The following is a 111,102-nucleotide window of genomic DNA, read 5'->3' on the forward strand; positions in this document are numbered from 1 at the left end:
CGTGGACCCACACACCCACGCGCTGTTCGCGGGCGACCGCTCCGACGAGTTCGAGGCCAAACTTCGGGGCAAGACGTATCAGGACATCATGGAGGAAGGCGGCGGCATCCTCCGGACGGTCAGGGCGACCCGCGAGGCCGGAGACGAGGAACTGCTCGAGAACCTGCTGGGTCACCTCGACACGATGCTCGCCCACGGGACCACCACGGTCGAGGTCAAGTCGGGGTACGGTCTCGACACCGAGACGGAACTCCGGATGCTGGAGGTCATCGACCGGGCCGACGACCGCCATCCCGTGGACGTGGTCCCGACGTTCATGGGTGCCCACGCGGTACCGGAGGGCCGGGAGACCGACGACTACGTCGAGGAGGTCGTCGACGAGCAGATTCCGGAAGTCGAGTCGCAGGGCATCGCGGAGTTCTGCGACGTGTTCTGCGAGGAGGGCGTCTTCGACGTGGAGCAGTCGCGTCGCGTTCTGGAGGCCGGGAAGGACGCAGGCATGACGCCGAAAGTCCACGCCGAGGAACTGGCCCACATCGGCGGGACTCAGTTGGCCGCGGAGGTCGGGGCCGCCAGCGCCGACCACCTGCTCCACTCGACCGAGGAGGACGTCGCGGCGCTCGTCGAGTCGGACGTGGTGCCGGTCCTGCTCCCCGGCACGGCGTTCGGTCTCGGCGCGGCGTACGCCGACGCGCGCGCCTTCCTCGACGCCGGGGCGGACGTGGCGATAGCGACCGACTTCAACCCCAACTGTTACAGTCAGAGCATGGGGTTCGCCGCTTCCCTCTCGTGCGTCGAGATGGGGCTGACCCCCGCCGAGTCGCTCGTCGCCTCGACCACGAACGCGGCCGCCGCGCTCGACCTGCCGGAGAACGTCGGCACCCTTCAGGTGGGGTCGCCCGGTGACTTGGCGGTTCTCGACGCCCCGACGTACGTCCACGTGCCGTACAACTTCGGCGTGAACGCGGTCGAGGCGGTCCTGAAGGACGGGGAGGTGGTCCACCGTGCCTGAGTCGAATCGAGACACCGAACCGGAACCGGTTCGCGCCGACGGCGAGACCCTGACACCCGAGGACGTCGCTCGGGTCGCCCGCCACGACGCGCCGGTCGTGGTGACCGAGGAGACCCGAGAGAAGGTCCGGACCGCCCGGGAGCGCGTCGAAGAGGTGGTCGAGAGCGGCGAGGTCGTCTACGGACTCGACACCGGGTTCGGCGAACTCGTGGACCAGCGCATCCCCCGCGAGGACATCGAGCAGTTGCAGTTGAACCTCGTCAGGAGCCACGCCGCGGGCGCGGGCCGGGAACTGACCACCGAGGAAGTCCGTGCGATGCTCCTCGGCCGGGTCAACGCGCTCGCCAAGGGCCACTCGGGCGTCCGGGAGGTCGTGGTGGACCACCTCGTGACGATGCTCGACGAGCGCGTCCATCCGGTGGTGAAGTCCCGCGGAAGTCTCGGCGCGAGCGGCGACCTCGCTCCGTTGGCACACCTCGCGCTCGTCCTCGTCGGGGAGGGCGAGGCGGAGGTGGAAATCGGGACGGAGGACGGCGAACCGCAGACCGAGCGACTGCCCGGCGACGAAGCGCTCGCCGCCGCCGACCTCGAACCGCTCGCGCTCCGCGCGAAGGAGGGACTCGCGCTCATCAACGGGACGCAACTCTCGGCGGGACTGGCCGCACTCGCGGTCGTGGACGCCGAACGCGCCGTCCGGGCCGCCGACGCCGCGGGCGCGCTCACGACCGAGGTGACGATGGGCACCACCGCGTCCGCCGACGACTCCATCGCCCGCGTCCGCCCCCATCAGGGTCACGCCGAGAGCGCGCGCAACGTCAAGCGCCTCACGGCCGACTCCGAAGTCGTGGAGTCCCACCGCAACTGCGACCGGGTGCAGGACGCCTACTCGATTCGGTGCCTGCCGCAGGTCCACGGCGCGGTCCGGGACGCGATACGCCACCTCCGGGAGGCCGTGGAAGTCGAGTTGAACAGCGCGACGGACAACCCCCTCATCTTCGACGCGGCGGAGGCCGACGACCGGGCGTCGGGGACCGAGAACGCCGCGGTCCTCTCGGGCGGGAACTTCCACGGCGACCCGCTGGCGCTCCCGCTGGACTACCTCACCAACGCGGTCACCGAACTGGCGGCTATCTCCGAGCGCCGGGTAGACAGGATGCTCAACCCGAACGTGCAGGAATCGCATCTGCCGCCGTTCCTGACCGAGGGGAGCGGCCTGCGCTCGGGCTACATGATAGCACAGTACACCGCGGCCGCGCTCGTGAACGAGAACCGCGCGACCGGGCGACCCTCGATGGACAACACGCCGGTCAGCGGGAATCAGGAGGACCACGTGAGCATGAGCGCCCAGAGCGCCTTCGACGCACGGGGCGCGGTCGAGAACGCGATTACCGTGGTCGGAATCGAACTGCTCTGCGGCGCGCAGGCCGCGGAGTTCGTCGACGACGACCTCGACCACGGCGTCGGCACCGAGGCGGCCTACGAGGCGGTCAGGGACGCCGTACCCCCGCTCGCGGAGGACCGGCCGCTTCACCAGGAGATAGCGACCGCCGACGCGCTCGTCGCGTCGGGGTTGCTGGAAGAGCGCGTCGAGGAAGCGCTCGGCGAGTCGCTGGAGTGACGCCTCGGTAGTGAACCGGTCGGATGTCGGGCCGACAGCGAACTCCCGTCAGTTCGGCAGTACCAGCCTCGTCCGGTTCGCGTCGCGAATATCGCATCTCGGGGGCGCTCGTTCACTCCCCGTCGTGTCGCGCGAGGATACCGCTCAGACGGGTCCGGCCGACCCTCTCGTTCGATTCACTCGCTCGTCGGGGGTGTCGGCGTCTTCCCCATCGCTTTCGCCGGTGTCGTCTCCGCTGCGCTCCTCGGTGGAGGACCTCTCGCCGTCTCGCGCGTAGGCTCGGAAGAGACCGTGTTCCTCGCAGTCGTACACGTCTCTGGCGACGTTCTCGGCCGTCCGACCGCAGTCCGGACACGGGTGAGTGGCGTCCTCGACGTCGGCGGTGGCCTCCATCTCGTGGTACACCTCGCGCCACCCGGCGCTCGGGGACTGGCGCTCGTCAGGCATCCGCTCCTCCGTCGGTCTCCCCGACTCCCTCGTCTCGCTCGCCGGTTCGGCCTTCGAGGTCCGTCGCTGGGGCACATCGGAAACATCCCTCGCGGAGTCGCGGGTCGGTCGTTTCGAGACCGCACCGCTCGCACCGCCAGTAGCGGTGGTCGAGTTCGCCGTCGCTGTTCCTCCCGTCGTGCGGTCCGGTGACGGTCCCGGTACTTTCTTGTAATCGTGGCGTATCCGTGGACATTGGGCTGCTCGAATATGGGGCACGCCCAGCGTTCGGGTGCTGGTACCACCCGACGCGTTTCGAAGCGCGGTCGCTGGGCTGTTCGTTCTGCGATGCTGGCGTGATTCCGGTAGTCCTGTCTCTGGGTCCCCCGAAAGTCGGTCGCGTATCGATTCGTCTTCCGCCTCGTCTCGCCGCCTACGGCTGTGGTTCGGCTTCCGGTTCGGTCCCGGCGTCGTCGGCATCGTCCGCACCGTCGTCGGTTACGGGGTCGCCCGCGTCGGACTCCCCGTCCGACTCGCCTTCGAGGCTTTCGAGCGCCGAGATGACCAGTTCGTGGTAGCGGTCGAGCGGCAGGTCGTACTCTGCCTCGGCCATCCGAGCGTACTCGTTGGTCTCGTCGTCGAAGCTCTCGATTCGGTCGAGCGTCTGCTCGGCCGTCTCGACCACCCATCGGTCGCGGGTGGCCGCATCGACCAGCGTGATGGACTCCGGCCGCACGGAGACGTTGGTGTTGCCGTCGTCGGTCTCGTAGGTCCGCGGCTTGCCGGTGATGGCGACGTACGCGGGCGGTTCGAGTTCCCGAAGCATGCTCGCGGCCTCGGGTTGGTACTGCCCGGCGTAGACGAAGAACGGGTCGCCGTTCGGGTCCACGACCCGGCCCTGCCAGTACTCGCTGTCCTCGCCCACGTCCTCGGTCTCGGTCAGCGTGCCGACGACGAAGATGCGGTTCGCCCGCACCCCCGTCGGCAACAGGACGTACACCGGGGCGCGCTCCTCCTCGGACTCCTTGAACGTGTGGGTCGCGTCGTTGAACTCGCCGGCGAACACGCGGCGGGCGACCTCTCGGGTGGGTGTCTCGCTCATATCACATCGACCTCGCTTTGATGAGAACGTCCTCGGCGTCCGTCGGCCCGGCGAGTTTCTCCATCTCGTCCACGAGGAGATACCGGCCCATCGTCGGTCCGGCGACGCGGTAGTACAGTCCGAGGGTCTTCTCGCGCATCTCTTCGGCGACGACGGTCGTGTCGAGCGCGTCCATCGCCATGTCCTGTGCTTCCTGCAGGCCGATACCTGTCAGATTCTCGGTGGCTTCCTTGTCGAAGATGACCTTGTGAACCTCGGTGCCGTCGTCGATGACGCCCTTGATTCGGAGGTCGAACTCGCCTTCGACTTCGCCGTGTTCGGAACACCGGCCGTTCTGGAGGACGCGCGTGCAGTCCTCGTGGGGACAGCGTTTGATGAGACCCGACCCGCTCTGGATGTCCACCAGCGCGCCTTCGACTTCGGCGGTATCGTCGCCGACTTCGATGTCCTCGTCGGTCTCCTCGACCGTCGTCGTCCGGTTGAGTTTCACCGAGTAGTCGCCCTGATACTCGTCGGAGACGAGGTTTCCGAGGTGGTAGACCGTTCCTTCCTCTAGTTCGGGGAGGTCGGAGTCGGCCCACTTGGTGAACTTGATGGTGCCCGTCTCGTCGCCGAGCAGACCGACCTGTCCGACGGCGTCGCTTCGAGGGTCCCAGAGGTCGACGACCTTGGCGGTGAGGCTGAGCCACTGCTCGTCCTCGTTCACGTCTTCGACGTTGACCTTCTCGGAGCCACCGCCGCCGCTACGGATGTCGTCGCGTTCGAGTCCCGCCTCGTCGAGGTAGTGGCTGACGACACTGCGTCGCGCCTCTTCGAGGGGGACCCGGTACTCGTTGACGAGGTTGTCGAGGCGCTTCTCGACCTCCTCGACTGTCAGGTCCAAGTGTTCGGAGAACTGTTCGCGTACCTCTTCGGCGTGCTGGCGCACATCGCTCATGGTTGTATCCGTCTCCGCGTCGTTTTCTTCGGGAGACATGCGACGGGTTAGTGCCCTATAGTATAAAAACCTCGGTGTCCCCGGAGTGAAAGTGAAACTGAAGCCGTCACGGACGCTCCCGCGCGTTCACCGTCGGTCGTGCGGACCGCACTCGCCTCACCGAGAGTCGAGCGCCAGCGCCGCACCGAGAGCCACCAGAACCGACCCGGAGGCCCAGCGCAGACCGTCGGCGAGGCGGGGCCGAGCGAGGAACGCCGACCGCACGCTCCCCGACAGCAGTCCGACAGTGCCGAGGTAACACGCGGTCAGCACGGCGTAGGTCCGCCGAGCGCGAGCATCTCGGCGGCCGGGGTGGTCCCGGTTCCCGCGGCCGACCCGACGAACTGCGGGAGGAAGGCGAGGAAGAACAGGGCTACCTTCGGATTGAGGACGTTGACGGTCACGCCGCGGAGGAATCCGCTCCTGAGGTCGGGACCGGAGGCGGGACTGGCGACGTTAGTGGCGCCGGTGGCCCCGGCAGCACTGGCCGTCTCGTCGGAACCCGCGTCGGAGAAGTCCAGTTCGTCGCCGCGCCGGAGCGTCTTCGCGCCGAGGTAGAGGAGGTAGGCCGCCCCGGCGTACTTGACCGCCGCGTAGGCGAGCGCGGACGCACGCAGGAGCGCGGCGAGACCGAGCGTGGCCGCGGTCGTGTGGACGAGGACGCCGGTGCTGACCCCCAAGGCAGAGGCGAGACCGCCCCGCCTGCCTTCGCTCACGCCCTGCGTCAGGACGAAGACCGTGTCCGGTCCCGGGGTGAGAACGAGCGCCATCGCGGCCGTGACGAACAGGACGTAGGTGTGGAGGTCGATGCTCGGGAACATTCGGCTGACGGAAGATAGACCGTGCGAACGGTAAAACTACCGTCTCCCGCAACCGAACGAAAGCGACCGCACCGACTATCCCTCTCGGCCCGCTAGGTGTGACCGATGTTCTTCGGGCCGGAGTCAGCAGAGGACGAGCAAGCCGACCGCGACCTCCGAAAGGGACTCAGCGAGGGGTCGGCGGAGACGCTCAGAGCGTTCGCCCTGCTGGCGGTACTGATTCAGGCGGCCGTCTTCGCGGTCGCGTCGGAGCGATGCTCCTCGGGTTCCGCGGCCAACGACTGGTCGGCGGCGCGCTGATAGGGGCCGGACTCGTCGGACTGGGGGTCGCCGGAGTGGTCTACCGCCGGGTCGAGCGCCGGACCGGAGACTGACGAACAAGCCTATCTTTCCCGGGAAACGACTCTTAGCTATAGAGAGACTCTTCTTCTGTCTTAACGAACCGGATAACAGTACTACTTCCTATAGATAGTCAACTATTTCGAGTTCATCTTCGTTGTTGTATTTTATGCTTAGTTGAACTGGTTTGTCGTATCCGATGAGGTCTTTTTCATCGGTTTTCTCTCCTACCGTTGCTCGTACCCTTGCGCCTGACGTCGGAACATCCGTGAGTTCCTCCCTCGTAAAATGGTTTCTTGATGTAGAAGCGAGTTCGATAGTTCGTTTGAGTACCCGACCACCATCGGCGTTGAAGATTTCAACAAAAAAACGTGTGTTTCGAACTGTCAGAATTCCAGACCTCAACTTCGGAGAGTTTGGCCTCACTATCACGTGATGTCCCTTGAGAGAGACAACCACTTATCCCGACAGAGAATATCGATAAGCAACAGAGGGTGCCGAAACGACGACGGTTCATGCACCTAATGAAATCAGTCTAACTAGTTATTCCTTTCTAAGTGTACTCCTACAGCCCAACTCGTTTTGGGGGTCAGAACCAGTGTTGTAGCACTTCTAGGCACCCTAACTAGACCAGCACCGAATTTTAATCTAGTTATTTCGATTTATATTGACTCTTCAGTGTCGTATATTCCTAGTAAACATGGACATCAGTTGAGTGATTAATATGTTCCTAAATCCACCTTCTCAGTAGAGTTCCTACTGACGAACAAGCCTATCTTTCCCGACCCCCAACACCCACGCAAATGGACGACCGCCTCGAAAGCTTCCTCCGCTCCAAGATTCGGTCCGCCGGGCGGCAGGTCGCCGACGCCAAGCGGGCCTACGCCAACGGCCGCCGGGCCGCGCTCGCGGACCTCCCGCAGGACGACGACGGGAGGGCCAGAATCGTCTGCCGACGGTACGCCGAGCGCCGGGCAGTCGAACTCGACTCCGAGGCCCGGCCCGCTTGCTTCGACCCGGACCACCCCGACTGCGAGGGGTGCCTCCGAGACGTGCGCGACGGACGCGTCGAGACGTGGTGAGATGGCCGGGAACACCGACGCCCTCGACCGGCCGGTCGTCGCGCTCGTGATGGCAGGCGGCACCGGGACGCGCCTCTACCCCGCCAGCAGGTCGGACCGACCCAAGCAGTTCCTCTCGCTCGGCGGCGCGAGCGGTGACGCTTCGCTCCTCCAACGGACCGTCTCGCGGGTCGGGTTCGCGGACGAGGTGTACGTCTCGACCGGGGCGGACCACGCCGAGCGCGTCCGCGCGGACGTGCCCGAGGCGGGCGTGCTCGTGGAACCCGCGGCGAAGGACACCGGTCCGGCGCTGGTCTACGCCGCCCACCGAATCCGCGAACAGGTCGGCGAGTGCGTCCTGCTCTGCGTGCCGAGCGACCACCTCGTCGCCGGGGCGTTCGAGTCGGCCGCCGCGACCGCGCTCCGGGGTGCAGTCGAAACGGAGGGGCTGGTCGCGTTCGGCGTCGAACCCTCTCGGCCCGCCACGGGATACGGTTACATCGAGCCGAAAGACAGGGGTCCTACGTGGGCCGAAATCGAGCAGTTCCGAGAGAAGCCCGACGCGGAAACTGCACGCCGATTCGTGGAGCAGGGTTTCTACTGGAACGCCGGACTGTTCGCGTGGACGCCCGAGAGTCTGCTTCGGGAGGCCCGCGACTCGCCGCTGGCTCCGCTCGTGGAGGCGCTGGACGAGGGCTATCCCGAGCGCGGGTTCCGCGAGGTCGAGGAGGTCAGCATCGACTACGCCGTGATGGAACGCACCGACGACGCCTACGTCGTGCCCGCCGACTTCGAGTGGGACGACGTGGGCGCGTGGGACGCCATCGAGCGCGTCGTCGAACCCGACGACGACGGAAACGCGGTTCTGGGAGACGCCCTCCTCCTCGACGCCGAAGACAACGTCGTCGCCACCGACGGAGAGACGCACGTCAGCGCCGTCGGCGTCGAGGGGTTGGTCGTCGCGGCGTACGACGACCGGGTGCTGGTCGTGCCGAAAGACGACGCACAGCGAGTCCGCGAGGTCGTGGCGAAACTGCGCGAGCAGGACCTGTTCTGACGGCCGGTCGAACTTTACGCGAGGCCGTGGTAGCCGCGCTGTTATGTCAGACGCACCCGACGGCGAGATAGTGGAAGAGACAGACGACTTCATCCACGTCCGGTTCCGCGACCCCGACGACTTCGACGCGATTCGGACGCCCGACTGGGCCGAGAACGCGGCGAGCGACGTGGCCGAGGGGGCCGAGGTCCGGACCGGGAAACTGAAAGACGAGGACGACTGGCTGGTCGAGAGCGTCCTGATTCCGGCCGGGACCGACGACGAGGAGGCCGAGCGACGGGCCGAAGAGATAGTCGAGAAAATCGAGTCCTGAACCGAGACTCCGCAAGCCGACTCGCCGGGCGAGACGCGCGTGAGGCCCAGTCGCCACAAGTCCCGTTCCGAGCGCTCAGGTTCGGCCCCTTGATTGCTCTCCGAAGGCTATAAAATACGAGCTGGGTTCGACGCATCTTAATACTGATAATCCCACCCATAAGTTTATAGAAATAGTTTGAGACCGGTTCCGTATGTGGTTTAGTAAGCTGATACTGGGAACCATTAGAAGAAATTCACTAGGAAGAGACACCGTTATATCACGGCGTATGTCCGCGTATCAGCGCCCTCGGGACAGTGAAGGGGCGAACTGGAACTGCGGCGTTCACGAACGGCACCCGACGATAACATGATAGCTGGTCTACAACCACTGGAGGTCGTCGGGTTAGTCGTCAGTCTAGTCGGACTAATACCGGTGGTCTTGCAGTACAGAGCGGAGTCGAAGTGGTTCACGTGGGGATATATCCTCTTAGTAGTCGGAATGGTAGCGACGAATTTGGAGAACATCGTACTCGCTGGGTTCTTGGATATCGTCGAACACGTGGTCGGCGTCGGTGCCGCGGGCGTCGTCTTCCTCGCGGCCGCCTGCCTCCGTAGAAAGCAAGTCATCGAAGCGGAGGAGACGTAAGATGGTCGGACTCAATCCGCTCTTCGACGCTATCGGCGCCCTCGGCTTCGTCGGCGCGGTGGTGGTCGGATGGTTGAACTACCGCGACAGCGAGGTCGAATCGGCGTTCTGGATGACGTTCACCTTCGCCTCGGTGTTGGGAACGACGTGGACGGTGAGCCTCATGTTGGAGAAGGCGGGCATCTACGAAGAGGTGACCAACTTGGCGACTGGTCCCCTCATGACCGCAACTGTCGCCGTGTTCGCAATCGGCGGTACCGCGACGCTCGCCGTCGTCGAGGACATGAAGGACGTCGTCGAGGAAGCGAAACAGGAACGTCAGAGCGCCGAAAAAGCCAAGCAGAAGGCGGAGGAACAGCGCGAGCAGGCCGAGGAGTCCAAACAACAGGCAGAAGAGGCCCGACAGGAGGCGAAACGACGCGAGGAGGAACTCGAATCGTTCACCCGAGCGCTCGAACAGAAGGCCGAGGAGTTCGGCGGTATCATGGAGGACGCGGCGGCGGGCGACCTCACCCAGCGCATGGACCCGGAGAGTGAGAGCGAGTCGCTGGAGCGGATAGCGAGACAGTTCAACGAGATGATGACCGAACTCGAACGGACCGTCGGTCGCGTCCAACAGTTCGCGGTCGAGGTGTCCGACGCCAGCGACGAGGCGAGCGTCGGCACGCAGGAAGTCGAGAACGCGAGCGAGGAGGTGGCCAAGTCGGTCGAGGACATCTCGGCGGGCGCTGCCGAGCAGTCCGAACACGTCGACGAGGTCACGAACGAGATGAGCACGCTCTCGGCGACCATCGAAGAGGTCGCGGCGTCGGCCGACGAAGTCGCGGCGCTGTCCGAGCAAGCCGCCGAGAAGGGTGCCGAGGGTCGGAAACTCTCGGGCGAGGCGATGGACGAGATGGACCGCATCGAGGAGACCACCGTCGAGACCGTCGAGACCGTCGACAGACTGGACGAGGAGATGTCTGAAATCGGTGAAATCGTGGGCGTAATCGACGACATCGCCGAGCAGACGAACGTACTGGCGCTCAACGCCTCCATCGAGGCCGCTCGTGCGGGCGAGGCCGGCGAAGGGTTCGCGGTCGTCGCCAACGAGGTGAAGGACCTCGCGGAGGAGACCCGCGACGCGACCCAAGAGATAAGCGGTCTCATCGACCAGGTGCAGGACTCGACGGCAGCGACGGTCGAAGAGATGCAGGAGATGCGTGAACGAGTCGATTCGGGCACGGAGACTATCGACGAGGGACTGGGAGTGCTCGAAGAGGTAGTCGAGGACGTCGAGGAGGCCAACACCGGCATCCAAGAGATTCACGAGGCGACCGAGGACCAAGCGACCTCGACCGAGGAGGTCGTCGCGATGACGAGCGAAGTCGCGAGCATAAGCGAGGAGACCTCCGCCGAGGCCGAAACCGTCTCGGCCGCCGCCGAACAACAGGCGGCGTCCATCAGTCAGGTCACGAGCGAAGTCGAGGCTCTCTCCGAGAAGTCGAACGAACTCCACGCGCTCCTCGGTCGGTTCGAGGTGTCTACCGACGGAACGGAGGTCTCGCCCGACGCCGCGGAGGGCAGCGAGCGCTCGCTCGCCGCCGACGGTAACGGGTTCGGACGGGCCGACGAATGAGCGCCGCCGAGTCCGACGCCGGAGCGGACGGGGAGTCGCTCACGGTACTGGAGTTCGCCTTCGGGTCCCAGCGCTACTGTATGCGAATCGAGCGGGTCGTCGAAATCGTCCGAAAAGGGTCGGTCACGCCGCTGCCGAACACCCCGCCGCACGTCGAGGGCGTCATGGACCTGCGCGGCGAAACCACCAGACTCGTCGACCCGACGCGACTGTTGGACGTCGACGAAGACGGGGCGAAGGAGATGGTCTTGGTACTCGAGAGCGGCGACGAGGGGCCGGTCGGATGGCTCGTTGGTGATGTGCACCGCGTGCGGCGTGTGACCACTGACGACCTCGACGAGACAGTCGGAAGCGGTCAGATAAAGGGCGTGTTCACCGACGGTGACCACGTCGTCTGGATAGACCCCGACGACGCGCTCTCGTCGCGGTGACTATCGGTCCCGCGACTCCCTCGTTTCGATAGCCGCCGAGTCGAAGACCGGCGTCGCGGCGTCCGGAAGAATCTCGTTCTCGTTGCGGGGGTCGCGACGTTAGCTCCGGAGGCGGCCACCGTCCACGGGGACGGCCGCGCCGTTGACGAAACTCGCGCGTTCGCTGGAGAGGAAGACCACGGTATCGCCGAGTTCGCGCGGGTCGCCCACGCGGTCGAGCGGGATGTCGTCGGCCCACGCGGCCAGTCCCTCGTCGTAGGTGTCGTACTCGCCGCGTTCGACCGCGGCCTCGACGAGTTCCTGAATCCGGGGCGTCTCGTGCGCGCCGGGGAGGACCGCGTTGACCCGAATGTCGGGTGCGAACTCGCGGGCCTGCGTCTTCATCAGCCCGATGACGCCGCGCCGGACCGCGTTCGAGAGGACCAGTCCGTCGATGGCCTCCCGGACGCTGGTCGAGGTGACGTTGACGATAGTCCCAGCGTCGCTCTCGGCGAGGTGCGGGTGGGCGGCCTTGGTCAACCAGACCGCGCTCATCACCAGCAGGTCGTAGGCCTCGTACCAGTCGCGCTCGGTCGTGTCGAGGAACGGCCCGCTGGGCGGGCCGCCCGCCGAGGTGACGACGTGGTCCAGACCGCCGAACTCGGAGACGGTGGCATCGACCAGTGCCTCGATTTCGTCGGGGTCGGTGATGTCGGTCTGGACCGCCACCACGTCGCCGTCGCCCGCGGCGTCGATTTCCTCCTTGGCGTCCTCCAACTGCTCCTCGCCGCGGGCGCAGATGGCGACGTTCGCGCCTTCGGCCGCGAGCGCCTTCGCGGAGGCCCGACCGAGACCGCTCGAACTCGCCGTTACCAGTGCCGAGTTACCGTCTAATCCGAGGTCCATGTCCGGTGGTTCGGAGGCCGCGGTAAAAGGTCTCAGGGTGGCGGCCATTCGTTCGGGGAGGAGAACACGTCACTGCAGGCTCCTCGGCGACGCTCTCGTGACCGTCGTTACGCGTCGATGCGGTCGGTCGTTTCGCCGTGCGGGCGACCGTATCGGGCCGCGAGTTCGTCCAGTTCGGCGGCGTAGCGCGCGTCGAGGCGCTGGACCTCTCGGCGGCCCTCGTCGGTGAGTACCCAGTCGGTCACGCGGGCGTCGTCAGACGTTCGGGCGTAGGCCGCCGGGTCGTCGGCCACGCCGTCGGCGTCGAGCGGTCCCAAGTCGAATCGGGAGTCGCGCAGTTCCGACGCCGCGAGGTCCTCGACGCGCCGGACGAGTCCTTTCTCGGCGAGTTGCGAGAAGGTCCGCCGTATCGTCGACTTCCGGACGGTCGCGCCGGCGGCCCCTTTCGGACCGATGTTGGCGTAGTCGCCGCGTTCGATGACCCCTGCCACGTCGTCCAGCACGCCGCTGACGGTCGTCGGCGCGGAACGGTCGGCGTCCTCGCCCGTCATGTGGTGGAGGATGGTGCGCTCGACGTGACCGCTCGTCAGCAACGCCTCGTCGCCGGGCGGTTCCGCTGCATCGGTGGTTTCCGTGTCGTTTTCCATACTAAATGTTACGCAGTTGCGTTACATTAAGCGTTGGGGACGTTACGTAACCGGTCACACGGTGAACGGCGGGCGAGAAACAGGGGGCGGGACCGACCGCTGGAGGGTTACGGAACAGCGCTACAGGCGCAGGACGGACTGCCTCTCACGCCTCTCGGTTCACTTCCCGCGACTTTCGGACCGTCACCCTCCCGTCCGTCGTCACGCCGATGAGCAAGTCCTCGTGGACTTCGCGACCCTCCACGGCGTTCCCGGCCTCGTCGCTCACGCGCTTCATCAGTTCCGGCGCGGCGTGGTTGACCTTGACGCCCGCCTCGTCGCAGGCGTCGTAGACCCGCGACGGGACGTCGTAGAGGTCGGTACCCGCCGACACGACCACGCGGACGGGGGCCTGTAACGCCTCGGCGAAGGCGACCGTCTCGCTCGCCTTTCTGACGTTCTCGCGGGCGCTGGCCTCGACGCTGGAGACGTTGGCTCGGGAAGTGCCCAGCGACTCGGCGATGGTCGCCTGCGCGACCCCGCGTTCGCGCAGGGCCAGCACCTCGGCCTGTCGGCGGGTCAGGACGCTGGTCTCGGCGTCGAACCCCGCGCGGTCGAGTATCTCGTCCACGTCGTACTCCTCGCTCACGGCCGACCACCTCGGGTCGCGGGCCGACTCTCGGCGCGGCGTTCGGTCATACCACTATCTACGCGCTCGTCAGGAAAAAACCCGCGACGACCGACGCCGAAACCGCGACGAACCGCGATACCCGCAGAGAAGAACGCTGTTGGGACTGTCCATCCCGCCGCGACTGACCGACCGACCGGACGTTAGCTCCCCCAGAAGTTGTCGCGGCTGCCGAGCTGGGGTCGCGACGGCCCGTCGTCGGCGTCGTCGGCGTCGCCGTCGTCGGCGTCGCTCTCGTCCGTCTCGTCGGTTTCCTCGACGGATTCAGCGTCCGCGTCGGTCGTTCCGTCCTCGTCGCCCATCGGCAGGCGTTCGAGTTCCTCACCTTGGGCGTGATTGCCGTGGACGTTCGTTATCTTCACCTTCGCGCGAGCGTCTGGCAAGACGCCGTCTACCATGACGATGAACCCGTCGTCGGTCCGGCCGACGCCAGCGCCGCTCTCGTGGATGTCCTCCACGTCCACGACGACCTCCTCGCCGGGTTGGACTGGCGCGGTCTTGAGTTCGGAAATCGGCTGGCTGTAGTGCTGACACCACTCGGCCCCGCCGCGGTCGCCGTAGTGTTGGCAACCCATTCCTGCGATGCGTTCCTGAAAACTCGGGCACTCTTCGGCGAGTGGACAGTCCGGCATGGATGTGGGTACTTGCCGGGCTACCTAAACCTTTACGTACCGGCCCAACCTTTTACCGGGTCTTTGGAAGCGACACGACCGAAACCGAGGAAGAGCGAAGCCCCTCCGGCGGTTAGACCGCTGAGGCGGCTATCTGTACTACGAACGGGTCCATCGCGCTCGAAGGGGGTTACTGCTCTAGAGACGGGACTACTCCCCGGCCACGAGGAACGTCTTGCCGCCCTTGCGTTCGAGGTAGACGTCGCCCACGTCGGCTAGCCACTCGCCGACGTACTCGTTCACGCGGTCGGTCTCGACCCCCGACACGTCGAGAATCGTCCTATCGTCGGCGTCGGCCGTGCGTTCCGCGCGAGCGAACTCGGGTATCATACCAGAGACGTATCACGGACGGAGTATCAAGGTGAGCCACCCGGAGTGAAAGTGAAACTAATGGACGGGAGCGACGTGGGCCGCGATTCCGCACGACGAGACCCATCGCAGTGGGACCGTTCGTCAGTCGGCCGAGCAGTTCCTCGGACGCTCGTTCAGATGTAGTGGGCGGCGACGTACGTGAGCAGGGCGAGTCCGACGAACGGGATGACGTGCAACATGAGGGCGGTCACCTGAATGAGGAAGTCCGGCGGATACGGCGACGTGAGGAGGAACAGGAAGACGAAGAACGCGATGATGACCATCGGGATGATGTTCACCGAGATGTCCAGCAACTTCTCGCGGTCGAAGACGGAGTCGGCCATTGTGCCTCCTAGGGAGGTCACGGAGCGGTATAACGGCAGTGGCCCCGCGGGCGCGATTCGACTCCGCAACCTCACTCGTAGAGTAACTGTTCGGCCTGTGTCCGTCGCCGGTCGGGGTCGAAAGTCGGATCGATTTCGGGGTCGGCGGCCAACCGGTCCAACACCAGTAGGGGGTCGGTCCCCCCGCGCTCGACGCGCTCCAGCAGGTCCGCAATCTCGCTCCGATAGAGCGCCAGCGAGTCGAGGAGACCGACCGCGAGTGCCATCGCCACCCCGGCGTCGCCACCGGGGAACGCATCACTGACGGCCGAGAAATCGGGGTCGTCCTGCGTGGCGGCGTCGGTCGGGTCGAGACGCAGACAGTGAGTGCAGAGCGTCGCGGACGCGCTCTGCTCGGGAAGTGACTCCCGGAGGTCTTCCGGAACGCCGAACGTCACTCGCTCGCTTCCGCAGTCTGGACAGGTCATACCGTAGCATGTTCGCGGGCGGTGAAAAACGTCCGTGACGCGACGAAGTCGTCGTCGGCACGCAGTGACTTCCTCGTGAACGAGTGAAACGAGGCGAACGGGAGAGGTGAGCGAGTGAGAGAGACGTTCGTCGTCAGTCGTCTGCGGTGACGACTTCCTCTTCCGCGGCGGCCTCGGCGGCGGCCGCGGCGCGTTCCTCCTTCTCCTCTTCTTCCTTCTTGGCCTTGATTTTCTTCAGACGGAAGATTTCCTCGCGCTCCTGCTCTTCGAGTTTCTGCTCGATGTACTCCTGATTCTCCTTGAGTTCCGGCAGTAGCTTGAACTCCAGCGCGTTCACGCGGCGCTTGGTCGTCTCGATTTCGGTCAGCATCTTCTTCATCGCCGTCTCGACTTCGGCGGCCAGGATGATGCTCTCCAGCAGTTCCTCGTAGGCCTCGGCGGCCTCGTCGATGCGAGCGCTGGTTCCGAGAACGCCGTAGCCGCGCTCGTCGAGACCCTTGCGAACCTTGCTGGACTCGATTTGGGGCACGACGACGCCCATGATGTTCTTGGACTCGGTGGTGATTTCGGGGTGCTCTTGGAGTGCGGCCGCCGCCCCGCGGACCGCCACGTCGCCCTCCATCGCGCGAGCCATGTTAATCTTCTGCTGGGCGAGTTCGTAGTTCTCCTCGAGACCCGAGCGCACGTCCTGCGCCTGGTCGAGGATGTCCATGAACTCCATGATGAGACCGTCACGCTTCTTCTCCAGCGTGTCGTGGCCCCGCTCGGAGAGTTCGATGCGGTCCTCTATCTGCATCAAATTCTTCCGAGTGGGCTTGACGTCCTTGGCCATCTTAGGGGGAGTTTGTGGCTCGAAGGGGTTAACCTTTTACAGTCGGCGCTGACTGGGTGGGGCCGGAACTCGTGAGATACTCATATGTTTACGCCACCCCCTATTCGAGAAATAAAGAGGCGGACTGAATCAGTTTACTGGCTCGAAGTTTGCGAAGGTTGGTCTACTTCTCGTCGTCGTGAATCTCGTTGACTTCGGTCTGGTTGAGCGCTCGGTCGTAATATCGGACTTCGTCGATGCTGCCGACGAAGTCGCGGTCCTCGTGATTGACATGGGTCCCGATGTAGAACCCTTTGTCCGTCGCCGTATTGAGGTTTGTAGACTGCGACCAACCGTTAGTTACACTGGCAACGTTACCGTCGACGTAGAGTGTAGTGTCGCGAAGTGTATTTCCGTTTAGTACAATTACGACGTGGTGCCACCTCCCGTCGTTGAGGTTTGTGTTCCAAACGCGGTTACCACCGTTCACTGCGAAACGAGTATTGCCGTTCGTGTTGATACGGAGGTTGAACGCGTCTCCGTCAGACGGGTTATTTTTGCCCTGTGACACCATGAGTTGTCTATCGTTCGAATACGAGGTCTTGACCCAGAGGGAGATAGCGCGATTTTCACTTCCGGACACACTGTCGAAGTTGGTCGTCACTTTATCGCTACCACTATGGAACTCGTAAGCGCTTTTTTCGACACCGGCGACGCCGAGCGTTGGGTTATTACGGACAGTTCCGTCGTGCGGGCCAACTGCGTCGTATGCAGTCGAACCGCTTGTTTCGTCGAGCTTCCAGTGGCTGACAAGTCCATCAGTCACCACTTCCTGTTTTCTTACAGTAATTCCCACAGTATCAGTAGCAACTGCACCGTTTGCGTCCGTGACGCGAACAGTTGCCTCGTACGTCCCACTGTCCGAATACACGTGATTTACCGTCGCACCAGTCGCGTCTATCGTCCCGTCACCGTCGAAGTCCCACTCGTAGGTCAGCGAGTCTCCGTCGGGGTCCGAGGAGTTCGACGCGTCGAACGTCACCGTCTCGCTCACGTTCACCGTCGTCGCCGACGCCGCCGCGTCGGCCACCGGCGCGTGGTTCACCGCGAGACTCCAGCTTTCGGTGTCAGACTTCCCGTAGCTGTCGGTGACGGTGAGCGTCACCGAGTAGTTCCCGCCGGACCCGTAGGTGTGAGTGACGTCGGCCCCGGTCGCGGTCGTTCCGTCGCCGAACTCCCACTGGTAAGTCAGCGAATCGTTAGTGTTCGGGTCGCTCGAAGCTGATGCATCGAACTGGACGGTCTCGTCGGGATTGGGTTCGGTCGGAGTGACGTTGGCCGACGCAGTCGGCGCGTCGTCCACGGTGATGGTACCGGTCGCCGTGTCGGATTCGCCGAACCTGTCAGTAACTCGGAGTTCGACCGGATACTCACCAGCCGTGTCGTACCGATGGACCACCGAACTGTTCGAGTCCATCGCAGTCGCGCCGTCACCGAACGTCCAATCGTACGTTAGCGAGTCGCCGTCGTTGGGGTCCGACGAACTACTACCGTCGAGTTTGACTGCCTCCGAGGTGTTCAGCACGGTCCGGTTGGCTATCAGATAGGCCGCAGGCGGACTGTTCACCGTGACCGTCACCGAGTCGGTGGCGGTCAGTCCCTGCTCACCCTCGACCGTGACCGAAACGTCGTACCTTCCGGCGGACTCGTAGGTATGGTTGACCGTTGCGTCGAGCGCGGTTGTCAGGTCGCCGAGCTTCCACTCGTAGGACGTAACGTTACCGTCGGGGTCGGTGGCGTTCGCCTCGAACGTGTGTTCGACGTCCTCTGTAACGTTACCGGGGTCGCGTATCTGAACCGATGGCGGATACGTGACGACGACGGACTGAGTGGTCGTGTTTGTCACACCGTCGTCATCAGTGACCCGAAGCGTGACGTTCGCCGTGCCGGTCTGGTTGAACTCGGTCGAGATGGACTCGCCAGTCGCTTCGTAGTCGCCATCAGTATCGAGGTCCCACTCGTGAGTGACGACGTTACCGTCGACGTCGAAGGCGTCGGTCGCACTCAGCGTCACCGACCGATTGACAGCGACTACGGACTGGTCGATAACCGGTGTCGGTCCGCGGTTCGTGACGTTGACGGTGTGGGTAGCGGTCGCCGTCCCGTTGGCGTCGTCGGTCACGCGTACCGTGACGTCGTGCGGTCCGTCGTCGCTGAAGGTCGGGTGAATCGTACGACCGGACTGCTCGAATGTCCCATCGTCGTCTACGTCCCAGTCGTAACTGACGACCGTTCCGTCGGGGTCGCTCGCGTGGACAACTTCGACAGTCGCGGTCTCGTACGTCCGGGTGCTATCGGTGCCATTCACGGTGACACTCGGCGGAGCGTTCACTTCGACGACTTTCCGAACGACGACGGTCTCGTTGTGGTCGTTAGTACCGCGCATCCGGACCGTCTTCGTTCCGTTCGTCGAGAACGACCGAGTAGCGTTCCAACCCGTCGTCTCGTAGACACCGTCGTCGTCGAGGTCCCACTCGACTCGCTTGATGTGGTCGCGATAGCCTTCGACGGTGGAGGCGTCGAACGTAACGCTCTGACCGACGGTCGGGGTCGACGGCGTCGCGTTGACGAACATCGGCGTCGCCCGCGTGAGGTTGATGTGCCTGAGATGGGCCGTTCCGTTACCGTGGAATTCGACGATAATCTCGGTGTTAGCCCAAAGCCTCGGCGGGACGAGCGCACTGAGTGTGACGTTCTCGTCGGCAGTCAGGTTGATAGACGCAATCTTGACTCGGGGGAAGTTCCGCGTATCTGCCCAGATTGTCACCACGGTATCGCCGTCGATACCACCGACGGTGGCGTTGACCTTTTGCCAGCCGTCAATCCCGCTGCCTGTTTGCGTCCCACCACTGGAGTTGAGCGTGATGTTCCCCGGGCCAGTGCTGATACCGTCCTCGGTGACGTTCGTCCGGTCGATTCCCGTTCCGTTTCCGTCGGGGAACGAGCTGAAGTTGTCCGTCGTATCGTTGACCGTAAAGACGGTCGAATCCCAGTTACTCTTCCGCCCAGCGAGGTCGACGGCACGTCCGCGGAGTTCGTAGGTACCGGGACCTGCCTCGAAGGGCAAGAGACCGAGATTCTCGGTGTTGTTAATCTGCTGCCAGTCGGTCCAGTTCCCGTCCTCGTTGGCGTCGTGGTACTGGTACTCGACGTACCGGACGCGTTCATCTACCAGCGTACGGACGAGCGGCGACCGTTCGCTTCCGACGGACGAAACCGAAATTTCGGGGGCGGTTACGTCGTCTTGAGCGTGACGATGCGCTCGGTTCGGTAGCCCTTCGGGTCACGGACGACCATCTGGAGGTCGTGGTACCCCTCCGATAGCGAGAGGTGCTGGTAGATGTACCCCTCGTTGCCGACGCTTCGCCACGACGACCAGTCCGACGTTCCGGTGTCGTTGGAGATGCGATACTTGTACTCCAACTCGTTCGGGTCGGTCCCGACGTCCCACGTGTGCCACCGCAGCGAAGCCGACTCGTCGGCGCTCACGCGAACGGTCTTGCCGTGGCGTAGCTCCTGTGCCGCGGGTGCGTCGTCCAAGGTGAGTTCGGGACGTTGGGCGTCGCGACCCTGCCGGTCGACAACTTCGACCGCGGTGCCACCGTCACTGCCAGTCGTACCCGGCAGTTCGGTCGTGGCCGTCATCTGATACATCCCGACCGTAATGTTGGACCGAACGACGAGGTAGTACGTGTCCTTCGTCGCGTCCAACGTCAGTTTCTGCGTCGTCGTGGAACCGGGGTCCTCGACGTCGTGCAGTTGCGTCCCGGCGAGATCCGTAATGTTCTCCGGCCGTTCCTGCGTCAGGACCGCGTCGAACCGCGTCAAGTTTTCGGCGTTCGACTTCTGGTTCGGACGGTTAAGACGAACCGTCAGTTTGCGCTGGTCGGGAATCTCGGCGTCGTCGTCCATGTCGATTCGGTAGACGGTGTAGTCCTCGAAACCGTCTATCGAGTCGTAGACGACCGAATCGCCGTATCGGTCGGCGGTCGGATACAGTTGCTCGGGCGTGAACAACCGACCCAGTATCTCGCCGAGACCCTGCGAGGAGGTCTTACGGGACGTGAGATAGTCGTTCCACCGGGCACCGAGCGCGTCCTGCGTCGAGTACTGGACGGTCCATCCGTTCGTCGGCATATCCTTGGTACCGCCGAGTGTCTCCGGATACCCGTCGAGTGCCTTGGTCGTCGCAGTGTAGTCGGTCCGGAGCGAGTTCCGGAGGATACCGAGTATCTGGCGAGTCACTTCGTAGGACTGGAGGTCCTCCTCGCCCACGAGGTCGTGGACGACGCTCTGGTGGGTCTCGTCGGCGTACGCCGGAACGATTGGTACGTCTCGTTGAGCAGGACCTTGCGCTCTTCGAGGAGTTCGTTCACGCGGGCGGTGTCGTTGGCCGCTCGCGCCGCCTCCAGTTCGTCGGAGTTCTCCGACAGCGCGCGTAGGTTCTCGTGAAGTCGGGTGTAGTTCCGCGAGTTGTAACCGGGGTCGTCGAGGTGGCGTGCGACGGCGTGGCTCTGCGCTCCGCGGATGAAGTACGAACCGCTAGAGATGGCATTCTCTAGCGTCTGTGCGCGGGAGAACGTCGATAGAAGGTTCGAATACGATTTTTTCGCCGTCCTCGATAGCTCGTACGGAGGTATCGAGAGGATACCTTCACTCGTTTTTGCAAAGGACATGCCCTTCCGTTGAAGCGGGTTCTTGTCCTCGACGTTGTACGTGTGGTACGTGAGGCCCTCTATGCGGCTTTCCAACTCGTCACGTACGTTCTTGGCGGTCCTGTTCGCGTACTGCCGTTCTTTCTGCTTCCAGTAACTCGCGTTCAGCGAGCGGTTGTGCATCTCTGCGTAGATGCCGCCCGAGTCGATGGCGACGCTGAGGTTGGTCGCTTCCGTGGTCGCGTCGCTCTCGACCGATTCGTAGGCAACCGTACTGGACCACGTGTCGGCTTTGTCGCGTCCGGACTCGTTCCGGTCGTACTCGTCGTCGTCCCAGAGGACGACGCGGACGTTACGCCGGTCGGCCGACGACTCCAGTTGACGCGAACTCAGAACGACGGTCTCGTTGCTCTCGTTCCGCGGGGTAACGCCGAGAATCCGATGGCGTTCACCGTCCACGTAGACCTCGTAGTAGGGGTCGCCCCCGCTCCCGTGGTCCAAGCGGAGACTCGTGTTCGCCTCGATTTCGAGCGCGAAGTCCGAGAGGTTGCCGTCGCCGTTACGGTCGATGCGATTGATGAACTCGACGGACTCGATGGCGGTGGGCGCTTGGTGGAGTCCGTCTTCGGTCGCAACCGCGAACCGACCGACACCGGGCGAGTCGGCGACGAAGGTGAACGTGGAGTCGTTCACGGCCACCAATGCGGTCGGAAGACGGGACCACGAGTCGTTGACGTATCGGTACAGACCCAGTTCGTCGGGGTCCTCCGAGAACGCGCTGGAGTTCACCGAGAATCGGAACCGGGCGTTCTCGACCGCTTCAGAGGTCGGTGACGCGCCAGAGAGACGGAAGTGGCTCAGACCGGTGACGTTCGAATCGTTCGCCCCCACCGCCGGTACCGAGACGTTCCGGGTCTGGACGAGGGTCGCGTTCGTATGGGCATCGGCCGCGAACGTCAAGTTCAGTCGAGAGAGTCGCGTTCCGGTCGTCTCGGCCAGTTCGGTTTCGGGGATGTCGGCGGTCAGTCTCCCACCACTGTCGACCGTCGGGGCGGTAATCGATATCTCGTTCGGCCCGACGCGGGTCACGGTCGCCTCGACGGTGCCGGAAACGGAGGCGTCGATATCCAAGCTCCCGCTACGAGTCGTAGCGTCGTTGAGAGTCACGGAAACCGAGTACACGTCGTCCGTGTCGGGGTTGATTACGCCCGCGTATCGCACCACGATAGTGTCGTTCGCCTGTAGGGTGTGGGTAGCGTTGAATGCGACTCGGAGGGTGCTGTTCTCCACGGCAGTCACTGCGTCGATGGCATCAGTGGCGTTCAGTCCAACGTCGATGTCGCCGTCGCCGTCACGGTCGATACCCGCGGTCACGTCTCGAAGGCTCACGTTCTGCACGTCGGCACTCTCGTTCGGGTACTGCACCTCGACACTATCGAGGGCGTTCCCCGCCTCGGTGGAGTTCTCGCCGACTACGTAAGTCACTTCGTGGGTCGTCCGTGCGCTCGTCGTCTCGTCGAGCGACTCGATGAGCGTCGTCGTCTCGTCGTCGCTACTGGTCCGGTTCGTCGCCGGATACGCGCTCACACCGACCGTGGGATTCGCAGCGATAACAGACCCGTTCGCATCTCGAACGGGGCCAACGGACCCGTCGAGGGTTGCGTATCGGAGTTGCCCGTCGGTACCGAAGTGGATGATTTCGGGACTCGCATCGCCGACCCAGTCGAATCCAGCCAGCGTCGAAGCCGAGGCGGACGTGTAGTCAGATTTCACGACGGTCGTTTCGCCGGATGCACCGACGAGAAGGAGGTCGTCGCCCTCGGAGAGGACGGGAACCCGTGCGACACCGTCACCGTCGAAATCCGTGGGCGAACCGACACTTCCGTTCTCGTTCACGTCGTAATAGCCCGTACTCCGCACCTGACCGTCGTCGAAGTACTTGATACCGCGAGACTCACCGAGGAAAACGATGTCCTCGTCCCCATCACCGTCGAAACTGGCGACTCCGAGGACGGCGGAAACAGGAACGTCGAGAACACGCTGTGGCGTAGCACCTACTTCCGCACGGTAAATTTCGTCTCCGGCACTGGCGTTGGCGTACAGTACGCCGACGCGACCGTTTCCGTCCCAATCACCCACTCCGAGAAGTGTCGTAGTGCTGGTCACGTCCGTCGCCAGTTGCTGGCGCTCGCCGCCGCCATCTACGATTTCCACGGTTTCGTTCGCTACGTACGGAAGTTCTATCCGATTGTCGGCATCGAAGTCGGCCATCGTTCCGAGCGCGGTCCCGGAAGCGTTCACCGAATCGGTCGTCTGATTCTCGTCGACGAACGTAAAATGGCCATCGTTGGCAACCGCGAGCGACTGATTCTGCAATATCGGTCCCGTGTTCCCGATAGCACTCGCTAGCGGTTTCGGTGAGCTATCATCTACACGTGACGGAGCGAACGCGTCGTTCGCCATCGCAGGCGTTCCGACAGCCGAGATTAGCAGAATTATCGCGAACAATACGGCGATTCCGTCGTCGATATGACTCATTAAATATGAGAACTAGAAGACATTGTATATATTCTTCGGATATAAGATACATCCTGGTAAAATACATGTAATTGAATTTAAAATAGGCTGAGAACCGTCAACAGAAAGGGGGAGCGGTTAGTCCGCAGCGACTTCTTCGGCTTCTTCGTCCGCGTCTTCGGGGTAGTACTTCTCGATGAGTTCCTCGTCGATGCGGTTGAGCGCCTCCTTGGGGAGCATCCCGAGGAGGTCCCAACCGAGGTCGAGCGTCTCCTCGATGTCGCGGTTCGTGTCGAAGCCTTGGTCGACGAACTCCGTCTCGAACCGGTCGGCGAAGTCGAGGTACTTGTTGTCGCGCTCCGAGAGCGCCTCGCGGCCGACGATGTTCACGAGGTCGCGCAGGTCTTCACCCTCCGCGTACGCGGCGTACATCTGGTCGGAGACGTCGCCGTGGTCCTCACGGGTCAGCCCCTCGCCGATACCGTCGTCCATCAGGCGCGAGAGGCTCGGCAGGACGTTGATAGGCGGGACGACGCCCTGCGAGTTGAGGTCGCGGTCGATGTAAATCTGGCCCTCGGTGATGTATCCGGTGAGGTCCGGAATCGGGTGGGTGTCGTCGTCGCCGGGCATCGTGAGGATGGGAATCTGGGTGACAGACCCCTCGCGGCCCTCGATACGACCCGCGCGCTCGTAGAGCTGGGCGAGGTCGGTGTACATGTACCCGGGGTAGCCACGGCGGCCCGGCACCTCTTCGCGGGCCGCACCGATTTCGCGCAGGGCCTCACAGTAGTTGGTCATGTCCGTCAGGATGACGAGCACGTGGTAGCCCTTGTCGAACGCGAGGTACTCCGCAGTCGTCAGCGCGAGGCGCGGCGTGACCGTCCGTTCGACCGCGGGGTCGTCCGCGAGGTTCATGAAGACGACCGAGCGTTCGAGCGCGCCCGTCCGCTCGAAGTCCTCCATGAACTCGTTGGCCTCTTCGGCCGTGATTCCCATCGCGCCGAACACCACTGCGAACTCGGAGCCTTCGTCGTCCTCGCCCGCTTCTTCCTCTTCCGGCACGGTCGCCTGTCGCGCAATCTGGAGCGCGAGTTCGTTGTGCGGAAGCCCGGACCCGGAGAAGATGGGGAGCTTCTGGCCCCGGACCAGCGTGTTCATGCCGTCGATGGCGGAGACGCCGGTCTGGATGAACTCCTCGGGATACTCCCGGGCGGTCGGGTTGATGGCCGCGCCGACGATGTCGCGTCGGTCGTCCGGGACGATTTCCGGGCCGCCGTCGATGGGGTTGCCGGAACCGTCGAGGACCCGACCGAGGAGGTCCTCGGTGACGGGCATCTTCATCGTCTCGCCGAGGAATCGGACCGAACTCTTCGTGTCGATACCTTCGGTCCCCTCGAACACCTGAATCGAGACGAGTCCGTCGCTCGATTCGAGGACCTGTCCGCGCTTGGTGTCGCCGTTCGGCGTCTCGATTTCGACTATCTCGTCGTACCCGATGGGTTCGTCTACCTCCGCGAACACCAGCGGACCGCTAATCTCCGTGATTGTTTGGTACTCTTTCATGGTTTAGTAGAGGTCTCGGAGCTGTTCTTTGATGTCGTCTTCGAGGTCGGCGACGAACTCGTCGGCCTCGTCGTCGGGAGTCGTCGCGATGCGGTTCAGCCGCGGTGCGGCGTCGATGTCCGTAATCTCGTCCACCGGAACGCCGGCGTCGAGCGCGTCGAACGCCTCGTCGTTGTACGTCCGGATTGCACCCATGATGAGGTAGGACTTCTCCGGCGGACAGTTGGTGTCCACGTCGTGGAGCGCGTTCTGCTGGAGGAACGCCTCGCGGATGTACCGCGCGACGTCGAGCGTGAGCTGCTGGTCCTCCGGCAGGGCGTCCTTACCGACGAGCTGGACAATCTCCTGCAGTTCGTCCTCCTCGTCGAGCACGTCCACGGCCCACTGGCGCTGCTCGGGCCAGTCCTCGGCGACGTTGTCCTCGAACCACGGGTCGAGCTGTTCCTTGTACAGCGAGTACGACTCGTTCCAGTTAATCGAGGGGAAGTGACGGCGCTCGGCGAGGTCCGCGTCGAGTGCCCAGAAGGTCTTGACGATACGCAGGGTGTTCTGGGTGACGGGTTCCGAGAAGTCGCCGCCCGGCGGCGAGACTGCGCCGACCACGGTCACCGAGCCTTCGGTGTCGTTGATGTTGTCGAAGTAACCGGCGCGCTCGTAGAACTCCGAGAGGCGCGCGGCGAGGTAGGCGGGGTAGCCCTCTTCGCCGGGCATCTCTTCGAGGCGCGACGAAATCTCGCGCATCGCCTCGGCCCACCGCGAGGTGGAGTCGGCCATCAGCGCCACGTCGTACCCCATGTCGCGGTAGAACTCCGCGATAGTGATGCCCGTGTACACGCAGGATTCGCGCGCCGCGACGGGCATGTTCGACGTGTTGGCGATGAGGCAGGTTCGGGACATCAGCGGCTTCCCGGTGACGGGGTCTTCGAGGTTCGGGAAGTCGTCGATGACTTCGGTCATCTCGTTACCGCGCTCACCACAGCCGATGTAAACGACGATGTCGGCGTCTGCCCACTTCGCAAGCTGCTGCTGGGTGACGGTCTTCCCGGAGCCGAACGGACCCGGAATCGCCGCAGTGCCACCTTTCGCCAGCGGGAAGAGACCGTCCTGCACGCGCTGCCCCGTGACGAGCGGGGTTCGGGGCGTCTTCTTGTCGGCGGCAGGTCGGGCCTCGCGGACCGGCCACTCCTGACGCATCGAGATTTCTTCGCCGGTGTCGAGTTCGACGATGGTCTCCTCGACGTTGTGGTCGCCGCTCTCGACGGTGACGACTTCGCCGCCCTCGGAGTCGGGCGGGACCATCACTTTGTGGTCGATGCTCTCGGTCTCGGGCACGATGCCGAGGATGTCGCCGGGTTCGACGTGGTCGCCGGGTGCGACCTCGGGCGTGAACTCCCACGTCTTTTCGAGGTCGATACCGGGGGCGTCCACACCGCGGTCGAGGAACGCGCCCATCTTCTCTTCGAGCACCGTCAGCGGGCGCTGAACGCCGTCGTAGATGGAGTCCAGCATGCCGGGACCGAGGTCCACGGACAGGGGTTCGCCGGTGTTCTCGACCGGTTCGCCCGGTGCGACGTTCGAGGTCTCCTCGTAGACCTGAATCGTCGTCAGGTTCCCTTCGATTTCGATGACCTCACCCATCAGCCCTTCCTCGCCGACGTACACCACGTCGTTCATCCGGGCGTCGAGGTCAGTGGCGGTCACGACCGGTCCACTTACGCTCTCGATGACGCCGTCCTCTCGAACGGTGTCGGATTCAGTTGCTTGGCTCATTCGTTGTCACCTTGTTCGTCTTCGTCCATAAGGTCGATTCCGATTGCACGCTTGATTTTGTCGCGCAGTCCGCCGCTCCCCGCGCCGCCGCCGATGGAGACCATCGTCGGTTCGACGCTCGTCTCGACCTCCTGTCGGACCTGCCGGGACAGGTAGTCGAGGTCCTCGTCGTGCATCACGACGATGCCGACGTCGTCGTCGTCGAGAACGCGAGTCACCGCATCGTCGAGTTCCGACTGCTTGTCGTCGTCCGGGACGTTCTCGAACTTCCGGACGCCAGCGAGACGGAACCCCGTAGTGAACTCGGGACTGCCGACGACTGCGATTTCCTGGCTCATAGCATCACCAGTTCGTTTTCTATCTCGTCCTCGCTCAGTCCGGCCTCGCGGCCGCGAGCGATGGCACGGATGTTGTCCACTTCGCGCTCCTTCGCCAGCACGTAGGCCAGTACCGGACAAATCGACAGCGGGAAGACGTGCGAGAGGTGGTCCGAGTACTCCAAGAGTGCAGCATCTAGAGCGTGCTCGAAACCGATGAGGCTGTCGGCTCGCTCCAGTTCGTCGAGCGCCGCCGAGAGGTCGTCGCCGTACGTGCTGTCACGGATGAACGTGACGAGTTCGCCCACGTCGGCCGAGAGCTGAGAGAGTTCCGACGCGCGGAACAGCTCTCCGCCCTCGATAAAGTAGTCGGCGGGGTCGAGGTCCGCACCGCTTCGCGCGATTCGGAGCGCGTTGCGTGCGTTCCGGAAGTCGATTTCGGCCTGCAGGAACTCGACGTACAACTGGGTCGCACGGTTGTCCGTCTGGGTCACTCCGCCGATGAGACCTTCGTAGTACGTGCGGTCGACCGCGTTCTCCAGGGGAATCAGCACGCCGGTCTCCTCGTAGTCGGCGTACGCGTCGGCCAGCGCATCGCCGTAGCGCGTACGGTCGAGCATCTCCACGACGTCCTCGATGGAACCGGCTTCGGTGAGCCGGTCGAGGAACCGCCGGTCGAGTTCACCCGCGTAAATCAGGTCCTCCTCGATAGCTTCGCTGTCGGAGTCGGAGTAGATACCCCGAATAACCGTCTTGATGTTCCACGCGTCGAACTTCCGGAGGTATCGAGCGATGAACTCGTACAACTGACCGTCCGCCCACCGGAGCAGGTCGTTGAAGTGCTTGCCGAGGTTGCGATTGAGCGCGTGTTCGATGAGGTCTACGCCGCTGTACTTGGAGCCGAGCGCGTTGACTTCGGTTTCGTACTCGGTCTCCTCCATGTAACGAGCGATTTCACCGGGACCCATCCGAACGAGTTTCCGGTAGTCCTCGTCGTCGAACAGCGCCGCTCGCCGGGCCTGTACCCGAGCAGTGACGTATTCGTAGTTCGAGGTTCCGTTCTTCTTTTCTACGCTCATTGCTCGAAGAGACGTTTACTGATGTCCTGAAGGTTGTCCTCCCAGACGTCCTCCAGCACCGAATCGAACGTGTTGTTCACGCGCAGTCGAGACTGCTCGCTCTCGACCACGACGCCGCCGAGGCAGTCGTACTCTCCGGCGTACTCGTAGCCGTCGTAATCGGTCACGATGTCGGTGAGCAACTCGTCGTCTCCGGGCTTGCCGTAAACGTGGACGGTGTCGCCCTCGTCGAACTCCTCGCTGGCAGCGTCCAGCAGTTCCCGGGTCAGTTCTTCGCGTTCGTCGCCTTCGAGGGTAGCGATACGGTCTTCGACCGTCGCTCGAACGTCCTGCAGCACGTCACGTCGGGCTTCGAGGCGCTTCTGCTTGGCTTCCAGTTTGGCGCTGGAGAGCTTCTGCTCGCGCTCTTGGGCGATTGTCTGCTCGGTTTCCCGTTCTTGCTCCGCGAGAATCTCCTCGGCATCGCTCTCGGCCTCGGAGACGATTTCGTCTGCGCGCTCATCGCCTTCCGAACGAATCTCCTTCGCGCGCTCGCGGGCTTCGTTTCGAATATCCTCAACTACCGTGTCCAAGCTCATTGATGAAGAGGGAAAGGGGGTGCGTTTAACCGACGAAGAACGTGACCAGCGCCAGAATAACGAGCGTCTCGGGAAGGACCGTCATGATGAGGCCCGTACCGAAGAGACTCTCGTCCTCCGCGATGGCACCGATGGCCGCGCTACCGATACCGCGCTCGGCGTATCCAGCACCGATGGCCGCGAGACCGACGGCGAGGGCGGCCATACCGTTTTTGGTGATGGTCGGGCCGGCAGCGGCACCGGTTTCCTGTGCAAGCAATACCGCGTCGACGAATGCAGGTGCAATTTCGAGCATAGTTTCTGCTTCTCCTGTGGCTCTCGTAACCGGACAGTCGTATTTCCCGCTACAGGAGTCATAAAGCTTCCCAAAAGAGTTCGACACCGACGCCGTTTCGAGCGGCTCAAGCCGAGGTTTATGGTACCGATTGCCAATGAATATTAGCCAAAACAGAGGTCGCCGTCGAATCGAAAAAGAGGAAAACGCGGTCAGTCCTGAGTCGTGTAGTTCCGGTCGTAGCCGAACGGCTCGTACTCCTCGCCGCCGCCCTCGTAGAACTTGCCGAAGAACTCGACGTACTCGAGGCGCACCGCCTGTAGACCGGCACTGGTAATACCGAGCGCCAGCACGAGGAGGTGCCCGAAGACGAGGACGAGTAAGCCGACGAACAGGCCGACGATACCGGAGTGAACCAGTCCGCCGAACATGTGGCTCGTCACCTCGTGACCGTGGTACATCGTTCCGACCTCGGGCATGTGGCCGATGCCGAAGTGCCACTCGGCGTGGCTACCGTGGCCCGTAACGAAGACGCCGAAGAACAGGAGATTGACCACGAAGGCCATCCCCGCCTTGGCGAGCAGCACGGCCGCGATTCGGGTGTACGAGAGCGCGTCCGACAGGACGCTCAGGCTCTCCAGCGCGCCGATGAGGATACCGGGACCGCCGAAGTGCCGGACTTCACCCGCGATGTAGAGGACCAGTCCGAGTCCTCCGAGCGCCAGACCGAGCGTGCCAACCTGCGGCGAGAAGCCGCTGAACCCGAGCGAGAACGGCTCGCCGGCGAAGATGGTGAACAGGAAGTTGGGCTTCTGGTTGCGGGCCTGCGTGCTGAGAATCCACGTCCAGACACCCGCGAACAGCAGGACCCACGAACCGCTCTCCAGAACGGCGTCGACGGGGTCGTGGTTCAGCTCCTCGACGAAGCCGAACAGGTAGCCGACCGTCATGTGGAGGAGTCCCGCGAGTATCGAGACGACCAGCCACGTCAGCGCGTAGTCGGCGTTGACCGGCTGGAGACCCTTCTTAATCGGCGGGTGACCGCCCCAGACGACATCTCCGAGCATGTGCAGGCCGAAGATTTCGCCGTACAGGACGCCGAACAGCGCCGTGAAGCCGCCCGCCCACAGCGCGATGCCGCCGAGACTCTTGATTGCGTCGTTGTCGAAGCTACTGAACAGCCAGAAACCGATGCCCATGTACAGGAGTCCGTATCCGAGGTCCCCAATCATGAACCCGAAGAACAGCGGGAACGTCAGGAACAGGACGACCGTCGGGTCGAACTCGAAGTACTTCGGCCGGTTGATGGTCTCGACCAGCAGTTCGAACGGCTTGAACGCGCCGGGGTTGTCCTGCACGACCGGCGGTTGGTCGTCGTCCATCGTCGTGCCGCCGTCCGCGGCAACCTCGTTCGCGTCGGGGTCTTCCGGACCGTGGGCCTCGTGGGCGTCGTACGAGGCGCGTTCGAGTTCGTCTACTTCGACGTGGTCGCCGACGGTGTCGCCCAGCGCGCTCGCCAACTCGGTGTAACGCTTGGACGGAATCCAGCCTTCGGCGACGAAAGCGTTCTCGGTGGTTGCGAAGTTGAGCGGCGCTTCGGCCTTCTGCACGTCGATGCTCAGCTTCTCCTCGGCCGCGAGCAGGAAGCCCGCGGTGTCGAGTTTGACGTTTTCGAGTTCGTTCTCGACGTCGTCGAGTTCGGACTCGAGTTGCTGGCGCTCGTGTTCGAGTTCCTCGGCGTAGTCACCGGGGCTTCCCTCGGCATCGGGGATTTCCAGCGCCGCGAAGTCGACGCCGACCAGCGCCTCGTCGAGGGCGTCTTCGTCGGCGGCGTCCGCGGGGTACGCGAAGACGGCGACGGTGCCGTCGGCGGTGAACGTCTCGAACTCGCGGATGCTGTCCGCGGTTTCGAGCGTGTCGTGAATCTCGTCGGCGTCGCCCTCACCGACTGCGACCTGTAGCGTCTGGTACCCCGACAGCAGGTCGAGGTCGATACCGAGGTCGGCGAACGGCTTCACCGAGTCGAGTCGCTCCTCCACGTCGCGGAGGTCCTCGTCGAGTTCGCTGCGTCGGTCTTCGAGTTGGTTGACCTCCGACCGGACGGATTCGAGTTCGTCTTCGAGTGCTTCGTCGGTGACGATGCGACTCGTCCGGCGTCCTCCTCGTCGATGTCGAGAATGCTCTCGAGCGAACGGATAGTGACGAGTTTCTCGGACGCCTCGTCGGCCCCCTCGACGGGGTCGCCCGGTTCGAAGCCCTCCCACGAACCGTCGTAGTCCGAGAGGTGGACCAGATTTAGCTCGTGGATGGTCTCGATGACGTCGTCCATGACGGCCCGCGAACCCGTCACGGACACCTTGCTCATTCGTTCAGGTCTGAGCATGCACCGCCTCCTCGAAGAGGTCTACCACGTAGTCAGTTACTTCCTCCTCGTTCTCGCGCGCCCGCGATTCGAGTGCCTCACGCTCTTGCTCGCCCTCGGCGAGAATCTCTTCGCGCTCGGCCTCGATTTCCTCGCGAGCCTCGGCGAGACGGTCGTCGTGAAGCTCGGACGCCTCCGCCTCGGCTTCACGGCGGATTTGCTCCGCCTCTTCCCGAGCGTCGGAGATGCGCTGTTCGCGCTCCTCCTCGGCCTCGGCGACGATGTCGTCGGCCTCTTGCTCGGCCTCCTTGATTCGTTCGAGAACCTCTGGCCTCGGCATACTAATCACGCGAAAGTTGCAGAACCGCGTATATACTACTTGCGAACTCTCCCCCACGTCACATCAACTGAGATATGTTGACACAGGACCATCACGGTCTCTATCGGAGGAAACCGGCCTGCGAGCGAAGGACCCCGCGACGGGAATAGCAGGATTATTTGGCCAGCGGTCCGAACTGTCGGGGTAATGGGTATCCTCGAAGACAAGAGTCGCGCTCGACTCTTCTACAAGTACCTCTCGAAGGTGTACGACACCGTCAACCCGTTCATCTGGAACGAACAGATGCGCGACGAGGCGCTGGCGATGCTGGACATTCAGGAGGGCGACCGGGTGTTGGACGTCGGTTGCGGGACCGGGTTCGCCACGGAAGGACTCCTCGAACACACCCAGAACGTCCACGGACTCGACCAGAGCGTCCACCAACTGGAGAAGGCGTGGGCCAAACTCGGCAAGCACGACCCCGTGAGTTTCTACCGGGGTGACGCCGAGCGACTGCCGTTCGAGGACGACTCCTTCGACGTCGTGTGGTCGTCGGGGTCCATCGAGTACTGGCCCGACCCGGTCGCCACGCTCCGGGACATGCGCCGAGTCGTCAAGCCCGGCGGGCAGGTCCTCGTGGTCGGTCCGAACAACCCGAAATCGACAGTCATGCAGAAGGTCGCGAACGCCATCATGCTGTTCTACGACCGCGAGGAGGCCGACCGGATGTTCCGCGAAGCGGGATACGTGGACGTCGAACACCGCGAGATGGGTCCAACCTACGACCCCGACGTCGCTATCACGACCGTCGCGCGCGACCCGGAAGACGAGTAGCAGTTTTGGCTACCGGCCGTCTTCGGTGCGAAACCCCCGATGCTCACGCCGTCGCCGCGACTTCTGCGACGACGGACGCGTTCACCGAGAACGTGACGACGACCGAGGACCCCGACGATAGCGACGGGTCGTTCGTTTCCGCGAGTCGGACGCTCGCTGGTTCGCCCGCCGACCACTTCGGGTCCGCCGCGCTGTTGAACGGTCCGGTCGGTCCCGGACGGAACCCCGTCGCCGAGAAGAACGGAATCGGTGGCTGAGTGTCGAGAGCAGTGTCGTCGATTCGAATCCCGACCGTCAGGTCGCGTACGTCGAGTACGTCTCCTCCGCGGTGGAGGAACGTCAGTCGGTTCGCGTCGGCGTCGATTCGGAGGTCGATTACGGCGCTCGGAGCGTCCGACGGTATGGTCGTTCCGAACGCGAGGCTGCCGACGGTGCCCGCGAGCGCGACCGTAACGACGAGTAGGAGGACGATACCGAGAGCTGGGGAGGTGGCGCGTCCCGACACGGGGAGGGTTCGTTCCGGCTTCGGCCTTCAATCTTCGGCCGTGACGGACGTTTCGCCTTCGACCGCCCGGGCGGAAGGCTGGTACGACGCTACAGAGAGTCGTGTCGAGCGAAGAGAAGACGGATTCGGAAGGTCTGGAGATACGTTCGTAACGATGGGAGCCGTTTCAGACGAAGAGAGACGAACGGGTTGGCCTACGACGATTCGACCGGGGCGGCCGTCACGTTGACCGTCGTGAAGTCGTAAGTCGCACTCACGCGGGAAGGTTCGGCCGGACCGAGCGTCCAGAGGACACCGTCGGAGTTGGTCCGTCCGACGGGGTCGCCAGCGACCGTTACGTCGCCCTGAACGGGTGCGCCCGTGGCGTTGGTGAGTTTCACGCGGAGCGGTCCACCGGCGAACGTGCGATTGACCGTCAGGGTGACGTTCTCCGAGGTGTTGCTTACCGACGGTCCCGTCGGGAGGGGCGTTTCGCCGTTCAGTCGTTTGTGCTGCATCTCCCGGAAGACCGACTCCGTACCGCCGTCGTAGTACACGACGAGTTTGCCGTGTGTGTGCGTCATTTGCATCCGATAGATGTTGTTAGTGCCGTACAGTGCGTTCGTCGCGGTACTTTTCCGATTTTCGAAGGCCCAACGGTATTGGTTTATGATGTCTTTTCGCGCAGACCCCAAAGTAGAGTCGCCGGAGGCGGCGGGATTACGCCGGTCGTGGCGGACGATTTCACGAACGTACTTCCCGTTTACGATGGTGGAGAGTACTATTCCGTTCGTTCCGGTACCCACGTACACTCTGATGGGCGGTTCTTCACCTCGAATCGCCGCCGTAATTCGGTTTCGGACCGGGCCTTCAAGCGACACGAGTTTCCCTCGCAGTGTGTGCGCCTCGGTCTGCATTTCGAACCTCGGAACGGAGTTCGCACGAGTCCGCATTTCAGTTATCAGTTTCCGGATGTCGGCCACTTCTGCGTCGATGCTGGCCAGCGTGCGGACGTATTCGCTCTTCGAGATGGTCCCGTTCGAGAACGCCTGCGTCGCCTGTTGTTCGTTTGCCTTCAACGAGATGATTCGGTTCTCGATGCGATATCGGAACCGATTCAGGGCCTGTTTCTTCTTCTCGACACTGTCGGTCGCCTGTAGTTGCTGGCCAAGCGACTTCACAGTGAGTTCCGTCCGGAACTCGCCGCGGTCCATCGTGAGCGAACTACCGAGTGCGAGCGACGGGGAGTCGAACGCGGTACGCGCCGGGGCGGTCCCGAGCGTCATGACGTTAGTCGTGTTTTCGCCACCGACGGGCTGTACGGTGTCGCTCCCTGTCTGTTCAGATACGGCACTCTCGGGGGAAGTGAATGGGGAGGTGTTCGGGGCGGACGCTGGCGTGGTCGGGGCCGTCGCCTGTACCGCGACTGCTCCGGGGGAGAGCGCGAGCAGTAATGCCAGCATAACGGGGGTGAATCGCATACGTACGCCTACTCGAAGGCCCATCATTAAATTATTCCCGGAACTATGAAACGCCGGACGAGATTTCGAGAACGGACGAGACGTTTTACGGAGCGTTCTGACGTTTTATCTACGGATGGAAAGTATTTTCTTGTCGGCGCATTCACGCGACTGTATGCGGTCACTCGCCGCCCTCCTCGTCGTCCTCCTCGTCGTCAGTTCCGTCGCGGGAGTCGGAGCGAGTCGCTCGGCCGAGGACCGAGCGGTCGCTCCGCACACCTCCTCGGAGTCCGCGTCAGCCCTCAGCGCGACCAACGCCACGCAAGCGAACACGACGGTCAACGACACGACCGAGATGTACGTCTCCCTCCGAGAGAACGGAGACGCTCGATGGACCGTCACGCAGCGTTACGTCCTCCACGACGACCAAGAGGCCGAATCGTTCCGTCAGCTCGCGAAGAAGTACGAGAACGGGGACACGAACGTCGGTCCCACGAGAGCGACGTTCCAGCGCGTGGTCGAGCGCGTGAACGCCGACTCAGACCGCCGGATGGAACTCCAGCGCGTCAGTCGGTCGGCGCAGGTCCGTAACAACGAAACCGTGGGCATCGTCTCGCTGTCGTTCACGTGGACGAACTTCACGCAGGTAAGCGAGAGTCAAATCGCCCTCGGCGACGCGTTCTGGATTGGGTCGGAGACGTGGCTCCCGGCGTTGAGCGAGGACCAGACGCTGGTGATATCGGTCCCCGACAACTACTACATCTCCGGAGCGAGTCCGTCCGGTGGCGTCATCTCCAACGGGACCGTCCTTCGGTACGAAGGTCCCCAACAATTCCAACGCGGCGACTTCAGGGTGACCTACTCGCCGAAGAGTACGGAGAACTCGACGATTCCACCGTGGTTCCCGGACATCTCCAGCACGTGGGGACTGCTCGTCGTGTTCCTCTTGTTCGGTGGCGGCTTCGGGGCGTACGCGCTGTCACAGCGTCGCGGCGCTGACCCCGAACCGGTCGCGGACACCGACGACAGGACGCAGTCGCCGCCGACCGTCTCGGCCACCGCCGACGACGGGGACGAACCGTCGTCCGAGTCCCACGAAGACGAAGGGCCGTCTATGGAACTGTTGAGCGACGAAGAGCGCGTTCTTCACCTGCTGGAGGAGAACGACGGCCGGATGAAGCAGGGCCAGATAGTCACCGAGACCAATTGGTCGAACGCGAAGGTCTCTCAGTTACTCTCGAAGATGGACGAGAACGACGACGTGGACAAACTCCGAATCGGCCGAGAGAACCTCATCACGCTCCCCGACGAAGACGTTGCCGACGTGGAGTAACTCCGGCGGACGAAGACTGTACAGGTGGCCGAAGACCGTACAGTCGGGAAACGACACTGGCGAGGTACGAGTCGGAAACGCGTGACCCGGTGTCGCGCGTTTCGTAAACGTTTACCCCTGCGCCGGAGACGTATTTATTATGAAGGTCCTGGTGACTGTGAAGGAGGTCGCCGAAGTCGCTGACGACTTCGAGATAGAGGGGACCGAGGTAGACGAGCGCTACCTCGAGTACGACCTGAACGAGTGGGACGACTACGCCGTCGAGGAGGCCGTCCAGTTGAAGGAGGACGGCCCGGCCGACGAGGTCGTGACCGTTACCATCGGTCCCGAGCGGTCCGAGGAGACCATCCGGATGGCGTTGGCGAAGGGAGCGGACCGCGCGGTCCGCGTCTGGGACGACGCGCTGGAAGACGTTGACCTGCTCGACGTGGAGACCAAGACGAACCTGCTGAAGGCCGTCGTGGAGGAGGAAGACCCCGACCTCGTGCTGACCGGCGTCCAGTCGGGCGACGACACGTTCGGTGCGACCGGCGTCTCGCTGGCCGACGAAATCGGTTTCCAGTGGGGCGCGGTCGTCAACGCGCTCGACTTCGACGCCGACGAGGGCGTCGCGCACGTCCACCGCGAACTGGAGGGCGGCGTCGAGGAACTCACCGACATCGACGTACCCGCGGTACTGACGATTCAGACGGGTATCAACGAACCGCGCTACGCCAGTCTGCGCGGCATTCGGCAGGCCCAGAGCAAGGAAATCGCACCGAAGAGCCTCGACGATATCGGTCTCGACGCCGACGCGATAGAGAGCGACCTCACGCTGACTTCGATGTACGAACCCGAGAGCGAGAGCGACGCCGAGATATTCGAAGGTGACGCCAGCGAGACGGCCGGGAAGCTTGCCGAAGTCCTCCGCGAGAAGGGGGTGGCAGAATGAGTCCCGACGTTCTCGCCGTCGCCGAACACCGCCGCGGCGAACTCCGCGACGTGAGCTACGAACTGCTGACCGCCGGACGACAGCTCGCCGACGCGACCGGCGGCGACCTCCACGTCGCCGTAATCGGTGGCGACACCGAGTCGTTCGCCGAGGAACTCGACCGGGAGGGCGTGGACGCCATCCACACCGTCTCGGAGGGCGAGGAGTTCAACCACGACGTGTACGTGCAGGCGGTCGAGGCGCTCCACGGCGAACTCGACCCGCAGGTCGTGCTGATGCCCAACAGCGTCAACGGACTCGACTACGCGCCCGCGGTGGCCAACCGGCTCGACCTCCCGCTGGCGACCGACGCCGTGGACTTCGAGTACGACGACGGCCTGACCGTGACCCGCGAGATGTACGGGTCAAAGGTCGAGACGACCGTGGAGGTCGGGGGCGACCAGTACGCCGTCACCATCCGGGGCGCGGAGTGGCCCGGCGCGGAGGGCGTCGGAGATGCCGATGTCGCGGAGTTCGACGCCGACATCGACACCGACACCGGTTCGACCGTCACCGGCTTCGAAGAAGTCGGCGGCGGCGACGTGGACATCAGTGAGGCCGACTTCATCGTCTCCATCGGTCGCGGTATCGAGGAGGAGGACAACCTCCCGCTCATCGAGGACCTCGTGGAGGCCACCGACGCGACGCTGGCCTCCTCGCGACCCATCGTGGACAGCGGTTGGCTCCCCAAGAACCGGCAGGTCGGTCAGTCCGGGAAGGTCGTGACGCCGGACGTCTACCTCGCCATCGGTATCTCCGGCGCGGTCCAGCACGTCGCCGGGATGAAGGGCAGCGACACCATCATCGCAGTCAACACCGACCCGAACGCGCCCATCTTCGACATCGCCGACTACGGTATCGTCGGCGACCTGTTCGACGTCGTGCCGGAACTCATCGAAGAGTTCGAGTAGACTCCTACGGTCTTTTCAACGCGGCTTTTTGGCGCGCCACGGAAGAGGTAGCGGAGTATCGCCTCGTCACGTATTTGTCGTGTCAGGTTCGAGTATGGCCCGATGGTCTCTCCCGAGTCCCGGCGGGCGCTGGCGGTCGCAGTTCTGGGCGTCTTGGTGCTCGCCGGTAGTCTCGCCCTCCTCGCGACGTCACTGTCGGCCAGCACGGTCGGGAGTCAGACGACTTCGACACCGGCGACTGCCGTCGGTCCCGAGGTTGCGGCGCTCCACGACGCGGGGGTGACCGGCGAGAACGTGACCGTCGGCGTCGTGGACGTGACCGGATTCGACACCGACGCGACCGCACTCGACGGCAGAGTCGTGGACGCGAGGGCGTTCGGTTCCGACGGGACGGTGCGCAACGACGGTCGAAACGCCCACGGGACCGCGGCGGCCGAGACGGTCGCCCGCGTCGCGCCCGACGCCGACCTCTATCTGACCACGTTCGACTCCCCCGACGGGTTCCGACGAGCGGTCGAATGGCTGGTCGCCGAGGAGGTAGACGTCGTGGTCGCCCCGGTGTCGTTCTACGGGATGCCCGGCGACGGCACGTCGCCCGTCGCCGACGTCGCCGAGCGAGCGACCGACGAGGGAGTCGTTTTCGTCTCGCCGACGGGCAACCTCGCTCGGAGTCACTGGACCGGCCGGTACCGCGGCGTCGAGAACGGCACACTCACCTTCGGCGATAACGCGCGGAACTACGTCCGGGGAGACGGACGGGACGTGGCAGTCTGGCTGTCGTGGGACGACGCCCACCGCGAGCAGGACTACACCGCCGAACTCCACTGGACCGACGGCAGTCGAAGCAGACTGGTCGCGCGCTCGTCGCCGTATCCCGGCGACGGGGTGCCGAACGAGCGAATCGTCGCCCGCGTCCGGTCGGGAACGTACTACGTCACGGTCCGCGGACCGGCGAACGCGACGGGGGCACGCCTCGAACTCTCCTCGCCGACGCACGACTTCCAGCACGTTCGGTCCGCTGGGAGTCTCGTCGCGCCCGCGAGCGCCCCGTCGGTCGTCACGGTCGGGGCGTACGACGCTACCGCCCGCCGGGTCGAACCGTTCAGTTCGCGCGGGCCGACGCCCGACGGGCGCGACGGAGTGGACCTCGTCGCCCCCAGCCATCCCGACGCGACCGACACCGAGGGTTTCGTCGGCTCCTCGGCCGCCGCCACGTACGCCGGCGGCGTCGCCGCGCTGGTCGTCGACGAGCGACCCGACCTCGCCCCGCGGGCGGTCGAGCGACGACTCGAGACGACCGCGGTCGATGCGGGGCGACCCGGCGCGGACCCCGTCACGGGCTACGGGCGACTCCGCCCCGTCCGAGCGGTCGGCGCGCGAAACGCGACGGGTTAAACCCGGATTTAAGCTATGGACAGGTCTTAGTGGCCGCTTTACGGAGACTTCGACAACGACGGGATGGCAACATGTCGGGACTCATCGAACGATTGCAAGACGGGACCGCGAGCGGCGACGAGCAGTTGCGCGTCCTCGACGTCGGGGGCGAGGAGACCGACGACGTGCTCGACGCCCTCGGACCCGACACTCGCCGGGAGGTGTACCGGACCCTGTTCGAGTCGCCGGGCACGCCCTCCGAACTCGCCGAGCGCGTCGATACCTCGGTCCAGAACCTCCACTATCACCTCTCGACGCTGGAGGAGGCAGGACTGATAGCGCCGGTCGATACCCGCTACTCCGAGAAGGGCAACGAGATGACGGTGTACGCGCCCGCCACCGACCCCCTCGTGCTGGTCGGCGACAGCGACGTCCGACCGCAGGTCCGCCACTCGCTGGCCGACGTCGTCGGAGGTCTCGGCATCCTCGGGGCCGCCAGCCTGCTGGTCCAGTGGGGCGTCGAGCGACTCGCCAGTCCGGCGGTCGGTCGGGGGAACGTGGTGGGACCGGCGAGTCCGACCGCCGACCCGACCACGGCGCGCGAGACGCTGGCGTGGGTCGTGTTCGACCTCGCGGAACCGGGCGTCGTCTTCTTCTGCGGTTGTCTGGTCGTCGTCGCCGTCGCGGCGTTCGTACTGAACCGGTAGCGAAAACTGGGGTTGGGCGTGGGCGACCGACCGGGTCAGTTCCGGAAGAGACCGAGGACGACGCCGATGCCGACGACCGCCAGCACGCCGCCGGCAGCTATCATCCCGACGCCGCCGAGGAACGGGTTCCCGGAGCCGCCAGTCTCGGACGCGTCCGCGTCGTCGCCCGCGACGGTTCCGAGCGTCGTCGGAGTAGTACTCGCGGACGCGCCGTCTCGACCGTCCGACTCGGTCGCCTCCTCGAAGACGACGACGGTCCCCACGGCCGCTACATCACCGCTGGCGTTCGGTCCGGCGAACAGTCTCACGTCGTACGAAGCGGGAGCGAGCGGCGAGTCGAGGGAAGTCTCGGCGCTCGTCTCGACAATGCGAGTCCCGCCGTCGTCCACGACGCCGAGCGTGGGCGCGTCGGTTCCCGCACGATTGGTGTGAAACAGCACTGTCGCGTGCCCGTCGCCGTCTCGGTCGGTGACGGTCCCGTTGACGACGTAGTTGACCTCCGGACCGCCGATTGAGATTGTGACGGTTTCGGCGCCCCCGAACAGCATTTTTATCGAGGCGGTTCGGTTCTGGCTCACTTCCGTAATGGCCTGTACGGCGGGTCCGTCGCTGGGGGCCATACGATTCCCGCCGTCCGAGTCCGTCCCGCCCGTTTCGCAACCGCCGGAACACGTCACCCGTCCGGGGGCCTCCGCCAGCACGGTCTCGTCCCGGTAGACCCTGATTTCGACGTCCTGTTCGCCCACGCCGCTCATGTCGAAGGTCGCGTCGAACGTCCCGCGGTCCGTGACCGTGGTCTGCTGGGACTTCAGGAACGTCTCTCCTTCGACGTTGAGGTGGAGTTCGGTTCCGGGTTCCAGACTCGTCTCTCCGCGAATCGTCTGATTCGGCGCGACGTCGAGGACCACTTCTCCGCCGTCGGTGACGATGGTGGTCCCGTTTCCATCGACCGGTCCGGTCGCTTCAGGCATCGGCGCGGTCGACGCGGCGTCTGGGACTGCGCCGGAGGAGAGTCGCTCCGCAGGCGGCAAGGCCGAGATAGTTCCCGACCCCACCGCGACGGTGCCGGACGTGGCTACGAGGAGCGAGACCACGGCGGCGGTCAGCAATCGCGCGCTTCGGCCCGTCATCGGTTCACCTCCGTCGGCCCGAGACGTGGCGTTCCGGAGGGCGGTCCGTCGTCGGTCGTCAGGTCAGTCGGGGACATACGCGTCGATAGACGAACCGGACCGAAAAAGCTGTCACGTTACCTTAATTTGGGATTTAACCCACGGCCACGGACGAGTCCGAAGACCGTTCAGGTCCCACCAACTTCGTCACGTACTTGTTCTGCCGGTCCTGATTCCCGGCCAATGGATTACCCCGAGTCCCGGAGGGCACTGGTCGAGGAGCGCCTCGAAGTCGTCCTCGACCGCGTCGAACCGACGGAACTCGCCGAGGAGGTCCGCCACGTCGCGCTGTCGGGGGGCAAGCGCGTCCGGCCGACCGTCACGGTGTTGTCGTGCGAGGCCGCCGGGGGTCAAGCCGACGACGCCGTGGACTTCGCTGTCGGGGTCGAACTCGTCCACGACGCCTCGCTCGTCATCGACGACATCATCGACCGCTCGGACACGCGACGCGGGAGCGCGAGCGCGTGGGCGGAGTACGGTTACTCTCCGGCTATCGTCGCCAGCGACGGACTCATCGGCGAAGCCTTCGAACTGTTCTCGCCCGACCCCCGAGCCATGGAGGCCGTCGCGGACGCGATGGTCGAACTCGGCGAGGGCGAGGCGACGGAGCTGGTCGCTCGACCCACGAACCGAGCGGAGTACATGGAACTGGCACGCCGGAAGACGGGAGCGCTGTTCCGCGCCGCGGCCGAGTTGGGCGCTATCGCGGCCGACGCCGACCCTGCCACCGTCGAGGCGTTCGGCGAGTACGCCGAGAAGGTCGGCGTGGCGTTCCAGATTCGCGACGACGTCCTCGACACCACCGCAGACGCCGACGACCTCGGCAAGCCCACCGGCCACGACGCCGAGATGGGTCGCCCGTCTATCGTCCGCGTGACCGACTTGGACGCCGACGAGGCGGCCGCGCTGGCCCATCAGAAATCCGAGGAGGCGCTGGCCGCGCTCGACCGTGCGGCCACGCCCGACCTCACCGCGACCGACTACCTCCGTGACCTCGCGGGGTTCGTCGTGACTCGCGAGCGCTGATTCCGTCTGAGAACGGGTCGCCTCACGACGGTCGGTCCGTGATTGTTCCTGCCGAAATAGCGGCCAGAGAGTCACCGCTAGCTCGGTTCGACTCGACCCGACTGCCGTGATTCGGCGATAGCGAACGCGAGCGTGCTCGTCAGTCCGAGCAGGGTCCCGGCGGTCAGCATCACCGCGAGGTAGGTCAGCGGAACCTCGTCGAGGAAGAAGGCGCTCACGGCGTGCAACACGACGGCGATGGCGAGGACGTAGAACGGCGCGTTGAGGTAGCGCCACCGGAAGCGGTCGGCCAGATACTCGTCGGTAATCTGGCCGAGACTCGTCGTGACTCCCGCGGCGGTGAACCACGTCACGGCCCCGTTGACGAGCGCCGCCAGCACTTTGAGCGGACTCATCGGACCGTTGGTCGTCGTCTCGACCGCCTTCAGCGTCTCGGCACCGCGGACGCCGCCGATGACCAGCAGGGCGGCCGCGACGACGTACGTGATGAGCGTGACCCGACCGGCGTAGAGGCTGTTTCTGGCCTTCTCGGCCGCGCGGTCGAGGACGCGCTCGACGCCGAGTCCCCGTCCGAGGACGTAGAGACCCAGCAGCCCCGAGGTGACGCCGAACACGGCCGCGCCGGGGAGACCGAACATGTCCGAGAGGATGGCCAGCGGATAGATGAGCAGCAGGATGCCCAGCGGGACGAGGATGGTCCCGCGGGTCTCGGGGTCGTCCAACACCTGCTTGATGGTGTAGTACATCGATTCGAGGTCCTGCGCCTGCCGGACGACCACGCGGCGCACGCCGTCGATGGGCACCCGCGAACGAATGACCGGAATCACGCTCTCGTCCTGCGCGCCGTCGGTGACGATGACCGCCTGAATCTCCTCGCTGGTCGAGAGACTGGCGAGTACCTCGTCCACCTCGTCGCCGACCGCTCGATTCGCGGCGATGTCGCCGCCGTCGGTGCCGGTGACGACCGCGACTTCGACGGTCTCGTCCTCGATTCGGTCCGCGAGGTGGACGCCCTCGAACATGACGTTCACGTCGCTGTCCTCGGGGTCAGCGGTCGCTAACGACACCGCGGCGGCTTCGACGTTGTCGCGGCCGATGACCGGCGTGTCGAAGTCGGTCTTGCGACCGAGGTCGTCGTCGAGGTCCACACACAGGACCAGCAGCATCATTCGGGGCTATGCGTCCGGGGTTTATCTCTTTTCGGGGACGGTCTCCGGGAGTCGGAACTCGGCGTCGGGTCCGGCGGTGACGCCGGTCGATACCGTGGGAAAAGCTATCATCAGCCGAGTCCGACCGTGACGGACGCATCCAGCGACGAGCAAACAGAAAGTTAATATGCCGACAGTTTGAGGTTGGGTTTAACAGGTTTTCGCTCAGCAATGCCCCACACAATCGCAGTCGCCCACTATCCGGAAGGTGCTGGTCACGCGACGCGCATGCTGGCCATCGCGAACGCAATCCGGGACAGCGGTGCCGAAGTGCTGATGGCTGGCGGCGGCGCTGGCACCGAGTTCGTGTCGCTCAACGGGTACGACGAGTTCGAACCGACGACCGTCGATTACATCGACACCTATCAGGGCGGGTCGCTCGGGAAGGTCCTGACGCAAAGCGTCCCTGCGAGCGCTCGCCGGGTGGCCGAGTACGTGGACTGGCTCGACGAGACGGAACCGGACGCGCTGGTCACGGACGACATGTTCGCCGCGATAGCCGCCTCCCGGACGGACGTACCGCTCTACGTCCTGAAACACGACGTTCCGGGGCTGTACCGCGACCCCGTCGAGCGGAGCGGGGCACGGTTCCACACCGTCTTCCAGTCGGCGGTGACCCGAGAGTTCTTCTACCCGGCCGTCTGGCCGCCCGCCGACATCGACCCCGACGGCGCGACGCGGATTCCGCCGGTCTCGCTGGAGGGCGACGACAGCGTACGAGACGCCGCCGACGTGGTGCTCGTGCCAAGCCACTACTCGGATTTCGACGGCGTCGCGGCGCGACTCGAACGCCGGGGTCACGACGTGCTGAACGTCGGCGGTGACGACTGGGAACCCGTCGCGTCGCTACTTCCACACATCAGGGACGCAGACGTGGTCGTCTGCTCGGGCTACTCCACCATCATGGACGCCGCAGTCGCCGGAACGCCCTGCGTCGTCTCCCCCGAGACCGACGAACAGGAGGCCGTCGCCGAGCAGTTGAGTGGGGCCGACGTCGAGGGATTCACCGTGGCCGACGACCCCCTCGACGTGCTGGACGCGGTGGAGTCGCCGCCCGCGGCGACCCCCTCGGACAACGGGGCCGACGTCGTCGCCGAGACGGTGGTCGAGGACCTCCGAGCGGAGTCGGCCGACGAGTCGTCCGCGTCGACCGAGGAACCGTCCGCATCGACCGACGACGGGCGGTCGGCGAACCGCGGACGCACGCCCGCGTTCGACGCCGGAAGCGGACTGTCGGTCGCCGTCCGGGCGCTGCTCGGCGTCGGCCTGTCGATGCGGAACGCCCGGTCCCGAATCGTCGGTCCGGCCGAACGCGCCGCGGCGGCCACGGTGAGCGCCGTTCTGCTGACGATACTGGTCGCCCAGCAGGTGGCGGCGCGGGGGACGTACACGGCCATCGAACACTCGCTCCCCACGTACGCGGGCAGCGTCTCCGGACTCTTCGTCGTCGCCGGAGCGACGCTCGTCGGACTGGCGGCGCTGGGTGCGGCCCTCGACGCCGGTCTGGTGCCGTCGGTGTTACTCGCCAGCGCCCCGGTCGTGGGATGGGCGGTCAACCACTGGGCGACGCCGCTCGTTCCGCACTACGCGCCGACGTTCCCCGTCGAGATGGCGCTGCTCTACGGCGGTGCGTTCGGCCTCCTTGGCTATCTGCTCGGCGTCCGCGCCCGGAAACTGCGCGGTACCCCTAGTTCGATTCCCGAACACGGGTGAGTCCGGGCGTCCACCCTCGTTTCGCACGCTTTTTGAGTCTCGGCCCGTTATCCGTACCTAACGAATGATTTCGAAGGGATGCGAACAGTGCGCCAAAGGAGGCAAGATGGTACTCTTCGTCTACGGGTACTGCGACCAGCGGGACTGTTTCTACTGCCCCCTCGGCGAGAACCGCAAGAACGTCACCGACGTGTACGCCAACGAGCGGAAGGTCGAGTCCGACGAGGACGTGATTCGGGAGGCCGAGCGCATGGACGCGCTGGGTACCTCCATCACCGGCGGTGAACCGCAGGAGGCCATGGAGAAGACGTGTCGGTACCTCTCGCTGCTGAAAGACGAGTTCGGCGAGGACCACCACACTCACCTCTACACCGGCATCACGGGCGGGCGCGAGAACATGCGCCGCCTCTCGGAGGCCGGACTCGACGAGATTCGGTTCCACCCGCCGCTGGACCTCTGGGGCGACATGCACGGCACGGAGTGGGAGGAGATTCTGTACATCGCCCGCGAGGAGGGTCTGACCCCTGCCTTCGAGATTCCCGGCATCCGGGCCGAAGAGGAGTTCCTCGAATTCCTCGACGAGGGCGCGGCCGAGTTCTGCAACGTCAACGAGTTCGAGATGAGCGACGGCAACTTCCGCCGGATGCAGGAGGAAGGCTACGAACTGCAGGACGGCCACATGAGCGCCGTCGAAGGGTCGAAAGAGATTCTGGAGACGATGGGCGACCACGAGCGCGTCTACTTCTGCACCTCCGTCTTCAAGGACGCCGCCCAGCACCGCAACCGGATGAAGCGCATGGCCCGGAACATCCGCCGGGAGTTCGACGACGTGACCGACGACGGGACGCTGGTCTACGGAAAGACGTGGGAACCCGAGCGCCGCCTCGAAGAACTCGGCGTGCCCGAGGAGTTCTACACCGTCAAGTCCGACCACGTCGAGTTGGCGTGGTGGCTCCTCGAAGAGATGGTCGAGGAGGGCGACGTGGAGGAGGGCGAAATCGTCGAGCAGTACCCGACCGTGGACGGGCAGGTCGTCGAGCGGACGCCGCTGGCGTGATTTCCTGCGGGCGAACGGCGTGAGCGAGTAGGTCGAACGACGACTTTTGGTCCAGCTTTTGCCAGCGAGCGTACGAGCGAAGCGAGTGAACGAGGCGGAACGCCGAGTTATCTACGTTTCGAGGACAGTATTTCGTCGTTGAAGACGTAAACGGAACGCTCCGACGACTGTAACAGTACGAACCGTCACCGGGTTGTTCACGTGGGTCGCCGAACCCGACAGACGATGGTAACGAAACGAACGGCGATAGTCGTCGCGGTACTGTTCACGGCGATAGTCAGCGCGGGGTGTTTCGGACCGGGAGAGGACGCGGCGACGACGACGGAGGAGGGGACCGAGACCACGCCCGCCGAGACGGTCGAGGCCGGGGGCGACCCCACCGCCCAACCCGCGCAGACGCCCACAGTCTTCGGAACGACGACCGTGCAAGAGACAGCGAACGAGACAGAAACAGACGGAAACGCGACGGTCGAAACGACTACGGAGGCTGTCGAGGCGTGAGACGCGAACGGTAAGCGTCGGTACGGAGTTGGATTCCGGTAAAGAGTTTAGACGCCGGTCGAGTACCGCAGAATCCCGGCGACGCCGCCGAACGCGGACTGCAACTGCTCGCCCTTCTCGAAGTCGGTCGAGATGAACTTCGTCTCGGTGCCCCGCTGTTCGGCGATGGTCATTAGATACTCGATGGCGTCCTCGCGCTCCTGAACCTCGGCCTCGGCACCGTTCTCGCAGGTGTGGGTCGGCGTGTCCTCCCGGCGGTCGATGAACTCGAACTCCTCCTTGTCGCCGCAGTCGTAGACCACCACGTCTTTGCGGAGGTCCTCGGACAGCAGGAGACGGTCCACGGACCCCATCACGAGGTTCTGACGAGTCGGCTCGAACCCGTAGGTGGCCTTGTTGCCGTCGTGGAGTTGTTTGAAGAACTCCTCCATCTCGTTCTTGTCCTTCATCACCTCGGCGTCGGCGAGGGCGTCCTCGGCGCTGTCCACGAGGTCGTAGAGGCCCGACTCGTCGGTGTAAGCCACGTCGAACTTGCCGAGGACTTGGTCCTGAAGTTCGTGGTGGAGGTAGTCGCCGTCGAGGAACTCGTCTTTGGTCGGCGAGGGACCGCCGACGAGGACGCCGTCGAGTTCGCCCCGCTTGGGGACGAACAGGTCGTTGGCCATCTCGGCGACCTCCTGATAGAAGTTGTCGATGGCTTCGAGGCGGAGGCGGGCGAAACGCTGGGCGGACTGACCACCTTTGCGCTGCTTGCCCGGCACCAGCGAGGAGGCCGACTTGACGGGTTCGACGCGCTTGCCCTTCAGCCACCCGACGTTGGCCTCGCGCCGGTCGAGGACGATGAGACCGTAGAGACCCTTGTCGGCCAGCATGTGTTCCAGCGGTTCGGTCAGGAACGCCGAGTCGCAGTGATAGCGGAACGACTGGATGGGTTCGGGCGGGTCCTCCAGCACCTTCGTGACCATCTCGGTCCGACCGCCGCCGGAGTCGATGGCACCGCTGAAGATGACCAGTCCGTTGTCCGGCGGATAGACGTCGTAGTAGCGCAGGCGGTCCTTGATGGAAGTCAGCGCGTCCTGCACGTTCGTCCGCGTCTGCTTCGACTTGATGTTAGAGGCTTCGCTGTGCTCCTGAGTGACGTGAGCGACCACGTCGCTGATTTGCTTGTCCGGCGGAATGTAGATAGTAACGAGTTGAGTCCCGGACCCTTCGTAGTCCCTGAGGTCCTCGATGACCTTCTGGAACTCGTACTTTTTCCTGTCGGACTGCTCGCCTTCCTGCTCGCTCATTACTTCGTTCTAGGCCCTCCAGAGGGTAAGTAACCTTTGACCTTACGGTCGCGCGCATGACGCTATCGCCCGGTCGATAGCGTCATGCGCGCGGCAGACGATACCCCGGTTCGACCGGCGAACGCGCCCGGACGTGTCGCCTCCGACGGACTAAATTTATATGCGTGACACGGTTCGGTTGGGACAACGAGTATCATGTCCGGCACGGTATACGCGATAGCGAGCGGCAAAGGAGGTGTCGGCAAGACGACGACGGCCATCAATCTCGGCGCGATGCTGGCCGACCGGGACCACTCGGTGGTCGTCGTGGACACCGACCTCGGGATGGCGAATCTCGCGGACTTCCTCGACTTCGAGATAGAGACGCCCACGCTCCACGAGGTGTTGGCGGGCGAGGCGGCCTTCGAGGACGCCATCTACCGAGCGCCCGGTGACATCGACGTGTTGCCGAGCGCGACGGACATCGAGGCGTTCGTCAAGTCCGACCCCGCCAACCTAGAGGCGGTCGTCGCCGACCTCCGCGAGAAGTACGACTACGTCCTGCTCGACACCGGAGCGGGCGTGAGCTACGACACGCTCGTCCCGCTGGCGCTCGCGGACGCCGTGCTGCTGGTCGCCACGCCCGACGTGGCCTCGGTCCGGGACACGGCCAAGACAGGCGAACTCGCCGAGCGCGTCGAGAGCGAGGTCCGAGGCGCGGTCCTGACCCAGCGCAGTAGCGACATCCTCAACGCCGACGATGTGGAGGAGACCCTCGGGACGGACGTTCTTGCCGTCGTCCCGCAGGACGAAGCGGTCCCGATGGGCATCGACGCCGGGCGTCCGCTCGCCGCGTTCGCACCCAACGCGCCCGCCGGGCAGGCCTACCGCGAACTGGCGGCGGTGCTGACGGGCGACGCCGACCCCGACCCCGAACTGGACCTCGCCGACGAAGGCGACGGCGAGGACGACCACGAATCGGCCGACGAGGACGGCACGTCCGAACCGACCGACGCGGACGACGAACTCGACGCAGACCCGTTCACCGGCGCGGAGTTAGCCGGAAACGTCCGCGACGCCATCGGCGAGGACGACGGGACGGAGAAACTCCTCGGCGGCGAACTGGCGAACGCGGCCGACGAGATTCGAGAGCAGACTGAGGCGGGGTCGGCGACGTCGCCGGACTCGGAGACCGAGCGCGGGAGGGAGACCCGCGCAGGCGAGAGCGGAGACGAGGACGCGAGCGCAGGCGAGGAGAACGACGGAGGCGGAACCGACAGCGCGAGCAAGGACGACCGCGCTGGCGAGGGCGGAAGCCGAGACGGAGACGCAAGCGGAGGCGAGGACGAGAGCGCGGCGTCGTTCGGCACGAACGAGGCCCGGAGCGTGGACGACCTCATCGACGAACACATCAGCGACGAGCGTCTCGCCGACTCGAACTCCCAGAGCGGAGACGCCGACCCGCTGGCACAGATGAGCGGCGACTCCTCGTCCGGCGGCGAGTCGGACACCGACTTCCTCGACGAGGACGACGACCCGCTCGCGGCCGAGGAGAGCGACGACGCCGAGGACGAGGACGACCCCTTCGCCGCCGAGGACGACCCGCTGGCCGCGGGGTCGTCGGCCGACCGGGCGGAGTCACCGACCGCGGCGGACGCGTCCGAACCGAAGTCGAACGAGTCGGCGTCGGCCACCGCGACGCCTGAGGAACTGGACGAGTCGGAATCCGGTCTCGGGGAGTCCGGCGGCCCGACGGCGGACGCGGTCCCGTTCGAGGAGAACGAACCTGCAGTCCCCGACGACCGCCGGGGCGAACGCGAGACGGGCGAACCCCCGCAGGGAGACGGCGAGTCCGACGAACGTGTCTCGAAGGGAGATAGTTCCGAGGACGACGAATCGAAAGAGAGCGACGGCGTTCTGGGCCGTCTCGGGTCGCTGTTCAAGTAGCACCGCCAACTTCTAAGGAGCTTCGCGGTCGCACGTATCACCATGGCAGACGATAGCTCGGTCTCGCTCTGGTGGGTCCTCCTGTTCGTGTTGCTGACGCTCGCAGTCGCCGCCGGGGCGGTCCTGTTCGTCGGCGGGAACCTCCTCGTCCCGCCGGAGTTCGTGGTGCCGGTCTGATTACATCGACCGGGGCGCGGCGACGCCCAGCACCTGCAGCGCGTTGCCGACCGCGTGCTTCGACGCCGCGACCAGTGCGAGGCGGGCGTCTCGCAGGTCGTCGTCCACGTCGTCGGCCAGCACCGGGCACTCGCGGTAGAACGTGTTGAACGTATCGGCGATTTCTCGGGTGTAGGTGGCGACTACGTGCGGTTCGAGGTCTTCCGCGGCCTCCTCGATGACCGCGGGGAAGCGCGCGACGACCGCCAGCAGTTCGCGCTCGGCCTCGGTCTCCAGCAGGGAGGCGTCGAAGCCCTCGGCGACCGGGGCGGTGCTAGCGGGGTCGATTCCGGCCTCTTCGAGAATCCCGCAACAGCGAGCGTGGACGTACTGGACGTAGGGCGCGCTCTGGGCCTCGAAGTCGAGCGCGCGGTCCCACTCGAAGGTGATGGCCTTCGTCGGTTGCTTGGAGACGATGTCGTACCGGACCGCGCCGATGCCGACCTGCTCGGCGATGCGCTCTACGTCCTCGTCGGTCAGGTCGTCGTCGCGGATGCGGTCGTCGAGTCGGGTCTCGACCTCCTCGCGGGCGCGGTCGATGGCCTCGTCGAGCAGGTCGTCGAGGTCGATTCCGGTGCCCGCGCGCGTGGACATCTTGCCCTCGGGGAGATTGACGTAGGAGTAGATGACCTGCCGGAGGTCGTCGGTGTCGTTGCCCAGCAGTTCGAGCGTCGCGTTCATCTGGCGGGCCTGTAGCTTGTGGTCCTCTCCGAGGACCGTCACGGCGCGGTCGTACTCGTCGAACTTCCACTCGTGGTGGGCGAGGTCCCGGGTCGCGTAGAGCGTGGTGCCGTCCGACCGGAGGAACACGAAGTTCTTCTCGATGCCGAACTCCTCCAAGTCGAGTTGCCACGCGTCTTCCTCGTAGACGGCCTCGTCGAGTTCCTTCAGGCGCGAGACCACGTCGTCGGCCGACCCGTCGCGGAGGAACCGGGTCTCCTTGACGAACTCGTCGAACTCGGCGGGCAGGCGGTCGAGCGTCTCGCGCATCCCGCCGAGGACGGTGTCCACGACCTCCTGCACGCGCTCGTAGGTCTCCTCGTCGCCGGACTCCAGCCCCTGCATGATGGCCTGAATCTCGTCTTCGGCCTCCTCGACTTCGTCGGGGTCGCCCTCCTCCAAGAACTCGTTACCTATCCGGTAGTAGCGCACGAGGTCGTAGTCGGCCTTGTCGCGCTCCGGGTCCGGCAGGTCGTCTTCCTCGAAGGTCTCGTAGGCCCACGTGAAGACGGCCATCTGGCGGCCCGCGTCGTTGACGTAGTAGTGGCGGTCCACGTCGTTGCCCGCGAACGCGAGGATGCGCGCCACGGCGTCGCCGACGATGGGGTTGCGCGCCCGCCCGACGTGGACCGGGCCGGTCGGGTTCGCGGAGGTGTGTTCGACCACGACCTCCTCGCCGGTCGGTTCGAGGCGGCCGAAGTCCTCGCGCTGGGCCGCCTCGGCGGTGCCCTCGTAGTAGGCGTCGCTCGGCGCGAAGTTGACGTACGGTCCCTGCGCGGCGGCGGCGGCGACGAGTTCTGACTCACTCGCGTCGATTGCGTCGGCGAGGTCGGCCGCGACCTTCGGCGGGGGTGCGCCGACTTCCCCGGCGAGTCGGAACGCCGCGCTGGAGGCCAGCACGGCGTCTACGCCCTCGGGCGGGTCCTCGACACCGAGGTCGTCGGTCGGGAGGTCGAGCGTGTCGAGTGCGGAGGTCAGAAGCGCCTCCACGTCGTCCCGGAACTGGAGATACATGTTACTCGTTGGTTTTCGACCGGCGGATAAATGGGTTTCTGAAGCGTGACAGTCGGTCCGCGCGGTCGGCCGGTCGGCACTCCGTTCCGTTCGTTACTCTCCGACGCCCTTCCGGGGCATCCCGGTCTCTCGGACGGCCCACCGAAGCGCATCGGCGAACCGGAGCGGCGAGTCGTAGCCGTCGGCGGAGTCGGCCGCGAGCGCCCGCGAGAGGACCGCGTCGAGTTCGTCGGGTCGGTCGGGGTCGGTCGCGGAGCCTCCGAGTAGGCCGGCGGCAAGCACCGCGAGACGGTCGCCGTCGGCGGTCTCCGGGTCGTCGTTCGGTTCCGTCGGCCGAACGGGTGACTCGGCGCGGCGCGCGGCAGCGAGTCGCCAACCGCTGACTCGAACCTCCCCGTCCGACAGCCAGAGGGTTCCGGGGCCGAGTGCGCCGTGCGTGACGCCGGCGCGGTGAGCGCGGTGAACCGTCTCGGCCGCATCGGCGAGCGCGTGGGCGAGGTCGGCAGTCGGCAGGTCCTCGGCGCGGTCGGCGAGGGATGCGTCTGCTGGGTCGGTGGCGACCCACGGCGACGGTTCGGTACCCCACGTACGGACGGCGAGGACGCCCCGAACGTCGAGGTCTGCCCACTTTTCGACGGCCGCCTCGAAGGCGTCGTCCGCTATCGCGTCGGGGGTGACTCGCGTCAGCGCGACGCGGTCGCCCGCCGGGTTCCGGGCCTCGAAGACCTCTGCGGAGTCGGACCCGGCGAGGCGGTCGCCGAGTTCGAAGTCCGCGATTTCGGTCGGGGTCGCCGAGTCGCCGCGGGCGTCGTAGTCGGGGTCGCGACGGCGATACGCTCGCGCGAGGACCGCCGCACCGACGAGACCGCCGACCGCGAGAGCGACGGGCGAGGTGGCGGTCCGGTAAGCGTCGTAGAGCGGCGTCGAATCGGGCGACGAGAGGGCGTAGATGGTGCCCGACCCGGTGACGAAGTAGACCCCGTCGTCGGTGACCTGCGGCAACCACCGCGAGCGGCCGGGATGGTCGAACCGCCACCGGAGACGGCCGCGTTTCGCGTCCAGTCCGTAGACGGCCTCCGCCTCACTGTCTACGACGACTGTCCCGTCGGTGACGCCGACGACGGACGCTCGGGCGTCCGCGTCCGTCGAGAAGCGCCATCGTCCGGTTCCGTCGGCGGTCGAGACAGCGTGGACGCCGCCGCGCGTACCGAAGTACGCGGTCCGGTCGTCGATTCGGGGCCAACCGACAACCGGGCCGCCCGCGTCGTATCGCCAGCGTTCGGTCCCGCCGGCGGTCGAAATCGCGCGGAGTCGCCGACCGTCGCCGAGGTACGCCGTGTCCTCCAGAACGACCCCGGGAAACCCCCTCTCGTCCGCGTCGGCGTCGAATCGCCACCGGAGCGCCCCGTCGTCGCAGTCGAACCCGTACAGTCGCCCGGTCTCGTAGCCCCACGCGAGCACGACGTCGTCGGTCACGCCGGCGACCGAAAACCGCGGCGTACCGTCGGCAGAGCGGTCGGCGTGCCAGCGGACGCTCCCGTCCGTGGCGGAGAGCGCGTACAGATGACCGTGCGTCGTCCCGGCATAGAGGGTGTCACCGTCGAGGTGGGGGTTGAACCAGAGCGAGTCGTCCGGTCGGAATCGCCATCGCTCGTGTCCGTCCGACGCCGCGACCGCCGCGATACCGTCTTCGTGAACGAAGACCGTCTCGGGAGTCACGAGCGAGACGTCCACGTATCTCTCGGCGACGCCGCTCTCGCCAGCGTACCGCCACCGGGTGTGACCGTCTTCGGCGTCGAGCGCCTGGATTCCCGCCCTGCCTTCGGCGTAGACCACGCCCGTTCCGGGGTGTATCTCGACCGGATGGTCCGCACCGTCCCTCGCTATCCGGCGACGCCACCGCTCGCGTCCGTCGGTCGAGAATCCGCGCACGCCGGTCTCGGTCGTGAGGTAGACCGCGTCGTCGGCCGCCGACCCGCGAAGTAACGGCTCCTCGGTCTCGGTATCGACGGACCACTCGACTTCGGGCGTCGGCGCGAACGGATGGTCGGGCACGGCGTCGGTCGCGTTCCCGAGAGAGACGTTGCCGAGACTCGCCCGACGGTCCGTGACGACCGACGGCGCGACGCCTCCCGGACCGGCGACCGTGAGAAACTCCCGTCTACTCGGCGACCAGTTCATGGTCTCGTTCGTTCAGTCGTCTCAGCGTTTCCACATGTATCTTTCTCCGGACGCTACCTGCGGACCGTCAGGTCTCACGCCTCGGCGCGGCGTACTCGACCGTCACGCGGGAACCAAGGCGCAACGCGAACGCGGAAGCGGAGAAAGAGCGTCGGCCGAGGTCGTCAGTCGGCGTCCGAACCGAAGACCTTCGGCATCGTGACCGTCGTGTGCTGGGACAGGCCGTAGGCGGCCGCGATGAGTGCGAAGACGCCCGCGGCGAGCAGCGGCGGCGGCGAGACGCCGTAGCCGCTGGCGAGGAACAGGCCGGTCGCCACGGTCCCGCAGAGGACGGCGTACGGAATCTGGGTGTTCACGTGGTCCACGTGGTCGGCCCCGGCGAACATCGACGACAGCACCGTCGTGTCGCTGATGGGCGAGCAGTGGTCGCCGAACAGCGACCCGGTGAGAATCGCGCCGATAGCGCCCGGGAGCGGTGCGCCGAGGTTGAACGCGAGGGGCACGGCCACGGGGAACATGATGCCCATCGTCCCCCACGAAGTGCCGATACTGAACGAGATGATGGCCGCGGCGAGGAAGACGACCGCGGGGAGGAGTTCGGCGGTGATGACGCCCTCCGCCACCGAGACGACGTAGGGACCGACGCCGAGCGCCTCGCTGACCGACCCGATGGTCCACGCCAGCGAGAGGACGGCGACCGGGAACATCACCATCTTGAACCCCTCGAAGATGGAGTCGCTGATGTCTTCGAGTTCGACGCGAGCGTGACCGACGAGGATGGCCAACAGGAGGGCGCAGGCCGAGAAGACGCCCCAGAGGATGGCGTCGGCCGTCGCGGCGTCCTTCAGCGCTTCGACCGGCGCGACGCCCGGCCATCCGCCGGAGGTGAGGAGTCCGAGACCCGTGACGGTCACGAGCGCGACGATGGGGGCCGCGAAGTACCACCAGCGCGAATCGACGTGGTCGGGCGTGACGATGTCCTCCTCGCGGGTCTCCAGCAGCGGGTCGGCGTCGTCGCGGAGGACCTTCCCCGTCTCCTTCGCGCGCTTCTCCGCGCGCTTCATCGGGCCGAAGTTCCACCCGGTGATGACGACGATGAACACGAGCGCCACCGCGAGCAGACTGTAGAATCTGAACGGGATGCTCTGGAGGAACACCACGAACGCGCTCCGTTCGATGCCGAGCGCCGAGAACTGCTCCTTGATGAGGCCGACCTCGAAGCCGACCCACGTCGAGACGACGGCGACGCTGACGACCGGCGAGGTGGTGGAGTCGAGCAGGTACGCGAGTTTCTCGCGGCTGATGTCGAACTTGTCGGTGATGGGCCGCATCACGGACCCGGTAATCATCGTACTCGCGTACGAGTCCACGAAGATGAGCATCCCGAGGATGCTCGTCCCGAGTTCCGCCTGTCGGCGGGTCCGAATCCCCGAGATGATGCGGTCTGCGAGGGCCTTCATGCCCCCGGAGAGGAATATCATCCCGAGCATCGCGCCCGAGAGGAACGTGAACAACAGGAGTTTGCTGTTGAACGATGCGGTGATGTTGTCGATGACCAACTGGAGGGAGTGGGCCGCCCCGACGACCGGATTCCACCCCATCAGGATGGTCGCACCTATCCAGATGCCCGCGAACAGCGAGAGCAACACCTGTCTGCTCACCAGCGTCAGCACGATGGCGAGGAGTGCCGGGAGCAGACTGATGATACCGTACGTTTCAGATGCCATTACGGTCGGGGACTTTTTAGAGCGGTGGGTTAAATCTTGTCCAATTATCCGGGCAGAAATAGTGTTATCTATCCACCATTTTCGTGTTTTCTGTAGTATAGTTCTAGTTCGAGGTGGGCCGCAAGACGTTCGAATCGGTCCCGAAGAGATGCGACCCGGCGGGACCACCGGAGGGAAGAACGTTTTAGCCTCGGCCCACATCCCTCTCACAATGAGCGAATCGGACACCGTCGAGGAGACCTCGACGAGCAATCGAGACTCCCAGAGTTCGGACGACGGTCCCAAACAGGTGGACTCCCCGGACTACCACAGCGAGAACCACACCGCCGCCCAGACCTGCGGATGGACCGCCAACGCCCTGCGCGGAGAGGGCAAGTGCTACAAGAACATCTTCTACGGTATCGAGTCCCACAGGTGCATCCAGATGACGCCCGTGGTCAAGTGCAACGAGCGGTGCGTCTTCTGCTGGCGGGACCACGCCGGTCACGCCTACGAACTCGGGGACGTCGAGTGGGACGACCCGGAGGCGGTCGTGGACGCCAGCATCGACCTCCAGAAGAAACTCCTCTCGGGATTCGGCGGCAACGACGAGGTGCCCCGCGAGCGATTCGAGGAGAGCATGGAACCCCGCCACGTCGCAATCAGCCTCGACGGCGAACCGACGCTCTACCCCTATCTGCCCGAACTCATCGAGGCGTTCCACGACCGCGACATCACCACGTTCCTCGTGAGCAACGGGACCCGGCCCGAGGTCATCCGGGAGTGCGACCCGACGCAACTCTACGTCAGCGTGGACGCCCCCGAGCGCCACACCTTCGACGAGGTGGTGAAGGCGATGGAGGACGACGCGTGGGAGAAGTTGGTCGAGACGATGGACGTGCTGGCCGAGAAAGACGAGACCCGGACCGTCCTCCGGACCACGCTGGTCGGCGGGGAGAACGTCCGCCACCCCGACTGGTACGCCGGGTTCTATCGACGCGCCGACCCCGACTTCGTGGAACTCAAGTCCTACATGCACGTCGGCGAGTCGCGTGACCGAGTGGCCAGAGAGTCGATGCTCGACCACGAGGACGTGATGGCGTTCGCCGAGCAGATTCAGGAGCACATGCCCGACCACGAGTACCTGAAGGAGGTGCCCGTCTCGCGGGTGGCCCTGCTGTCGAAGACCGACGACACGTGGGTGCCGAAGTTGAAGAAGGACAGCGATTTCTGGGCACGGGACGCCGTGAGCGGGGACTGATTAGGGTTCGGTAGTTTTCTTCTCGTCACGGTCCTTCGATTTCTTGATTAGGCGATACTGGTTCTGCGAGGTCGTAAAGTCGATTTCAGTTTGTTCGCCCTCTGCCTGATTAGCGACTTCATACAGTGCCTCCGCCATCTCCACCAACTCCGATATATTGTCACCGTCGTGTTTTTTGCTCCGGATATAGGTTTTTAGCGGCGAGCTATCGGATTCATCTCCCGAAAGGGCCTCGGAAACTGCTTTGGGGAGTTGCGGACGTGGTGCGTTCTCGTGACGCTCAATCTTCTCGGACTTTCGGGTATTTTTGTACAGTGCTCGGGCTACAGGGACACCTCGGAGGTAGTTGTACTCGTGGAGAACCTCCACACCGTGTTCGGTCAACCCGTAGAACTTCGAAGGAAGGTCCCGCTTGTTGTCGCTTGGTTCGTGGTGGTACACGTCTAGAATCCCTGCCTCGACGAGATTATCGAGTTGGTCGCCGATAGCCGCCTTGCTCTTCGGAATCATATAATCTAACTCGTCGAGCGACGGGAGATGTTCCGGGTGGCCGAGGACGTACTGAACGATGAGGTGGCGCGTCTCTTGCGAGAGGAGGTCGAAGATACGCCGTTGCTCCTCGAACGGCCCGGACTGATTAGCCGACGAGCTATCGCTCATGCAACACACTTCGAAGGGATAGTGAATAATACTTTGGGTCAACCAATTTGGTTTTCCGTAAGATAGCCAAACTAGTTGGAAAAGTATAAACAGATGCGGTACGGGACTTAATCCGATGGCGGACCCTTCGGTACCACCGAACACAGACGAAATCGAGGCCGCCGTAGACCAAGCCCTCCACGGCCTCGAACTAGAACCGCACGAGACTGCGGATATTCTCGGGTTCGCAAACGAGGAACTCCCGCACTTGCAGACGCCGGAAACGTCCTATTTCGTCCTCGGAAGCTACAAGAAACCGTACATCCGTCGTCTCCGGAGAGTCGAGAACGAACTCAACAAGCGACTGAGTGCGTACGCCTTCGTGATGGGTGACCTCCGAGAAATCGGACTCGACCGACTCCCCGAGTTCCGAATACGATTCCACTTGTTGGCGGCGTACGCGGACTACGTCGTCGGTGTGTATGAACAGGACGCCGGAGGTGAAGTGACGGAGTTAGGAAAGATTAGCGAGACACCCTACTTCGGCAAGTCGTACGTCCTTCCGCGAGACTACCGCTGGATGACCGGTGAGAACTTCGACGGGAAAGCAGATGTCGTCGCCGCCGCGATGGACATCTACTACAACGACGACCTCACAGACGACGAGAAGGAGGAGAAACTGGGGTCCTTGGCCGCGGAAGCGCAGGAGCACGGAATCGACGTTACGAAGGAAAATCTCACTACCGCGGTCACCGAACGCGGAGACGACAACACCGTGTCGTACAGTTGGGTTCACCTCAACGAGTTTCGACTTTTCGAACTACACAATAGGTGTCAACCGTGGGTAGAGGAATCTGAACTACGCGATTCGGTGGACATCGTTCCTACCCCCGGTCGCCATCCTGAATGGGAAGAGTAGCTTCCCTCTCCGCTACGAATCAGAGTCGCTCCAGTTCCTCCTCGGTCTCCTCGCTCTCGACGTTCCCCGTGTTCTTCGTCTCGGTCGGTTCGAAGAGCAGTACCTCGGCTTCCCCGTCGTCCGCGACCGGCCGGTGTTCGACGCCCGCCGGAACGACCAGCATCTCGCCCTCGTCGAGGGTCACGTCCTCGTCGTCTCGAAGTTCGATGCGCAGTCGCCCGTCCCGGACCAGAAAGAGTTCGTCGGCGTCGTCGTGGCGGTGCCAGACGAACTCGCCCTCCAACTTGGCGAGTTTGACCGCCTGTCCGTTGAGTTCGGCCGCGAGGCGGGGCGACCACGTCTCGTCGAACGAGTCGAAGCCAGCGTCGAGGTTCACCTTCTCCATGCTCGTGCAGTGGAGTCCCAATCGAGAAAGGCCTGTGGTCGCCGTCGAGCGTGGGCGCGCTGAACTCAGTGGTTGCGGTCCTAGTTTCCGGTTACGATGGACGCGACCTTCTCGCGGTCGAACAACTGCTCACCCTCGGGAATCTCGGGATAGTGGTCGCCGTCTTCGTAGGTGGGCCACTCGCCGAACAGGTCGGGGTAGAGCTGTTTGGCGGTCATCTCTATCTGGAACAGGTTCATGATGGGACCCTGATACCGCATCCCGGAGGCGTACACGCGGTCGTTCTTCACCGCCGTGAGTTGGCTCCCGACCGGGTGGTCCTCCAGCGAGGCGCGCGTGTCGGCCATGCTGTAGTTCGGCGTCGCGCCCCAGAGGTGGAGAATCACGTCGGGGTCGGCCTCCAGCATGGTCTCGTAATCGACGGTCCCCCAGAGGTCGCTCCAGTCCTGTTCCGCGAACGCGTCGTTCGCGCCAAGCGGTCGGGTGTCGGCCAGCCAGTAGCCCGGCTTGTTGAGGTGGTACGTGTAGAACGACTCGCCGTCGCCCGCGAGCGTGGCGCGCACGGCCGTCGGTCGCTCGTCCTCCGGCGGGAGTCGCTCCTGAACGGAGGAGACGAGAGTATCGTGGACCGCGGCCAGCGCCTCGTAGCGCTCGCGCTCTCTGAACACCTCGGCGACCTTCCCGAAGAGTTGCCAGAGGTCGTAGTACTCGTAGTTCTGGTAGCCGTCCGGCGGCGAAGCCCGCGTTCCGCTGTAGAAGTTGCCGAACCACGGGGCGACCTGCGAGTCGATGTCCTCGGTGTCCGACTCGTCCCAGTTGTCCTGCGTCGAGACCCACGCGGGGTCGGCGAGGTGAACGTCGCTGTCGAGTTCGAAGAGGAGTTCCTTCGTGAGTCCACCGTTCAGCGGGTCCGAGAGTTCCTTCCAGTCGAACGAGACGCCGTCGAGGTGGTGGTAGTAGTGGTTCATCGTGGTCCCGGACATCTTCGGGACGTACACCGAGTTCACCGCGTCGCCGCGACCCAGCGCGACGGCCATGTCGGCGTACTGCGGGAACACCGTGAAGACGTTCTCGGGAACGGTATCGAACTCGACCGTCCCCACCGGCGACATCGATACCGAGTACGACTCCGCGGCCGTCGTCGTCTCGGATTCCGACTCCGTCTGTCGCTGGGTTTCCGTCTCGGATTGCGTCTCTGTCTCGTCCGGGGACGACCCACCCTCGCCGGTACAACCGGCGAGCAACCCGCCGAGCGCGACGCTCGTTCCGGCCGCGATGAAGCGCCGCCGCGCCGAACTAACCTGCGAACAACCGACCTGCGAATCACGAGCCATGGTTTTTGGCTCACCTAAACCGTAATAGTGATTTCGGATTTTAGGCGGGCCTAAAGGACGGCTATGTAGTCGGATGAGGACTTCGAACCGGCGTTCGTCGGCCGCGGGCGCTCGCCGTTCCAATTGTGGGAACCGTACCGCATCCGTTATCCTTAAATTGCGAGCGGCCGGAGTGACGACCATGTCAGCGACACGGCCGCGCGCAGTCGGGTACGACGAACTCGCGGCGCTCAAACTTCTCGCACTCGACGGCGGACTGGACGGGGACGTCAAGGTCTCGTGTTCCGGTCTCGCGGACCGCCTCGACGCCTCCAACCAGACCGCCTCTCGGCGACTCCAGCAACTCGACGACGCCGGACTCGTGGAGCGCGAGATGGTCAGCGACGGCCAGTGGATTTCGATTACCGAGGACGGCAAGTGGGCGCTCAAGCGCGAGTACGAGGACTACCGGCGCATCTTCGAGACGCCCGCGGGCATCGACCTGACGGGCACCGTCACCAGCGGGATGGGCGAGGGACGCCACTACATCTCCCTGCCGGGGTACATGGAGCAGTTCGAGGACCGACTGGGTTACGAACCGTTCCTCGGCACGCTCAACGTCGAACTCACCGACGAGAGCATCCGCGCTCGGTCGGCGATGGAGGCGCTGGAACCCGTCCACATCGATGGATGGGAGGACGACGACCGCACCTACGGTCCGGCGGTCTGCTACCCCGCCGTGGTCGAGACCCAAGATGGCGAGGTGTACGAGCAGGCTCACACCATCGCTCCCGAGCGTACCCACCACGACGAGGACCAGTTAGAGGTCATCGCGCCCGAGAAACTCCGCGAGGAACTGGGACTCGAAGACGGCGACCACGTCACCGTCCACGTCGAGGAGACAGCATGAAACAGGCCGTCGTCGGCGTCGAGGCCGCGATAGAAGCCTTCCGCGAGGGGTCGCCGGTTCTCGTCCACGACGCCGCCGACCGCGAGGGCGAGACCGACCTCGTCTACCCGGCGGGCGCGGTCACCCCGGAGGCCGTCGCGCGGATGCGAAACGACGCCGGGGGACTCATCTGCGTCGCACTCTCGAACGAAGTGGCCGAGGCGTTCGGTCTCCCGTTCTTGGAGGAGGCGCTGGACCACCCCGCGAGCACGGACCACGACCTCGGCTACGACGAGCGGTCGTCGTTCTCGCTCCCGGTGAACCACCGCGACACCTTCACGGGCATCACCGACGAGGACCGCGCGAAGACGATTACCGAACTCGCGGCGGCCGCGAGCGACCCCGACGCCACGGCGTTCGCCGACGAGTTCCGCGCGCCGGGCCACGTCCACCTCCTTCGGGCCGCCCCGAACCTGCTGGCCGACCGCGAGGGCCACACCGAACTCGGCATCGCGCTGGCCGAGGCCGCGGGTCTAGCGCCGGCGGTCGTGGTCTGCGAGATGCTGGACGAGGAGACCGGCGGGGCGCTCGCGCCCGCGGACGCGAAGGCCTACGCCGAGCGCCACGGACTCGCGTACGTGGAAGGCTCCGACATCATCGACCGACTCGGGTAGCTTCCTCGGGTCACCGACTCTGGTAGATTCGACTCTTACTCTCGGTACTTGGGCGCGGACTCCGGACGGAGCGCTCGCTGGCGGCGAATCGAGTTGTTGCGCAGCAGCGCCCAGACGAGCAGCACGTCGACGACGAGCACGAGCGTAGCGATGCTGACCGCCAACCGAGCGGGGTAGACGCTCGAAGCGCGGACCGCCGCCCCGGTGGTCGCGACGACCAGCACGAGGGCGGTTATCCACTCCGACGGTCGGACGTGCGAGGGGAGACCGAACACGCGCGGCGGCTTTCGAGGCCACCTATTTATCGGCGTCGAACGCCGGTCACGGACTATCGACTCAGCGGCCACTTCGGTCGGCGACCTGTCCGGACTCGGCCGCGCTCCGCTCGCGGTCGGGGAGCGCGAACCCGACGCCGCCGAACGCGAGCGCCAGACCGACGTGAAGCCAGAGGTCCGCGAAGTCGGCGTTCAACAGTTGCGCGGCCACTTCGGGTGCGACGAGTTGGAAGATGACCAGCAGACCGTAGACGATACCCGCGGTCTTGTTGAACTCGTCGGCGTACACGCCGTTCGCGTACAGACCAGCCACGATGGCCAGCGCCCCCGTCAGCAGGTGGAAGACGTTGTGGAACGGGTTGACGCCGAAGACGAGCAGTTGCCCGCCCGAGGCGAATCCGACGATACCCATGACGAGTAGTACGCCCCCGAGGACCACCGTCACGGAAATCTGGGTCCCGCCGGGGATTCGGTCGTCGTCGGCCAAATCTGAGTTCGCCATGCGCCCGATTCGCTTCGCGGCCTGAAGTGGCTTTTCGCCACGTCTCGGGTCGCTGGCGCTTCCGTTTCCGCCGACTCAGCTCGGTATACGAGCGCGCGAAAAGGAAGTGCGAGGTACGAAGAGTGGTCGGCGGTCAGGAGTCGCCTTCGGTCCCGGCGACCATCCCGGCGACGTTGCCGACGTTCATCGCCACCGCCAGCACCGCCGCGATGACGAACACGATGAACGACGAGATGGCGTTCATCTTCGGTGCAGTCCCGTACTTTATCATCGAGTACATCGACGTGGTCAGCACGTCCATCGTCCCCTTCACGAAGTAGACGCGGATGAAGTCCTCGAACGACCGAATCCACGCGAACAGGAACCCCGCACCGATGGCGGGCGCGACGATAGGGAGCGTGATATCGCGGAACACCGTCATCGGGTCGGCCCCGAGGTCCCGCGCCGCCTCCTCCAGCGACTCGTCGAACGTGTAGAGCCGCGACGTGACCATCAGCAGGACGAACGGGAACCCGTAGACGCTGTGGGTCAGCACCACGGTCAGGAACCCGGGAGTCATCCCGAGCAGCGTCCGGAAGTAGATGAGCAGCGCGATGCCCATCACCACGCCCGGAATCACCATCGGCAGGATACCGAACGTCCGGTAGAGTTCCTTGAACGGGAAGTCGTACCGGGCCAGCGCGAAACTCGCCAGCACGCCGAGCACCGTGGCGATACACGCCGAGATGGTGGCTATCTGGATGCTGTTCCAGAGCGCGAACATCAGCGTCTCGTCCGCGAACGTCGCGGCGTAGTGGGCCAGCGTGAACCCTTCGAACGGGAAGAACGTGCTGGCGTTGACCGCGAACGAGAGGAACATCATCACGAGCAGCGGAATCCAGAGGAACACCAGCAGCGCGCCCGCGACCAACCAGAGGCTACGGTTCAGCAGCCACTCCTTGCGCTCGTGGTCCAGCAGGCGCGACGGCGACGTGGACTCTCTGGCGTCCTCGGTCGAGGTGCCGGTTTCGGTCGCCATCTCAGGCACCTCCGAGGTCCTCGATGCTGACGTACCGGAACGAGAGCACGAACGCGACCACGATGCTCAGGACGATGAACATCGACGCCGCGCTCCCGAATCCGATGGCGTACAGCGAGTTGATTCGACTCTCGATGAGTTGGCCGACCATCAGCACCTTCCCCTGACCGAGGAATCGCGGCGTGATGAACGCGCCCAGCGCGGGCACGAACACGAACAGACTCCCGCTTATCATACCGGGCAGGACGAGCGGGAGGATGACGTCCTTCAGCGCCTCGGACCGACTCGCACCGAGGTCCCGCGCGGCCTCGACCAACGAGAAGTCCAGCCCTTCGAGGCTGGCGTACAGCGACAGCAGCATGTACGGGAAGTACGCGTGGGTCAGGCCGACGACGATGGCCGGGATACCGTAGTTGAGCAGGCCAACCGGTTCGCTCGCCAGTCCGATACGCATCAGCGCGCTGTTGAGGACGCCGTTCTGCCCGAACATGAGGTACCACGAGTACGCCCGCACGAGGTACATCGTGAAGAACGGCAGTAACACGAGGAAGATGACGACCTTGAACGTCGTGCCGCCGCGCCGCGCGAGCAGGTACGCCAGCGGGAACGCCAGCACCAGACAGAGGACCGTCGTCACCGCCGCGATGGCGTACGACAGGAACAGCGACTTGAAGAACGAACTGTTCCAGAACGCGCCGTCGCCGGTCCCCAGTTGGGCGTAGTTGTCCAGCGTCGGTTGCCACACTATCTGGTAGGCGTCGTTGACGTTCAGGAAGCTAACCGTCACCATGAACGTGAGCGGTGCGAGCAGTAGCAGCGCCAGCCAGATTAGCCCCGGACCCGCGGTTATCGACAGTCGCGTTCCCGGTGACGAGAACGCACTGACGAACCGCTCACGGCGCGTCTCCGACCGACGAGGTGAGTCTACAGACATAAGAGCCAGAGCCGATTACGCGGTCTTGATTTCCTCCCACGCCTTAATCCAAGCATCCTCGTTCTCGACGGCCTTGAACGGAATCATCTCTTGGAGGCGCGAGGGGTCGACCGCACCGTACATCTCGTTCTCCTCGTCGCTGAGGTGGTTCTGGGTGTTGGGGTTGACGCTGGGCGAGTAGCCGACCTTCGCGAGTTTCGCGCCGAGTTCGGGAGCGATGAACTCGTTGACGACCTTCCACGCCGTCTCCTTGTTCTGGGACTCCTTCGAGACGACGGCCGACTCGAACCACGCCAGCGACCCCTCCTTCGGGGCGGCCATCTCGGGCCAGTCGTTGCCGTTGTCCCACATCTCGACGATTTCGTTCCGGCCGGACTGGCCGATGACGAAGTTACCCTGCTTGAGCGACTTGATGTAGGTCGGGTCGGCCGCGACGTAGCCCTGCAGCAGGGGCTTCTGGTCTATCATCGTCTGCTTGACCTCGGAAATCTGGTCCTCCGAGAGCGTAATCTTGTCACCCTCGAACGCGTCGCGGTGACCCAGATAGAGCGCCGCGGCGCTCATCGCCTTGAAGTGGTTGTCGTACATGACGATGTTGCCCTCGTACTCGTCGGAGAACAGTTTCGCGTAGGTGGGTTCGTGGTCGTCCACTTTCCGAGAGTCGTAGGAGTAGCCGTACCAACCGAACCGAATCGGGACGCCGTACATGTTCCCGCCGTCCGTGAACTGGTTGTCGGCGAATCCCTTGAACACGTCGTAGGTGTCGCTGTAGTTCGAGACCACGTCCTCGGGCACCGAGTCCACGAGACCGGCGTCCATCATCTTCGGGACGTAGTTGTTGTTGGGAACCGCGATGTCGTACTGCGAGTTCTGACCCGAGTTCCACGACGAGAACATCTTCGACGAGGAGGTCGATTTCGTGAACTTGACCTCGACGTCGAGACGGCTCTCGATGTCCTTCTTGAGGTCGGCGTACTCCTCCCACGTCAGGATGTTGATGGTGGTCGTTCCGCCGCTCCCGCCGCCGAAGCCACCGACACACCCCGCAGTCAGGCCGAGGGCACCGGCGGCACCCGTCGCCTTGAGGAACGTCCGGCGGTCGTTACCGCGTCCGTTCGCCGTCTCCGATTCGTCGCCACTATCGTCCCAGCTCTTGGGCATGTCATGACACCTCAAAGAGCCGCGCCTTAGTTCTTACTCCACGTAATCATATAGATTACTGACAGTACGGCGGGTTTTTGAACCAAATAGCAAAATTCCACCGACCAGTTGTAGAGTATTTACGATGACTGCCGAGTGTTCCGAAACAGTTTATGCACAGTAGTGTGCTACGATGCCGTATGACAACAGGTGTCGATGAGCTGATAGCCCTCGACGGCGTCCGCAAGGAGTTCGGCGACGTGACTGCCGTCGAAGAGGTCAATCTGTCGGTGAACGAGGGTGAGTTCTTCTCGCTGGTCGGACCGTCCGGTTGCGGCAAGACCACCACGCTCCGGATGATAAGCGGGTTCGAGACGCCGACCAGAGGGTCGGTCCACATCGACGGCCGGGACATGGCGGGCGTGCCGCCGGACGCCCGGGACACCAACCTCGTCTTCCAGCACCATTCGCTGTTCCCGCACATGTCCGTCGGCGATAACGTCGCCTACGGTCTGGAGAAGTCCGGCGTCGAGCAGTCCGAACGCGAGCGGTACGTCACGGAGTACCTCGAACTCGTGGACCTCGACGGCTACGAGGACCGGAATCCCGACGACCTCTCGGGCGGTCAGCAACAGCGCGTCGCGCTGGCGCGGGCGCTCGTCAACGAACCCAGCGTCCTGCTGTTCGACGAACCGCTGTCGAGCCTCGACCGGAAACTCCGCAAGCAGATGCAGGTCGAGTTGCGCGAGATTCACGAGAAGACGCAGGGGGCGTTCTTCTACGTCACCCACGACCAAGAGGTCGCCATGACCCTCTCGGACCGCCTCGCCGTGATGAACGAGGGACGCATCGAACAGGTCGGCACGCCCGAAGAGATATACCGGGAACCCGCCAGCGAGTTCGTGGCGGACTTCATCGGAGATACCAACCTGCTCGACGGCCGCGCGACGAAAGAGAACGGTCGAACCACGGTCGAAGTCGGCGGCGAAGACGGCTTCTCGTTCACTCCCACTCAGAGCGTGGGCGACGGCGACGTGACCGTCTCCATCCGACCGGAGGACTTCCGACTCGCGGAGAACGGCGACGCGACCTTCGAGGCCGAAATCGTCGAACGGTACTTCCAAGGCGACCAGACCAACTACGTCGTGGACGCGGGTGCGGACGGTCTCTCGGACGTGCAGGTCGTCATGCAGGGTCGCGACAGTCCCGTTTCGCGGGGCGAGCGCGCGGGGTTCGCCGTCGCCGCGGATGCCCCGGTCGTCTTCGAGAAGTAGCGAGCGTCGCGTTCGCGGTCAGTACATCTCCGTTTTCGAGTACGAGTCACCGTCTCGACCCGAGTAATCGTCCGTGACGAACCGTGAACACTCTTAAAGGAGGCCTCCGAACGTCTGCACGTATGAGCTTCGACGAGATGGACGTGGACACGATTTGGATGGACGGCGAGTTCGTCGATTGGGACGAGGCACAAATCCACGTCCTCACGCACGGCCTGCACTACGGCAGCGGCGTGTTCGAGGGCGTCCGTTGTTACGACACCGAGAACGGACCGGCCATCTTCCGGTGGGACGAACACCTCGACCGACTCTACGAGTCGTGCAAGCCCTACGACCTCGAAATCGACCACGACCCCGAGGAACTGACGGCGGCGACCAAGGAACTCATCCGCCGACAGGACCTTGCGTCGTGCTACGTCCGACCCATCGCGTTCTACGGGTACGGCAGTCTCGGCGTCAGCCCCGGCGACAACCCGACGCAGACCGCCATCGCGGCGTGGCCGTGGGGCGCGTACCTCGGCGACGAAGCGCTCGAAAACGGTGTCGAAGTGATGGTGTCGTCGTGGCGCAAGCACGCCTCCAGCCAGATTCCGACCAACGCCAAGACCACGGGTCTCTACGTCAACAGCATGCTCGCGGGCGAGGAGGCCCGCCGGAACGGCTACGCCGAGGCAATCGTCCTCAACAAGGAGGGCAACGTCGCCGAGGGTCCGGGCGAGAACCTCTTCCTCGTCCGCGACGACGAGATATACACGCCCGGTCTCGCCGAGAGCATCCTCGACGGCATCACCCGCGATTCGGTCATCACGCTGGCCGAGGACATGGGCTACGAGGTCCACGACGGCGCGACCATCTCGCGGGGCGAACTCAACACCGCCGACGAACTGTTCTTCACCGGGTCGGCCGCCGAAGTCACGCCCATCCGGCAGGTGGACAACGTCGAAATCGGAGACGGCGGTCGCGGTCCCGTCACCGAAGAGATTCAGTCGCGGTTCTTCGACGTGGTGAACCGCCGCACCGACGACTACGAAGAGTGGTTCGACTACGTCGAAACGTAACGAAGCGACGCGATTCGTCGTAGAGTCAGTTCACTGGGGCGGCGGCGACTGCGTCTCTTTCTCGTCCTCGACGTCGATGGGAATCCCGGCCTCGCTGGTCTCGCCGAATCCGGCGCTGAGGATGCGGGTCAACGCGTCTTCGACGCTCTCGTCGGTCTCTTGGAAGTCGCTGGGTTCGACTTCGACGACGAACCCGGTGGTGATGTTCGGTGCGGTCGGGAGGAAGAGGAGTTCGCGGCCGTCGTCGGTCGTCTTGCCCGTCTTGAACGCGGTCATCCGCATCCCCGACCACACCTCCACTTTGACCGGGGCCTGCAGGTCGGTCGAGTCCGAGAGCGCGGTCTCGGCCGCCATCTTCGAGGCGTTGTAGACGACGCGGAGACCGGGGACCCGATTCATCACGCCGTCGATGGCACCTTCGACGAGCGACCCGACCGCGGTCCGCATCATGTATCCGACGCTGAGGACCAGCATCGAGAAGACGACGAGGACCGTCAGCACGCGCAGCGGGGGTTCGATGTCTTGGAGGATGGGAATCCCGGCGATGGCCAGATACAGGTACGCGATGATGTACGCCGACACCAAGAGGGGCAGGATGACGATGAGTCCACTTGCGACGTCGCGTTTCCACGAGGACATTTATCGGGAGTATCCGACCGCAGGTCCATAAACTAGATGCTATCCGTCCGACGAAGACAACGGAATCGTGTCGGTTCGGGTCGCTATCGAAGCGTCCGACGCCGAGGGGCGGACACTCGGGTCCGTCCTACCGCCCGACGATAGCCCGGAGTGCGAACAGCAGATTCTCCTTGCGCTCCATCACGCGCCGGTAGAAGTACGACAGCCACTTGTCGCCGTAGGGGACGTACTGCCAGACCTCGTACTCCTCGGCGAGGTCGTACTGGGCGTCCTCGCGCACGCCCATCAGCATCTGAATCTCGAAGTCGGTGCCGTACTCCTCGTAGAGGTCCTCGGCGTAGGCTATCATCTCGGGGTCGTGGCTCCCGACCGCGATGCCGCCGTCGAAGTTGCGGAACATGTATTCGAGTTGGCGCTCGTACGCCGCGTTGACCGCCGACTTCTCCCTGTACGCGACGTCGGCGGGCGGGTCGTAGGCCCCTTTCACGAGTCGGACCTTGCCGGGGAGGTCCGCGAGGCGTTCGAGGTCCTCGTCGGTCCGCTTGAGGTTCGCCTGCACGCAGACGCCGACGCCGCCCTCGTGCTTCCGGGCGAGTTTCTCGTAGATGTCGAGGGTCGCGTCGGTCGTGTCGTGGTCCTCCATGTCTATCCAGACGAACACGCCGCGCTCGGCGGCGTAGTCGGCGATGCGTTCGACGTTCTCGTGGAACACCTCGGTCCCCACGTCGAGACCCACCTGCGAGGGCTTGACCGAGATGCAGGCCTCGACGTCCGCGCTCTCGATGTCCTCGACCATACGGAGGTACGCCTCGGCGTCCTCGTCGGCGGGTCGCCGCTCGTCGTAGTGTTCGCCGAGCAGGTTCAGGATGGCCTTCACGTTCCGGTCGTTCAACTGCCGCGCATGGTCGAGCGCCTCGGCAGGCGACTCCCCGGCGACGAACCGACTGGCGATAGGGGGTATCATGGTCGGGAGTTTGTACCCCCTCATCTTATAAAGTAGGCATCCGCGATACGGTTCGAGAACAAGCAGGACGTCGTCCCTGCCAAAAATGAGCGCTCCGCTCGTCCGAATCGGGTCGACGGTCAGTTCTCGGCGTCGGTCGCGTTACCGTCCGTCTCGTTGCCGTCAGTCTGGTTACCGCCACCGCCCTGCTGGCCACCGCCACCATCTTGCACCGCCGAGAACTGGATGGTGAGGAGACCGAGTTCGTTCCCGCCTTCGTCGAGGGCCGCGTTCTCGTCCGCACCGACGAACGCCTCGTCTTGGACGCCCGCGTCGATACCGAACTCGCCGAAGTCCTCGGGTCCGAACACGCCGAAGACGGGACTGGTCTGGTACGTCTGGCCCTGTTCGACGGCGACGTCGTTCGGGATGAACAGCAGGCCCCAGTTCTGGACGGCGAAGTTCCACTCGACGACTCTGGTGTTCATGTTCCGGAAGATGGCCGGATTCTGGAACAGCAGTCCCTGATTCTCCTCGTTCAGGAAATTGTCCTGGTTCTCGTCGTACACCGGCGCCCAGGGGAGCGGCTTCGACCGGACCGTGAACTGTGCAGACGGGTAGTACTGGTCCTGGGGCATCAGTCCCCGTTTCTGGTTCCCACCGCCGTCCTGTTGGGCGGCGACGGTGCCTGTGCCGGACATTCCTAGCGCGAGTCCGCCCGACGCGAGTGCGCCCGACTTCATGAACGTTCTGCGCGACGATTCGCCCGTGAGTTCCTCGATGAGAGTGTCGTCTTCGGTCATTGTGTATCTCGTTGGTTCAGTGTTTATCGGACTGTACAAGCCGTCAGAACTCGTCCTCGGCCCGGACTGGCTCGAACGTGACGTTGATGAGGTTCGAGCGAGGCGTCTCGCCGCCGCCGTCACCGCCCCCGTCCTCGTTGATGTCCTCCCAATCGCCGCCCAGCCGGTAGAGGACGCCCTGCGAGACCTCGGCGTCCGCGTACGGGAAGAAGAACGCGAAGGTGTTCTTCGCGTTCGTGTACTGGATGAGGCGGTTGTTGAACTCGGTCAGGAACTGTCCTTCTCCGACTCCACCGGGGGTCGGGATGTTCTGCAGTTGGGTCGAGACGACGTGGAACTCTCCCTCCGGGAAGAATTGGTTCTGGAACATGTACGCCTCTCCACCTTCGATTCCCTGCAACGCTTCCTCGTTCGCCGTGATGTCGCTGTTCTCGTTGCCCATCATTGTTCTAGAGAGTAGGACTGTCCCGCGTCAGGACATCCGTACTACCCCATCCACCCGGTTAATATCGTCGGCCAATTACCGATTTAAGCCGGTCCTAGCCGGGTGTAACGCCGTTTTACTTAAGATAGGGTAGCGGCAGTCACCGCCGCGCTCTGTCGGGGGATATCCTCCGGACACCGCGTTACCAACCGAGTTCCGCGCTCCCCGCGACCGCCTATTCGTAATAAAAGACGAGTGCGTGGGTACCGAGACCGAGCGCCAGCATGACGAGATTCCGGACGGGAGCGCCGAGCGGGACGGCCTCGATGCGAATTTTCCGACGGAACACCGGCCAGAACGGACTCACGGGTTCCCTACCGGGAAGCAGGACGAGCACGTCGGCGACGACGTGGCTGGCGATGCCGAGGAACGCGCCGGTGGTCGCCCAGACGAACACGCGCCGCGTCGTGAGTCGCGACGACCGAGGCGGACCCGTCAGCGCGACGTAAACGAGGAACACCGCGGCGGTAATCGCACTGACGGCGAGTCCACCGACGACGGCGAACAGGAACGTGTGGGTCACCCCGTGGTGGATTACCCCCGGAATATGCAAGTCGAGGTCGGGGAGCAGGGCCACGAAGAGGACGAACGTGGTGAACACCGTTCCGGATTTTCGACCGAGCAGGACCACGAACGGGACGGCGAACAGCAGCGCGACGCCGTAGTGACCGGTTGGATACATGGAACAACGCGTCGTGGCCGGGCTACGTCGTTGCCCTAATTAACTGTTATCGCGGGTCACGGGCGGCGCAGGAGGCCGAGGCGGTGGAACCCCCACGCTATCAGTCCGAATCCAGTGACGGCACCGAGCGCGAGGGCGACGTACGGGAGCCACCGTCCCGGAATCGGTCCCCGAACGGGGTCGAAAGCCAACTGCCAGAGGCAGTACGAGAGCAGAATCGACCCGACGAGCGGCGACATCGGTTCGAGTACGCGAATCACGACGGACGTACGAGACGGCCGCACCTAAATCTCGTCGCCGAACGGGGGCGAACCTCCAGTTCTTAAGGGCCGCCGGTTCGCGTGTCGTCACATGGGCGTCTTCGATATCGTCGCGGTCGCGCTGTGGGCGATGTTGCCCGCCTACGTCCCGAACAACGCAGCGGTGCTGGCGGGCGGCGGGAGACCCATCGACGGCGGGCGAACGTGGAACGGGCGGCGACTGCTCGGCGACGGGAAGACGTGGCGGGGCACCGCGGCCGGAATCGCCGCGGGCGCGGCGCTGGCGCTGGTCCTCAACGCCGTCGAACCGACCGTCTCGGACCTGCTCGGCGTCGGCCTGCCGACGTTCCCGCTCGCAGTGGTGGTCGCGCTCCCGGCGGGCGCGATGCTCGGCGACATCGCCGCCTCGTTCGTCAAGCGCCGGACCGGCCGCCAGCGCGGTGCGTCGTTCCCCGGCGTGGACCAACTCGACTTCGTGGCGTTCGCGTTCCTGCTCTCGTTTCTGGCCGCGCCGGACTGGTTCGGCGACGTGTTCACGCTCCCGGTGCTGGCGGTGGTCCTCGTCGTGACGCCGCTGCTGCATCTGGTGACGAACGCCATCGCCTACGCGCTCGGCCTGAAAGACGAACCGTGGTAAACGACGTCTCAGTCACAGCAACTCTATTGTCGCAGAGATGTTCCGTTCTGAAAGAGCGGCAGGAGTGTTCGAGAGAGTGAGCCGAGTGCTCCGCTTCAGAGACCGACCGAAAACGGCCACGACCCGCCGCTGATAGCCAGCAGGACCAGCGCCCCGCCGACGAGTGCGACGTTCTTCAGGAAGTCGGTCATCTCCTGCTGTTGCTGTTGGGGGTCCTCGACCGACCAGAAGTCGTGGAACAACGGCGTGGCGACCACGAGGAACGCGACGAGCGCGGCCGCGCCGACGAGCGGGAAGACTCCGAGGAGGATGGAGAGTCCGCCGCCGACGAGGAGAGCGCCCGAAGCGTACACCGAGAGGGTCGGTGCGGGTGCGCCCTTCGCCTCGGCGTACCCCGACATCTGGTCCGCTTGCAGGAAGTGGTTCAGACCCATGAACGCGAGGACGCCGCCGAAGAGGACCCGACCGACGAGGAACGCGACGGAACTGACGGTTTCGACAGCCATCAGGCCGTCACCTCCGCGGAGGAAGTAGTCGTCGCGCGAGTCTGCACTGGAGCTTCGATAGTAGGTTTCATCACGTAACCTACTTCACATCGGAACCTACTTGTGCGTTTGGCGATGATACAGTTAGTAGCTATCAGCCATGTCGTCCATCCGTACCAAATCTGACAGTGTCGAGGAGAAGAACAGCGACGCGTGCCCGATGGTGGAGGCCATCGAGCAAATCGGTTCGCAGTGGCGACTCGTCGTACTCTCCGACCTGCACGGCGAAGGCGAGAAGCGGTTCAACGAACTCGAACGCTCGACCGGCGCGAGTTCCCGGACGCTCTCGCGGGTCCTCGACGATTTGGAGGAGGCCGAACTCGTGAACCGCCGCGTCGAGGACAGGCCCATCGCCACCTACTACAGTCTGACCGAGAAGAGCCGCGGTCTCTGCCCGGTCTTCGACGAACTCGAAGGCTGGGCCGACGAGTGGCTCGACGTCCCGCAGACCGACGACTGAGTCGTCACCACCGCGCTCGCCCGACCCAAACGAAACTGCTTATCACTCCCGCCGCCCCGACTCTCCGACGATGACGAACGAGGAACTCATCGCGGCGCTCCGGGACGCGGACGCGGTCAAGTACGGCGAGTTCGAACTCTCCCACGGCGGCACGAGCGACTACTACGTGGACAAGTACCTCTTCGAGACCGACCCCCACTGTCTCGAACTGATAGCTCGCGCGTTCGCCGAGCGGGTCGGCGAGAAGAAACTCGCGGGCGTCGCGCTCGGCGGGGTCCCGCTCGTCGCAGTCACCAGCGTCGAGACCGGCAACCCCTACGTCATCGCCCGGAAACAGCAGAAGGACTACGGCACGGCCAATCTCGTCGAGGGGCGACTGACCGAGGGCGAGGAGGTCGTCGTCCTCGAAGACATCGCGACGACCGGTCAGAGCGCCGCCGACGCCGTGGAGGCCCTTCGAGACGCGGGCGCGACGGTGAACCGCGTCCTCGTCGTGGTGGACCGCGAGGAGGGCGCGACCGAGAATCTCGCGGAGTACGACGTGGAACTCGAATCGCTGCTGACCGCGACCGAACTGCTCGACGCCGAATAGACTGCTCGACACCGAGTAGCCGCGTTCGCCCGTCACGCAGTAGTTGTGCCCGCTCGACACCGAACGACCGCGTTGGCGCTCGGTCGTCGCTCTCGATTGCACGAAGACGCACAACCACGATTACGCAGTCCTGCCGTGATTCTCCCGCCCGACTATCGTGTTATTCAAGTTCGTGGAATACATCGGACGGGGATATGAACCGCGCAGAGAAGGCGACCCTCCAATTGCAGGCGGTCGCCGTGCTACGGATGCTGAAGGAGACCCGGACCTACGACGAACTCGCCGAGGTGACGGGGCTTCCGGCGGGCGACCTGAACCGCTACGTCAACGGTCACGTCCTACCGAGCGTCGATAGGGCGCGAGACATCGTCGGCGGCGTCGGCCGGGACGAACTCGCCGCGGAACTGGAGGCCCGAATTCGGGTGGACGAGGAAGGCTACGTGGACAACTCCGACGTGGTCTTCGACCAGTCGTTCCTCGACCTCGTTGCCCCCGTCGCCGCAGAGACGTTCGACTTCGAACGGCCCGACGTGGTGTTGACCGCTGCCACCGACGGCATCACCCTCGGCGCGGCGATGGCGGGGTACTTCGACGCCCGCGTCGCCTACGCCAAGAAGTCCAAGGAGACCGCGGTCGAGGAGTTCATCGAGTCGCGCCAGCGCCTTCAGTCGGGCATCGAACTTACGTACTACCTCCCGGCGTCCTCCATCGGTTCGGGAGAGACCGTGTTGGTCGTGGACGACCTCATCCGGTCGGGCGAGACTCAAGAACTACTGCTCGACATCGTGGACCGCGCGGACGCCCGCGTGGGTGGGGTTTTCGCCCTCATCGCGGCCGGAGACGAGGGACTGGACCGCGCGAAGGGTCGGACCGACGCCCCGGTCGGGGCGCTGACGACGTTCGAGGAGTAGTTACCGGTCGGACTCCGGGATTCAACCGAGGCGAGAGCGCGTTACTGAAATTGCAAGTAGTCGCTCGGACATCCTCTATTTATGCACGCCTATGAGTTAATCTCGTTTTTCTCACGTCTACACCCGACAATTAATGCACGATTGTGCACCTATGTAGAACTGCGATGGGAATACTTAAGTACGCTTTCGAGACTATGCCCAGTCGTGCAACATGGGGATTGAAGAAACAAGCGACTCCCGCTCCGACTCGGGCGACTCCGGCGCGCTCGCGGAGTACTTCGGCTTCGAAGAACACGGTACAGACCTTCGGACGGAGATTCTGGCGGGCCTGACGACATTCCTGACGATGAGTTACATCGTCGTGGTCAACCCGGCCATCCTCTCGGAGGCGATTCAACCGGCAGGTGTCGGTCCCGGCCGGACGTTCCAGATGCTCGCGGTCGTGACGCTCATCTCGGCGGCGGTAGCGACGCTGACGATGGCGTTCTACGCGAACCGGCCGTTCGCGCAAGCGCCGGGACTCGGACTGAACGCCTTCTTCGCGTTCACGGTCGTCGGCGCGCTCGGCGTCCCGTGGCAGACCGCGCTCGCCGCGGTCGTGGTCGAGGGCATCGTCTTCATCGCCTTGACCGCAGTCGGGGCGCGCGAGTACATCATCAAACTCTTTCCCGAACCCGTGAAACTCGCGGTCGGTGCGGGTATCGGACTCTTCCTCGCCATCATCGGACTCGAAGAGATGCGCGTCGTGGCGGGCGACGCCTCGACGTTCCTCACCTTCAACCCGGTGTTCGCGTCCGACCCGGTGGCCATCGTCTCGGTCGTCGGACTGTTCGTCACGCTCGCACTCTACGCCCGCGGTCTCCGCGGGTCTATCGTCCTCGGTATCATCCTGACCAGTCTCATGGGCTACGCCGCGAGCGCGCTCGGTTACTCGGCGTTCCCCGCCGACCAAGCCCCGCCCGGGGTCACGCTCAAGGGTCCGATAGCGCTCGCACCGAGCGTCTCGGCGACCTACGACGCCGCGGCCTACAACATCGCGCCGTTGGCGGGCGCGTTCATCACGGGACTCCAGAACATCGAGAGTTTCTCGTTCGCGCTGGTCGTCTTCACGTTCTTCTTCGTGGACTTCTTCGACACCGCGGGCACCCTCACGGGCGTCTCGCAGGCCGCGGGCTTCCTCGACGAAGACGGCAACCTCCCTGACATCGACAGACCCCTGATGGCCGACGCGGTCGGCACCACGGTCGGCGGGATGCTCGGGACCTCGACGGTCACGACCTACATCGAATCCTCGACCGGCGTCGAAGAGGGCGGCCGCACCGGCATGACCGCGCTCGTGGTCGGCCTGCTCTTCCTCGCCTCGCTGGCGGTGGTCCCGCTCGCGACCGCCGTGCCGACCTACGCGTCACACCTCGTGCTGGTCGTCATCGGCGTCGTGATGCTACGGAACGTGGTCGAAATCGCGTGGGACGACCTGACGTACGCCATCCCCGCGGGTATGACCATCTTGATTATGCCGTTCACGTTCTCCATCGCGTACGGCATCGCCGCGGGCATCGTCTCCTACCCCATCGTCAAACTCGCCGCGGGTGAAGCCGAGGATACCCGACCCGGCCACTGGGTGCTGGCGGCTGCGTTCGTCGTCTACTTCTTCGTCCGGACGAGCGGGCTACTCCAAGGGAACGTCTGAGTTCCGCGGGTCGCCGCGTCTCGCGGTTTCTCATTCTCCTCGCCGTTTTTACTCGGAGTTCTCTGGTTCGTAGTCCCTCGACGGTTCACCGTCGTTTTCGGCTTTTGCGTCCTCGCTCACCGTAGAAACGCTTATCTCGTCAGATGTCGATTATCGTATGCGACGATGGACGAACCAGATATCACCGGACCGGGAGAGGAGCCGATAGCGAGCATCTACTACGCCGACGAAGAGGCGACGAAAGTCGACGCCGCGTTCGTCATCGAGGACTGGGACTGGGTGGTCGGGTTCGACCAAGTCGCCACCGACGAGTACGACTACGTCTCGATTCCGGTGGAGAGGGTCATCGGCGTGATGTCGCCGGAGTACACCACGTTCACGCGGAATGGACGCCGGGTGACGGGGTACGGCGTCGGCGACGAGGAGGTCGAATCGTTCGCCGACCGACTGCCGGTCTGATACCGTTCGACGAACGACGACAGGCGGTAGAGGCCCCCAGTTTTAATCGGGTCGCTTTCGTCGGAGACGACATGAATCTCCCCAGTCGTCCGATTCCCCGCCGGTGGTTGGTCCGAGGCGCGGTCGCGCTCGTCGTCCTCGCGCTGGTCGCGCCCGCGGCGATTTCGGGCGCGACGTACCTCGTGACGACCGACGACCCGACGAACCTCCGGGCGTCGGTGGACGACCCAGCGAACGGCACGACCGTCATCTCGATTCAGGGGTTCCACTTTCAAGGGATGGCCAACGCCAACAAGCCGGCGCGCCTCGTCGCGGTCGGTCCCCGCGGGGGCGTGAAGTGGGTCCACAACGGGTCGGGGTTCGACGCGCGGTGGTTCTACGACGTGGACCCACTGGAAAACCGCAACCTGCTCGTGACCGCGACGACGCCGAACGCGACGCTCGTCTACGAACTGAACCCCGAGACCCAAGAGCGCGTCTGGACCGAGCGCCTCCCCATCCACGACACCCACGACGTGGACCGAATCAACGGCGACCAGTTGCTCGTCGCCAACATGCGCGCCCCCGACCGCGACGACCGCATCTTCGTCTACAACACGACGACCGACGAGACCGTCTGGGAGTGGCGGTTCGAGAATCACGGCTACTCCAAGTCGGGCGGCGGCGGCGCGAACGACTGGACCCACGTCAACGACGTGGACAAAATCGGCGAGGGCGAGTATCTGGTCTCGCCGCGGAACTTCGACCAAGTAATCGTCGTGAACCGCTCGACGGACAGCGTCACGATGCGACTGGGCAGCGACGGCGACCACGCCACCCTGTACGAACAGCACAACCCCCAGTACCTCGAAAGCGAGAACGGGACGCCCACGGTCCTCGTGGCCGACAGCGAGAACGACCGCGTCGTGGAGTACGCGCGAAACGACTCCGGCGGGTGGACTCGAACGTGGAGCGTCGGGACGAGAGGTCTCAACTGGCCGCGGGACGCCGACCGCCTGCCGAACGGCAACACGCTGGTCACTGACACCATGCACCACCGAGTCTTCGAGACGACGCCGACCGGCGAAGTCGTCTGGGAGTTCCACGCGCCGTGGGCACCCTACGACGCCGAGCGCATCACCTACGGCGACGAACCGGGCGGCCCGACCGCGCGCGACATGGGAGAGACGGGCGAGTACAACCTCAGCGGAAGCGGTCTGAAGGTCGGGGGCGACACCAAGACGGTGTCGTTCTGGCTGGCCGAGGCGTTCGACGGGACGCCGGTGGACGGGCAGGCAGACGACTTCGCCCGCCTCTGGGCGCACGTCACGCCGTGGATTCGGCCCGTCTGGATGACCAGTTGGGAGTTCCTCGGCGCGATTCTGGCAGGTGGAGTGGTTCTCGCGTGGGGTCTCGGCGAGGCGGTGTACCAGCGGCGGCGCATTCGGAGCGGGGTTTCCGGGTTCGCCAGTCGAGTCCGGCGAGTGACCGAGTGAGGAGTTCGTCCCTCTCTCGCGCTCCGTGACCCTCGCGCCCGGTTCGACGCCGGTTTCTGTCCGGCACGTGCGGACGCGGCCCTCGTGGCCGCGTCCATCCGCGTGAGGGACGAGCGAGCAACGCGAGCGAGGAGGTTGGGGAGGCGTGAGGTCTGCGGTCGCGGTGCGGTTGCGGTACTCATTGGTGTCGGTAGTAGCTAGCGCTGACGGTCTTCCCATATCCCGTCTCGACAGCAGCAGTCGCTCCCCCAACACAAGTCCGGCACTCGCAGTTCGCGTCACGCGCTTCCGGCACCACCACGTTCTTCCCGGTAAAGCGACTACCCACACACATGGCGAACCTCGAACTGTACGAACTCGACGGCTGTCCGTACTGCGCAAAAGTCGTAGACAAACTCGACGAACTCGACCTCGACTACGAGTCTCACATGGTTCCCTCGGCCCACTCCGAGCGCGACGAGGTCGAGGAGGTCAGCGGCCAGACGGGCGTGCCCGTGCTGGTCGATAAGGAGAACGGCGTCGAAGGGATGCCCGAGAGCGACGACATCGTGGAGTACCTCGACGAGGAGTACGGCAGCGGCGCGGCCTAAGTCGCTGTCACGTCGGAACTGACGCCACACCCGAGATTTTTTACGGCAGAATCAGTTCGACGGTAGAGCATCGGCTACTGGGTCGAATCGACTCCGGTGTCGCAATCGACTCGCGCGTCAGAAGTACTCCGCGTTAGAATCGAAATCGAGGAGGCGACTGCCGACCGCTCAGGCCGGTTTCTCGCCGCGCTCCCGAATCAGCTTCCGCAGTTCGTCGGGGTCGTCGATGTCCTCCAGTTCCTCGCGCTCGACCAGTCCGGTGCCGTCCACGCTGTCGCGCTTGGCCTCGTCCACGAAGTAGACCGAGCGCGTCCGGGCGACTTCGCCGATGGAGGACATGATGCGGGCGCGCTTCTCGGCGGCCTTGGTGAACGCCGAGTGGCCCGTCAGGACGTTCTCGTGGCTGTCCTCGTCCTCGCTGACCGTCTTGAACGGCGCGCGAATTGTCGGGTGGACCTCGAACCCGGCGCGGGTCAGCACGGTGACGATGCGCTCGTCGTCGCTCTCGGGTTCGGGGTCCTCCGGCGTCGGGTCGCCCTCGCGGACCTCGTCGGCCCCGTCGAGGACGTCCACGGGGCTGGTGAGGTCGCCCTCGAACATCTCTTCGAGTTCGAGCGCCACCTCCACGGTGGCGTTCATACCGTCCTCGTACTTCGAGACGGTGCGCCGCGAGACGCCGAGTTCGGAGGCCAGACGGCCGAGGCTCCAGTCGCGGTCCTCGCGCTCGTCACGCAGTACGTCGCCGTCGATGTTGACGTAGAGACCGCCGGGCGCGGCGTAGACCAGCGGTGCCATTCCTTCGACGAACAGTTCTAACGCGGTGTCGGGGTTCAGGACCGGAACGCCGTGTCGGAAGTAAACGACACCCGGCTCTAAGTCCTCGTCGCGGGTCCGGAGACCGACGACGACGGGGGTCGCGTTGAGGTAATCCCCGAGCCGCCGCATCTCCAGCCCTGTCTCGTCGTCGAATGCGTCTACGTTCGCCAAGATTTTCAGCAAGAGCAGGTCGCGGCCGCGCCGCGCGGCCACGTCGAAGCTCTTGGGTCGAATCGCGCACCGGTCGCTTACGAGAAACCCCGCGTCTTCCAGCATCGCGGTCACGTTCCCGACCAGTGCAGACCGGGACATACCCCAATGTAAGTGATTCCCCTATAAATGCGTTGTGCTGAGGCTAACCCGCCGACTGCTTGCGATTGGCCGGGTAGCGAGCGATAGCTTGATAAAGGAAGCCGCGGCGCTCCGAAAGTCGTTAATCCGACACGCGCCTACGTCCGGTAGTGACAGTCATCGGCGTCGACGACACGGATTCGCGGGAGCGCGGGATGTGTACGACCTACCTCGCGGCCCGAATCGGCGAGCGCGTCGCGGAGTCCGCCGAGGTGGAGCGTAAGCTACTGGTACGGCTCAACCCAGCCGTCGAACACAAGACGCGCGGGAACGCCGCGCTCGCCGTCCACACCGACGCCGACCCGGACGAGGCCTTCGAAATCGCCCGCGAGGAGGTCGCCACCGTCGCCGAGACCGACGACCCGAGGACGAACCCCGGACTCGTCGTCGCGCCGGGCGACCCGGCCGACGTTCCGGAATCGGTCGCCGAGTTCGCCCGCGACGCGGTCCGGGACCACCTCGCGGTCGAGGCCGCCGAGGAGCGAATCGAAACCGCAGGTTACCGCGCCGCCGGGTGGAAGATGGGCCGCGGGAAAATCGGTGCCTTGGCGGCGGTCGGCGCGTGGTCGGCCTTCGGCGGACCGGGTGATGCGAGTGGCGGCCCCGACGCCGCGAGTGGCGACCCGGGCGGCGACTGGACCTACGAGTGCATCTCTTACCGCGACCCCGAACGCGTCGGGACGCCGCGCGAGGTGGACGCCGAATCTGTCTTCGAGGCCGCGACGGCAGCTTACCCCGAGGCGTGGGACACCGTGGACCGCGAGACCGGCGAACTCGTCTGCGTCCCGCACACGCCCGGTCCCATCCTCCACGGCGTCCGGGGCGACGACCCCGAGGTCGTGCGCGAGGTCGCCGCGGCCATCGAGAGCGAATCGGTGTCGCGGCGGGCGCTGTTCGTGACGAATCAGGGAACCGACGCACACCTCCGGGACGGCGACCTCTCGGCGGTCGAGGACGGCCGGGCCTACCGCGTGACGGGGACGGTCGCCGAGGAACCCGAGACCCGGCGCGGCGGTCACGTCTTCCTCTCGCTCGAAAGCAGGGGAGAGACCTTGAGATGCGCCGCCTTCGAACCGACCAAGCGCTTCCGCGACCGGGTGCGCGACCTCCGACCCGGCGACCGAATCACGGCCTGCGGAGAGGTGTCGGACGGGACCCTCAAACTGGAGAAGTTCGCCGCGCGCGACCTGAACGCCACCGAACTCGTCACGCCGGACTGCCCGGACTGCGGCCGGTCGATGGAGAGCGCCGGGGCCGGACAGGGCTACCGGTGTCGGGACTGTAAGACGAGGGCGGACGGGAAAGTCGAGCGCGAGGTAGAGCGGGAGTTAGAGGAGGGGTGGTACGAGGTGCCCCCGGAGGCGCGGCGGCACATCGCCAAACCGCTGGTTCGGGGCGGGTTTGACGCGCCGATTCACCCCGAGAAGTAGCTACTCGAACTGCCGCCAGGCCTTCTCGAAGCGCTGGCCGTGGGGCGGGTGGAACACCTCGCCGCCGTCGCCGAACGACTCCGGCGTGAACCACTCGACGGCCGAGACCTCCGGCCCCGGGTGGGGGTCGCCCGCGGTGTCCGCTCGCCGAACCCCGAACCCGACGGAGACGACGCGCTTGCCCTCGAACGGCGCGGCCGAGAACGTGTCGAGCAGTGTCAGGTCCTCGGGAGCGACGCGGACGCCGGTCTCCTCGCGGAGTTCGCGGGCCGCGCCCTCCCGCGGCGACTCCGCCAGTTCGAGGTGACCGCCGGAGACGGTCCACTCCCCGATTCCCGGTTCCACCGCGCGCTCGGTCAGCAACACGCCCTCCGCGCCGACGACTGCGACTCCGGCGGTCGGAACCGGATTCCGCCAGACGACGCGCTCACAGTCAGGGCAGAACTGGCGTTCGCGGCCCTCAATTTCGCGCCCGGTCAGGTCCGCGCCGCAGTACGGGCAGAAGTTCGCTGGATAGGTCGTCACGAGTAGTCACCACTCACGACTTCAGTCCGCTCCCCGTCAGCGGCACGACAACGTCGTCGTCCGGGTCGAGGACCCCGCGCTCGCGGTAGGCGTCGAGCGCGGCGGGCGCGACGGCGGAGGTCGGTTCGACGTAGAATCCGCCGCGGTGCAGGCGGTCGAGCGCGTCCGCCACGGGAGCGGCGTCGAGCGCGATAGCGTCGCCGTCCGTGGCGTCGATGGCGTCGAGAATCTGGTCCTCTCTGGCGGGGTCGAGAATCTGGATGCCGTCGGCCACGTCGTTGCTCGCGCCCGTCTCGCTGTCTCGCGGGTCGTTCCTCCCCGCTCCACTGTTCGAGGCGCTTTGCGCCTCGCTTCCGTGGAGTTGCTCGGCGACGGGCGCGTATCCGGCGGCCTGCGCGCCGAGCAGGCGCGGCATCCGGTCGGTCCACCCCGCCTCCTTCAGCGCGCGGAAGCCGCGATAGGCACCGAGGAAGAGCGTGCCGTGGCCCAGCGGCGTGACCACGGCGTCAGGGACCTCCCAGTCGCGCTGGGCCGCGACTTCGAAGGCGAACGTCGCGGTGCCCGCGAAGAAGGCCGGATTCCACGCGTGACTGGCGTACCAGCCCGCTTCGTCGGCAGATTCGACGGCCTCGACGCAGGCCTCGGTCACGTCCTGCCGCGTGCCCTCGACGCGGACGGGGGTCGCGCCGACGCGCTCGATGGCCGCGAGTTTGGACTCCTTGACCTCGGCCGGGACGTAGATGTCGGCGTCGATACCGGCGCGGGCGGCGTACTGCGCGATGGCCGCCCCGGCGTTGCCCGAGGAGTCTTCGACGACTTTCTCGACGCCCAACTCGGCGGCCCGCGAGAGGGTCGCGGTCGCGCCGCGGTCCTTGAAACTCCCCGAGGGGAAGACGTACTCCAGTTTGAACTGGACGTTCGCGCCCCAGTCGGGAGAGTCGGCGGGGTCCGACGCGGGACCGGAGGTGTCCCGTAGCGGCGTGAACCCCTCTCCGAGCGTGACCTGCCGGGAGACCGGCAAGAACTCCTCGAAGGTCCAGAGTCCCCTTCGGGTGTCTAATTCGCCAAAATCGGGCGCGGACCCCTCGGGGAGCGGTCGGTCGGCGAACTCCAGCGGGTGCCCGCAGTCACACCGCCACGGTTCCTCCGGTCCGGCGTCGTAGATTCGGCCGCAGTCGGGGCAGGTGAGGTCGGACGGCGAATCACCGGCCATGGCTCAGAACTCGTCTACGTTGGTGCCGACCGAACAGACGTACTCGCCGGTCGCGACCTGCGGCAGTCGGCGCGAGCGCCAGAAGAGACCGGAGTCGTCGGCGGTCACCTCGGCTTTCAACTGGCCGAAGGGGTCGGTCACCTCGAATATCACGTCGCCGACCGTCACCGCGTCGCCGAGGTCCTTCCGGAACCGGACGAGACCGCCGCAGGGCGACCCGTATCGGTCGAAGCCGGTGGCGCGAGTCTGGCGTTCGAGGTCCACGTCACCGTCGAGGAATCCGTAGTAGCGAAGGACGTTGAACACGCCCTCGACGCCGTACTGGATGCTCTCCTCGTCCCACCCGATGCAACCGCCGAGTTCGGGGTCCACGGTCGGGATGCCCTCGTCCGGGCCGACGCGGGCGAGTTGGCCCTCGGGTCCCTTCTGGTCGAGGACGTGGCCGCATCCGAACACCTTGGCGAGTTCGAGACACTCGTCGTGGAGGCGGTGGCGCTGGCCGCACCGCACCCGGACCTCGTTGAGCATCCGACTCGTCGAACCCTGATGCAGGTCAAGAATCAGGTCCGCGCGCGACGCCGCCTCGAAGGTGGCCGCCGAGATGCGCTCGCTGGACGTCCCCGACTCGTCGCCGGGGTAGGTGCGATTCATCTTGGTGTCGTCGATGGGGTTGCGGTGTTCGGCCACCTGGAACGCGTGGTAGTTGACGATGCCGACCACGAGAACCGTCCCCGAGAGGTCCTCCGGCGGAATCTGGGGGACCACCCGCTGAATCACGCCGAGTCCGTTCAGTTCGTCGCCGTCGCTGACCGCCTGAACGTACAGCGTCGGGCCGTCTTCCGCTCCGTTTACCACCGCGACGGGGAGACCGAAGTCGCTTCCGTCGCGCGTTTCACCCACCTGCAACCGCCCGGTATCTATCTCCCCGGGGGCCGCACTCGCCGTTCCGAGCGTCTTCATTACCCATAACGGACGGCTACACGCCCTTTAGCGGTTCGGTCTCGGCGAACGCGTACCAGTTCCCCCGAGCGTTTTGCCGACTGCTTTCGACCACTCCCGGCGACCGACCGCTGTCGGACCGGTCGGACCCGTCTCCATCCCCGTCCTCTGGAGGGAACCGCCCGCGCATCGGTAAGCGACCAGTGGTTCCCAAGAACTTATGTATTCGGCGCGAACCGTCGGATTATGGACAGACGTGATTTCCTGCGTGCGAGCGGTGTCGTCACCGCGTCGTCGTTGGCCGGTTGTGCCGGTATGCTAAACGGTGCTCAACCGGAGAAAGCAGGAAACCGAATCACCGCAGCCGAGGAGAAGATATCGAAGAACTCGAAGGAGTTGAACGAAATCCAGTCGAAGGTAGAGAGCGACGACGAGGAGGTCCCCGACGAGTTCGACCCCTCGTCGGTCACGGCCCGCGTCGAGAAAGCGAACGTGAAACTGGACGAGGCCGAGGAGTACGCCACCGACGAACAGCAGTCGTACGTCGATACGCTTCGGAAGGTCGGCGAGTACCAGAAGAAGCGGGCCAAGTTGTACGAGGACCACGTTACACTCCGGAACAAGATTACGACCGTCAATACGTACGTACAGAGCGACCGATACGACACGGCGCTGGAGAAGGTAACCGAAGCGAAGTCGCTGTTGGGCGAGGTGCGAACGCACACCGACGAGTTGGAGAGCGCGCTCGGCGACATCGACAGTGACGCGCTGAGCGAGAGCGACCGGATAACCTACGACGCCATCGAGACCGACCTCTCGACGTTCCGCGACCGCCTCGACCTCGTCGAGACGATGCTCGACGGGTTCGCGCCGATGATAAAGGGGATACAAGACTTCATGCCAGCCCTCGAAGCATACAAGAACGGGCAGTACGCCGACGCCGCCGAGCAACTCGCCGAGGCCGAGACCCACTTCGAGACGGCCGACGCGAAGTTCCGGGAACTCGAAAACGCCGACACCGACCTCGGTGGCATCGAGACCGACGTCGCCAAGATAACGTGTTACACCGGCGTGCTGACGGACGGGGCACGGCTGTTCAAGGAGAGCGCGACGGCCGCGAAGAACGGCGACAAGGAACTCGCCCGACAGAAGGCCAAGGAGGCACAGACCGAACTGAACAAATGTAGTTTCGACTCCTCGTCCTGACCGTCTCTCGCGCTCTCGGCCGCGTTCGCTGCGGAACGCGCTTCCCTCAAGTGTAGTTCGATAGCCGCGATACTGTTCGAGAACTGCAGTACGAGCAAGCCGGACTGGTTTTCGAACCTATTTACCTGCCGGGCTGATACGTCCAGAGAGTCACGGCCATGTTCGACTCGTTCGCCGGCCTCCGGGAGTTCGACCGCGCGGTCTTCGTCGTGGCCGCGGCGCGGTTCGTCAACGTCCTCGGTTCGGGAATCGTCTATCCCTTCGCAACCCTCTACTTCTACGGCGAAGTCGGTATCCCGTTCACGCTCGTCGGGACCGGCCTGTTCGCCAACAGCGTGGCGACAGCGGGCGGTACCCTCGTCGGGGGCTACCTCGCGGACCGGTACGGTCGCAAGCCCGTGATGGTGGCGAGCATGGCGCTCTCGGCCCCGACGCTGGCGGCCTACGCGCTCGTAACCAGCGCGCCGACGTTCGTCGCCGTCGCCGCCGCGGCCGGACTCGCGGCCGGACTGTTCGCCCCGGCGAGTCAGGCGATGGTCGCCGACCTGACGCCCGACGCCGACCGCGAGCAGGCCTACGGACTGCTGAAGGTCGCCAGCAACGCCGGGTTCGGGTCGGGGTTCGTCGTCGGCGGCCTGCTCTACGGCGTCGCCCACACCGCCGTCTTCGTCGCCGACGGCCTGACCAGTGGCGTCGTCGCCGTCCTGCTCGCGGTCGCGCTCCCGCGCGTTTCGGGGGCGACTGAAGGCGAAGCCGACTCCGAGGCAGTCGAGTCGTCGCTGGCCGCGACGCTCCGAGAGTGGAGTCGCGCGGTCACGCAGCCGACGATTCTGGCGCTCGCGGTTCTCAACGTCGGGTTCGCAGTCGCCTACGCCCAGATGCGGAGCACGGTCCCGGTGTTCGCCGAGCAGGCGTTCGGCCTGACCAGCGAGCAGTTAGGGACGCTCTACGTGCTGAATCCGCTGGTCATCGTCGTCTTCCAGATGCCAGTGGTATCGTGGGTCCGGTCGTGGCGGCGGACGCGCGGACTAGCGCTCTCGGCGGTGTTCTGGGCGGCCAGTTTCGTCACCATCGTGCTCGCCCACGGCGCGCCCGTCCTCGTCGGCGTCGGACTGGTCGGGGCGTTCCTCGTCCTCCGAACAGTCGGCGAGATTCTGCACGCGCCGCTGATTACGGCGCTGGCGAGCGACGTGGGCACCGTCGAAGAGCGCGGGTCACAGCTCTCGGTGCTGGAAATCGCCAAGCGACTCGGCTTCGGTATCGGCCCGGTCGTCGGCGGAGCGTTCTTCGACTACGGCGTCGAGGCGCTGCTGTGGCCCGCGCTGGTCGGGATGAGTCTCCTGCTCGGCGTCGGCGTGCTGTCGCTGGAACGGCGGGTCTCTCCGGCGGCGAACGGTCGAGGTGAGGCGGCGGACTGAGGTTCTACGGAGTTGTTGGTGCTAGTACCCCGAATTGGTTAGTATCACTTCTGCTGATTTCGGAGGTAGTAGACGGTTCCCGCAATTGCGGGGGCGACTACCGCAACGAGGTAATACGATACTGAGAGACCGTCAGTCTCTCCGGCGTGGGTTCGCATGAAGAACAAGAGTAAACCTCCGAGAATTAGGTTTGCGACGATTATGTCTACGAACATGCCAGTAGAATAGCTAGAGATTATCGTAGCGACGATAGTGTGTAAAACAACAGTGATTATGACTCCACGAAGAGCGTTAGTCTCTTTTTGAGTTTCTTGTTGACTCTCGCACCTATCCGCGCTCATAGCGTAGGTCTTTTGCGAGCCGTTTTGAATAGAGAATTTCTTTCCGCTTTCCAGAACATAGTCATCTCCTCCTTACGTCATTTCTCTTCTACTAATATACATCTTCACATTTTCACAGTACGAAATATGTTTTACATGTTTGATATTGTTGAAGGTGCATGTAGAACAGATAGTAGACGAGGTATTAGAACAATTGTGGCAAACCGCTATGCCTTTCATCCGGCCGTTCCAACGTCCTAACGTGTCCGGAAACGTCCCCGAGCGCCCGAGAGCGAACTTCGTGGCGGCGCTGAACGTCCGGCGGAACGCCGTGCGCGGGTTCGCCTTCAGTCTGCTGTTCACGGCGGCAGTTCTCGTGTTGTTCGTCTTCCTGCCGGGGACGCGGCGGCCGACGCCGTACTATCTGGCGCTCGGGTTCGTGCTCGTCGCGTCGTTGGGGTCGCTGGCGACGACGGTGCTGACGCTGGTGTCGGCGTATCGGTTGGCGAAGGACACCGACCTCGATTAGTCGCCCGGTAGATTGGGTCGTAGAGCGCGGTGAAGGTCAGTATCGCCGGTTCCGTGCCAGAGCAACGCAGTTATTCTGCCGAGTACTCGGTCCCGGTCAGTTCACCCAGACGTTCCGCGCCCGAGCGGGTGCCCTTGGCGATGAACACGTCGCCCGCCCGGAGTTTCGTGGTCGGGCCGGGTTGGATGACCCACTCGCGTTCGCCGTCTCTGGAGCGCCGAACCGCGATGACTCGCATCCCGGTCTCGGTCTTGACTTCTCGGTCGCCCAGCGTCACACCGTCGAACTCGCTGCCGGGGGCGACCGTCTGGCGGACGATGACCTCGTCGCTCTCCTCGACGGCCTGTTCCACGACGGGATGAGTGCCGAGGCCGCGGAGGACGCCCTCGCTGATTTCGACCGCGGCGTCGCTGATGACCTCCGTCGCGTTGGCGAGGTGGACGAGTCCCCGGAGCGAGATGGGGTCCTCGACGCGGGCCGCCGCGCGGAAGGTCCACGCCTCGAATCTGGACTGGAGGGCGTCCACCTCGGCTTCGAGTTCGACCACTTCCTCGGCGACTTCGGCGCTGTCGAAGAGGACGCTCCCGTACGCGAGGTCCACCGCGAGTTCGCTGATGTTCTTCATCAGCACGATGGAGTCCACGGCGCGTTCGAGGTCCTCGATGTTCGGTTCGGGCGGTTCTGGCGGCTCGTAGCGTTCGCCGGTCGCGCGCAGGTACACGTCGGCGATGCCCTCGTCGGGACCGCGGAGCAGGACGGTGTCCCCGGCGTCGAGCGCGGTGGTTCGGTCGGGGTTCGTTATCCAGTCGTCCGCGCGCCGGATGGCGATGACGCGCACGCCGGTCTCGGTTTCCATATTCAGGTCCCCGAGCGTCCGGCCCGCCAGTTCGGAGTCGGCGGCGACTTCGGCGCGGACGAGCGTCTCGACCGCTTCGGGGAGCGCGGCCCGCATCGCGTCGGGCAGGCCGATGTCCTCCAGCACGACCTTGGCGATGTCGCCCGCGGCGTCGCTTATCTTCTCGGCCGCGCCGACCACGCCGAGGACCGGAGCCAACTGCTCGGCGTCCTCCGGGCTTCTGGCGGCCATCAGCAGGCTCATCCGGGCCTGTAGCTGGAGGACGTCCATCCGGGCCTCGAGTTCCAGCACCTCGCGAGCGATGTCGTCGCTCCCGTTGAGCACCGCGGAGAACGAGAGGTCGATGAGGAGTTCGGCGGTGTCTTTCATCTCCGACAGCACCGCTTTGACGCTGACGGGTTCGTACTCGACATCGCCGCCGGACGGTTCCATACGACGACGTTGTGCGCCTCCAGATAAAAACGTTCGTAGGGTTTTGGATGGGAATCCGGCGAGACCGAAACGAAAGATAATCCTTTTCCGGTCTTGCCGAGAAGTATCAGGGTATGTCAGAAGAGGTCAAGAGAGGGCTGGAGGGCGTCGTCGTCGCAGAGTCAGGACTCAGCTTCATCAATGGCGACGAAGGTCGCCTCATCTACCGCGGATACGAAATCGAAGACCTCGCCCGGAACGCGAGCTACGAGGAGGTGCTCTACCTGCTCTGGCACGGCGAACTCCCCACACGTGACGAACTCGCCGACTTCTCCGAGTCGATGGCCGAGGAGCGGGAACTCGACGAGGACGTGCTCGAAACCGTCCGAAAGCTCGCCGAGGCCGACGAACAGCCGATGGCCGCGGTCCGGACCGCTGTGTCGATGCTCTCGGCCTACGACCCCGAGGACGCCGACGCCGAACCGACCGACCGCGAAGTCAACCTCCGGAAGGGGCGGCGCATCACCGCGAAGGTCCCGACCCTCGTCGCGGCGTTCAAGCGCATCCGGAACGGTAACGACCCGGTCGAACCCCGAGAGGACCTCGGCCACGCCGAGAACTTCCTCTACATGCTCAACGGCGAGGAACCCGACGAGGTGCTGGCCGAGACGTTCGACATGGCGCTGGTTCTCCACGCCGACCACGGCCTGAACGCCTCGACGTTCTCCTCGATGGTCACGTCCTCCACGCTCTCGGACCTCCACAGCGCCATCACGAGCGCGGTCGGCACCCTCGCCGGACCGCTCCACGGCGGCGCGAACGCGAACGTGATGAAGATGCTGAAGGAGATAGACGAGAGCGGCAAGGGCACCAAGACGTGGGTGGACGACGCCCTCGACCGCGGCGACCGCATCATGGGCTTCGGCCACCGCGTCTACAACGTCAAGGACCCCCGCGCCAAGATTCTCGGCGAGAAGAGCGAGGAACTCGGTGAGGCCGCGGGCGACACGAAGTGGTACGAGATGTCGGTCGAAATTGAGGAGTACATGCGAGACGAAAAGGGTCTCGCGCCGAACGTGGACTTCTACTCGGCCTCGACCTACTACCAGATGGGCATCCCCATCGACCTCTACACCCCCATCTTCGCCATGTCGCGGGTCGGCGGATGGATAGGTCACGTGCTGGAGCAGTACGACGACAACCGCCTGATTCGACCGCGCGCGAAGTACACCGGGTCGAAGCAGGAGGACTGGGTCCCCATCGACGAGCGGTAGAATCGTAACCGTCGTCGCCTTTTCTTTCGCGGTTATCGAGTCGTCTAACCCCGGCACTCCAGAGCAAGTCGGGTATTCTTCACGACGGTCCTTCGACGCTCCCTCGCTCTTCCATCATCGCGGCCCACCCGCCCAGCGGAATCTCGCCGCCTCGACGAGGAGCGACCAGACGAAGTAGAGAAAGATGCCCGCGTAGACCGCCTCGACGCCGAAGTCGAGACGGACGCCGAACAGCCACGAGAACCCGACGATGAAACCGAACATCCCCGTGGTCCGCGCGACGAAGGGCGTCTTGGTGTCGCTCGCACCCTGCAAGGCCCCCGAGAAGACGACGTAGAGGACGAGGAACGGCGAGGCCAGACCGTAGACGCGGGCGAACTCCGCCGGTGGCGGTTTGAGTGTACCGGAACGAGCGAGTCCGAAGGTCAGTCGGGAAGACGTTAGGTAGTCTCCGACGGAGGACCGTACATGGACGTCTTCGTCTACGGAACGCTGACCGACCCCGAGCGAGTCGCGAGCGTCGTCTCGGCGTACGAGTTTCTCGCCGAGGCGACCCTGCACGGTCTCCACCGCGTCGACGGGAGGTACCCAACGCTCGCGCCCGGCGGAACAGTGTCCGGGCGCGTCCTCCGCACGCAGGAAGTCGAAGCGCTAGACGCGTACGAAGGTGTCGAGACCGGACTGTACGTCCGGGTGTCGGTTCCGCGGGACACCCCCGAAAGCGACGCGGCGGTCGCCGTCTACGTCGGCGACCCGAACTCGCTCGGAGCGGACGCCGAGTGGCCGGGCCGGGGGTCGTTCCCGGAGCGAGTCCGACGCTTCGTCCGCGAGAACGAGGTCGTCGTCCGCACGCGCGAGTGAGCGAAACGGCCGTCAGCTTTACGTCTGACAATTACGTGTGCCGCCCGTCAGACATCCAGCCTGCGCCGACGCTGTCTTGCGATTTTTACTTTCACTCCGTCCACCGGGGGTTTAAGTGTCTGCCGCGATATGCATCAACTGCGCGTCACACGCTTCGCGCCCACTTCCCCCCTTTCCCCCCTGTTACAACGCCGGAGAGTACCGACCGTCGGCAGTCGATGGTCCTGAGAGAGGTCGATACGCAGGCGCTCAGCGTCCGGTGGTCCGAGGTGGAGTTGATAAAGGATTAAACAGATACCGGGAGTAGTTCACGGCATGATTGACCTCTCGGACGTTCTCGACGCCCGGGTGCGTGTCGAGGAGACCGCCCGGCGGACGCCGCTGGACTACTCGCACACGTTCTCGGACATGACCGGCGCGGAGGTCCACCTGAAACTGGAGACGTTCCAGCGCACGGGGTCGTTCAAGATTCGGGGCGCGACCAACCGCATCGCGACACTCTCCGAGGAGGAGAAGTCCGCGGGCGTCGTCACCGCCAGTGCGGGCAACCACGCGCAGGGCGTCGCGCTGGCCGCGACCAAGAGCGGCGTGGACTCGACCATCGTGATGCCGGAGAACGCGCCCATCTCGAAGATAAAGGCGACCCGCGACTACGGCGCGACGGTCGTCCTCCACGGCGACGACTACGACGAGGCGTCCGAGAAGGCCCACGAGATAGAGCGCGAGAAGGGTCGTACGTACGTCCACGCCTTCGACGACGAGATGGTGATGGCCGGACAGGGGACCATCGGTCTCGAAATCGTCGAAGACCTCCCGGAACTGGACACCGTAGTCGTCCCCATCGGCGGCGGCGGGCTAATCGCGGGCGTCGCGACCGCCATCAAACAGCAGAAACCCGAGGCCAGAATCGTCGGTGTGCAGGCCGAAGGCGCGTCGAGCGCGGCCCAATCGCTCCGGAAGGGCGAGGTCCACACGCTCGCCTCGGTGGACACCATCGCCGACGGCATCGCCACGCGGAGCGTCGGCGGGAAGACGTTCGAGGTCATCGACGAACGCGTGGACGAGGTCGTCACGGTCTCGGACTCCGAAATCGCCGTTGCGGTCACCCACCTGCTCGAACGCGCCAAGACGCTCGTGGAGGGTGCTGGCGCGGTCCCGCTGGCGGCGCTCCTCTCGAACGCCATCGAGTACGACGAGGACGAGGTTATCGTCCCGGTCCTCTCGGGCGGCAACATCGACATGAACACCCTCACGACGGTGGTCATGCGCGGACTGGTCGAGACCGGCCGATACGTGAAGATTCGGACCGTCCTTAAGGACCGACCGGGCGCGCTCGACGACCTCATCGACGTCATCTCCGGCCAGCGGGCGAACATCTACGGTATCCAGCACGACCGCACCTCCAGAGACATCGCGATGAACGCCGCGGAGGTCGAGTTAGACCTCGAAACTCGCGGTCCCGACCACGTCGAGACCCTGCTCTCGGCGCTCCGGGAGGAAGGGTTCGACGTCGAGCTACTGGCGTAGGACGCTCTCGCCTACACTTAAGTTACCGGACCCGAACAAACTGGTATGAAGCGAATCATCAGCACGCAGGACGCGCCCGAGGCGGTCGGCGCGTACAGTCAGGCGACGACCAACGGCGACATGGTGTTCACGGCGGGCCAGATTCCGATGACGCCCGACGGCGACCTGCTGGACGACGAGGAGATAGCGGTCCAGACCCGCCAGAGTCTAGAGAACGTCAAGGCCATCCTCGAAGAGGAGGGTCTGACGATGCAGAACGTGCTGAAGGTCACGGTGTTCCTCGACGACATCGACGACTTCGACGAGATGAACGAGGCCTACAAGGAGTACTTCCAAGACAATCCGCCCGCCCGGAGCGCGGTGGAAGCGGGCAACCTCCCGAAGGGCGTCGGCGTCGAAATCGAGGCCATCGCCACCAACGACTGAGACGGGACGCCGAGTACCCGTGACCCTCCGAGAAATCGTCGTGCGACCTCGCGTGAAGGCCAGCGTCCTCTGGGGACTGGTCGGCGTCCTCGCCTTTCTGGTCGCCCTTCAGGCGTACGAACTGGCGACGGGGTATCGCTACTCCCCGACGGTCAAAGCGGGTGCGGCCCTCGTCGTCGGCGTCGGCGCGACGGGGCTGTCGTATCTGGCCGAAGAACGGCTGTTCGGGTAGGACGGCGTTCCGAGTGCGGACCCCGGTGGGCCGTAATTCTTCGACAACCGTCCGTTCGGTAGCCGTAGTTGCGCAGTCCCCTCGGGAACCGGGCGTGACACGCGGCGCGATGCCGACGACCGGTCCGGGCGTGCGCGTCGGGAGTCGGCCGACGCGAAGGGAAGGGTTTAAGCGCCGGACGGAACTACGTTCGGCCGGGCCGGGATGGCCGAATGGCAAAGCGCACGCCTGGAAAGCGTGTCCCCTTACGGGGTTCTGGGTTCAAATCCCAGTCCCGGCGTATTTTCCTACGAACGACACGGTGAGCGCCTCGTGCGCTCGCATCACTGTGAGTAGGAAATCGATATCGGACGGGAGTTTCACCCCTGTCAGTCGCACGCCCGCGCAGGGAGCGAGGCGAGTGAGCAGGAACGTCTGACTCCGGTTCAAATCCCAGTCCCGGCGTTTTCGAGCGAGTTATCGACGCCGAGTCCCATCTTCGGTAGTGTCGGGAGGCTCTTTTGCGGCGACCGAACAGCGGTCGCGTGAGAGATGTGGTCGGTCGATGCTGAGAGCGACCTGAGAGCCACTTCGTGTATCTGCATCCGCTAAATTCCACCACCCACAAAGCCTATTATTAACACGTCAATTGTACAACATGCTGCCCCTGTCGCAGGCGACACGTCGAACCGCCCGACAACTGTGGCAGAATGGTCCCCAACCATGTCAGAAAACTACCGACACAACTCTACCATCGCGACCACCGGCGAAAGCGTATCGGTCAAAGACTATAGCCAGTTCCTCTGGTTCGAGGAGAGCGACGACGAAATCCAGTACCTCAAGAACCTCGATAGTAGCGGTTCGTCCAGTTGGCAGTTCAAGTCCGACACCGTTGCGTACGGTGATACCGTCGAGTTGCCGAGCAAATTGAACGGCATCGACGGCCACTACGTCGACGGCGACACTATCGGATTTCGCTATCTGGCGGACGGAGGAATGGAGCAGGTCTTCGAACACGACTCCGTAATCGTCCAGTCCGGCGACCAACTCTCCATTCCGTCGGAAACGCTTCCCCTGTTTTACGAGGACAGCGAGGACCGCTTCCACTATCTCGGAGCCTACAACAGCGGCTCGACGACGTACACGTTCAAATCTGACACCGTCGGATACGGTGACACGATTACGTTACCGTTCGACGCCGGATGCGTCGACGGGAAACTCGTCAACGACGGTGACTCCGTGGAACTCTACTACGTCGAACAGTAGGTAGCGGAGTCGCGATAATCAGTGAACGCCGACACCGTGGTTCACTCCCGCCTCCAATATTTTGTGCCCGCAAGGAGAAGTAGAGCGCCCGCGAGGAGGAACCCCCACGGTGTGAACCGGTCCGTTGCATCGAAGGGGAGAGCGACCTCCGTTCCGTCTCGGAACACGTCCCCGTCAGTGTCGCTCGCAGTCGGGTCGAGATTCAGCGTAAGTTCGCGAGCGTCGCGAACACCGTCGTCGTCAGTGTCTCCGGTCGTCGGATTCGTCCCCAGAGACAGCTCTCGCTGGTCGGTCAGTCGGTCCACATCGGTATCGCGCTCGCTCGGGTCCGTCGGGAGCGCCATCTCGTGGCCATCGAGTAGCCCGTCGTTGTCCGTGTCGGCGAGACCGGGGTCTGTGCCATGGCGTTCAAGTTCGGCTCTGTCCGTGAGTTCGTCACCGTCGTCGTCGGCCTCGACAGGATTCGTGTGGAACTCGTGGACCTCACGGCCGTCACTCAGCCCATCTCCGTCGGTGTCCCGTTCGTTCGGGTTGGTCTGGTAGTCGTGTTCCGATTCGTCGTTCAACCCGTCTCCGTCGCTATCGGTGGCCATCGCCGTGCCGGGAACCGCCAGTAGAACGAGCAGACACATCCCCAGAGCAGAAATCCTGTCAATCATACGCTACGAATCTGTGAGCGCGTACAAAAAGCATTGTGGCCCCCTCGGAGGGCAAAGACCCGGTAGGAGACCGGAATGAGGAGAGACGTGGACAGTCCGAACGCGTTCAGAGCAGCGTCACCAGCGCGGCGACGCCGAACCCGACCAGTCCGATGGCGTAGAACAGCAGACCCGCACCGAGCGGGTCGTCGGACTCTCGCGGGGCGAACACGCCGTCGCTGCCCTCGCTCAGTCCGTGGGCGGACCCCGCGGGATTGCCGCCCGACATCGGGGCACCGCCGCCGTCGAGGGCGGACCGTCCGATGAGGAGCAGACCGACGGCGATAGTCACCAGTATCGCGTACGGTCCCACGGGGTTCGGGAGGAGGTACGCGACGCCGACCGTTCCGCCTCCGAACAAAATCGTGTACTGGCCGAGGAATCGGGCGAAGAACTCCCAATCCATACCTGTGGTTCGCCAGACACTTACATAATCCTTTCTCCGGACGTGTCGCGGCGGAATGGTGCCGGAAACGCCGAATCGTTCGAGGTCGGCCGAACCGAAAGAGGTGAAAGCGAGACGTAGCTACGGCGTGCGAAGGCCCATCTTGAGCGCCCGCCGGGCGACCGTACCGCCGTGGTCGGCCGTCCGGTCCAGCGCCTCCAGTACCAGTGCCGCGTAGTAGGGGTCCGCCTCGCTCGCGTCGAACGAAGGGCGCGCCAGTAAGTCGAACTCCTCGGCGAGCGTCTCGCGCTGGTCGAGCGCGTCGTACGCGGTCTCGGGCGCGCGGCCGTCGATGGTCGCCTCGACCGCTCGCTCGACCACCCGCCGAGAGCGCCGGGCGTAGTCGGACAGTTGGGACTCGGCCGCTCCGGTCGGCGGGGCGTCCAGTTCCAGCGCGACGGTCGCGACGCGCTCGGCGGCCGACGCGACGCCTTCGAGTTCGCGGGCGATGGCGTAGTAGTCCAGCGCCGTGCGGCGGTCCACGTCCGGACGGTTCGGGCCTCGCGGCAGGCCGACGCGGCGCTCGACGCACCGATTGACGAACGCGAACTGGCGGTCCACGTCGTCGGGTTGCCGGAGGACCTCGCGGGCGCGGTCGTCGTCACCGTCGAGGAGGGCGCTCGTCGCGTTGCGGTGCATCGAGAGCGCGACGTAGCGCAGGTTCAGCACCGTCTGGCCGATGGAGAGACTCCCGGAGCGTCGCATGCTTCGGAAGGCGACGCTGTCGGTCGATTCGTCGGCGACCTCCAGTCCGATGAGGTCGTTTCCGGCGGTGGTCATCGCCCGGCGCTCGGCCGACGTGAATCGGTCGTCCGTGCGGAGCGTGAAGCGGTCCTCGCCCGCGACGTAGAGGGCGTACACCACCCACTGGAGTCGGTCGCCCGACAGGTGGCCGACCGACACGTCGGGGGCGTCGGTCCCGTCGCCGCGTTCGCACGTCCGGAGTATCAGCGTCCCGTCCTCGTGGGGGTAGAGGTAGACCTCGTTTCCGGCTTCGAGACCGTGGTCGGTCGCCCAGCCTTTCGGGAGCGACACGGTGAACGACGACCCGCCGACCGACTGCACCTTCCGGGAGATTTCGGTGTCGGTTGTCGAACTGCTCATCGGAGTCACCCGAACTTCCCGGTGATGTAGTCCTCGACGCGCTGGCTGTTGGGGTTCTCGAATATCTGGTCGGTCTCGCCGTACTCGACCAGTTCGCCGCCGGTGAGGAAGACGGCGGTCTGGTCGGAGATGCGGGCGGCCTGTTGCATGTTGTGCGTGACGATGACGACCGTGTAGTCCTCCGAGAGGTCGTCGATGAGGTCCTCGATTTTGGCGGTGGCGATGGGGTCCAAGGCGGAGGCGGGTTCGTCCATCAGGATGACTTCCGGGTCCACCGCGAGGCAGCGCGCGATACAGAGGCGCTGTTGTTGGCCGCCCGAGAGACCGAGCGCGTTGTCGTCGAGTCGGTCGCTGACCTCGTCCCAGAGCGCCGCCTGCCGCAGCGAGCGCTCGACCAGTTCGTCTTCCTTCTCGTCGTCGGCCCGGCCGAGGAGCCTATCGAGCAGTCCGTCGTCGATGTCACCGTGTTTGCGCGGGCCGTAGGCGATGTTGTCTCGGATGGACTTCGGGAAGGGGTTTGGCGCTTGGAACACCATGCCGACGCGCTTGCGGAGTTCCACGAGGTTTACACCGTCTTGATAAATCTCCTCGCCGTCGATTTCGACCGACCCCTCGACTCGCGCCGAGTTGATGCGGTCGTTCATCCGGTTCAGACACCGCAGGAACGTCGATTTCCCACAACCGGACGGGCCGACGAGCGCCGTGACGCTGTCCTCGGGGACGTCGATGGAGACGCCTTCGAGCGCGTGGTCGTCGCCGTAGAACACGTCGAGGTCCTCGACCGAGAGTTTCGGCGCGCCGTCGAACTCGTAGTCGGACCACGCCTCGCGGACCCGTTCCTCGGACTCGCCCGTCGTGGTGGTCGAAGCGGACGCTGACGCCGATGTCGAAGTTGATGCTGACGCCGGAGACGAGGCCGACGCCGAAACGGTGTCGTCGGCCCGTGGCGACTCTTCGGTACTGCTGTCGGTTCGGGAGGTGGATGTCGTGGTAGTTTCTGTCATTGTTCGAGCTTTCTGCGGAAGTAGTATCGAGTGGCGATGCCGACCGCGTAGAACGACAGCACGACCGCCAGCAACACCAGCACCAGACCCCACGCGAAGTTGTCGGGGTTGTCGAGCGACGGTCCCTGCACGCCCGCCGTGACGAGCGCGTACACCTGATAGGGGAGCGCGCTCGTCGCCTGCAGGAGTTCCGGGTTCGTCACGAACGGCGGGGTCGCGGTGAACTCGAAGCCGCCGATAACGTCGGCGGTCTGGCTGCCGGGGACGAAGGTGCCGCCCGCCATCGTCAGCAGGATGGGTGCGGTCTCGCCCGCGATGCGGCCGACGCCGAGGATGACGCCCGTGACGACGCCGGGGAGCGCGGCGGGGAGGACGACGCTCCGGATGGTCTGCCACTTGGTGACGCCCAGCGCGGCGCTGGCGTCGCGGTACTCGTCGGGGACCGAGAGCATCGCCTCTCGACCCGTGATGACGACCAGCGGGAGCAGCATGAACCCCAGCGTGAGCATGCCCGAGAGCAGCGACTTCTGCCCGCCGAACCGCGGGACGAGGAACGCGTAGCCGAACAGTCCGAAGACGATACTGGGCGTGCTCCACAGCCCGTTCGTCGCGATTTCGATGACCTCGGTGAACCGGCCCTCGTCGGCGTACTCGCTCAGGAATATCGCCGCGCCGACGCCCAGCGGGACCGCGAACAGCACCGCGCCGACGACCAACCAGACCGTACCGACGATTGCGGGGAGGACGCCGTCCACGTCGGCCAACAGCGAGACCCCGTTGGTGAGGAACGGCCACGAGACCGGCCAGACGATGGTGTAGCTGACGCCGAAGAGCGCTATCGTCGTCTCCGGGCCAGCGCCGAACGCGACCGTGACGCCTTCGAACAGCCCCGGCAGCCCTTTGACCGTCACGAACGCGACCAGTCCGACGAGGACGGCGACGATGGCGAGCGCGTTGAGATAGAGGAGGACGTGAGCGCCGACGTGACGGCCGCGTGCACCGAAGCCGCCGTACGCTTTCGCGGCCGACCAACCGGTGACCAGCGCGCAGAACTGGACGACAGTCGGGACGACGAAGGCGGGGAACAGCGTCGCTCGGAGCGACCCCAGCGGCCACGACCAGTCCGGACCGATAGTCCCAGTGAGGAAGACGAGGCCCGCGAGTATCGCCAGCGCGCCCGCCGGGAGCGTCGAGCCGATGTCCTCGCGCGGAACCACCGTCGTCGCGAACGCGACTCCGGCGGCGAGAAGCGCGACCGCCAGCCAGCCCGCGGGACCGAGACCGAGCGTCTGGGAACCGACCAGTCCGCCGACGACGAACCAGATTCCGGCGAACGCCGTCGCCGCGACCAGTCCGGCGTCGGCCTGCGGGTCCGTCGCGAACGCGCCGACGCGGGACCCGACGCCGAAGCCGACGACCGAGAGACCGAGGAGCGCGAGCAGCGCCCCGAGTACCGTCGGCATCGGGACGCCGCCGACCGAGTCGGTTATCGCGAGTATCTCGAACTGCGCCGTCAGACCGAGCGCGAACAGCAGCGCCGAGAGACCGACCGCGGCGGCCGCGACCCCCTCCAGCGCGGAGGTCCCCTCGCGGACGAGGGTACCGCGGTCGTCCTGCGTGAGGCTACTCATCGGTCGCCACCTCCGAGCTTCCGGCGCATGCGTTTCTCTATCAGTTGGGAGCCGACGCTGAGGAACAGGACGGTGACGAACAGGACGACGCCGGCCGCGAACAGCGCGTTGAACTGGAGACCGTGGGCGTTGCCGTACCGGGCGGCGATGAGCGACGTGAGGGTCTCGTACCCGTAGAAGACGTTGTAAATCGGGTCGGGGAGCGCCGGGCTGTTACGGAGCATCACCGTCGCGGCCATCGTCTCGCCGATGGCCCGGCCGACGCCCAGCAAGACGGCGGCCGAGACCCCGGAGAACGCGGCCGGGAGGGTTATCGACGACATCGTCTGCCAGTCGGTCGTCCCGAGCGCGAGCGACCCGCTCTTCATCGACTCGGGCACGCTGTTGAGGGCGTCCTCGGCCACCGAGACGACCGTCGGGAGCGACATCAGGCCCACCACGATGCCGACGAAGAGGTACGTCCCCTGTCCGACGAGTTCGAACTGGTCGCTCGCCCACGGACTGAGAATCGTGAACCCGATGAAGCCGTAGACGATGGAGGGAATCCCGGCCAGAATCTCGACGCCGGGTTTGACGAGTTCGCGGACCGTCGGCGGAGCGACTTCGCTGATGAACAGCGCGGCCGCGACGCCGAGCGGTCCGGCGACGAGCGTCGCGATGAGGGTCACCACGACCGTCCCGTGAATCATCGGGACCAACGAGAACTGTTCGGTCGTCACCGGGTCCCAGACGGTCCCGGTGAACAGTCCCAGACCGGGGACGCCCACGCCGTACACCTCCACGGTCGCGTACTCGAAGACTGGCCACGCTTCCGCGAAGATGAACACCGTGATGAGTCCCAGAATCAGGAGCGTCGAGACGGTCATCGTCAGCGTGAGCGCGTGTGCGGTCGTCGCTTGGTGGCGCAACCAGCCGTAGCCGACGGCGAGCAGGAACGTGAGGAACGCCACCACCGTCAGGGGCGAGGTCACGATGAATCCGACGAACGTGGCCAGCAGCGCCAGCGACCCCACGGTACCGGCCGCGAGCGCGGTTCTCTCGGTGTCTTCGACGAACGTGCGGGCTTCGGTCAGCTTTCGCTGGAACGCCTCGCGTACGCCAGTCCAGTCAGCTTCAGTCACGGATGCCATTTTGTGTAGTGTCGGTAGTGTAATCGAAAACGGAACGCGGAAAGTCACACCGGCGGCGAGTCACGCTGTCGGCCGTCGTTTCGGAGGGACCCGGCGACGTGCGTCGCAGGCCGCGTCGCGCGTTCCGGATACGTCGGTTCCCGTAGAGCGACGGCCGACAGTGTCCCCTACGCTTGGTCGGGGAGTTTCGCCTTCTCCTTCTCGATGTCCTTCGTCGGGAGCGGGATGTAGTTGTTCGCCTCGACGAACACCTTCTGGCCGAACGTCGTCAGGAACATGTTGATGAACGCGGCCTCGCGCTTGTCCACCCCGTTGGGGTGTTCGTCGGTCTTCTTCGTGTACATGTGGAGGTCCCGGTTGAGCGGATAGTCGCTGTCGAAGATGGTGTGATTCGCGCTCTTGTCCGGTTTGTACGTCGTGCCGTCGAACTCGATGGCGATGGGCTTGACCTGCTTGCCGGTGAACGCCAGCGCCATGTACGCGATGGCACCCTCGTTCTGCTGGACGACGGTCTTGACCTGCTGGTTCTGACCCTTCCGGGTGTCCACGCCCGGCATCGGGGCGTCGGCGGAACCGAGCATGTTGAGACGGAACGCGGTGTCGGTCCCCGACCCTTCGGCGCGGCCGACGCAGTAGATTTCCTTGTCGGGACCGCCGACCTGCTTCCAGTTGGTAATCTTGTTCTGGTAGATTTTCTTAATCTGCTTGCCGGTGAGTTTCTGGACCCCGGCGTCCCAGATGTCCTTGCTCACGACGACCGGTTGGCCGTCGCGGCCGACGACGTGGTCGACGTAGTTCTCCTTCGCTTTCTTCTCGCTGATGCCGAGTTCGGCCGTGATGGGACCCGAGGAGTTGCCGATGTCCACGAGACCGTCGCGGACCGACTTACACCCGGTCCCGGAGTGGCTCAGGCCGACCGTCGTGGGGAACGGCGGGTTCGCCTGCTTGCCGGTAGCCTCGAACCCGTAGAGGCCCGCGAAGTAGTCGGCGAGACGCTTGTCGGTCTGAATCTCGTCCCATCCGGGGACGGTTCCCTCGCTGGACGACCCCCAGTACTCGCCGTCGCTCGGCGGCGCGTTGGAGTTCCAGTACGAACTGCCCTTGTTCGAGATGGGGTACACCGTCGAGGACCCCTCGGCGCTGAGCATCGACGTGTCCATCCCGCCGGACTGCTGGGTCTCCTCGCTCTGGGTGGTCTCGTTTCCGGAGTCGCCCCCGGTGTCGTCGGTACCCGACGTGGTCGTGTCGGGACTGTCGTTCGAACTCCCCGAGCAACCGGCGAGCGCGGTCGTCGCACCTGCACCAGACGCGAGCAGGAACATCCGGCGCGATACGTCGTCGGACTGTCGGCCTTGGTCGGACGTCATCAGGTAATGAGACCCCGAACTAGATTAAGTAGGCTTATAATTTCAGAATATATCGACACAGGCCGGTAATAGCTGACACATCGAGGCCTGTGTGAAAGTGACCCATAGAGATTCTACATAGCTCTCCGGACGCGTCCTTACTCTCGGCCGACGAAACAACGAGTGCTGTCGGACAGGGCGGCCCCATGTTCCACCCGACTGCCCCATAACGAGGAGGTCCGCGGTCGAACCGACCCGGTCGAACCGAGCCTCAGCGTATAAACCCCCGCGAAGTAACAGGCCGTGGCGGCGGCGGTTCTTTGAGAACTATTCCCAGATGTTCGCGCGGTACCGAGTTTCTGCGCGTCGATTTCCGGAACGGAAGTGCGACGTTACTCCGTGTTACCAATTCGCTTGGAAGAAAGGGTTTATATAGAAGCACAATCATATCTTCGGTTGTACTATGAGTCAGCGAGGACAGCGAATGCAAGGCCAGCCGATGATAGTAATGTCCGAGGAGTCCCAGCGCGTCAAGGACAAAGACGCTCAGGAACACAACATCACCGCCGCCCGCGCAGTCGCGGACGCGGTGCGTTCGACACTCGGACCGAAAGGGATGGACAAGATGCTCGTCGACTCGATGGGCGACGTGACCATCACCAACGACGGCGTCACCATCCTCAAGGAGATGGACATCGACAACCCGACGGCCGAGATGATTATCGAGGTCGCCGAAACCCAAGAGGACGAAGCGGGTGACGGCACCACGACGGCCGTCGCGGTCACGGGCGAACTCCTCAAGAACGCCGAGGACCTCCTCGAACAGGACATCCACCCGACCGCCATCATCAAGGGCTTCCACCTCGCCAGCGAGAAGGCCCGTGAGGAAATCGACAACGTCTCCGAGAACGTCGATACGGACGACGAGGAACTCCTCCGCAAGGTCGCCGAGACCTCGATGACCGGCAAGGGTGCCGAACTCAACAAGGAGGCGCTCTCCCAGATTATCGTCGACGCGGTCCAGCAGGTCACCGTCGACGGCACGGTCGACCTCGAATACCTCAAGACCGAGACCCAGACCGGCCGCTCGGCCGGTGACTCGGAACTGCTCAAGGGCGCAGTCATCAGCAAGGACCCTGTCCACGACAACATGCCCAAGAGCGTGGCCGACGCCGACGTTCTCCTGCTCAACGAGGCCATCGAAATCGAGGAGACCGACGTGGACACCAGCGTCAACATCGAGAACCCCGACCAGCTCCAGAACTTCCTCGACCAAGAGGAACAGCAGCTCCGCGAGAAGGTCGACAAAATCGTCGAGACGGGTGCGGACGTCGTCTTCTGCCAGAAGGGCATCGACGACATGGCCCAGCACTACCTCGCGAAGGAAGGCATCCTCGCGGTCCGCCGCGTCAAGAAGAGCGACGTCGGCTTCCTCAAGGAAGTCCTCGGCGCGAACGTCGTCTCGGACCTCGACAGCGCGACTGCCGAGGACCTCGGCCACGGCGACGTGACCCGCGACGACGGCGACGAACTGTTCTACGTCGAAGGTGAGAACAGTCACGGCGTCACGCTCCTGCTCCGCGGTTCGACCGACCACGTGGTCGACGAACTCGAACGCGGCGTCACCGACGCGCTCGACGTCGTGGCCCAGACCGTCTCGGACGGCCGCGTCGTCTCCGGCGGCGGTGCCATCGAGGTCGAAGTCGCCCGTCGCCTCCGCGACTACGCCGACTCCGTCTCCGGCCGCGAACAGCTGGCCGTCGAAGCCTTCGCTGACTCCCTCGAACTCGTCCCGCGCGTCCTCGCCGAGAACGCGGGTCTCGACTCCATCGACACGCTCGTGGACCTGCGCTCGGCCCACGAGAACGGCGACGAACGTGCCGGCCTGAACGTTCACAGCGGCGACGTGGTCGACACGCTCGACGCGGGCGTCGTCGAACCCGCTCACGCCAAGGAGCAGGCCGTCTCCAGTGCCACCGAGGCCGCGAACCTCGTCCTCAAGATTGACGACATCATCTCCGCCGGCGACCTGTCCACCGACAAGGGTGACGACGAGGCAGGCGGCCCCGGCGGCGGCATGGGCGGCATGGGCGGCATGGGCGGTATGGGCGGCGCGATGTAAGTTCGGCCACCACCGAACTTCGTAGACCGTCGATTTGAACTCGACGCCTCCCGCCGCACCGTCCGACGCAACGTCGAACTGTCCGCATATTTTCGACCGAGTTCCTGCTTCTTCCGAGCCGATTCCACCGCTCTCGTTCCGCGCAGCAATCTTGCGCGATTCGATGGTTTTAGGTACTTTATAGTGCGGGCGGTCGAATCTCTCTCGTATGGAGACGCTCCTGCTCAATCGGGACGCCGTAGACGAGAACACGCAGATGGAGGAAGTCATCCGGGCCATCGAGGATGCGTTCGCCGCGTACGCTCGCGGAGACGCCCAGATGCCCGCGAAGTCCTACATCGACCTGCCCCAGTACAACGGGGACTTCCGGTCGATGCCCGCCTACCTCGAAGCCGAGGACTGGGACGCCGCAGGTATCAAGTGGGTCAACGTCCACCCCGACAACCCCGAGGACTACGACCTGCCGACCGTGATGGGCACGATGGTCTACTCGAACCCCGAGAACGCCTTCCCGCTGGCCATCATGGACGGCACCGAGTTGACGATGAAGCGGACCGGCGCGGCCGCCGCCGTCGCCACCGACCACCTCGCGGTCGAGGACGCCACCACGATGGGCGTCATCGGCGCTGGCGTCCAGTCGTACACCCAGTTGGAGGCCATCTCGAAGGTCCGCCCCATCGAGGAGGTCGTCGTCAGCGACCTCGACGAGGAGCGCGTCGCGGACTTCATCGCGTACTTCGAGGACGAGTTCGACGTTCGCGCCGGGTCCATCGAGGAGGCCGCCCAGTGCGACGTGCTCTCGACGGTGACGCCGGTCGAAGACCCCATCGTCTCGCGCGAGGCCATCGGCGAACACACCCACGTCAACGCCATGGGTGCCGACGCCGAGGGCAAGCACGAACTCGCCGACGAGATTCTGCTCGACTCGAAACTGGTCATCGACGACCACGCCCAGACCACTCACTCGGGCGAAATCAACGTCCCGTACCACGAGGGCGTCCTGACCGACGACGACATCTACGGCGAACTCGGCGACATCGTGGTCGGTGACATCGAGGGCCGAACAGACGAGGACGGCATCACGGTGTTCGACTCCACCGGTCTCGCCATTCAGGACGTCGCTGCCGCTCACGTCGTCTACGAACACGCCGACGACAACGACAACGGCTACCCCTTCGACCTCATCGGCACCGAGACCGAGACCAAGTAATCGCCGTCAGCGAACTCGGTCGGTCGGCGCTTTGCGAGCGAAGTACCCCGTGATTTTCGAGACGACCCAGACGATGACGATGAACGGGAGAAACGGAATCAACAGCACCACGAGACCCAGAAAGTACGCGATACCGATGGTCGTCATCTCGGCGTCCGGTCGGCCGCGATAACTCGGCGTGACCGTCCGAACCACCTTCTTCACCGGTTCGGGCACTGCACCCTCGCCTCCCGCCCCGTCGGAGGACCCCTCACTCATGACTGACGTATCGACGACCGGCGGGATAAGCGTTTGCGACCGTCCTGTCGCGTTCGGGACCCACTCGACTCACAGCAAGTCGTCCCGGAGGTACGCCTCGTCGCCCTGCACGCCGGAGAACGCCGACGCCGGAATCGTGTACTGGTCGTCGCTGCGGTCCCAGTCGAGTTGCCGCATCACGTCCTCCGGGACGTCGTTCCAGTTCGGGTCCACGTAGGCGGTGTCGCCGACGACGTCGGTGATGGTTGCGATGCGCTGGTTGCTGTTGACGACGGCCTTCCCCTCGTCGTCGTCGGAGAGTTCCGGAGCCATGGACGAGACGATACGACCACCGCGGGCAAAACGTCGGTGGCCGATTACCGCCTCCGTCTGGCGATTAGCAGATGCGGCCAAAGGGCTACTCGTCGATGGTCGATACCCGTCGGCGTCTCGGTAGGAGCCAACTCCAGTCGGCGTCTCGCTACGGAATCAAATCCTCGCGGAGTCGGACCTGACTGTTCTGAATCGCGGTTACCTCGTCCTCGTCGATGGTGTGGTGGTCGTCGCCCTCCTCCCAGTCGAGCGCGTCGCGCAGGTCCTCGGGAACGTGGTCCCAGTCGGGGTCCACGTAGGCGGTTCCGCTCCGTACGTCGGTGACGGTCCCGATTCGCTCGGTGTCGCTCACGACGGTCTTGCCGCGGTCGTCGTCGGAGAGTTCCGCAGTCATAGCGGCGAGCAATTCGGTCGCTCCAATCAAAGTCTCGGTGGCCGACCGCCGTCTCCGTCGGGCGATTCTGCGTCGAAAAGGTGTAGCGGACGAACGGGAGCCGTCCGCGGCGCGGCCGTCGTGCTACGCCGCCTTCGGTTCGTCCGTGGTCCGGACCTCGGGCGTCATCTCGTGGGACAGCGCCATCAGGTTGAACACCGGAGAGCGGCGCACCCCCTCGCGGAGCGTCTCGGCGTCCTCGTCGGTGAGGTCCGGACCGCTCACGTCGATGTCTATCTCGAAATTGTCGTAGGTCTCGTCGGACCGTTCGGTCCCGTGGACGCCGAAGAGCACCCGCGGGTCGAGGTCGACTCCGACCGTGGTTTCGAGTCCGTCGAGGTCGATGTCGTTCTCCATCGCCACGATGCCGACGGTGGCGTTGATGCACCCGGTGAGTCCGGCCAGCGCGACCTCGACGGGTTCCGGCCGGTCGGCCGGGTCGACGAACCCCGCGTCGGCTTCGACCTCCTTGTGCGCGCCGAGTTGGAACGTGAACTCGCGGGTCTCCCGCCGGATGTCTTCGCCGCCGTACTTGTACGCGTCGAGTTTCGCCAGCGTGTGCATCGCTCGTCCCTCGGCGACGCCGCGAGCACCGAGTCCGAGCATCGCTTCGTCGGGTTTTTTGGTCATGTTCTCGACGAACGTGCCGTACTGTTCCAGGTTCACTCCGTGTTCGATGGTCTCGTGGGCCATGAGAGAGGGTACACCGGTAGAAACCTTAGCTACTTTTCATTACGTGATAGGATGTCCGCGAGTAACCCTCTCGCTTTCGCGACCTGAACGATGACACGACCGGGGAGAACGCCATCCCGGCGAGCAGTCGGCGAGTAGCACGTCGGCGACCTGTCGGTCGGACCGACTGGTGTTGAAACGTTGCGGTACTGTCCGCGTGTCAGGCCATCTCGGGAGCGAGTTCACCGAGGCAGTGCGCGACCGACTTCGGGACGCTCTCGCCGAGCGACAGGCGGTTGGTCGCGGTCGAACTGGGGTGATGAGTGCAGCATCACTCCCCGAAGTCCGGTCGTCCGACCGTCCCGGACCGAGGAAGGGGCGCACGCCGAGACCGTAGACGAGGCCGTACGAGAGCGCGAGCGCCAGTACGTACGCGAGACCGAACCCGAGAATCGGCTCCGACGGCGTCGCACCGAACAGGTCCAACAGACGCGGCACGCCGAACGGGAGCAGGAAGCCGAGGACCAGCATCGTGACGACAACCTCGATGCGCCGGTCGTGGGCGTCCTGCGAGTCGGTAGTGCCCGGCGCGGGCGAACGTGCTCGGACCCACAGCGCCCCGGCGAGGAACGCCGCGACGACGAAACCAGCGAACGCCCACGAGAGGTCGAGCGACATCGCCGTCCGGGTGGTTCGGAGGTACCACACGACCGCCAGAAAGCCGAGTAGGAAGACGTACGCGCCGGTTATCGCCCACTGGAACCCGCCGACGAGCGCGACCGCGAGCGCCGACCGGGCGGTCGCCTCGACCGGCGAGTCGTCCCCGTCGGAGTCGAACATACCGGCCCAACGGCGTGGCAGAGAAAAAGCGTTGTCGGCGCGGCGCTGTCGGGACGGCTACTCCAGCGCGACCAGTTCGTCGTCGAGCATGTCGCCCAACACGTCGCGGGCGTGACCGTCGGGGTCCACGCCGTCGTAGACCGCCTTCACCTCGCCGTCGGCCAGGACGAAGGTGGTGCGCGCGGCCGCACCGCTCGAGGTATCGACGCCGAAGGCGTCGGCGATGTCGCTCTCGGGGTCGGCCAACAGGTCGAACCGTATCTCGTACTTCTCGGCGAACTCCTCGTGGCTCTCGACGTCGTCGGTCGAGACGCCGAAGACCGAGACCCCGGCGTCGTGATAGCTCTCCAGTTCCCGGTCGAACTGCTCGGCCTCGGTGGTGCAACCGGGCGTGTCGTCTCGCGGGTAGAAGTACAGCACCGTCGGCTCCGAGAAGTCGAGTTCCACGGTTTCGCCGCGCTGGTTCCGGGCCTCGACCGTCGGTGCCTCGTCGCCGGTTTCGAGCGTCATAGCAGTGAGTTACGGACGGGACCGGAAGGCGTTTGCGCTTAACTGATGTCGATGCGGTGAGACTCTCCCTCTTGCGCTCCCATCTTGGGCAACGTCACCGTCAGCACGCCGTTCTGGAACTGGGCGGAGACGTTCTCCTCGTCCACCTCCTCGGGGAGCGTCACCGACCGACTCACCGACTGGTGGCGGCGCTCCTTCCGGATGTATCGGCCGTCGTCGCCGTCGCCCTCCTCGGACCCCTCGGACTTCTCGGCCTGAATCTGGAGCGTCTCCCCGCGGAGCATCACGTCGATGTCCTCCTTGGTGTAGCCGGGGAGGTCCGCGGTGACGACCAACTCGTCGCCGCGGTCGGCCACGTCCACGGCCGCGCCGCCCCGTCCGCCGGTCAACTCGCTCATTCCCGAACCGCCCATCGACTCCTCGACCTGACGGCTCATGCGGTTCATCATCTCCTCTATCTCCTTGAACGGATTCCTACGTCCTGACATTGTGTCCCCCGGGCGTTCGGTCGCCCGGTCGGAACTGCGACGCCACACTCCTTAAAAATTCAGTCGGCGCCGCTCGTCTCGACGACGTATTTTCGCACCGAGAACGCGACTGCGGTCCTTCGACGGAGACGGTCTCGCCTCCAGAGTTAACACCTCGCTCTCAGACGACATGTTCCGTGTCGTAGGACCCCAACTTCCGGACCCAGCCTTTCTCCGCAATCTCCTCGATGTCCGCGATGGCCGCCTGCGCGCGGTCCTCGTAGAGTCCGGCCTCGAAGTCGATGTGGAACACGTAATCGCCGAGTCGCTCGCCGCTCGGCCGCGATTCGACCCGCGTCAGGTTGATGTCGCGGTCGGCGAACGGTTCGAGGAGTTCGAGCAGGAGTCCGGGGTAGTTGGCGTTCGGGTAGACCACCAGCGAGGACTTGCCGCCCGCGTCCGACCGCTCGTGGGTGGGCGCGATGACGAGGAATCGCGTGGCGTTCGAAGTCCGGTCCTGAATCCCTTCGGCGATAACTCGGAGGTCGTCGCCCTCGTGAGCGTTGGCCGGGTGACCGATACCGGCTACGTCCGGGTTCTCGCGGGCGTGTTCGACGCCGCGCGCGGTACTGGCGACGGCTTCGAGTTCGACGTCGGGGTACTCGGAGTCGAGGTAGCTACGGCACTGCGCGAGCGCCTGAGAGTGGCTGGCGACGACCGAGAAGTCCTCGCCCCGAGCGAGCAACGCGTGCCGGATTGGAGTGACGATTTCCTGCACGGCGGCGACCTCTCGGTCGGTCAGCGCGTCGAGCGTCTCGGTGACGCTCCCCTCGATGCTGTTCTCGATGGGGACGACGCCGCGGTCGAACTCGCCGTCGGCCACCGCCTCCACGATGGCGGTGACGGACTCGCGGAAGTCCACGTCGTCGGTGACTGCGCTGGCCGCCCGATGGGAGTAGGTGCCCTCTGGACCGAGCGTGACTGCTTGCATGTGGTGGTTGTTTCGAGGAAACGGATAAAAGCCCGTCGGGTGTGACAGATTTCCGTGAGCGACGAGCGCCGGATGGACCCACTGTAAGACCGCGGTCGAGGACCCGAGAAGTCTGGGGTCCGATGCTGTGGCGGGCGAGACCTGTCGCATTCCGGACCCGAAACGCAGGGGTCGGCGAGTCACTCTCCGCCGAGTCGGAACGTCCGCCGCCGGACGTACCCGCAACTCGGACAGAGGTGGCGGTACTGGACGCGGTCGCCCGTGGTCTCGGCCACCCACCGACCGTCGGCGTCTTCGTATCGGCACTTCGGACAGACGAGGTCCGTCTCCTCGAAGCGCGACCGGAGTCGCTCGAAGGGGGAACGTCCGCCGTTTCTGGAGTGGGACATGTTTTGTTGTACGGTATCAATTGGCATAGTTCCTTGGTAGGAGTGGGGCCACCGCTTTTTGACTTCGGTTATACTACCGACTCTGCGGCGAAATTCTGTCTGTCAGGCATAATTATTAGATAGTAAATAAATTGTCAGTGTGCGAGAAAAACAGCCCATGGGTATAATTGAAACCACTTCGCTGACAAAACGCTATGGCGATGTAACCGCCATCGAGGACCTCCATCTTACGGTGAGGAAAGGCGAAGCGTTCGGATTCCTTGGTCCAAACGGCGCAGGCAAATCCACCACTATCAACATCCTTCTCGGATTTCTCGAGCCGTCGAGCGGGAGTGCGTGCGTGTTGGGCCACGACGTGCAGACCGAATCGAAAGCATTGCGTCGGCGTATCGGAGTAGTTCCGGAGGGCACGAGCGTCTACGAACAACTGACGGGACGAAAGCACGTCGAGTTAGCGACCCGGATGAAGAACTGCGACGACGACCCCGAGGACCGCCTGCGCTACGTCGGACTCGACCCCGAGGACTGGGACCGGAGAGCGGGGGACTACTCGAAAGGGATGCGCCAGCGACTCTCACTGGCGATGGGGCTGGTGGGAAATCCCGACCTCCTAATTCTGGACGAACCGACGTCAGGTCTCGACCCGAACGGGATGCAGGACGTGCGTGATATTATACGCGAGCAAACAGACGCTGGGCGGACAGTGTTTATGTCGAGTCATCTCCTCGCAGAAGTCGAGTCTGTCTGCAAGCGGGTCGGCATCATGAACGATGGCGAGTTGGTAACTGTAGACGAGGTAGACCGACTCCGTGAGACGGCAGTCGGCGACGCGGACGTGAAACTCAGCGTCGAAGCGGTTCCCGACGAACTCGACTTGACCGCAATAGAAGGAGTGACCGACGTGACGATAGCGGATTCGACGATTCGCGTGGCCTGCTCGAAGCGCGACACGAAAATGGCCGTCATCAGACAC

The 111,102-nt window shown here is 64.7% G+C and carries 117 protein-coding genes, 1 tRNA gene and 2 pseudogenes (2 of these 120 running past the window's edge); 49 read left to right on the plus strand and 71 right to left on the minus strand.

The window, feature by feature from the left end:
* Together hutI and hutH are read left to right on the plus strand one after the other, a co-directional pair.
* Positions 1-1,012: the 3' portion of an imidazolonepropionase gene (gene hutI / locus FXF75_RS17400; protein ID WP_163523114.1), read on the plus strand. The gene continues 257 nt to the left of window position 1, outside the view; 1,012 of the gene's 1,269 nt are visible here — the last part of the coding sequence; its start codon lies beyond the left edge, outside the window; the stop codon is at positions 1,010-1,012.
* Positions 1,005-2,630 carry a histidine ammonia-lyase gene (hutH, locus tag FXF75_RS17405; protein ID WP_163523115.1) on the plus strand — a complete coding sequence of 542 codons (1,626 nt, stop codon included), beginning with the start codon at positions 1,005-1,007 and terminating at the stop codon, positions 2,628-2,630. The genes hutI and hutH overlap by 8 nt, the downstream gene beginning before the upstream one ends.
* Before the next feature lie 144 nt (positions 2,631-2,774).
* Here hutH and FXF75_RS17410 read toward each other — a convergent pair whose 3' ends face one another.
* From FXF75_RS17410 to FXF75_RS17430, 6 genes are all read right to left on the minus strand, one after another.
* Positions 2,775-3,077: a hypothetical protein gene (locus FXF75_RS17410; protein WP_163523116.1), complete on the minus strand. Its 303-nt coding sequence runs from the start codon at positions 3,075-3,077 to the stop codon at positions 2,775-2,777.
* Positions 3,070-3,312 carry a hypothetical protein gene (locus tag FXF75_RS17415; RefSeq protein WP_163523117.1) on the minus strand — a complete coding sequence of 81 codons (243 nt, stop codon included), beginning with the start codon at positions 3,310-3,312 and terminating at the stop codon, positions 3,070-3,072. Before FXF75_RS17415 ends, FXF75_RS17410 begins: the two co-directional genes overlap by 8 nt.
* Positions 3,313-3,489: 177 nt before the next feature.
* A complete protein-coding gene (locus FXF75_RS17420; protein ID WP_163523118.1) occupies positions 3,490-4,158 on the minus strand; it encodes an RPA family protein in 669 nt (222 codons plus the stop codon).
* Between the two features lies 1 nt (position 4,159).
* Complete coding sequence (locus FXF75_RS17425; protein ID WP_163523259.1) at positions 4,160-5,095, minus strand: replication factor A; 936 nt, start codon at positions 5,093-5,095, stop codon at positions 4,160-4,162.
* A 156-nt stretch (positions 5,096-5,251) separates the two neighbouring features.
* Positions 5,252-5,407: a hypothetical protein gene (locus FXF75_RS22225; RefSeq protein ID WP_205427804.1), complete on the minus strand. Its 156-nt coding sequence runs from the start codon at positions 5,405-5,407 to the stop codon at positions 5,252-5,254.
* Positions 5,401-5,955 (minus strand): LysE family translocator, encoded by a 555-nt coding sequence (locus FXF75_RS17430; RefSeq protein WP_205427805.1) that lies wholly within the window; start codon positions 5,953-5,955, stop codon positions 5,401-5,403. The genes FXF75_RS22225 and FXF75_RS17430 overlap by 7 nt, the downstream gene beginning before the upstream one ends.
* A gap of 105 nt (positions 5,956-6,060) precedes the next feature.
* On the opposite strand from FXF75_RS17430, the gene FXF75_RS17435 reads away from it, so the two are divergent.
* Positions 6,061-6,255 carry a hypothetical protein gene (locus tag FXF75_RS17435; RefSeq protein WP_163523119.1) on the plus strand — a complete coding sequence of 65 codons (195 nt, stop codon included), beginning with the start codon at positions 6,061-6,063 and terminating at the stop codon, positions 6,253-6,255.
* Positions 6,256-6,417: 162 nt separating this feature from the next.
* Here the strand turns inward: FXF75_RS17435 and FXF75_RS17440 are convergent, their stop codons facing one another.
* A complete protein-coding gene (locus FXF75_RS17440) occupies positions 6,418-6,726 on the minus strand; it encodes a hypothetical protein (RefSeq protein WP_163523120.1) in 309 nt (102 codons plus the stop codon).
* A gap of 371 nt (positions 6,727-7,097) precedes the next feature.
* Here FXF75_RS17440 and FXF75_RS17445 point away from each other — a divergent pair, with 371 nt between their 5' ends.
* The 6 genes from FXF75_RS17445 (at position 7,098) to FXF75_RS17470 (ending at position 11,401) form a co-directional block, all read left to right on the plus strand.
* Positions 7,098-7,376 (plus strand): hypothetical protein, encoded by a 279-nt coding sequence (locus FXF75_RS17445; RefSeq protein WP_163523121.1) that lies wholly within the window; start codon positions 7,098-7,100, stop codon positions 7,374-7,376.
* A gap of 1 nt (position 7,377) precedes the next feature.
* A complete protein-coding gene (locus FXF75_RS17450) occupies positions 7,378-8,412 on the plus strand; it encodes a mannose-1-phosphate guanylyltransferase (protein WP_163523122.1) in 1,035 nt (344 codons plus the stop codon).
* Between the two features lie 43 nt (positions 8,413-8,455).
* Positions 8,456-8,725, plus strand: coding sequence for a hypothetical protein (locus tag FXF75_RS17455; protein WP_163523123.1), 270 nt, complete (start codon positions 8,456-8,458; stop codon positions 8,723-8,725).
* Positions 8,726-9,073: 348 nt separating this feature from the next.
* Positions 9,074-9,352, plus strand: coding sequence for a hypothetical protein (locus FXF75_RS23535; RefSeq protein WP_163523124.1), 279 nt, complete (start codon positions 9,074-9,076; stop codon positions 9,350-9,352).
* A 1-nt stretch (position 9,353) separates the two neighbouring features.
* Complete coding sequence (locus FXF75_RS17465; RefSeq protein ID WP_163523125.1) at positions 9,354-10,970, plus strand: methyl-accepting chemotaxis protein; 1,617 nt, start codon at positions 9,354-9,356, stop codon at positions 10,968-10,970.
* On the plus strand, positions 10,967-11,401 hold the full coding sequence (locus tag FXF75_RS17470) for a chemotaxis protein CheW (RefSeq protein WP_163523126.1): 435 nt from the start codon (positions 10,967-10,969) through the stop codon (positions 11,399-11,401). The genes FXF75_RS17465 and FXF75_RS17470 overlap by 4 nt, the downstream gene beginning before the upstream one ends.
* Positions 11,402-11,500: 99 nt before the next feature.
* On the opposite strand, the gene FXF75_RS17475 is transcribed toward FXF75_RS17470, so the two are convergent.
* From FXF75_RS17475 to ahaH, 19 genes and pseudogenes are all read right to left on the minus strand, one after another.
* On the minus strand, positions 11,501-12,286 hold the full coding sequence (locus tag FXF75_RS17475; RefSeq protein WP_163523127.1) for an SDR family oxidoreductase: 786 nt from the start codon (positions 12,284-12,286) through the stop codon (positions 11,501-11,503).
* Between the two features lie 107 nt (positions 12,287-12,393).
* Positions 12,394-12,933 (minus strand): hypothetical protein, encoded by a 540-nt coding sequence (locus tag FXF75_RS17480; RefSeq protein ID WP_163523128.1) that lies wholly within the window; start codon positions 12,931-12,933, stop codon positions 12,394-12,396.
* A gap of 145 nt (positions 12,934-13,078) precedes the next feature.
* A pseudogene (locus FXF75_RS17485) lies at positions 13,079-13,567 on the minus strand (Tfx family DNA-binding protein); the annotation flags it as partial.
* Between the two features lie 176 nt (positions 13,568-13,743).
* Complete coding sequence (locus tag FXF75_RS17490; protein ID WP_163523130.1) at positions 13,744-14,232, minus strand: TRAM domain-containing protein; 489 nt, start codon at positions 14,230-14,232, stop codon at positions 13,744-13,746.
* 189 nt (positions 14,233-14,421) lie between these two features.
* Positions 14,422-14,601, minus strand: coding sequence for a hypothetical protein (locus tag FXF75_RS17495; RefSeq protein ID WP_163523131.1), 180 nt, complete (start codon positions 14,599-14,601; stop codon positions 14,422-14,424).
* A gap of 155 nt (positions 14,602-14,756) precedes the next feature.
* Positions 14,757-14,966 carry a DUF6684 family protein gene (locus tag FXF75_RS17500; RefSeq protein WP_163523132.1) on the minus strand — a complete coding sequence of 70 codons (210 nt, stop codon included), beginning with the start codon at positions 14,964-14,966 and terminating at the stop codon, positions 14,757-14,759.
* A gap of 71 nt (positions 14,967-15,037) precedes the next feature.
* Complete coding sequence (locus FXF75_RS17505) at positions 15,038-15,433, minus strand: DUF6276 family protein (protein ID WP_163523133.1); 396 nt, start codon at positions 15,431-15,433, stop codon at positions 15,038-15,040.
* Between the two features lie 133 nt (positions 15,434-15,566).
* Entirely contained in the window at positions 15,567-16,265 is a 699-nt protein-coding gene (locus tag FXF75_RS17510; protein ID WP_163523134.1) for a V-type ATP synthase subunit D, read from the minus strand.
* A 163-nt stretch (positions 16,266-16,428) separates the two neighbouring features.
* Positions 16,429-19,371 (minus strand): PKD domain-containing protein, encoded by a 2,943-nt coding sequence (locus tag FXF75_RS17515; RefSeq protein WP_163523135.1) that lies wholly within the window; start codon positions 19,369-19,371, stop codon positions 16,429-16,431.
* Between the two features lie 167 nt (positions 19,372-19,538).
* Complete coding sequence (locus tag FXF75_RS17520) at positions 19,539-20,579, minus strand: hypothetical protein (RefSeq protein WP_163523136.1); 1,041 nt, start codon at positions 20,577-20,579, stop codon at positions 19,539-19,541.
* Entirely contained in the window at positions 20,546-23,230 is a 2,685-nt protein-coding gene (locus FXF75_RS17525; RefSeq protein WP_163523137.1) for a PGF-pre-PGF domain-containing protein, read from the minus strand. The genes FXF75_RS17520 and FXF75_RS17525 overlap by 34 nt, the downstream gene beginning before the upstream one ends.
* Positions 23,231-23,614: 384 nt before the next feature.
* Positions 23,615-25,039, minus strand: coding sequence for an ATP synthase subunit B (locus FXF75_RS17530; protein WP_163523138.1), 1,425 nt, complete (start codon positions 25,037-25,039; stop codon positions 23,615-23,617).
* Positions 25,040-25,042: 3 nt separating this feature from the next.
* Positions 25,043-26,809: an ATP synthase subunit A gene (locus FXF75_RS17535; RefSeq protein ID WP_163523139.1), complete on the minus strand. Its 1,767-nt coding sequence runs from the start codon at positions 26,807-26,809 to the stop codon at positions 25,043-25,045.
* Positions 26,806-27,147 carry a V-type ATP synthase subunit F gene (locus FXF75_RS17540; protein ID WP_163523140.1) on the minus strand — a complete coding sequence of 114 codons (342 nt, stop codon included), beginning with the start codon at positions 27,145-27,147 and terminating at the stop codon, positions 26,806-26,808. The genes FXF75_RS17535 and FXF75_RS17540 overlap by 4 nt, the downstream gene beginning before the upstream one ends.
* On the minus strand, positions 27,144-28,205 hold the full coding sequence (locus FXF75_RS17545) for a V-type ATP synthase subunit C (RefSeq protein ID WP_163523141.1): 1,062 nt from the start codon (positions 28,203-28,205) through the stop codon (positions 27,144-27,146). Before FXF75_RS17545 ends, FXF75_RS17540 begins: the two co-directional genes overlap by 4 nt.
* On the minus strand, positions 28,202-28,783 hold the full coding sequence (locus FXF75_RS17550; protein ID WP_163523142.1) for a V-type ATP synthase subunit E: 582 nt from the start codon (positions 28,781-28,783) through the stop codon (positions 28,202-28,204). The genes FXF75_RS17545 and FXF75_RS17550 overlap by 4 nt, the downstream gene beginning before the upstream one ends.
* A gap of 25 nt (positions 28,784-28,808) precedes the next feature.
* A complete protein-coding gene (locus tag FXF75_RS17555; protein WP_163523143.1) occupies positions 28,809-29,078 on the minus strand; it encodes a F0F1 ATP synthase subunit C in 270 nt (89 codons plus the stop codon).
* 191 nt (positions 29,079-29,269) lie between these two features.
* Positions 29,270-31,440: pseudogene (locus FXF75_RS17560) on the minus strand (V-type ATP synthase subunit I).
* A complete protein-coding gene (ahaH, locus tag FXF75_RS17565) occupies positions 31,427-31,759 on the minus strand; it encodes an ATP synthase archaeal subunit H (protein WP_163523144.1) in 333 nt (110 codons plus the stop codon). The pseudogene FXF75_RS17560 and the gene ahaH overlap by 14 nt, the downstream one beginning before the upstream one ends.
* A gap of 186 nt (positions 31,760-31,945) precedes the next feature.
* Here ahaH and FXF75_RS17570 point away from each other — a divergent pair, with 186 nt between their 5' ends.
* Positions 31,946-32,572, plus strand: coding sequence for a methyltransferase domain-containing protein (locus tag FXF75_RS17570; protein WP_163523145.1), 627 nt, complete (start codon positions 31,946-31,948; stop codon positions 32,570-32,572).
* Positions 32,573-32,615: 43 nt separating this feature from the next.
* On the opposite strand, the gene FXF75_RS17575 is transcribed toward FXF75_RS17570, so the two are convergent.
* Together FXF75_RS17575 and FXF75_RS17580 are read right to left on the minus strand one after the other, a co-directional pair.
* The gene (locus FXF75_RS17575; protein WP_163523146.1) at positions 32,616-33,077 is read right to left on the minus strand and encodes a type IV pilin; all 462 of its coding nucleotides are present in this window, start codon (positions 33,075-33,077) and stop codon (positions 32,616-32,618) included.
* Between the two features lie 194 nt (positions 33,078-33,271).
* Positions 33,272-34,342, minus strand: a complete 1,071-nt coding sequence (locus FXF75_RS17580; protein WP_163523147.1) for a hypothetical protein — start codon at positions 34,340-34,342, stop codon at positions 33,272-33,274.
* A 349-nt stretch (positions 34,343-34,691) separates the two neighbouring features.
* On the opposite strand from FXF75_RS17580, the gene FXF75_RS17585 reads away from it, so the two are divergent.
* From FXF75_RS17585 to FXF75_RS17605, 5 genes are all read left to right on the plus strand, one after another.
* Entirely contained in the window at positions 34,692-35,849 is a 1,158-nt protein-coding gene (locus FXF75_RS17585) for a hypothetical protein (RefSeq protein WP_163523148.1), read from the plus strand.
* A 139-nt stretch (positions 35,850-35,988) separates the two neighbouring features.
* Complete coding sequence (locus tag FXF75_RS17590) at positions 35,989-36,780, plus strand: electron transfer flavoprotein subunit beta/FixA family protein (RefSeq protein ID WP_163523149.1); 792 nt, start codon at positions 35,989-35,991, stop codon at positions 36,778-36,780.
* Complete coding sequence (locus FXF75_RS17595; protein ID WP_163523150.1) at positions 36,777-37,730, plus strand: electron transfer flavoprotein subunit alpha/FixB family protein; 954 nt, start codon at positions 36,777-36,779, stop codon at positions 37,728-37,730. The genes FXF75_RS17590 and FXF75_RS17595 overlap by 4 nt, the downstream gene beginning before the upstream one ends.
* 102 nt (positions 37,731-37,832) lie before the next feature.
* Positions 37,833-39,125: a S8 family serine peptidase gene (locus FXF75_RS17600; RefSeq protein ID WP_163523151.1), complete on the plus strand. Its 1,293-nt coding sequence runs from the start codon at positions 37,833-37,835 to the stop codon at positions 39,123-39,125.
* 71 nt (positions 39,126-39,196) lie between these two features.
* On the plus strand, positions 39,197-39,811 hold the full coding sequence (locus FXF75_RS17605) for a helix-turn-helix domain-containing protein (RefSeq protein ID WP_163523152.1): 615 nt from the start codon (positions 39,197-39,199) through the stop codon (positions 39,809-39,811).
* Positions 39,812-39,846: 35 nt separating this feature from the next.
* On the opposite strand, the gene FXF75_RS17610 is transcribed toward FXF75_RS17605, so the two are convergent.
* Positions 39,847-40,941, minus strand: a complete 1,095-nt coding sequence (locus FXF75_RS17610; RefSeq protein WP_163523153.1) for a BGTF surface domain-containing protein — start codon at positions 40,939-40,941, stop codon at positions 39,847-39,849.
* Positions 40,942-41,163: 222 nt separating this feature from the next.
* On the opposite strand from FXF75_RS17610, the gene FXF75_RS17615 reads away from it, so the two are divergent.
* Positions 41,164-42,006 carry a polyprenyl synthetase family protein gene (locus FXF75_RS17615; RefSeq protein ID WP_163523154.1) on the plus strand — a complete coding sequence of 281 codons (843 nt, stop codon included), beginning with the start codon at positions 41,164-41,166 and terminating at the stop codon, positions 42,004-42,006.
* Positions 42,007-42,083: 77 nt separating this feature from the next.
* Here the strand turns inward: FXF75_RS17615 and FXF75_RS17620 are convergent, their stop codons facing one another.
* A complete protein-coding gene (locus tag FXF75_RS17620; protein WP_163523260.1) occupies positions 42,084-43,172 on the minus strand; it encodes a DUF373 family protein in 1,089 nt (362 codons plus the stop codon).
* 213 nt (positions 43,173-43,385) lie between these two features.
* Here FXF75_RS17620 and FXF75_RS22230 point away from each other — a divergent pair, with 213 nt between their 5' ends.
* The 3 genes from FXF75_RS22230 (at position 43,386) to FXF75_RS17635 (ending at position 46,485) form a co-directional block, all read left to right on the plus strand.
* Positions 43,386-44,927 carry a hypothetical protein gene (locus FXF75_RS22230; RefSeq protein ID WP_205427807.1) on the plus strand — a complete coding sequence of 514 codons (1,542 nt, stop codon included), beginning with the start codon at positions 43,386-43,388 and terminating at the stop codon, positions 44,925-44,927.
* Between the two features lie 64 nt (positions 44,928-44,991).
* Entirely contained in the window at positions 44,992-45,984 is a 993-nt protein-coding gene (locus FXF75_RS17630) for a radical SAM protein (protein ID WP_163523155.1), read from the plus strand.
* A gap of 225 nt (positions 45,985-46,209) precedes the next feature.
* Positions 46,210-46,485, plus strand: coding sequence for a hypothetical protein (locus tag FXF75_RS17635; RefSeq protein ID WP_163523156.1), 276 nt, complete (start codon positions 46,210-46,212; stop codon positions 46,483-46,485).
* 47 nt (positions 46,486-46,532) lie between these two features.
* Here FXF75_RS17635 and prf1 read toward each other — a convergent pair whose 3' ends face one another.
* The gene (prf1, locus tag FXF75_RS17640; protein ID WP_163523157.1) at positions 46,533-47,774 is read right to left on the minus strand and encodes a peptide chain release factor aRF-1; all 1,242 of its coding nucleotides are present in this window, start codon (positions 47,772-47,774) and stop codon (positions 46,533-46,535) included.
* 195 nt (positions 47,775-47,969) lie between these two features.
* Between prf1 and minD the strand changes: the two genes are divergently transcribed.
* Complete coding sequence (gene minD, locus FXF75_RS17645) at positions 47,970-49,700, plus strand: cell division ATPase MinD (RefSeq protein ID WP_163523158.1); 1,731 nt, start codon at positions 47,970-47,972, stop codon at positions 49,698-49,700.
* A gap of 42 nt (positions 49,701-49,742) precedes the next feature.
* Complete coding sequence (locus FXF75_RS23195) at positions 49,743-49,877, plus strand: hypothetical protein (RefSeq protein ID WP_275897440.1); 135 nt, start codon at positions 49,743-49,745, stop codon at positions 49,875-49,877.
* Here FXF75_RS23195 and argS read toward each other — a convergent pair whose 3' ends face one another.
* The 3 genes from argS to FXF75_RS17660 form a co-directional block, all read right to left on the minus strand.
* Positions 49,878-51,650: an arginine--tRNA ligase gene (gene argS / locus FXF75_RS17650; protein WP_163523159.1), complete on the minus strand. Its 1,773-nt coding sequence runs from the start codon at positions 51,648-51,650 to the stop codon at positions 49,878-49,880.
* 93 nt (positions 51,651-51,743) lie between these two features.
* The gene (locus tag FXF75_RS17655; RefSeq protein WP_163523160.1) at positions 51,744-53,831 is read right to left on the minus strand and encodes a PQQ-binding-like beta-propeller repeat protein; all 2,088 of its coding nucleotides are present in this window, start codon (positions 53,829-53,831) and stop codon (positions 51,744-51,746) included.
* 164 nt (positions 53,832-53,995) lie between these two features.
* Entirely contained in the window at positions 53,996-55,558 is a 1,563-nt protein-coding gene (locus FXF75_RS17660) for a Na+/H+ antiporter NhaC family protein (protein ID WP_163523161.1), read from the minus strand.
* A 211-nt stretch (positions 55,559-55,769) separates the two neighbouring features.
* On the opposite strand from FXF75_RS17660, the gene twy1 reads away from it, so the two are divergent.
* Positions 55,770-56,798 carry a 4-demethylwyosine synthase TYW1 gene (gene twy1 / locus FXF75_RS17665; RefSeq protein ID WP_163523162.1) on the plus strand — a complete coding sequence of 343 codons (1,029 nt, stop codon included), beginning with the start codon at positions 55,770-55,772 and terminating at the stop codon, positions 56,796-56,798.
* Here the strand turns inward: twy1 and FXF75_RS17670 are convergent, their stop codons facing one another.
* Positions 56,799-57,458 carry a hypothetical protein gene (locus FXF75_RS17670; RefSeq protein ID WP_240334758.1) on the minus strand — a complete coding sequence of 220 codons (660 nt, stop codon included), beginning with the start codon at positions 57,456-57,458 and terminating at the stop codon, positions 56,799-56,801. It lies immediately after the preceding gene.
* 115 nt (positions 57,459-57,573) lie between these two features.
* Here FXF75_RS17670 and FXF75_RS17675 point away from each other — a divergent pair, with 115 nt between their 5' ends.
* A complete protein-coding gene (locus tag FXF75_RS17675) occupies positions 57,574-58,356 on the plus strand; it encodes a hypothetical protein (RefSeq protein WP_163523163.1) in 783 nt (260 codons plus the stop codon).
* Positions 58,357-58,375: 19 nt separating this feature from the next.
* Here FXF75_RS17675 and FXF75_RS17680 read toward each other — a convergent pair whose 3' ends face one another.
* Entirely contained in the window at positions 58,376-58,741 is a 366-nt protein-coding gene (locus tag FXF75_RS17680) for a cupin domain-containing protein (RefSeq protein WP_163523164.1), read from the minus strand.
* 80 nt (positions 58,742-58,821) lie between these two features.
* Positions 58,822-60,075 (minus strand): ABC transporter substrate-binding protein, encoded by a 1,254-nt coding sequence (locus tag FXF75_RS17685; protein WP_163523165.1) that lies wholly within the window; start codon positions 60,073-60,075, stop codon positions 58,822-58,824.
* A gap of 181 nt (positions 60,076-60,256) precedes the next feature.
* On the opposite strand from FXF75_RS17685, the gene FXF75_RS17690 reads away from it, so the two are divergent.
* Both FXF75_RS17690 and ribB read left to right on the plus strand, forming a co-directional pair.
* Entirely contained in the window at positions 60,257-60,964 is a 708-nt protein-coding gene (locus tag FXF75_RS17690; RefSeq protein WP_163523166.1) for a DUF120 domain-containing protein, read from the plus strand.
* Complete coding sequence (gene ribB, locus FXF75_RS17695; protein ID WP_163523167.1) at positions 60,961-61,617, plus strand: 3,4-dihydroxy-2-butanone-4-phosphate synthase; 657 nt, start codon at positions 60,961-60,963, stop codon at positions 61,615-61,617. Before FXF75_RS17690 ends, ribB begins: the two co-directional genes overlap by 4 nt.
* 35 nt (positions 61,618-61,652) lie before the next feature.
* Here the strand turns inward: ribB and FXF75_RS17700 are convergent, their stop codons facing one another.
* From FXF75_RS17700 to FXF75_RS17720, 5 genes are all read right to left on the minus strand, one after another.
* Positions 61,653-61,892 carry a hypothetical protein gene (locus FXF75_RS17700; RefSeq protein ID WP_163523168.1) on the minus strand — a complete coding sequence of 80 codons (240 nt, stop codon included), beginning with the start codon at positions 61,890-61,892 and terminating at the stop codon, positions 61,653-61,655.
* Positions 61,893-61,953: 61 nt separating this feature from the next.
* Positions 61,954-62,394 carry a DUF4383 domain-containing protein gene (locus FXF75_RS17705; RefSeq protein WP_163523169.1) on the minus strand — a complete coding sequence of 147 codons (441 nt, stop codon included), beginning with the start codon at positions 62,392-62,394 and terminating at the stop codon, positions 61,954-61,956.
* 133 nt (positions 62,395-62,527) lie between these two features.
* On the minus strand, positions 62,528-63,412 hold the full coding sequence (locus tag FXF75_RS17710) for an ABC transporter permease (RefSeq protein ID WP_163523170.1): 885 nt from the start codon (positions 63,410-63,412) through the stop codon (positions 62,528-62,530).
* A gap of 1 nt (position 63,413) precedes the next feature.
* Positions 63,414-64,346: an ABC transporter permease gene (locus tag FXF75_RS17715; protein ID WP_163523171.1), complete on the minus strand. Its 933-nt coding sequence runs from the start codon at positions 64,344-64,346 to the stop codon at positions 63,414-63,416.
* Between the two features lie 15 nt (positions 64,347-64,361).
* Positions 64,362-65,507 carry a PotD/PotF family extracellular solute-binding protein gene (locus tag FXF75_RS17720; RefSeq protein WP_163523172.1) on the minus strand — a complete coding sequence of 382 codons (1,146 nt, stop codon included), beginning with the start codon at positions 65,505-65,507 and terminating at the stop codon, positions 64,362-64,364.
* 179 nt (positions 65,508-65,686) lie between these two features.
* Between FXF75_RS17720 and FXF75_RS17725 the strand changes: the two genes are divergently transcribed.
* Positions 65,687-66,760, plus strand: a complete 1,074-nt coding sequence (locus FXF75_RS17725; protein ID WP_163523173.1) for an ABC transporter ATP-binding protein — start codon at positions 65,687-65,689, stop codon at positions 66,758-66,760.
* Between the two features lie 122 nt (positions 66,761-66,882).
* Complete coding sequence (locus tag FXF75_RS17730; protein WP_163523174.1) at positions 66,883-67,818, plus strand: branched-chain amino acid transaminase; 936 nt, start codon at positions 66,883-66,885, stop codon at positions 67,816-67,818.
* A gap of 30 nt (positions 67,819-67,848) precedes the next feature.
* On the opposite strand, the gene FXF75_RS17735 is transcribed toward FXF75_RS17730, so the two are convergent.
* From FXF75_RS17735 to FXF75_RS17760, 6 genes are all read right to left on the minus strand, one after another.
* On the minus strand, positions 67,849-68,457 hold the full coding sequence (locus FXF75_RS17735) for a DUF502 domain-containing protein (protein ID WP_163523175.1): 609 nt from the start codon (positions 68,455-68,457) through the stop codon (positions 67,849-67,851).
* Positions 68,458-68,584: 127 nt separating this feature from the next.
* Entirely contained in the window at positions 68,585-69,421 is an 837-nt protein-coding gene (locus FXF75_RS17740; RefSeq protein WP_163523261.1) for a proline dehydrogenase family protein, read from the minus strand.
* 119 nt (positions 69,422-69,540) lie between these two features.
* Entirely contained in the window at positions 69,541-70,203 is a 663-nt protein-coding gene (locus FXF75_RS17745; protein ID WP_163523176.1) for a twin-arginine translocation signal domain-containing protein, read from the minus strand.
* A 43-nt stretch (positions 70,204-70,246) separates the two neighbouring features.
* Positions 70,247-70,648 (minus strand): hypothetical protein, encoded by a 402-nt coding sequence (locus FXF75_RS17750; RefSeq protein WP_163523177.1) that lies wholly within the window; start codon positions 70,646-70,648, stop codon positions 70,247-70,249.
* 214 nt (positions 70,649-70,862) lie between these two features.
* The gene (locus FXF75_RS17755) at positions 70,863-71,369 is read right to left on the minus strand and encodes a metal-dependent hydrolase (RefSeq protein WP_163523178.1); all 507 of its coding nucleotides are present in this window, start codon (positions 71,367-71,369) and stop codon (positions 70,863-70,865) included.
* Between the two features lie 56 nt (positions 71,370-71,425).
* Positions 71,426-71,629, minus strand: a complete 204-nt coding sequence (locus tag FXF75_RS17760) for a hypothetical protein (protein ID WP_163523179.1) — start codon at positions 71,627-71,629, stop codon at positions 71,426-71,428.
* 91 nt (positions 71,630-71,720) lie between these two features.
* On the opposite strand from FXF75_RS17760, the gene FXF75_RS17765 reads away from it, so the two are divergent.
* Positions 71,721-72,266, plus strand: a complete 546-nt coding sequence (locus tag FXF75_RS17765; protein ID WP_163523180.1) for a CDP-2,3-bis-(O-geranylgeranyl)-sn-glycerol synthase — start codon at positions 71,721-71,723, stop codon at positions 72,264-72,266.
* A gap of 95 nt (positions 72,267-72,361) precedes the next feature.
* On the opposite strand, the gene FXF75_RS17770 is transcribed toward FXF75_RS17765, so the two are convergent.
* The gene (locus FXF75_RS17770) at positions 72,362-72,772 is read right to left on the minus strand and encodes a DoxX family protein (RefSeq protein ID WP_163523181.1); all 411 of its coding nucleotides are present in this window, start codon (positions 72,770-72,772) and stop codon (positions 72,362-72,364) included.
* Between the two features lie 139 nt (positions 72,773-72,911).
* Between FXF75_RS17770 and FXF75_RS17775 the strand changes: the two genes are divergently transcribed.
* From FXF75_RS17775 to FXF75_RS17805, 7 genes are all read left to right on the plus strand, one after another.
* The gene (locus FXF75_RS17775) at positions 72,912-73,271 is read left to right on the plus strand and encodes a helix-turn-helix domain-containing protein (RefSeq protein ID WP_163523182.1); all 360 of its coding nucleotides are present in this window, start codon (positions 72,912-72,914) and stop codon (positions 73,269-73,271) included.
* 70 nt (positions 73,272-73,341) lie between these two features.
* On the plus strand, positions 73,342-73,863 hold the full coding sequence (gene pyrE / locus FXF75_RS17780) for an orotate phosphoribosyltransferase (protein ID WP_163523183.1): 522 nt from the start codon (positions 73,342-73,344) through the stop codon (positions 73,861-73,863).
* 194 nt (positions 73,864-74,057) lie between these two features.
* Positions 74,058-74,774: a phosphoribosyltransferase family protein gene (locus FXF75_RS17785; protein WP_163523184.1), complete on the plus strand. Its 717-nt coding sequence runs from the start codon at positions 74,058-74,060 to the stop codon at positions 74,772-74,774.
* Between the two features lie 211 nt (positions 74,775-74,985).
* Positions 74,986-76,464, plus strand: a complete 1,479-nt coding sequence (locus FXF75_RS17790; RefSeq protein ID WP_163523185.1) for an NCS2 family permease — start codon at positions 74,986-74,988, stop codon at positions 76,462-76,464.
* Between the two features lie 165 nt (positions 76,465-76,629).
* Positions 76,630-76,923: a hypothetical protein gene (locus tag FXF75_RS17795; RefSeq protein WP_163523186.1), complete on the plus strand. Its 294-nt coding sequence runs from the start codon at positions 76,630-76,632 to the stop codon at positions 76,921-76,923.
* Between the two features lie 71 nt (positions 76,924-76,994).
* Positions 76,995-78,398 (plus strand): arylsulfotransferase family protein, encoded by a 1,404-nt coding sequence (locus FXF75_RS17800; protein WP_163523187.1) that lies wholly within the window; start codon positions 76,995-76,997, stop codon positions 78,396-78,398.
* A gap of 332 nt (positions 78,399-78,730) precedes the next feature.
* Complete coding sequence (locus FXF75_RS17805) at positions 78,731-78,988, plus strand: glutathione S-transferase N-terminal domain-containing protein (protein ID WP_163523188.1); 258 nt, start codon at positions 78,731-78,733, stop codon at positions 78,986-78,988.
* A gap of 168 nt (positions 78,989-79,156) precedes the next feature.
* Here the strand turns inward: FXF75_RS17805 and FXF75_RS17810 are convergent, their stop codons facing one another.
* Positions 79,157-80,116, minus strand: coding sequence for a transcriptional regulator (locus FXF75_RS17810; RefSeq protein WP_163523189.1), 960 nt, complete (start codon positions 80,114-80,116; stop codon positions 79,157-79,159).
* A gap of 149 nt (positions 80,117-80,265) precedes the next feature.
* Between FXF75_RS17810 and FXF75_RS17815 the strand changes: the two genes are divergently transcribed.
* Entirely contained in the window at positions 80,266-81,585 is a 1,320-nt protein-coding gene (locus FXF75_RS17815) for a tRNA(Ile)(2)-agmatinylcytidine synthase (RefSeq protein ID WP_163523190.1), read from the plus strand.
* Here FXF75_RS17815 and FXF75_RS17820 read toward each other — a convergent pair whose 3' ends face one another.
* From FXF75_RS17820 to FXF75_RS17830, 3 genes are read right to left on the minus strand one after another with little or no spacing between them, the layout of a single operon-like run.
* Complete coding sequence (locus tag FXF75_RS17820) at positions 81,586-82,110, minus strand: NUDIX hydrolase (protein ID WP_163523191.1); 525 nt, start codon at positions 82,108-82,110, stop codon at positions 81,586-81,588. It lies immediately after the preceding gene.
* A gap of 13 nt (positions 82,111-82,123) precedes the next feature.
* The gene (locus tag FXF75_RS17825; RefSeq protein ID WP_163523192.1) at positions 82,124-83,323 is read right to left on the minus strand and encodes a pyridoxal-phosphate dependent enzyme; all 1,200 of its coding nucleotides are present in this window, start codon (positions 83,321-83,323) and stop codon (positions 82,124-82,126) included.
* 3 nt (positions 83,324-83,326) lie between these two features.
* Positions 83,327-84,283: a succinylglutamate desuccinylase/aspartoacylase family protein gene (locus FXF75_RS17830; RefSeq protein ID WP_163523193.1), complete on the minus strand. Its 957-nt coding sequence runs from the start codon at positions 84,281-84,283 to the stop codon at positions 83,327-83,329.
* 225 nt (positions 84,284-84,508) lie between these two features.
* Here FXF75_RS17830 and FXF75_RS17835 point away from each other — a divergent pair, with 225 nt between their 5' ends.
* The 3 genes from FXF75_RS17835 to FXF75_RS17845 all read left to right on the plus strand — a co-directional run bounded on the left by FXF75_RS17835 (position 84,509) and on the right by FXF75_RS17845 (position 87,735).
* A complete protein-coding gene (locus FXF75_RS17835; RefSeq protein WP_163523194.1) occupies positions 84,509-85,468 on the plus strand; it encodes a hypothetical protein in 960 nt (319 codons plus the stop codon).
* A gap of 158 nt (positions 85,469-85,626) precedes the next feature.
* Positions 85,627-86,886 (plus strand): MFS transporter, encoded by a 1,260-nt coding sequence (locus FXF75_RS17840; RefSeq protein ID WP_163523195.1) that lies wholly within the window; start codon positions 85,627-85,629, stop codon positions 86,884-86,886.
* A gap of 582 nt (positions 86,887-87,468) precedes the next feature.
* Positions 87,469-87,735 carry a hypothetical protein gene (locus tag FXF75_RS17845; RefSeq protein ID WP_309221857.1) on the plus strand — a complete coding sequence of 89 codons (267 nt, stop codon included), beginning with the start codon at positions 87,469-87,471 and terminating at the stop codon, positions 87,733-87,735.
* Between the two features lie 70 nt (positions 87,736-87,805).
* Here FXF75_RS17845 and FXF75_RS17850 read toward each other — a convergent pair whose 3' ends face one another.
* Positions 87,806-89,023 (minus strand): potassium channel family protein, encoded by a 1,218-nt coding sequence (locus FXF75_RS17850; RefSeq protein WP_163523196.1) that lies wholly within the window; start codon positions 89,021-89,023, stop codon positions 87,806-87,808.
* Positions 89,024-89,136: 113 nt separating this feature from the next.
* On the opposite strand from FXF75_RS17850, the gene citZ reads away from it, so the two are divergent.
* Positions 89,137-90,276: a citrate synthase gene (gene citZ / locus FXF75_RS17855; protein WP_163523197.1), complete on the plus strand. Its 1,140-nt coding sequence runs from the start codon at positions 89,137-89,139 to the stop codon at positions 90,274-90,276.
* A 114-nt stretch (positions 90,277-90,390) separates the two neighbouring features.
* On the opposite strand, the gene FXF75_RS17860 is transcribed toward citZ, so the two are convergent.
* Positions 90,391-90,591, minus strand: a complete 201-nt coding sequence (locus FXF75_RS17860; protein WP_163523198.1) for a hypothetical protein — start codon at positions 90,589-90,591, stop codon at positions 90,391-90,393.
* A gap of 153 nt (positions 90,592-90,744) precedes the next feature.
* Here FXF75_RS17860 and FXF75_RS17865 point away from each other — a divergent pair, with 153 nt between their 5' ends.
* From FXF75_RS17865 to FXF75_RS17890, 6 genes are all read left to right on the plus strand, one after another.
* Positions 90,745-91,137: a gamma-glutamylcyclotransferase gene (locus FXF75_RS17865; protein WP_163523199.1), complete on the plus strand. Its 393-nt coding sequence runs from the start codon at positions 90,745-90,747 to the stop codon at positions 91,135-91,137.
* Between the two features lie 315 nt (positions 91,138-91,452).
* Entirely contained in the window at positions 91,453-92,664 is a 1,212-nt protein-coding gene (ilvA, locus tag FXF75_RS17870; RefSeq protein WP_163523200.1) for a threonine ammonia-lyase, read from the plus strand.
* 45 nt (positions 92,665-92,709) lie between these two features.
* Positions 92,710-93,090, plus strand: a complete 381-nt coding sequence (locus tag FXF75_RS17875) for a Rid family detoxifying hydrolase (protein ID WP_163523201.1) — start codon at positions 92,710-92,712, stop codon at positions 93,088-93,090.
* Positions 93,091-93,109: 19 nt separating this feature from the next.
* A complete protein-coding gene (locus FXF75_RS17880) occupies positions 93,110-93,322 on the plus strand; it encodes a hypothetical protein (RefSeq protein ID WP_205427862.1) in 213 nt (70 codons plus the stop codon).
* A 198-nt stretch (positions 93,323-93,520) separates the two neighbouring features.
* Positions 93,521-93,602 (plus strand) — tRNA-Ser (locus FXF75_RS17885).
* A gap of 422 nt (positions 93,603-94,024) precedes the next feature.
* On the plus strand, positions 94,025-94,567 hold the full coding sequence (locus FXF75_RS17890) for a hypothetical protein (RefSeq protein ID WP_163523202.1): 543 nt from the start codon (positions 94,025-94,027) through the stop codon (positions 94,565-94,567).
* Between the two features lie 41 nt (positions 94,568-94,608).
* Here FXF75_RS17890 and FXF75_RS17895 read toward each other — a convergent pair whose 3' ends face one another.
* From FXF75_RS17895 to FXF75_RS17925, 7 genes are all read right to left on the minus strand, one after another.
* Positions 94,609-95,226, minus strand: a complete 618-nt coding sequence (locus FXF75_RS17895; RefSeq protein ID WP_163523203.1) for a hypothetical protein — start codon at positions 95,224-95,226, stop codon at positions 94,609-94,611.
* Positions 95,227-95,332: 106 nt separating this feature from the next.
* The gene (locus tag FXF75_RS17900) at positions 95,333-95,671 is read right to left on the minus strand and encodes a hypothetical protein (RefSeq protein WP_163523204.1); all 339 of its coding nucleotides are present in this window, start codon (positions 95,669-95,671) and stop codon (positions 95,333-95,335) included.
* Positions 95,672-95,791: 120 nt separating this feature from the next.
* Positions 95,792-96,814 (minus strand): phosphate uptake regulator PhoU, encoded by a 1,023-nt coding sequence (locus FXF75_RS17905; protein ID WP_163523205.1) that lies wholly within the window; start codon positions 96,812-96,814, stop codon positions 95,792-95,794.
* Between the two features lie 5 nt (positions 96,815-96,819).
* Positions 96,820-97,818, minus strand: a complete 999-nt coding sequence (gene pstB, locus FXF75_RS17910; RefSeq protein WP_163523206.1) for a phosphate ABC transporter ATP-binding protein PstB — start codon at positions 97,816-97,818, stop codon at positions 96,820-96,822.
* Positions 97,815-99,449, minus strand: coding sequence for a phosphate ABC transporter permease PstA (gene pstA / locus FXF75_RS17915; RefSeq protein WP_163523207.1), 1,635 nt, complete (start codon positions 99,447-99,449; stop codon positions 97,815-97,817). The genes pstB and pstA overlap by 4 nt, the downstream gene beginning before the upstream one ends.
* The gene (gene pstC, locus FXF75_RS17920) at positions 99,446-100,579 is read right to left on the minus strand and encodes a phosphate ABC transporter permease subunit PstC (protein ID WP_163523208.1); all 1,134 of its coding nucleotides are present in this window, start codon (positions 100,577-100,579) and stop codon (positions 99,446-99,448) included. The genes pstA and pstC overlap by 4 nt, the downstream gene beginning before the upstream one ends.
* A gap of 167 nt (positions 100,580-100,746) precedes the next feature.
* The gene (locus FXF75_RS17925) at positions 100,747-101,946 is read right to left on the minus strand and encodes a substrate-binding domain-containing protein (protein WP_163523209.1); all 1,200 of its coding nucleotides are present in this window, start codon (positions 101,944-101,946) and stop codon (positions 100,747-100,749) included.
* A 442-nt stretch (positions 101,947-102,388) separates the two neighbouring features.
* Here FXF75_RS17925 and thsB point away from each other — a divergent pair, with 442 nt between their 5' ends.
* Both thsB and FXF75_RS17935 read left to right on the plus strand, forming a co-directional pair.
* Positions 102,389-104,047: a thermosome subunit beta gene (thsB, locus tag FXF75_RS17930; protein ID WP_163523210.1), complete on the plus strand. Its 1,659-nt coding sequence runs from the start codon at positions 102,389-102,391 to the stop codon at positions 104,045-104,047.
* Positions 104,048-104,255: 208 nt separating this feature from the next.
* Positions 104,256-105,257, plus strand: a complete 1,002-nt coding sequence (locus FXF75_RS17935; RefSeq protein ID WP_163523211.1) for an ornithine cyclodeaminase family protein — start codon at positions 104,256-104,258, stop codon at positions 105,255-105,257.
* 6 nt (positions 105,258-105,263) lie between these two features.
* Here the strand turns inward: FXF75_RS17935 and FXF75_RS17940 are convergent, their stop codons facing one another.
* The 9 genes from FXF75_RS17940 to FXF75_RS17980 form a co-directional block, all read right to left on the minus strand.
* Positions 105,264-105,515 carry a hypothetical protein gene (locus FXF75_RS17940; protein ID WP_163523212.1) on the minus strand — a complete coding sequence of 84 codons (252 nt, stop codon included), beginning with the start codon at positions 105,513-105,515 and terminating at the stop codon, positions 105,264-105,266.
* A 69-nt stretch (positions 105,516-105,584) separates the two neighbouring features.
* Positions 105,585-105,827 carry a PRC-barrel domain containing protein gene (locus FXF75_RS17945; RefSeq protein WP_163523213.1) on the minus strand — a complete coding sequence of 81 codons (243 nt, stop codon included), beginning with the start codon at positions 105,825-105,827 and terminating at the stop codon, positions 105,585-105,587.
* 148 nt (positions 105,828-105,975) lie between these two features.
* On the minus strand, positions 105,976-106,221 hold the full coding sequence (locus tag FXF75_RS17950) for a PRC-barrel domain containing protein (protein ID WP_163523214.1): 246 nt from the start codon (positions 106,219-106,221) through the stop codon (positions 105,976-105,978).
* 123 nt (positions 106,222-106,344) lie between these two features.
* Positions 106,345-106,953, minus strand: a complete 609-nt coding sequence (locus tag FXF75_RS17955) for an OsmC family protein (RefSeq protein ID WP_163523215.1) — start codon at positions 106,951-106,953, stop codon at positions 106,345-106,347.
* A 39-nt stretch (positions 106,954-106,992) separates the two neighbouring features.
* Positions 106,993-107,772 (minus strand): hypothetical protein, encoded by a 780-nt coding sequence (locus FXF75_RS17960; RefSeq protein WP_163523216.1) that lies wholly within the window; start codon positions 107,770-107,772, stop codon positions 106,993-106,995.
* A 57-nt stretch (positions 107,773-107,829) separates the two neighbouring features.
* Complete coding sequence (locus tag FXF75_RS17965) at positions 107,830-108,282, minus strand: peroxiredoxin (RefSeq protein WP_163523217.1); 453 nt, start codon at positions 108,280-108,282, stop codon at positions 107,830-107,832.
* A 38-nt stretch (positions 108,283-108,320) separates the two neighbouring features.
* Positions 108,321-108,770, minus strand: coding sequence for an Hsp20/alpha crystallin family protein (locus FXF75_RS17970; RefSeq protein WP_163523218.1), 450 nt, complete (start codon positions 108,768-108,770; stop codon positions 108,321-108,323).
* Positions 108,771-108,930: 160 nt separating this feature from the next.
* Positions 108,931-109,740 (minus strand): prephenate dehydratase, encoded by an 810-nt coding sequence (gene pheA, locus FXF75_RS17975; RefSeq protein WP_163523219.1) that lies wholly within the window; start codon positions 109,738-109,740, stop codon positions 108,931-108,933.
* Between the two features lie 179 nt (positions 109,741-109,919).
* Positions 109,920-110,129: an HVO_0649 family zinc finger protein gene (locus FXF75_RS17980; protein WP_163523220.1), complete on the minus strand. Its 210-nt coding sequence runs from the start codon at positions 110,127-110,129 to the stop codon at positions 109,920-109,922.
* 139 nt (positions 110,130-110,268) lie between these two features.
* Between FXF75_RS17980 and FXF75_RS17985 the strand changes: the two genes are divergently transcribed.
* Positions 110,269-111,102 carry the 5' portion of an ABC transporter ATP-binding protein gene (locus tag FXF75_RS17985; protein WP_309221858.1) on the plus strand. The gene runs 108 nt beyond the window's last position, so the window shows 834 of its 942 coding nt (coding positions 1-834); the start codon lies at positions 110,269-110,271; the stop codon falls past the right edge of the window.

It is taken from the genome of Halorussus sp. MSC15.2 (assembly GCF_010747475.1).
Lineage (GTDB): Archaea > Halobacteriota > Halobacteria > Halobacteriales > Haladaptataceae > Halorussus.

Excerpts from the sequence above, each read along its gene's own strand:
- FXF75_RS17410 (WP_163523116.1), bottom strand. The coding sequence starts at position 3,077 with ATGCCTGACGAGCGCCAGTCCCCGAGCGCCGGGTGGCGCGAGGTGTAC.
- FXF75_RS17415 (WP_163523117.1), bottom strand. The coding sequence starts at position 3,312 with ATGTCCACGGATACGCCACGATTACAAGAAAGTACCGGGACCGTCACC.
- FXF75_RS17420 (WP_163523118.1), bottom strand. The coding sequence starts at position 4,158 with ATGAGCGAGACACCCACCCGAGAGGTCGCCCGCCGCGTGTTCGCCGGC.
- FXF75_RS17425 (WP_163523259.1), bottom strand. The coding sequence starts at position 5,095 with ATGAGCGATGTGCGCCAGCACGCCGAAGAGGTACGCGAACAGTTCTCC.
- FXF75_RS17430 (WP_205427805.1), bottom strand. The coding sequence starts at position 5,955 with ATGTTCCCGAGCATCGACCTCCACACCTACGTCCTGTTCGTCACGGCC.
- FXF75_RS17435 (WP_163523119.1), top strand. The coding sequence starts at position 6,061 with ATGTTCTTCGGGCCGGAGTCAGCAGAGGACGAGCAAGCCGACCGCGAC.
- FXF75_RS17445 (WP_163523121.1), top strand. The coding sequence starts at position 7,098 with ATGGACGACCGCCTCGAAAGCTTCCTCCGCTCCAAGATTCGGTCCGCC.
- FXF75_RS17450 (WP_163523122.1), top strand. The coding sequence starts at position 7,378 with ATGGCCGGGAACACCGACGCCCTCGACCGGCCGGTCGTCGCGCTCGTG.
- FXF75_RS17455 (WP_163523123.1), top strand. The coding sequence starts at position 8,456 with ATGTCAGACGCACCCGACGGCGAGATAGTGGAAGAGACAGACGACTTC.
- FXF75_RS23535 (WP_163523124.1), top strand. The coding sequence starts at position 9,074 with ATGATAGCTGGTCTACAACCACTGGAGGTCGTCGGGTTAGTCGTCAGT.
- FXF75_RS17465 (WP_163523125.1), top strand. The coding sequence starts at position 9,354 with ATGGTCGGACTCAATCCGCTCTTCGACGCTATCGGCGCCCTCGGCTTC.
- FXF75_RS17470 (WP_163523126.1), top strand. The coding sequence starts at position 10,967 with ATGAGCGCCGCCGAGTCCGACGCCGGAGCGGACGGGGAGTCGCTCACG.
- FXF75_RS17475 (WP_163523127.1), bottom strand. The coding sequence starts at position 12,286 with ATGGACCTCGGATTAGACGGTAACTCGGCACTGGTAACGGCGAGTTCG.
- FXF75_RS17480 (WP_163523128.1), bottom strand. The coding sequence starts at position 12,933 with ATGGAAAACGACACGGAAACCACCGATGCAGCGGAACCGCCCGGCGAC.
- FXF75_RS17490 (WP_163523130.1), bottom strand. The coding sequence starts at position 14,232 with ATGCCGGACTGTCCACTCGCCGAAGAGTGCCCGAGTTTTCAGGAACGC.
- FXF75_RS17495 (WP_163523131.1), bottom strand. The coding sequence starts at position 14,601 with ATGATACCCGAGTTCGCTCGCGCGGAACGCACGGCCGACGCCGACGAT.
- FXF75_RS17500 (WP_163523132.1), bottom strand. The coding sequence starts at position 14,966 with ATGGCCGACTCCGTCTTCGACCGCGAGAAGTTGCTGGACATCTCGGTG.
- FXF75_RS17505 (WP_163523133.1), bottom strand. The coding sequence starts at position 15,433 with ATGACCTGTCCAGACTGCGGAAGCGAGCGAGTGACGTTCGGCGTTCCG.
- FXF75_RS17510 (WP_163523134.1), bottom strand. The coding sequence starts at position 16,265 with ATGGCCAAGGACGTCAAGCCCACTCGGAAGAATTTGATGCAGATAGAG.
- FXF75_RS17525 (WP_163523137.1), bottom strand. The coding sequence starts at position 23,230 with ATGGCCGACTTCGATGCCGACAATCGGATAGAACTTCCGTACGTAGCG.
- FXF75_RS17530 (WP_163523138.1), bottom strand. The coding sequence starts at position 25,039 with ATGAAAGAGTACCAAACAATCACGGAGATTAGCGGTCCGCTGGTGTTC.
- FXF75_RS17535 (WP_163523139.1), bottom strand. The coding sequence starts at position 26,809 with ATGAGCCAAGCAACTGAATCCGACACCGTTCGAGAGGACGGCGTCATC.
- FXF75_RS17540 (WP_163523140.1), bottom strand. The coding sequence starts at position 27,147 with ATGAGCCAGGAAATCGCAGTCGTCGGCAGTCCCGAGTTCACTACGGGG.
- FXF75_RS17545 (WP_163523141.1), bottom strand. The coding sequence starts at position 28,205 with ATGAGCGTAGAAAAGAAGAACGGAACCTCGAACTACGAATACGTCACT.
- FXF75_RS17550 (WP_163523142.1), bottom strand. The coding sequence starts at position 28,783 with ATGAGCTTGGACACGGTAGTTGAGGATATTCGAAACGAAGCCCGCGAG.
- FXF75_RS17555 (WP_163523143.1), bottom strand. The coding sequence starts at position 29,078 with ATGCTCGAAATTGCACCTGCATTCGTCGACGCGGTATTGCTTGCACAG.
- ahaH (WP_163523144.1), bottom strand. The coding sequence starts at position 31,759 with ATGCCGAGGCCAGAGGTTCTCGAACGAATCAAGGAGGCCGAGCAAGAG.
- FXF75_RS17570 (WP_163523145.1), top strand. The coding sequence starts at position 31,946 with ATGGGTATCCTCGAAGACAAGAGTCGCGCTCGACTCTTCTACAAGTAC.
- FXF75_RS17580 (WP_163523147.1), bottom strand. The coding sequence starts at position 34,342 with ATGACGCTCGGGACCGCCCCGGCGCGTACCGCGTTCGACTCCCCGTCG.
- FXF75_RS17585 (WP_163523148.1), top strand. The coding sequence starts at position 34,692 with ATGCGGTCACTCGCCGCCCTCCTCGTCGTCCTCCTCGTCGTCAGTTCC.
- FXF75_RS17590 (WP_163523149.1), top strand. The coding sequence starts at position 35,989 with ATGAAGGTCCTGGTGACTGTGAAGGAGGTCGCCGAAGTCGCTGACGAC.
- FXF75_RS17595 (WP_163523150.1), top strand. The coding sequence starts at position 36,777 with ATGAGTCCCGACGTTCTCGCCGTCGCCGAACACCGCCGCGGCGAACTC.
- FXF75_RS17600 (WP_163523151.1), top strand. The coding sequence starts at position 37,833 with ATGGTCTCTCCCGAGTCCCGGCGGGCGCTGGCGGTCGCAGTTCTGGGC.
- FXF75_RS17605 (WP_163523152.1), top strand. The coding sequence starts at position 39,197 with ATGTCGGGACTCATCGAACGATTGCAAGACGGGACCGCGAGCGGCGAC.
- FXF75_RS17610 (WP_163523153.1), bottom strand. The coding sequence starts at position 40,941 with ATGACGGGCCGAAGCGCGCGATTGCTGACCGCCGCCGTGGTCTCGCTC.
- FXF75_RS17615 (WP_163523154.1), top strand. The coding sequence starts at position 41,164 with ATGGATTACCCCGAGTCCCGGAGGGCACTGGTCGAGGAGCGCCTCGAA.
- FXF75_RS17620 (WP_163523260.1), bottom strand. The coding sequence starts at position 43,172 with ATGCTGCTGGTCCTGTGTGTGGACCTCGACGACGACCTCGGTCGCAAG.
- FXF75_RS22230 (WP_205427807.1), top strand. The coding sequence starts at position 43,386 with ATGCCCCACACAATCGCAGTCGCCCACTATCCGGAAGGTGCTGGTCAC.
- FXF75_RS17630 (WP_163523155.1), top strand. The coding sequence starts at position 44,992 with ATGATTTCGAAGGGATGCGAACAGTGCGCCAAAGGAGGCAAGATGGTA.
- FXF75_RS17635 (WP_163523156.1), top strand. The coding sequence starts at position 46,210 with ATGGTAACGAAACGAACGGCGATAGTCGTCGCGGTACTGTTCACGGCG.
- prf1 (WP_163523157.1), bottom strand. The coding sequence starts at position 47,774 with ATGAGCGAGCAGGAAGGCGAGCAGTCCGACAGGAAAAAGTACGAGTTC.
- minD (WP_163523158.1), top strand. The coding sequence starts at position 47,970 with ATGTCCGGCACGGTATACGCGATAGCGAGCGGCAAAGGAGGTGTCGGC.
- FXF75_RS23195 (WP_275897440.1), top strand. The coding sequence starts at position 49,743 with ATGGCAGACGATAGCTCGGTCTCGCTCTGGTGGGTCCTCCTGTTCGTG.
- argS (WP_163523159.1), bottom strand. The coding sequence starts at position 51,650 with ATGTATCTCCAGTTCCGGGACGACGTGGAGGCGCTTCTGACCTCCGCA.
- FXF75_RS17655 (WP_163523160.1), bottom strand. The coding sequence starts at position 53,831 with ATGAACTGGTCGCCGAGTAGACGGGAGTTTCTCACGGTCGCCGGTCCG.
- FXF75_RS17660 (WP_163523161.1), bottom strand. The coding sequence starts at position 55,558 with ATGGCATCTGAAACGTACGGTATCATCAGTCTGCTCCCGGCACTCCTC.
- twy1 (WP_163523162.1), top strand. The coding sequence starts at position 55,770 with ATGAGCGAATCGGACACCGTCGAGGAGACCTCGACGAGCAATCGAGAC.
- FXF75_RS17670 (WP_240334758.1), bottom strand. The coding sequence starts at position 57,458 with ATGAGCGATAGCTCGTCGGCTAATCAGTCCGGGCCGTTCGAGGAGCAA.
- FXF75_RS17675 (WP_163523163.1), top strand. The coding sequence starts at position 57,574 with ATGGCGGACCCTTCGGTACCACCGAACACAGACGAAATCGAGGCCGCC.
- FXF75_RS17680 (WP_163523164.1), bottom strand. The coding sequence starts at position 58,741 with ATGGAGAAGGTGAACCTCGACGCTGGCTTCGACTCGTTCGACGAGACG.
- FXF75_RS17685 (WP_163523165.1), bottom strand. The coding sequence starts at position 60,075 with ATGGCTCGTGATTCGCAGGTCGGTTGTTCGCAGGTTAGTTCGGCGCGG.
- FXF75_RS17690 (WP_163523166.1), top strand. The coding sequence starts at position 60,257 with ATGTCAGCGACACGGCCGCGCGCAGTCGGGTACGACGAACTCGCGGCG.
- ribB (WP_163523167.1), top strand. The coding sequence starts at position 60,961 with ATGAAACAGGCCGTCGTCGGCGTCGAGGCCGCGATAGAAGCCTTCCGC.
- FXF75_RS17705 (WP_163523169.1), bottom strand. The coding sequence starts at position 62,394 with ATGGCGAACTCAGATTTGGCCGACGACGACCGAATCCCCGGCGGGACC.
- FXF75_RS17710 (WP_163523170.1), bottom strand. The coding sequence starts at position 63,412 with ATGGCGACCGAAACCGGCACCTCGACCGAGGACGCCAGAGAGTCCACG.
- FXF75_RS17715 (WP_163523171.1), bottom strand. The coding sequence starts at position 64,346 with ATGTCTGTAGACTCACCTCGTCGGTCGGAGACGCGCCGTGAGCGGTTC.
- FXF75_RS17720 (WP_163523172.1), bottom strand. The coding sequence starts at position 65,507 with ATGCCCAAGAGCTGGGACGATAGTGGCGACGAATCGGAGACGGCGAAC.
- FXF75_RS17725 (WP_163523173.1), top strand. The coding sequence starts at position 65,687 with ATGACAACAGGTGTCGATGAGCTGATAGCCCTCGACGGCGTCCGCAAG.
- FXF75_RS17730 (WP_163523174.1), top strand. The coding sequence starts at position 66,883 with ATGAGCTTCGACGAGATGGACGTGGACACGATTTGGATGGACGGCGAG.
- FXF75_RS17735 (WP_163523175.1), bottom strand. The coding sequence starts at position 68,457 with ATGTCCTCGTGGAAACGCGACGTCGCAAGTGGACTCATCGTCATCCTG.
- FXF75_RS17740 (WP_163523261.1), bottom strand. The coding sequence starts at position 69,421 with ATGATACCCCCTATCGCCAGTCGGTTCGTCGCCGGGGAGTCGCCTGCC.
- FXF75_RS17745 (WP_163523176.1), bottom strand. The coding sequence starts at position 70,203 with ATGACCGAAGACGACACTCTCATCGAGGAACTCACGGGCGAATCGTCG.
- FXF75_RS17750 (WP_163523177.1), bottom strand. The coding sequence starts at position 70,648 with ATGATGGGCAACGAGAACAGCGACATCACGGCGAACGAGGAAGCGTTG.
- FXF75_RS17755 (WP_163523178.1), bottom strand. The coding sequence starts at position 71,369 with ATGTATCCAACCGGTCACTACGGCGTCGCGCTGCTGTTCGCCGTCCCG.
- FXF75_RS17765 (WP_163523180.1), top strand. The coding sequence starts at position 71,721 with ATGGGCGTCTTCGATATCGTCGCGGTCGCGCTGTGGGCGATGTTGCCC.
- FXF75_RS17770 (WP_163523181.1), bottom strand. The coding sequence starts at position 72,772 with ATGGCTGTCGAAACCGTCAGTTCCGTCGCGTTCCTCGTCGGTCGGGTC.
- FXF75_RS17775 (WP_163523182.1), top strand. The coding sequence starts at position 72,912 with ATGTCGTCCATCCGTACCAAATCTGACAGTGTCGAGGAGAAGAACAGC.
- pyrE (WP_163523183.1), top strand. The coding sequence starts at position 73,342 with ATGACGAACGAGGAACTCATCGCGGCGCTCCGGGACGCGGACGCGGTC.
- FXF75_RS17785 (WP_163523184.1), top strand. The coding sequence starts at position 74,058 with ATGAACCGCGCAGAGAAGGCGACCCTCCAATTGCAGGCGGTCGCCGTG.
- FXF75_RS17790 (WP_163523185.1), top strand. The coding sequence starts at position 74,986 with ATGGGGATTGAAGAAACAAGCGACTCCCGCTCCGACTCGGGCGACTCC.
- FXF75_RS17795 (WP_163523186.1), top strand. The coding sequence starts at position 76,630 with ATGGACGAACCAGATATCACCGGACCGGGAGAGGAGCCGATAGCGAGC.
- FXF75_RS17800 (WP_163523187.1), top strand. The coding sequence starts at position 76,995 with ATGAATCTCCCCAGTCGTCCGATTCCCCGCCGGTGGTTGGTCCGAGGC.
- FXF75_RS17805 (WP_163523188.1), top strand. The coding sequence starts at position 78,731 with ATGGCGAACCTCGAACTGTACGAACTCGACGGCTGTCCGTACTGCGCA.
- FXF75_RS17810 (WP_163523189.1), bottom strand. The coding sequence starts at position 80,116 with ATGTCCCGGTCTGCACTGGTCGGGAACGTGACCGCGATGCTGGAAGAC.
- FXF75_RS17825 (WP_163523192.1), bottom strand. The coding sequence starts at position 83,323 with ATGGCCGGTGATTCGCCGTCCGACCTCACCTGCCCCGACTGCGGCCGA.
- FXF75_RS17830 (WP_163523193.1), bottom strand. The coding sequence starts at position 84,283 with ATGAAGACGCTCGGAACGGCGAGTGCGGCCCCCGGGGAGATAGATACC.
- FXF75_RS17835 (WP_163523194.1), top strand. The coding sequence starts at position 84,509 with ATGGACAGACGTGATTTCCTGCGTGCGAGCGGTGTCGTCACCGCGTCG.
- FXF75_RS17840 (WP_163523195.1), top strand. The coding sequence starts at position 85,627 with ATGTTCGACTCGTTCGCCGGCCTCCGGGAGTTCGACCGCGCGGTCTTC.
- FXF75_RS17850 (WP_163523196.1), bottom strand. The coding sequence starts at position 89,023 with ATGGAACCGTCCGGCGGCGATGTCGAGTACGAACCCGTCAGCGTCAAA.
- citZ (WP_163523197.1), top strand. The coding sequence starts at position 89,137 with ATGTCAGAAGAGGTCAAGAGAGGGCTGGAGGGCGTCGTCGTCGCAGAG.
- FXF75_RS17865 (WP_163523199.1), top strand. The coding sequence starts at position 90,745 with ATGGACGTCTTCGTCTACGGAACGCTGACCGACCCCGAGCGAGTCGCG.
- ilvA (WP_163523200.1), top strand. The coding sequence starts at position 91,453 with ATGATTGACCTCTCGGACGTTCTCGACGCCCGGGTGCGTGTCGAGGAG.
- FXF75_RS17875 (WP_163523201.1), top strand. The coding sequence starts at position 92,710 with ATGAAGCGAATCATCAGCACGCAGGACGCGCCCGAGGCGGTCGGCGCG.
- FXF75_RS17890 (WP_163523202.1), top strand. The coding sequence starts at position 94,025 with ATGTCAGAAAACTACCGACACAACTCTACCATCGCGACCACCGGCGAA.
- FXF75_RS17895 (WP_163523203.1), bottom strand. The coding sequence starts at position 95,226 with ATGATTGACAGGATTTCTGCTCTGGGGATGTGTCTGCTCGTTCTACTG.
- FXF75_RS17900 (WP_163523204.1), bottom strand. The coding sequence starts at position 95,671 with ATGGATTGGGAGTTCTTCGCCCGATTCCTCGGCCAGTACACGATTTTG.
- FXF75_RS17905 (WP_163523205.1), bottom strand. The coding sequence starts at position 96,814 with ATGAGCAGTTCGACAACCGACACCGAAATCTCCCGGAAGGTGCAGTCG.
- pstB (WP_163523206.1), bottom strand. The coding sequence starts at position 97,818 with ATGACAGAAACTACCACGACATCCACCTCCCGAACCGACAGCAGTACC.
- pstA (WP_163523207.1), bottom strand. The coding sequence starts at position 99,449 with ATGAGTAGCCTCACGCAGGACGACCGCGGTACCCTCGTCCGCGAGGGG.
- pstC (WP_163523208.1), bottom strand. The coding sequence starts at position 100,579 with ATGGCATCCGTGACTGAAGCTGACTGGACTGGCGTACGCGAGGCGTTC.
- FXF75_RS17925 (WP_163523209.1), bottom strand. The coding sequence starts at position 101,946 with ATGACGTCCGACCAAGGCCGACAGTCCGACGACGTATCGCGCCGGATG.
- thsB (WP_163523210.1), top strand. The coding sequence starts at position 102,389 with ATGAGTCAGCGAGGACAGCGAATGCAAGGCCAGCCGATGATAGTAATG.
- FXF75_RS17935 (WP_163523211.1), top strand. The coding sequence starts at position 104,256 with ATGGAGACGCTCCTGCTCAATCGGGACGCCGTAGACGAGAACACGCAG.
- FXF75_RS17940 (WP_163523212.1), bottom strand. The coding sequence starts at position 105,515 with ATGAGTGAGGGGTCCTCCGACGGGGCGGGAGGCGAGGGTGCAGTGCCC.
- FXF75_RS17945 (WP_163523213.1), bottom strand. The coding sequence starts at position 105,827 with ATGGCTCCGGAACTCTCCGACGACGACGAGGGGAAGGCCGTCGTCAAC.
- FXF75_RS17950 (WP_163523214.1), bottom strand. The coding sequence starts at position 106,221 with ATGACTGCGGAACTCTCCGACGACGACCGCGGCAAGACCGTCGTGAGC.
- FXF75_RS17955 (WP_163523215.1), bottom strand. The coding sequence starts at position 106,953 with ATGGCCCACGAGACCATCGAACACGGAGTGAACCTGGAACAGTACGGC.
- FXF75_RS17960 (WP_163523216.1), bottom strand. The coding sequence starts at position 107,772 with ATGTTCGACTCCGACGGGGACGACTCGCCGGTCGAGGCGACCGCCCGG.
- FXF75_RS17965 (WP_163523217.1), bottom strand. The coding sequence starts at position 108,282 with ATGACGCTCGAAACCGGCGACGAGGCACCGACGGTCGAGGCCCGGAAC.
- FXF75_RS17970 (WP_163523218.1), bottom strand. The coding sequence starts at position 108,770 with ATGTCAGGACGTAGGAATCCGTTCAAGGAGATAGAGGAGATGATGAAC.
- pheA (WP_163523219.1), bottom strand. The coding sequence starts at position 109,740 with ATGCAAGCAGTCACGCTCGGTCCAGAGGGCACCTACTCCCATCGGGCG.
- FXF75_RS17980 (WP_163523220.1), bottom strand. The coding sequence starts at position 110,129 with ATGTCCCACTCCAGAAACGGCGGACGTTCCCCCTTCGAGCGACTCCGG.